The sequence below is a fragment of the Saccharicrinis sp. GN24d3 genome, from assembly GCF_052400645.1.
GTDB lineage: Bacteria > Bacteroidota > Bacteroidia > Bacteroidales > Marinilabiliaceae > Saccharicrinis.
The window spans coordinates 470,067-585,409 of record NZ_JBQTGI010000001.1 but is presented as its reverse complement, the minus strand read 5'-3'; the positions used below and the strand labels follow the sequence as shown (position 1 = coordinate 585,409).

The 115,343-nt window shown below is 39.0% G+C and carries 95 protein-coding genes, 2 tRNA genes and 1 riboswitch (2 of these 98 cut by a window edge); of the genes, 59 read left to right on the top strand and 38 right to left on the bottom strand.

Going from position 1 to position 115,343, the window contains the following annotated elements:
• The 24 genes from ACT29I_RS01955 to ACT29I_RS01840 all read left to right on the top strand — a co-directional run.
• On the top strand, positions 1–1,332 hold the 3' portion of the coding sequence (locus tag ACT29I_RS01955) for a DarT ssDNA thymidine ADP-ribosyltransferase family protein (protein WP_444792582.1). The gene continues 3,228 nt to the left of window position 1, outside the view; the window shows 1,332 of its 4,560 coding nt (coding positions 3,229–4,560); its start codon lies off the left edge, out of view; its stop codon occupies positions 1,330–1,332.
• A gap of 3 nt (positions 1,333–1,335) precedes the next feature.
• Complete coding sequence (locus tag ACT29I_RS01950) at positions 1,336–2,025, top strand: macro domain-containing protein (RefSeq protein WP_444792581.1); 690 nt, start codon at positions 1,336–1,338, stop codon at positions 2,023–2,025.
• Position 2,026: 1 nt separating this feature from the next.
• Complete coding sequence (locus ACT29I_RS01945) at positions 2,027–3,184, top strand: PIN domain-containing protein (RefSeq protein WP_444792580.1); 1,158 nt, start codon at positions 2,027–2,029, stop codon at positions 3,182–3,184.
• A 25-nt stretch (positions 3,185–3,209) separates the two neighbouring features.
• On the top strand, positions 3,210–4,097 hold the full coding sequence (locus ACT29I_RS01940) for a hypothetical protein (RefSeq protein ID WP_444792579.1): 888 nt from the start codon (positions 3,210–3,212) through the stop codon (positions 4,095–4,097).
• Positions 4,098–4,214: 117 nt separating this feature from the next.
• The gene (locus ACT29I_RS01935; RefSeq protein ID WP_444792578.1) at positions 4,215–6,710 is read left to right on the top strand and encodes a hypothetical protein; all 2,496 of its coding nucleotides are present in this window, start codon (positions 4,215–4,217) and stop codon (positions 6,708–6,710) included.
• 34 nt (positions 6,711–6,744) lie between these two features.
• Positions 6,745–7,410, top strand: coding sequence for a hypothetical protein (locus tag ACT29I_RS01930; RefSeq protein ID WP_444792577.1), 666 nt, complete (start codon positions 6,745–6,747; stop codon positions 7,408–7,410).
• A 63-nt stretch (positions 7,411–7,473) separates the two neighbouring features.
• A complete protein-coding gene (locus tag ACT29I_RS01925; RefSeq protein WP_120271258.1) occupies positions 7,474–8,316 on the top strand; it encodes a hypothetical protein in 843 nt (280 codons plus the stop codon).
• A 77-nt stretch (positions 8,317–8,393) separates the two neighbouring features.
• A complete protein-coding gene (locus tag ACT29I_RS01920) occupies positions 8,394–8,783 on the top strand; it encodes a hypothetical protein (RefSeq protein WP_212191656.1) in 390 nt (129 codons plus the stop codon).
• A gap of 18 nt (positions 8,784–8,801) precedes the next feature.
• Entirely contained in the window at positions 8,802–9,578 is a 777-nt protein-coding gene (locus ACT29I_RS01915; RefSeq protein WP_444792576.1) for a hypothetical protein, read from the top strand.
• Entirely contained in the window at positions 9,565–9,915 is a 351-nt protein-coding gene (locus tag ACT29I_RS01910) for a hypothetical protein (protein WP_301199051.1), read from the top strand. Before ACT29I_RS01915 ends, ACT29I_RS01910 begins: the two co-directional genes overlap by 14 nt.
• A 7-nt stretch (positions 9,916–9,922) precedes the next feature.
• Entirely contained in the window at positions 9,923–11,044 is a 1,122-nt protein-coding gene (locus ACT29I_RS01905; protein WP_444792575.1) for a hypothetical protein, read from the top strand.
• Positions 11,045–11,055: 11 nt separating this feature from the next.
• Complete coding sequence (locus ACT29I_RS01900; RefSeq protein WP_170154413.1) at positions 11,056–11,232, top strand: hypothetical protein; 177 nt, start codon at positions 11,056–11,058, stop codon at positions 11,230–11,232.
• 9 nt (positions 11,233–11,241) lie between these two features.
• Positions 11,242–11,718 carry a hypothetical protein gene (locus tag ACT29I_RS01895; protein ID WP_444792574.1) on the top strand — a complete coding sequence of 159 codons (477 nt, stop codon included), beginning with the start codon at positions 11,242–11,244 and terminating at the stop codon, positions 11,716–11,718.
• Between the two features lie 17 nt (positions 11,719–11,735).
• Entirely contained in the window at positions 11,736–12,341 is a 606-nt protein-coding gene (locus ACT29I_RS01890) for a hypothetical protein (protein WP_147377094.1), read from the top strand.
• A gap of 19 nt (positions 12,342–12,360) precedes the next feature.
• A complete protein-coding gene (locus ACT29I_RS01885) occupies positions 12,361–14,862 on the top strand; it encodes a hypothetical protein (protein WP_444792573.1) in 2,502 nt (833 codons plus the stop codon).
• A gap of 2 nt (positions 14,863–14,864) precedes the next feature.
• Positions 14,865–15,365, top strand: a complete 501-nt coding sequence (locus tag ACT29I_RS01880) for a hypothetical protein (protein ID WP_444792572.1) — start codon at positions 14,865–14,867, stop codon at positions 15,363–15,365.
• Positions 15,366–15,378: 13 nt separating this feature from the next.
• Entirely contained in the window at positions 15,379–16,509 is a 1,131-nt protein-coding gene (locus ACT29I_RS01875; protein ID WP_444792571.1) for a hypothetical protein, read from the top strand.
• Positions 16,487–20,434 carry a strawberry notch C-terminal domain-containing protein gene (locus ACT29I_RS01870; RefSeq protein WP_444792570.1) on the top strand — a complete coding sequence of 1,316 codons (3,948 nt, stop codon included), beginning with the start codon at positions 16,487–16,489 and terminating at the stop codon, positions 20,432–20,434. Before ACT29I_RS01875 ends, ACT29I_RS01870 begins: the two co-directional genes overlap by 23 nt.
• The gene (locus ACT29I_RS01865; RefSeq protein WP_444792569.1) at positions 20,431–22,758 is read left to right on the top strand and encodes an LPD1 domain-containing protein; all 2,328 of its coding nucleotides are present in this window, start codon (positions 20,431–20,433) and stop codon (positions 22,756–22,758) included. The genes ACT29I_RS01870 and ACT29I_RS01865 overlap by 4 nt, the downstream gene beginning before the upstream one ends.
• Position 22,759: 1 nt before the next feature.
• Positions 22,760–23,623 carry a hypothetical protein gene (locus ACT29I_RS01860; RefSeq protein ID WP_444792568.1) on the top strand — a complete coding sequence of 288 codons (864 nt, stop codon included), beginning with the start codon at positions 22,760–22,762 and terminating at the stop codon, positions 23,621–23,623.
• A 14-nt stretch (positions 23,624–23,637) separates the two neighbouring features.
• Positions 23,638–24,270, top strand: a complete 633-nt coding sequence (locus ACT29I_RS01855) for a hypothetical protein (protein WP_444792567.1) — start codon at positions 23,638–23,640, stop codon at positions 24,268–24,270.
• 1 nt (position 24,271) lies between these two features.
• Complete coding sequence (locus ACT29I_RS01850; protein WP_444792566.1) at positions 24,272–24,604, top strand: hypothetical protein; 333 nt, start codon at positions 24,272–24,274, stop codon at positions 24,602–24,604.
• Positions 24,601–25,014 (top strand): hypothetical protein, encoded by a 414-nt coding sequence (locus ACT29I_RS01845; RefSeq protein ID WP_444792565.1) that lies wholly within the window; start codon positions 24,601–24,603, stop codon positions 25,012–25,014. The genes ACT29I_RS01850 and ACT29I_RS01845 overlap by 4 nt, the downstream gene beginning before the upstream one ends.
• A complete protein-coding gene (locus tag ACT29I_RS01840) occupies positions 25,011–25,580 on the top strand; it encodes a glycoside hydrolase family 108 protein (RefSeq protein ID WP_444792564.1) in 570 nt (189 codons plus the stop codon). Before ACT29I_RS01845 ends, ACT29I_RS01840 begins: the two co-directional genes overlap by 4 nt.
• Positions 25,581–25,585: 5 nt before the next feature.
• Here ACT29I_RS01840 and ACT29I_RS01835 read toward each other — a convergent pair whose 3' ends face one another.
• Positions 25,586–26,497 carry an ATP-binding protein gene (locus tag ACT29I_RS01835; RefSeq protein ID WP_444792563.1) on the bottom strand — a complete coding sequence of 304 codons (912 nt, stop codon included), beginning with the start codon at positions 26,495–26,497 and terminating at the stop codon, positions 25,586–25,588.
• Positions 26,498–26,664: 167 nt separating this feature from the next.
• Between ACT29I_RS01835 and ACT29I_RS01830 the strand changes: the two genes are divergently transcribed.
• The 6 genes from ACT29I_RS01830 to ACT29I_RS01805 are packed head-to-tail and all read left to right on the top strand — an operon-like array spanning position 26,665 to position 31,460.
• Positions 26,665–26,805, top strand: coding sequence for a hypothetical protein (locus tag ACT29I_RS01830; RefSeq protein ID WP_444792562.1), 141 nt, complete (start codon positions 26,665–26,667; stop codon positions 26,803–26,805).
• Between the two features lie 52 nt (positions 26,806–26,857).
• Complete coding sequence (locus tag ACT29I_RS01825; protein WP_444792561.1) at positions 26,858–28,144, top strand: glycosyltransferase; 1,287 nt, start codon at positions 26,858–26,860, stop codon at positions 28,142–28,144.
• On the top strand, positions 28,128–29,150 hold the full coding sequence (locus tag ACT29I_RS01820) for a radical SAM/SPASM domain-containing protein (protein WP_444792631.1): 1,023 nt from the start codon (positions 28,128–28,130) through the stop codon (positions 29,148–29,150). Before ACT29I_RS01825 ends, ACT29I_RS01820 begins: the two co-directional genes overlap by 17 nt.
• On the top strand, positions 29,117–29,803 hold the full coding sequence (locus tag ACT29I_RS01815; protein ID WP_444792560.1) for a tyrosine-protein phosphatase: 687 nt from the start codon (positions 29,117–29,119) through the stop codon (positions 29,801–29,803). The genes ACT29I_RS01820 and ACT29I_RS01815 overlap by 34 nt, the downstream gene beginning before the upstream one ends.
• Positions 29,800–30,762: a methyltransferase gene (locus ACT29I_RS01810; protein WP_444792559.1), complete on the top strand. Its 963-nt coding sequence runs from the start codon at positions 29,800–29,802 to the stop codon at positions 30,760–30,762. The genes ACT29I_RS01815 and ACT29I_RS01810 overlap by 4 nt, the downstream gene beginning before the upstream one ends.
• The gene (locus ACT29I_RS01805; RefSeq protein WP_444792558.1) at positions 30,759–31,460 is read left to right on the top strand and encodes a WG repeat-containing protein; all 702 of its coding nucleotides are present in this window, start codon (positions 30,759–30,761) and stop codon (positions 31,458–31,460) included. The genes ACT29I_RS01810 and ACT29I_RS01805 overlap by 4 nt, the downstream gene beginning before the upstream one ends.
• 58 nt (positions 31,461–31,518) lie before the next feature.
• Here the strand turns inward: ACT29I_RS01805 and ACT29I_RS01800 are convergent.
• Both ACT29I_RS01800 and ACT29I_RS01795 read right to left on the bottom strand, forming a co-directional pair.
• A tRNA-Leu gene (locus ACT29I_RS01800) sits at positions 31,519–31,601 on the bottom strand.
• A gap of 226 nt (positions 31,602–31,827) precedes the next feature.
• Positions 31,828–31,900, bottom strand: a tRNA-Gly gene (locus ACT29I_RS01795).
• A 256-nt stretch (positions 31,901–32,156) separates the two neighbouring features.
• Here ACT29I_RS01795 and ACT29I_RS01790 point away from each other — a divergent pair.
• Positions 32,157–33,626, top strand: a complete 1,470-nt coding sequence (locus tag ACT29I_RS01790) for a glycoside hydrolase family 16 protein (RefSeq protein ID WP_444792557.1) — start codon at positions 32,157–32,159, stop codon at positions 33,624–33,626.
• 238 nt (positions 33,627–33,864) lie between these two features.
• Here the strand turns inward: ACT29I_RS01790 and ACT29I_RS01785 are convergent, their stop codons facing one another.
• Complete coding sequence (locus ACT29I_RS01785; protein WP_444792556.1) at positions 33,865–36,090, bottom strand: RelA/SpoT family protein; 2,226 nt, start codon at positions 36,088–36,090, stop codon at positions 33,865–33,867.
• 201 nt (positions 36,091–36,291) lie between these two features.
• Between ACT29I_RS01785 and ACT29I_RS01780 the strand changes: the two genes are divergently transcribed.
• The 3 genes from ACT29I_RS01780 to ACT29I_RS01770 all read left to right on the top strand — a co-directional run bounded on the left by ACT29I_RS01780 (position 36,292) and on the right by ACT29I_RS01770 (position 37,378).
• The gene (locus tag ACT29I_RS01780; protein WP_430933220.1) at positions 36,292–36,579 is read left to right on the top strand and encodes a YtxH domain-containing protein; all 288 of its coding nucleotides are present in this window, start codon (positions 36,292–36,294) and stop codon (positions 36,577–36,579) included.
• A 141-nt stretch (positions 36,580–36,720) separates the two neighbouring features.
• Positions 36,721–37,095: a phage holin family protein gene (locus tag ACT29I_RS01775; protein WP_430933219.1), complete on the top strand. Its 375-nt coding sequence runs from the start codon at positions 36,721–36,723 to the stop codon at positions 37,093–37,095.
• Entirely contained in the window at positions 37,082–37,378 is a 297-nt protein-coding gene (locus ACT29I_RS01770; protein ID WP_430933217.1) for a hypothetical protein, read from the top strand. Before ACT29I_RS01775 ends, ACT29I_RS01770 begins: the two co-directional genes overlap by 14 nt.
• 47 nt (positions 37,379–37,425) lie before the next feature.
• Here ACT29I_RS01770 and ACT29I_RS01765 read toward each other — a convergent pair whose 3' ends face one another.
• The gene (locus ACT29I_RS01765) at positions 37,426–38,523 is read right to left on the bottom strand and encodes a YncE family protein (RefSeq protein ID WP_430933216.1); all 1,098 of its coding nucleotides are present in this window, start codon (positions 38,521–38,523) and stop codon (positions 37,426–37,428) included.
• A gap of 226 nt (positions 38,524–38,749) precedes the next feature.
• A riboswitch (cobalamin riboswitch) is annotated at positions 38,750–38,967 on the top strand.
• A 78-nt stretch (positions 38,968–39,045) separates the two neighbouring features.
• Between ACT29I_RS01765 and ACT29I_RS01760 the strand changes: the two genes are divergently transcribed.
• The 8 genes from ACT29I_RS01760 to ACT29I_RS01725 all read left to right on the top strand — a co-directional run bounded on the left by ACT29I_RS01760 (position 39,046) and on the right by ACT29I_RS01725 (position 51,452).
• Positions 39,046–41,004: a TonB-dependent receptor plug domain-containing protein gene (locus ACT29I_RS01760; protein WP_430933215.1), complete on the top strand. Its 1,959-nt coding sequence runs from the start codon at positions 39,046–39,048 to the stop codon at positions 41,002–41,004.
• A 25-nt stretch (positions 41,005–41,029) separates the two neighbouring features.
• Positions 41,030–42,121: a hypothetical protein gene (locus tag ACT29I_RS01755; protein WP_430933213.1), complete on the top strand. Its 1,092-nt coding sequence runs from the start codon at positions 41,030–41,032 to the stop codon at positions 42,119–42,121.
• 135 nt (positions 42,122–42,256) lie between these two features.
• Positions 42,257–44,293 (top strand): NAD-dependent DNA ligase LigA, encoded by a 2,037-nt coding sequence (ligA, locus tag ACT29I_RS01750; protein WP_444792555.1) that lies wholly within the window; start codon positions 42,257–42,259, stop codon positions 44,291–44,293.
• A 4-nt stretch (positions 44,294–44,297) separates the two neighbouring features.
• Positions 44,298–44,843: a DUF6913 domain-containing protein gene (locus tag ACT29I_RS01745; protein ID WP_430933211.1), complete on the top strand. Its 546-nt coding sequence runs from the start codon at positions 44,298–44,300 to the stop codon at positions 44,841–44,843.
• Positions 44,844–44,924: 81 nt separating this feature from the next.
• Positions 44,925–45,512, top strand: a complete 588-nt coding sequence (locus ACT29I_RS01740; RefSeq protein ID WP_430933210.1) for a penicillin-binding protein activator LpoB — start codon at positions 44,925–44,927, stop codon at positions 45,510–45,512.
• Between the two features lie 113 nt (positions 45,513–45,625).
• Positions 45,626–47,026, top strand: coding sequence for a COG3014 family protein (locus tag ACT29I_RS01735; RefSeq protein WP_444792554.1), 1,401 nt, complete (start codon positions 45,626–45,628; stop codon positions 47,024–47,026).
• Positions 47,027–47,218: 192 nt separating this feature from the next.
• Positions 47,219–49,921: a PAS domain S-box protein gene (locus tag ACT29I_RS01730; RefSeq protein WP_444792553.1), complete on the top strand. Its 2,703-nt coding sequence runs from the start codon at positions 47,219–47,221 to the stop codon at positions 49,919–49,921.
• Positions 49,922–50,327: 406 nt separating this feature from the next.
• Positions 50,328–51,452, top strand: coding sequence for a glycerate kinase (locus tag ACT29I_RS01725; RefSeq protein ID WP_444792552.1), 1,125 nt, complete (start codon positions 50,328–50,330; stop codon positions 51,450–51,452).
• A gap of 135 nt (positions 51,453–51,587) precedes the next feature.
• Here the strand turns inward: ACT29I_RS01725 and ACT29I_RS01720 are convergent, their stop codons facing one another.
• The gene (locus ACT29I_RS01720; protein WP_444792551.1) at positions 51,588–52,403 is read right to left on the bottom strand and encodes a hypothetical protein; all 816 of its coding nucleotides are present in this window, start codon (positions 52,401–52,403) and stop codon (positions 51,588–51,590) included.
• Positions 52,404–52,442: 39 nt separating this feature from the next.
• Positions 52,443–54,701, bottom strand: coding sequence for an NADH:ubiquinone reductase (Na(+)-transporting) subunit F (gene nqrF, locus ACT29I_RS01715; protein WP_444792550.1), 2,259 nt, complete (start codon positions 54,699–54,701; stop codon positions 52,443–52,445).
• Between the two features lie 406 nt (positions 54,702–55,107).
• On the opposite strand from nqrF, the gene ACT29I_RS01710 reads away from it, so the two are divergent.
• Both ACT29I_RS01710 and ACT29I_RS01705 read left to right on the top strand, forming a co-directional pair.
• Positions 55,108–56,262 (top strand): hypothetical protein, encoded by a 1,155-nt coding sequence (locus ACT29I_RS01710; protein ID WP_430933204.1) that lies wholly within the window; start codon positions 55,108–55,110, stop codon positions 56,260–56,262.
• Positions 56,263–56,273: 11 nt separating this feature from the next.
• Positions 56,274–56,747, top strand: coding sequence for a T9SS type A sorting domain-containing protein (locus ACT29I_RS01705; RefSeq protein ID WP_430933202.1), 474 nt, complete (start codon positions 56,274–56,276; stop codon positions 56,745–56,747).
• 112 nt (positions 56,748–56,859) lie between these two features.
• On the opposite strand, the gene ACT29I_RS01700 is transcribed toward ACT29I_RS01705, so the two are convergent.
• Positions 56,860–59,325: a sugar-binding domain-containing protein gene (locus ACT29I_RS01700; protein WP_430933201.1), complete on the bottom strand. Its 2,466-nt coding sequence runs from the start codon at positions 59,323–59,325 to the stop codon at positions 56,860–56,862.
• A gap of 270 nt (positions 59,326–59,595) precedes the next feature.
• Complete coding sequence (locus ACT29I_RS01695) at positions 59,596–60,465, bottom strand: AraC family transcriptional regulator (protein ID WP_430933200.1); 870 nt, start codon at positions 60,463–60,465, stop codon at positions 59,596–59,598.
• Between the two features lie 248 nt (positions 60,466–60,713).
• Here ACT29I_RS01695 and galK point away from each other — a divergent pair, with 248 nt between their 5' ends.
• The 3 genes from galK (at position 60,714) to ACT29I_RS01680 (ending at position 63,570) form a co-directional block, all read left to right on the top strand.
• On the top strand, positions 60,714–61,883 hold the full coding sequence (gene galK, locus ACT29I_RS01690) for a galactokinase (RefSeq protein WP_430933198.1): 1,170 nt from the start codon (positions 60,714–60,716) through the stop codon (positions 61,881–61,883).
• 39 nt (positions 61,884–61,922) lie between these two features.
• Complete coding sequence (locus ACT29I_RS01685; protein WP_444792549.1) at positions 61,923–62,936, top strand: uroporphyrinogen decarboxylase family protein; 1,014 nt, start codon at positions 61,923–61,925, stop codon at positions 62,934–62,936.
• 313 nt (positions 62,937–63,249) lie between these two features.
• On the top strand, positions 63,250–63,570 hold the full coding sequence (locus ACT29I_RS01680; RefSeq protein WP_444792548.1) for an endonuclease domain-containing protein: 321 nt from the start codon (positions 63,250–63,252) through the stop codon (positions 63,568–63,570).
• A 176-nt stretch (positions 63,571–63,746) separates the two neighbouring features.
• On the opposite strand, the gene ACT29I_RS01675 is transcribed toward ACT29I_RS01680, so the two are convergent.
• Positions 63,747–65,267 (bottom strand): peptide MFS transporter, encoded by a 1,521-nt coding sequence (locus tag ACT29I_RS01675; protein ID WP_444792547.1) that lies wholly within the window; start codon positions 65,265–65,267, stop codon positions 63,747–63,749.
• A gap of 452 nt (positions 65,268–65,719) precedes the next feature.
• Between ACT29I_RS01675 and ACT29I_RS01670 the strand changes: the two genes are divergently transcribed.
• The 3 genes from ACT29I_RS01670 (at position 65,720) to ACT29I_RS01660 (ending at position 68,277) form a co-directional block, all read left to right on the top strand.
• Positions 65,720–66,067, top strand: a complete 348-nt coding sequence (locus ACT29I_RS01670) for a hypothetical protein (protein WP_430933194.1) — start codon at positions 65,720–65,722, stop codon at positions 66,065–66,067.
• 425 nt (positions 66,068–66,492) lie between these two features.
• The gene (locus ACT29I_RS01665) at positions 66,493–66,879 is read left to right on the top strand and encodes an HU family DNA-binding protein (protein ID WP_430933193.1); all 387 of its coding nucleotides are present in this window, start codon (positions 66,493–66,495) and stop codon (positions 66,877–66,879) included.
• Positions 66,880–67,302: 423 nt separating this feature from the next.
• Positions 67,303–68,277 carry a hypothetical protein gene (locus ACT29I_RS01660; RefSeq protein WP_444792546.1) on the top strand — a complete coding sequence of 325 codons (975 nt, stop codon included), beginning with the start codon at positions 67,303–67,305 and terminating at the stop codon, positions 68,275–68,277.
• A 153-nt stretch (positions 68,278–68,430) separates the two neighbouring features.
• On the opposite strand, the gene ACT29I_RS01655 is transcribed toward ACT29I_RS01660, so the two are convergent.
• The 7 genes from ACT29I_RS01655 to ACT29I_RS01625 form a co-directional block, all read right to left on the bottom strand.
• Positions 68,431–69,813: a TlpA family protein disulfide reductase gene (locus ACT29I_RS01655; protein ID WP_444792545.1), complete on the bottom strand. Its 1,383-nt coding sequence runs from the start codon at positions 69,811–69,813 to the stop codon at positions 68,431–68,433.
• Positions 69,814–70,279: 466 nt separating this feature from the next.
• Positions 70,280–71,656: a TlpA family protein disulfide reductase gene (locus ACT29I_RS01650; RefSeq protein ID WP_444792544.1), complete on the bottom strand. Its 1,377-nt coding sequence runs from the start codon at positions 71,654–71,656 to the stop codon at positions 70,280–70,282.
• Between the two features lie 185 nt (positions 71,657–71,841).
• On the bottom strand, positions 71,842–73,272 hold the full coding sequence (locus ACT29I_RS01645; RefSeq protein ID WP_430933188.1) for a PKD-like family lipoprotein: 1,431 nt from the start codon (positions 73,270–73,272) through the stop codon (positions 71,842–71,844).
• Positions 73,273–73,284: 12 nt separating this feature from the next.
• Positions 73,285–74,058 carry a DUF4843 domain-containing protein gene (locus ACT29I_RS01640; protein WP_430933186.1) on the bottom strand — a complete coding sequence of 258 codons (774 nt, stop codon included), beginning with the start codon at positions 74,056–74,058 and terminating at the stop codon, positions 73,285–73,287.
• A gap of 49 nt (positions 74,059–74,107) precedes the next feature.
• Entirely contained in the window at positions 74,108–75,607 is a 1,500-nt protein-coding gene (locus ACT29I_RS01635) for a RagB/SusD family nutrient uptake outer membrane protein (RefSeq protein ID WP_430933185.1), read from the bottom strand.
• A gap of 11 nt (positions 75,608–75,618) precedes the next feature.
• Entirely contained in the window at positions 75,619–79,062 is a 3,444-nt protein-coding gene (locus ACT29I_RS01630; RefSeq protein WP_430933184.1) for a SusC/RagA family TonB-linked outer membrane protein, read from the bottom strand.
• Positions 79,063–79,430: 368 nt separating this feature from the next.
• A complete protein-coding gene (locus tag ACT29I_RS01625; protein WP_430933183.1) occupies positions 79,431–80,603 on the bottom strand; it encodes a FecR family protein in 1,173 nt (390 codons plus the stop codon).
• A 602-nt stretch (positions 80,604–81,205) separates the two neighbouring features.
• Here ACT29I_RS01625 and tnpA (ACT29I_RS01620) point away from each other — a divergent pair.
• Together tnpA (ACT29I_RS01620) and tnpA (ACT29I_RS01615) are read left to right on the top strand one after the other, a co-directional pair.
• Positions 81,206–81,652, top strand: a complete 447-nt coding sequence (gene tnpA / locus ACT29I_RS01620; protein ID WP_444792543.1) for an IS200/IS605 family transposase — start codon at positions 81,206–81,208, stop codon at positions 81,650–81,652.
• Between the two features lie 459 nt (positions 81,653–82,111).
• A complete protein-coding gene (gene tnpA / locus ACT29I_RS01615; RefSeq protein WP_444792542.1) occupies positions 82,112–82,558 on the top strand; it encodes an IS200/IS605 family transposase in 447 nt (148 codons plus the stop codon).
• Between the two features lie 446 nt (positions 82,559–83,004).
• Here tnpA (ACT29I_RS01615) and ACT29I_RS01610 read toward each other — a convergent pair whose 3' ends face one another.
• The 7 genes from ACT29I_RS01610 to ACT29I_RS01580 form a co-directional block, all read right to left on the bottom strand.
• Complete coding sequence (locus ACT29I_RS01610; RefSeq protein ID WP_430933180.1) at positions 83,005–83,559, bottom strand: RNA polymerase sigma-70 factor; 555 nt, start codon at positions 83,557–83,559, stop codon at positions 83,005–83,007.
• A gap of 318 nt (positions 83,560–83,877) precedes the next feature.
• On the bottom strand, positions 83,878–84,708 hold the full coding sequence (locus ACT29I_RS01605) for a toxin-antitoxin system YwqK family antitoxin (RefSeq protein WP_430933179.1): 831 nt from the start codon (positions 84,706–84,708) through the stop codon (positions 83,878–83,880).
• A 190-nt stretch (positions 84,709–84,898) separates the two neighbouring features.
• The gene (locus ACT29I_RS01600; RefSeq protein ID WP_430933178.1) at positions 84,899–85,894 is read right to left on the bottom strand and encodes a Kelch repeat-containing protein; all 996 of its coding nucleotides are present in this window, start codon (positions 85,892–85,894) and stop codon (positions 84,899–84,901) included.
• 399 nt (positions 85,895–86,293) lie between these two features.
• The gene (locus ACT29I_RS01595) at positions 86,294–88,105 is read right to left on the bottom strand and encodes an arylsulfatase (RefSeq protein ID WP_430933177.1); all 1,812 of its coding nucleotides are present in this window, start codon (positions 88,103–88,105) and stop codon (positions 86,294–86,296) included.
• A gap of 153 nt (positions 88,106–88,258) precedes the next feature.
• Positions 88,259–89,764, bottom strand: coding sequence for a sulfatase-like hydrolase/transferase (locus ACT29I_RS01590; RefSeq protein ID WP_430933176.1), 1,506 nt, complete (start codon positions 89,762–89,764; stop codon positions 88,259–88,261).
• Positions 89,765–89,828: 64 nt separating this feature from the next.
• Positions 89,829–91,601, bottom strand: coding sequence for a sulfatase-like hydrolase/transferase (locus ACT29I_RS01585; RefSeq protein WP_444792541.1), 1,773 nt, complete (start codon positions 91,599–91,601; stop codon positions 89,829–89,831).
• Positions 91,601–92,767 carry a hypothetical protein gene (locus tag ACT29I_RS01580; RefSeq protein WP_430933174.1) on the bottom strand — a complete coding sequence of 389 codons (1,167 nt, stop codon included), beginning with the start codon at positions 92,765–92,767 and terminating at the stop codon, positions 91,601–91,603. The genes ACT29I_RS01585 and ACT29I_RS01580 overlap by 1 nt, the downstream gene beginning before the upstream one ends.
• Positions 92,768–93,028: 261 nt before the next feature.
• Between ACT29I_RS01580 and ACT29I_RS01575 the strand changes: the two genes are divergently transcribed.
• The gene (locus tag ACT29I_RS01575; protein WP_444792540.1) at positions 93,029–96,232 is read left to right on the top strand and encodes a glycoside hydrolase family 2 TIM barrel-domain containing protein; all 3,204 of its coding nucleotides are present in this window, start codon (positions 93,029–93,031) and stop codon (positions 96,230–96,232) included.
• Positions 96,233–96,526: 294 nt separating this feature from the next.
• On the opposite strand, the gene ACT29I_RS01570 is transcribed toward ACT29I_RS01575, so the two are convergent.
• Positions 96,527–97,486, bottom strand: coding sequence for a TIGR01212 family radical SAM protein (locus ACT29I_RS01570; RefSeq protein ID WP_430933171.1), 960 nt, complete (start codon positions 97,484–97,486; stop codon positions 96,527–96,529).
• A gap of 153 nt (positions 97,487–97,639) precedes the next feature.
• Between ACT29I_RS01570 and ACT29I_RS01565 the strand changes: the two genes are divergently transcribed.
• The 6 genes from ACT29I_RS01565 to ACT29I_RS01540 all read left to right on the top strand — a co-directional run bounded on the left by ACT29I_RS01565 (position 97,640) and on the right by ACT29I_RS01540 (position 104,058).
• The gene (locus tag ACT29I_RS01565; protein WP_430933170.1) at positions 97,640–99,187 is read left to right on the top strand and encodes a DUF4301 family protein; all 1,548 of its coding nucleotides are present in this window, start codon (positions 97,640–97,642) and stop codon (positions 99,185–99,187) included.
• Between the two features lie 242 nt (positions 99,188–99,429).
• A complete protein-coding gene (locus tag ACT29I_RS01560) occupies positions 99,430–100,833 on the top strand; it encodes a tetratricopeptide repeat protein (RefSeq protein WP_430933169.1) in 1,404 nt (467 codons plus the stop codon).
• A gap of 133 nt (positions 100,834–100,966) precedes the next feature.
• Entirely contained in the window at positions 100,967–101,731 is a 765-nt protein-coding gene (locus ACT29I_RS01555) for a phosphosulfolactate synthase (RefSeq protein WP_430933168.1), read from the top strand.
• Between the two features lie 43 nt (positions 101,732–101,774).
• On the top strand, positions 101,775–102,686 hold the full coding sequence (locus ACT29I_RS01550) for a DUF368 domain-containing protein (RefSeq protein ID WP_430933167.1): 912 nt from the start codon (positions 101,775–101,777) through the stop codon (positions 102,684–102,686).
• A gap of 55 nt (positions 102,687–102,741) precedes the next feature.
• Positions 102,742–103,488, top strand: coding sequence for a shikimate dehydrogenase family protein (locus ACT29I_RS01545; protein ID WP_430933166.1), 747 nt, complete (start codon positions 102,742–102,744; stop codon positions 103,486–103,488).
• Positions 103,489–103,617: 129 nt separating this feature from the next.
• Positions 103,618–104,058 carry a VTT domain-containing protein gene (locus tag ACT29I_RS01540; protein ID WP_444792539.1) on the top strand — a complete coding sequence of 147 codons (441 nt, stop codon included), beginning with the start codon at positions 103,618–103,620 and terminating at the stop codon, positions 104,056–104,058.
• A gap of 25 nt (positions 104,059–104,083) precedes the next feature.
• Here ACT29I_RS01540 and ACT29I_RS01535 read toward each other — a convergent pair whose 3' ends face one another.
• The 13 genes from ACT29I_RS01535 to ACT29I_RS01475 all read right to left on the bottom strand — a co-directional run.
• Positions 104,084–105,730, bottom strand: a complete 1,647-nt coding sequence (locus tag ACT29I_RS01535; RefSeq protein WP_430933164.1) for an ABC-F family ATP-binding cassette domain-containing protein — start codon at positions 105,728–105,730, stop codon at positions 104,084–104,086.
• A 69-nt stretch (positions 105,731–105,799) separates the two neighbouring features.
• Positions 105,800–106,558: a tRNA pseudouridine(38-40) synthase TruA gene (truA, locus tag ACT29I_RS01530; protein ID WP_430933163.1), complete on the bottom strand. Its 759-nt coding sequence runs from the start codon at positions 106,556–106,558 to the stop codon at positions 105,800–105,802.
• A gap of 69 nt (positions 106,559–106,627) precedes the next feature.
• Positions 106,628–107,932, bottom strand: a complete 1,305-nt coding sequence (gene rimO / locus ACT29I_RS01525; RefSeq protein ID WP_430933162.1) for a 30S ribosomal protein S12 methylthiotransferase RimO — start codon at positions 107,930–107,932, stop codon at positions 106,628–106,630.
• A 123-nt stretch (positions 107,933–108,055) separates the two neighbouring features.
• Complete coding sequence (gene ftsY, locus ACT29I_RS01520) at positions 108,056–109,006, bottom strand: signal recognition particle-docking protein FtsY (RefSeq protein ID WP_430933161.1); 951 nt, start codon at positions 109,004–109,006, stop codon at positions 108,056–108,058.
• Positions 109,007–109,398: 392 nt separating this feature from the next.
• Complete coding sequence (locus ACT29I_RS01515) at positions 109,399–109,551, bottom strand: DUF4295 domain-containing protein (protein WP_430933159.1); 153 nt, start codon at positions 109,549–109,551, stop codon at positions 109,399–109,401.
• 11 nt (positions 109,552–109,562) lie between these two features.
• Positions 109,563–109,751: a 50S ribosomal protein L33 gene (gene rpmG / locus ACT29I_RS01510; RefSeq protein WP_430933158.1), complete on the bottom strand. Its 189-nt coding sequence runs from the start codon at positions 109,749–109,751 to the stop codon at positions 109,563–109,565.
• Between the two features lie 13 nt (positions 109,752–109,764).
• Entirely contained in the window at positions 109,765–110,007 is a 243-nt protein-coding gene (gene rpmB / locus ACT29I_RS01505) for a 50S ribosomal protein L28 (protein ID WP_430933157.1), read from the bottom strand.
• A gap of 142 nt (positions 110,008–110,149) precedes the next feature.
• Entirely contained in the window at positions 110,150–111,397 is a 1,248-nt protein-coding gene (locus tag ACT29I_RS01500; protein ID WP_430933156.1) for a competence/damage-inducible protein A, read from the bottom strand.
• 44 nt (positions 111,398–111,441) lie between these two features.
• Positions 111,442–112,677, bottom strand: coding sequence for a M48 family metallopeptidase (locus ACT29I_RS01495; RefSeq protein ID WP_430933155.1), 1,236 nt, complete (start codon positions 112,675–112,677; stop codon positions 111,442–111,444).
• Between the two features lie 123 nt (positions 112,678–112,800).
• Positions 112,801–113,424: an energy transducer TonB gene (locus ACT29I_RS01490; RefSeq protein WP_430933154.1), complete on the bottom strand. Its 624-nt coding sequence runs from the start codon at positions 113,422–113,424 to the stop codon at positions 112,801–112,803.
• A gap of 102 nt (positions 113,425–113,526) precedes the next feature.
• Complete coding sequence (locus ACT29I_RS01485; RefSeq protein WP_430933153.1) at positions 113,527–113,826, bottom strand: hypothetical protein; 300 nt, start codon at positions 113,824–113,826, stop codon at positions 113,527–113,529.
• Positions 113,827–113,984: 158 nt separating this feature from the next.
• The gene (locus ACT29I_RS01480; protein WP_430933152.1) at positions 113,985–114,761 is read right to left on the bottom strand and encodes an amidohydrolase; all 777 of its coding nucleotides are present in this window, start codon (positions 114,759–114,761) and stop codon (positions 113,985–113,987) included.
• Positions 114,762–114,801: 40 nt separating this feature from the next.
• A protein-coding gene (locus ACT29I_RS01475) for a DUF4249 family protein (RefSeq protein ID WP_430933151.1) crosses the window boundary here: on the bottom strand, positions 114,802–115,343 show its 3' portion. 346 nt of this gene lie beyond the right edge of the window; 542 of the gene's 888 nt are visible here — the last part of the coding sequence; the start codon falls outside the window, past its right edge; its stop codon occupies positions 114,802–114,804.

Sequence of the window (115,343 nt, the reverse complement as noted above, 5' to 3'; positions counted from 1 at the left end):
ATATCAACTGAAATTCTTTGGAACTACAAAGAATTGCTTGATTGGGTTAGTATTACAAAGAATGATGCAATTAAACTTTCTGACATTTCGTTTTTAAGTAAATATGCAGATTACCTTGATTGGGATTATATTTCTCTTTGTGAAGACTTTAAAGCTTCAAAGGAAAATCTGTTTCAATTTAAAAGTAAGCTAAACTGGATAAGTATTTGCAGTAGAAAGGATTTTGAAATATCAGAAGACTTATTGGAGCCTCTAGCCGATGTATTAGATTGGTCAATAGTTTCTCAATCAATGAGAATAAACTTTACAGAAACACTAATAGAAGAATACAAAAACAAATGGGATTGGCAGGCTTTAAGACAAAACCCAAAAGTAATTGAACGCTTACATTCAAGTTTAAATAAATATAAGTCAGAGTTTAACTGTGCCGACTTTATTGAGCAATTTAGTAGAGAACCTTTTATTTATCACTTTACTCATCTGTTTAATGCGATAGACATAATTAAAAAGCGTAAAATATTAAGTAGAAATAAGGCAAATGGAAACTTTGCAAATGCAGCAGGAAACCTTGTTGAAAGGCGAGATACTGCACATCATTTTGCAAGGTTCTATTTTAGACCTCAAACCCCAACACAGTTTTATAATGAATGTTTAGGTAAAGACCAGAGTGATGAGTATTACACTCGTGCATTAAAATTAGGATTACCCAAATGCCCTATGCCTGTATTCTTTAAGTTTGACTTAAAAGAAGTACTATTAAAAATGCCAAGTAAATGTTTTTATAGTACCGGTAACATGCAAACTAATAGGGCAAGAGTTGAGAAAGTTACGGAAAATCCAAAGTCAATTAATACTGACTATTTGTACTCATCTATAAGCGATGGAATTAATCTTTACAAAGAATATTCTCAGCAGGAGTTTCTTGTAGATGAAGAATTTGACTTTTCTCAATTAAACTCATTTGAAATAATCTGCTACAATTCAGAGTATGCAAACATTCTAAAATCCCAATTAGGTGATGATCCAATTATTAGTAAAATAAACGAAGGTTCCGGAGGTATATATCACAGAGGTAATAGAGAACTTCTCATTTTTGAAAATGATTCCGAAATACGTATTGAATCAGAATACCGGAGTAATGCTTATTTATTAATTAAAGGAGACGGTATAAAAGAGTTAGAGATAACAGATACTGAAAACATTAAAAAAGCAACTGCAACTGAAATTTTTGCATATCCAAAAATACAGTTTATTAAAACGGAGAAACCCATTGAGGTGTATTTCGTTGACACAACAATTGAAAAAAGAGATTGGCTAATATATAAGAATTAAAAAATGGCAATAAAATATATACACGGAAACATTTTCAATTCCAAGTGCCAGACTGTTGTAAATACAGTTAATTGCGTTGGTGTTATGGGGAAAGGAATTGCCCAAGTTTATAAGTTAAGATATCCTTTAATGTTTGAGGAATACAAAGAGCATTGTAAAAACAAACTAATTAAGCCTGGAATTTTGTGGCTCTTTAATAAACAACAAAATGCTCCTTGGATTTTAAATTTCCCGACAAAATTCCATTGGAAATACCCAAGTAAAATTGAGTGGATTGAAGCTGGTCTTGAAAAATTTGTTGAAACGTATGAGAAAAAAGGTATTAAATCAATTGCCTTTCCATTATTAGGAACACATAACGGAGGCTTAGATACCCAAGAAGTGAAATCTTTAATGGATAAACACCTTAAAAATTGTTCAATAGATATTGAGATATATGATTATGACCCTAATGCAAAAGATGATTTATTTGAGCAGTTTAAGACTAAATGGCTTGGTTTAAATTCAGAATCAATAAAAAAGGAAACAGGTATTCAACCTCAGTACGCCAGAAAAATTACGGAAATAATTGATTTAGGTGAAGTCAAATCAATGATTGCTTTAGCCAATTATAAAGGTATAGGCGAAAAAACACTAGAAAAAGCATTCAACTATGTGCTAAACTCAGAATTTCATAACCAATCACTATTTTAATATGACAGGCAAAGAACGTATTAATAATATTTGTAGAAAAGTTCCTGCCTTTACGGAATTATATAATGCTCGTGTAAGACATTATATAATGAAAGAGCATATTCTAAATGTTTTTAACCAATTTGAAAAATACTTTTCAAACAAATTTTCAAATATTAGGATTGAAGATTTTAAATTATTTCTTCTTTTACATGATATTGGTAAATCTATTGCTTATAAACAAGGTGACAGAAACAATCAGTATAATACCACGATTAATGAAATAAAAAAACATCAAAAAGACTTGGGTATATCCGATGATGTTTTCCAACTCTATAAGGCTCTTTTAAATGCAAGTATTATAGGAAAATACATGGAAGGTAAGGCTCCAGTAGATGAAGCCATATCCATCATATTATCAGAGTGTCGAAATTCTAAATTACCAATAAGTGATTTTTTCTACTTCTTATCTGTGTATTATCAATGTGACGTTGCTAGCTATACAAGTGATGCTGGAGGTATTGCATATTTAGAGCATTTATTTGAATACCAAAATGGTTATAAAACTTTCAATGAAACGTTGAACCTATTAAAATTTAGTAACATTTATGACCAGAGATATAACCTTCTTTATGAAAAAATACAGGAAAATTTAGTAGCACATAATAAATCCGAAAGCAAAAATGTAAATACAATATCTACTCAGGATATTCATGTTAAAGTTGTCGGTAAAGTAGATATCTCAAAGTTTGAGAGACGAAAAAAAGAAATTAGCAAAGACAAAAAGAACTATTATATCATTGACACAAACGTTTTTGTTGATTACCCCAACATTATTTCTAAAATAGAAAATCAATATCCTGTTATTCTCTCAGCTAAAGTATTAGATGAACTAGATAAACTAAAAGCCACATTAAACAGCCAGGGTAAAACTAATGTGCAAAAAGCTTTAAAATCTATCAACCAAAACATTGATAAAAGGGATGTTAGATTGGAAATGGCAGACTTATCATTATTACCTGATGATTTCAATAAGAAATCACCTGATAATTACATTTTTTCTGTTGTACTAAAATTTAAAAAAGATAATCCCATATTGCTTACATCAGATAACGGCTTACAGATAAAAGCCAAGGGTTTGGGATTTAAGACATTATCTTTAAAAGAGTTTTTAAAGTAAGCTATTGTATTATTGAGTATATCTTATGAAATTTCAGGAAAAAGAAAAACTGTTCTCAAAATTTTTGGCTATATGGAAAGCCAAACTTGATAAGATTCCGGCAATTTTGAAGTATTTGTCTGCATACCCTGAAATTATTAGAAATATTGATGAAAATTTTAAACCTATTAGCATCGAGGAATTATATACCTCTCAACTTGAATGGATTTCATTAGTTGCTCAACTGGACAATCCAATTGAGACAAATTTCTTTAAAGATTTTTGGGTTCCAGTTCAGAAGGACGGCTATGACTATTTTATAGATTTATCTTCTGCCTCCTTGCCTCTCTTTGAAGCTAATTATTTTTTCTTTGAACCATATCGGTGGTATAAAAAATACGTATTCAAAGATTTAACACAGTTTTTAACCGATATTGATAAACCTGAATTTGATACTGAAAACTACTTTAAAAATATAACAAGTAACAATTGGAGTGAAATTCAAGGATTTTTTAGGGAAAGAGATGAGCTTGGCTTTTCCGGTAAAATTTCGCTTACTCAAATTGATAAAGACAATCTTTTTTCGGAAGTAGTAAAAAGCGAATATACGTTGCAGAATAATAGTATTGTAATTACTGGCATTAATTCTGTAATTGTAGGGCTTTTACCTATAGAGTGGTCAATAAAACTCGAAAAGTTTAAAGCGAAATATAACAGACATGAAAATTTAGGTGAGAAAATAAAAAACATAAAGGCGTTATTATACCTAATACAAAGTGTAGGACTATTAAGTGTTGATTCTTATACAATAACCCTTAATTCAAACAACAATTGTAAAGCAAGCTTCAAGGACAATACTTTTGTTTTTGAATATGATGATAATAGTTTTCTGAATAATCTAATTGATAAATATGAAAACATTAGGAATCAATAATAAAAGGTCGGCACATCACCGACTTTTTTTGTGCCCTTCACCAAAAAATAACAAAAACAGAACAACTCCGGCAAATCCTAACCAAACATAGCCAATCCCCCACCATAAGCCTACTATATGTTTGTTTCCATTATGGAAGCAAGCACAAAGAAAATATTAGGCACATTAGCAGTTGTAGCAGCCGTTGGCGGTGGTTTCTACCTGATTAAGAAAGGCAAAAAGCTTCTTGCCGGGGCAAAAATGAACTTTGCTCTTTTAGGATTTCGCATCCACAAGATGAACTTACAAGAAGTTCAGTTTGCTGTAAAACTTCGTTGCTACAATCCCACAAAAGCACCCATCACATTAGCCGTAAACCAGGTAGTTGCAAATTACAAAGGTTCGGCAGTTGCTTACTCTACCCCCGATATTAAAGGACTTACCATTGGTGCAGGCAAAACACAAGAGCCTGAAATCGTTTTTCAAGTGCCATACCTGAACCTAATGGGTAAAGGACTTACTCTTTCCGTGCTTTCCAATACCGAGCAACTTAAAGCTGAGATGACTTTCACCATGACCATCAGCGTTAATGGCGAAACTCTTACTACCACGCAATCATTATCAGAGGACGAAAATATGAACGGATTTGCATTGGGCGAATTGGGCATTGTATCCGGCCCACGAAACACCCAAAACGGTAAACGTTTCAACCACCTTATAAAAAAGGCAAACGGACAGGACACGTTTATAAAAAACGGCAACGTAATTGAAACCGTTGAAAGTTGTATTGATATAATCGGTACACACTTTCGGGAAGTCGAGGAACTGGCAAGTATGCTGCAAGGTGATTCGCTAAAAGAGACTTGCCGAAACATCTTCAACTTTTCTTACAACTATTTGCAGTATCATAAAGATGATGACGGAACGGAACAGCTCCGTACTCCATCTCGTTCCTGGTTAGATGGACAAATAAAGTTCAAACAAAAAGGCAAATCAGATGCAGGAATTGACTGTGATGATTACAGCATTTTTGTGGGTTCGCTTCTAAAGTGTTTGGGCATTCCTTTCAAGCTCCGCATTACCAAGTATGACGGTAAAAAGAACTTTCAGCATATCTATGTGATTGTTCCTGCCGTTGGTGATTCCGAAGATGAAATCGTTATCGACCCTGTTCTTTCAAAGTTCGATTACCAAAAGCCATACAGTTTTGAACGTTCTGATTTTGATATGTCACCATTGCAATTGGCAGGACTTAGAGGTATTGATGGCATCACAGGTACAAGTGCTTTAGGATTACCCATATCTGTTTTATCAGGAATTGATTTAGTTGGAGGTGTTCAGGCACAAGCCAACCATGAAGACCTTATTGCCATAGTTTCAGGTGTTGACTTTGACGATGCCATAAACGGATTGGGTGATGCCGAAGATGCCACCTACAACTATTTAGTCCGTACCCGGAATTATCTCTTAAAGAACAGGGATAACAAGGACAAAATGGCTCACGTCCAAAACCCTGACCAATTCATTTCCATGTTGGACCAGGCTATCAAGTTTTGGAATACTCCACAACGTGATGCCGTATTGGATAAGCTATCGGATATTGAAGAAAAGCTTGCCGAAAAAGGTCTGATTAAATACGATTCAGAAGCCATCCAGGGATTGGCTGAATTAGATGAGTTGGACGATGAAATGGACGGCTTGGGAAGAAGAAAAAGACGTAGAGGTCGATTCTTCAAGGCAATTAAACGTGTTGGCAAAAAGATTGGCAAAGTAGCCAAGAAAGTAGTTAAAGCAATTGTAAGGTTTAATCCTTTATCCATTGCAATCAGAGGCGGATTATTGGCAGCCTTACGCTTAAATATGTTCGGTATTGCCAAAAAATTGCAATATGCCTATTTACCCGATGACCTTGCAAGCAGATACAACATCGACCCGGCAAAACATGCCAAACTGAAAAAGACACACGGCAAGGTTCGTAAACTGTTTAAGGGTTTACAGGGTAAAGAAAAGAACCTTAGAAAAGCAATCCTGAAAGGTGCAAAGCAAAAGAGTTCCGACTTCTCTCTAAAAGGCATTGACGGTTTACTTGCCGATTTAAAAGGTTTGGAAGCCATTGGCGAATTGGCAGAATTAGGCAACATGGGTGCAGTTGCCACAGCAGCCTCTGTAACCGCAGCAAGTGGTGTGTTGGCAAAAATTGGAAGCTGGTTAAAGCCTATCAAAAACATCTTTACCAAGGTTAAAGACAAATTCAAAAAAGCAGCTCCTGCAACGGAAGCGGTATCGCAATTTACCAATCAGGCAGCTCCAACAACCGAGGCTTATGCTCCACCGACAAACAGCGTGATGCCTCCATCCAATAGTATTATGCCACAATCAGGCAGTTACACTCCCCAACCCATAATGAAATCCGGGAACTACACACCACAATCGACTGCAACGAATTCTACTGCAACAGGCAAAAAGAAACTGAGCAAGGGGGCAAAAGTCGGTATTGGTTTAGGTGTTGCAGCTCTTGTTGGTACTGGTGCTTATCTCATGTTCCGAAAAAAAGACAGCACTCCGGCAAAACGGAAATCATCCCCCAAGAAAACCACCAATAAAGAAGATTTAGGAAGCATCAAGCTTCAATAAATAATTGTGAATCAATAATTAAATTTTAGAAAACATGGCAGTTAAAAAAAGAACGTCAAGTACCAGGAGAAGGAGAACCAACTCTGTCGGTACAAAAATTGACTTTATGAAAGCTACCAACAACATAGGCAAGCCCATTGCTGCCGTAGCAGGGTTTGCAGTTGGCAAGTACGCTTTAAAGAAGTTGGAAAAGAGCCAGACCGTTAGCGGTCTGTTGGGCAACGAAATGAAAACCTACATCGTTCCGGCAGCCGTTACTATGGGCGGTTTGGTTGGTACGCAGTTTACCAAAAACGAGTATGTAAAGCTGGGCTTGGTAGGTGCAGCAGGTGCAGGTGTTGAATCCATCATCAAAAAAGCCACAGGTAAAACCATACTACAAGGATTAGAGGGCATTATCGGTGATGAAGATTACAGCGATATGGATGAAATGGACGGACTACGTGCCTTAAATCCAATCACACAAGCACTCCCGGCAGCCGACATTGACATCGAGCGTGAAATTCAGGCTTCGGTATCAGGTGCAGCATCGGACTATTCGATGAGTGACGACCCAATTGGCAATGCAGCCAATGATTATGCAATGAGCGATGAACCGATTGGTAGTTCGGATGATGATGAGCCTGTTGGTAAAATCCAAAACCTCGACCCCGATAGCATGGACTATGACATCTTTTCGGGCGATATGATGGCATCCTGATTCTCACTAAATAACATTTAATCAATTTAATAACAAGGCTATTAAGCCGCAAAACAAATTATCATGGCAGAAATTAATGAGCAAAATGATTTGTACCCTTCGATGGAAGAAATAGAGGGTTTAGAAGAAGCGATTCTTGAAAAAGAGGAAGATGCTTTAGAGAAAGAAGAAGACCAGGACGATGCGGTCGAAGGCATTGGCGATTTAGGTCGTTCACGCCGTAGAACAAGACGTAGAGGGAGAAGAAGTCGCAGAAGAACCAGCCGAAAACGTGCTGTGCGTAGGTCATACAATGCCGGAGCAAGAAGTACGGCTGTAAAAACAGGACTTACCAAAGACCTGACTTCAAAAGGTCAGTTTGAACTTCGCAGACAGCAGTTGCCACCGGAAGTGCAAAAAGCATTGAAAGATGCACGTATGCAAACCGTTGATACGGCAATCTATACCGTTAAGTCGATTAAGGATAAGTCTGATATTGATTTGATGGAGGCATCGGACGATAAAAAGGCTGGTCGTACCAACCTGAACCGTGCGCAGTTGGATTCAGGAAAGTATTTCCTGTTAACTGATATTGTTCTTGAGTACGCTCATGGAGCATCGGAAGAAGACAATGACCCGGCAGATTTTGCATTCGGTCAGTTTGCTTTACCTCCGGCAATCCTGAACGGTACTTTCGAGATGACGTTAGGCACGAAGGTAATTGTACCTGAAATCTCATGTGCGGTATTCGATGACACCGATACCACAAAACGCAAATTCCAATACAAGCTTGCCAATCCAAAGTGGTTAAAGCCATCAATGGATATTACACCAAAGCTGAACATGCCGAAATCGGTATCAGGTGATAAGATTTACCACCCAGCAGTTAAGGTAACGCTATTGGGAACTATCACAGAGAAAGCATAAGAGCTTGATATGTCATAATCGTTCGGGGGCGGTCAGCGGTTGTTAACCGCCCCTTTTTCTTCTTAATCATTTCAAAAATGGAAGTACAAGACAATAACATACGCAAATTACAGGTCGTGAAATTCGAGGTTAAAAAAGGTCAGACCTACGAGTTTAACGGCAATACCAAAACAGAACACGACCGTATCAAAGGCATTTTCTTACGCCTATCCAACCAACAAGCATTACCCGGTGCCACACTTAGGGTTTGGATTGATGATACAGAAATAATCCCCGATGATACCGAGGTGGCATTGCTTCACCACAACGATGATATGAGCATTAAGGACGTAGCTTTTCCTGTGGATGAAAAAGCCAAGAACAGCCCTGTGCGTGTCATTTACAAAGACGACAGCGAGAACCTGGCTGTTAATGAAAGCTACAATGTTCGTGTGTATCTGCTTGCCGAGGTAGAGAAAAAGAAATAACGCTAAAATCTCCCGACAATGAAACGATATTTTGTAATTACAAAAACCTCAGTTGGCAACAAACACATCAACGAACAGGACTTGCTCCCTGCTTCCTGTAAACTGATTACAGGCATTGCAATAAACGCCCTGGTTAAAAAGGAATCAGAATTGGAAGATGTGACAAAGGATTTAGCATTTCCACAGGCTTTAATCTCCGATTTGTTAGTGACCGATGGTATTACCAACCTGTTCTATTCATACCTACGAACAAGGGCAAGCGAAGCGGAAAGCAAAGACTTTTTTGAAAGCGATATACTTCCGGCAATCGTTGATATTTTGAGCAACAACATAAAATTTACTTGCCTCGATGCAGACCAACAAAGCAACTTGAATAACAGCATTGCAGAGCTTTTCAATACACAGTTTGCCGATTATCTCTACAATGAAGTGGGCTTGTGTGAAAAAGGTCAAACCATTACAAGCCTTGAATTTGCAGACTTGATAGCACAGGAAACATTAACCTTTGCCTATCTACATAAATCCGATGTTTTTCTTCGCCCTGTAAAAGCTTACAAACAGCCAGAACCTTATGAGTGTGGTAGCATCAGCCTATTGGTAAACGGCAACAGTTTTCTACTGCGTGATTACATGCTTACTGCCAACCGAAAGGTCAAGCATCTGAGCAAAGAAGTTATCCCATTCCATGAGCCGTTGGAGGTAAACAGCAATATCCATACGGTATTTAAGAGCAACAAAAACAGCGGAGACAATACGCTAACCATTAGAATCTACATTGAATATGAACACGAGTGAGTTATTACATACCATCGCAAAAGACCGTGTTTCAGGAATGCGAACCATCGACAGTTATCAGTTAAAACCAACGGTGATAATGGTAACAGGTTCGGATATTTCGCTGGACCTGAAAAACGATATGTGGATTCTGAACACCAAAGGTCTGCCAAGCTCCATTGATGAGATGGAACTCATAAGCAGCGATAACGTGTTTACCGCTACACCCGAAGAATACGACTTTATGGATGAGTACCGCTACCAGGTATTCACCGATTACATAGACATCAAAACCCAGGCGGAAAACTTTAAGCCTTACCGATTGGAGTTTGTAAAGATTATTCCCCACCGAAATTAATACGACTATGTTGGATTACAGAGAGCAAATACAAAGCATATACGAGTTTATAAAGCGTTCGGAGGACGAGCAAAAGTATCCTTACGCTTACGAAATATACCTGGTTACCGCAGCACAGGAAACGGCACTCACTTCAAGAACCTCTGGAACGGATAAGTTTAATCGTGATATTGAAAGTGCCATTGAAAAAGCAAAGCAGTCTCATGGTTCACTCAGGGTTGATGTGTTTGGAGGCAAAAGCCCAAATGCACGTAGCCTGAACAGCTATACCGTAAATATCAGCAAGCTTTTGAACCCACCTAAAGAACCGATTGAGAGAGCCGAGATACAAACTATTATCCAGGAGGAAATGAAACAGAGCCAAATCCAAAACAACACCAATGGATTGGGTGAACTGGATTCCTTATTAGGATTATTTTCAGGAGATAACCCTGCCGTAAAATCTAAGCTTGATGGTCTGTTTGGTGTGTTTAATGCCTTATCGGGTAATAACAAAGAGGTTGAGCGAATCAGCTACCAAAAGCAGTTGGATGATTTTAAGTTCGAGACACGCTACAATACTTTGGAAGAAAAGTATGAGCGTTTACGAAACGAAAATGCAGAACTACGAGCCGAAAAAGACCGCTACCAAAGTGAAAACAGGGAACTGAAAACCGATAAGACAGACCTTGAAAGCCGTCTTGCCGGGTATGCTCCCAATGAAGTGATGAAACGAGTTGCCACAGGTGCATTGGTAGGTATCGGTTCTCGCTTGCTTACCAACAGTCCGAAAACAGCAGAATTATTAGGCTTATCAGCCGAAGAACTCAAAGGAGCTTTGGGAATGCTTGATGATACCGAGGAAGAATCGGCACAGCTACCTGAAACCAATGTTGAGATTACCGACATAGGTACGGCTAATACACCCGAAGACCGCAAGAAAGCTGAGATTATCAAAAAGCTATCCGATGCCCTTAAGACATGGGAACTGCAAGATGTAGCCAAGATTGCAAACATCGTTGGCTTATGCCTTGACAAAGCGGAGCTGATTAATAAAACCCTCCTTTTCCTGAATCAAGCCGTGAATGGCATTTCAGAACAGGAACCGGGGAGCGCAGAGTTTGATAACGATGATTTAGATAACGAATAAAACATACGATTATGAGAAAATTCAAAGTAGGAATCACCATTGAAGCTGACAGTACCGAGGTAGTTCAGCAAGTAGGAAACCTTTTGCAAAATGCAGTCAATAAGGTTGAGCAACAGGATATGATTAAGCTTCTGACCAAGGTTGCCAAGAACCCTAAGATTGTAAAGACCGCATTGAGATACATCTAAAAAGTGGCTATGGAGTTGGATAGAGCAAGTAAAGCAGCACTCATTGGTACAGGTATCCGGGTTGGCATCCCTGTGGTAGCCATAGGTATTGGAAGTCTCCTGGTGTTCCGCTATTTCAAGAAAAGGCGTAATTCTGATGGTACATCTGCAAGTGTTGCTCCATCAATTAAAGAAATGGAGATACAAAAGCAAAACCTAACGCTTTCGCCTTCTGATGCAGCTCTATTTGCCAACACACTCTATGGTGCAATGCTTGATTTTGGCACGGATGAAGAAACCATTTACAGCACAATTGACAAGATTCAGACTAAGGATGACATGTTGCTTGTGATAAAGGCTTTTGGATTAAAGATGTATCTGATTGGTGGTCGGGCAGCCTTATTAGGACAAAACCATAATCTGATTGGTTGGCTTCGTTTTGAATTGAGCGATAAAGAGATTGCTAAAATCAAACCCAAGTTCGATAGTTGGGGAATCCCTCTCTAAACTCTAACAATAAAGCTATGGACAAGAAGAAAAAGATATTATTTATTTCGGGAGGGGTGTTAACCACAGGGGCAATAGTTACTACAATTGTAATGATTCGCAGACGAAACAAACGCAAACGTGGACTATTGCCTCCTCGTGGTTCAAACGTTTTGACAACCAACAATAACGAACTACCCTCAAACTTTCAGAATTGGAACGGTGGCAATACCTATCTATCCAATGCACCCAGAGGCATCAGAAACAACAATCCGGGAAACCTGATTTTTACTAACATCAAATGGAACGGTAAACTGCCCAAAGAGCAAAACAAAGACAGACGTTTTGAAATGTTTATTGCTCCGGTTTATGGTGTTCGTGCCATGATTAAAGACCTCAAGCATGACATTGAAAAAGGAAAGAATACTGTGCCGTTATTGGTCGAAGAATATGCTCCCCGATTTGAAAACAATACAGACCATTATATCCAAACGGTTTGCAAGGATTTAAAGGTCAGCAAGAGTGCAAAGCTCCTGCCTACAAAAAACACACTCCGCTTATTGGTGCTTTCGATGACAAAAGTTGAGACAGGTGGTAATTACGTCTCCAACCAATTGTTTGAGCAAGCCTACGCAATGATTTAGCAATTAAAAGACTTTAGATATGGGAACGATAAAAATGTTTAGGGGAACAACCCCACCGTTATTAAAAAAGGGCGAATGGGCTTCGGATGGCCAGTACGCTTATTTAGGTATGGAACACGAACAATACAAAGTGTTTCAGGGCGTGTTTGACATGAGTAAAGACCAACAGATAACAGGTTTTGAATACGATGTTGAACGCAAAGCAATTATTATTCCGTCAGGAACTCCTTTTTCAAAGCTTCAAAGGCTGTTTGATTCCCTACCTAAAGCATTGAAGTATCACACCAATAAAAGTGCAAGTATCAGCATCATGTTTGAGGATGGTACTTACATCAACGATTTGGGAACGTTCCTGGTCCTGCGTGATTTCTCCTACCAAATCAACATTTGTTCATTGAGCAATAAGGTGGATGGTGTGGTTGGAACATACGTTAAGCCTGTAATTTTCCAAAGTGACAAGGCTATTGAGATTTACAATAGTGCTATCAATTTTGCAGACATTCGTTTTGAATATACTGATGCTGGAAGCGGTGCAATTGCTTTTTTGAATAGTACCACCAACATTGACGATTGCTGTTTTGAAGCAAAGGTCAATCAATCGTGTGTATTTGATAGAGGCTACAACAAGATTGTATTTTCTGATACCTACTTCAAAATGAACAGGGATATTCAGGACACGATACTTGACAGGGCTTCGGTTGGTTCATTCATTAATATTGCACGTTCAAAATCCGCTCCCGAATACAGACCTAAAACCATTGTTCAGCAAATTAGTGGTGGTTTGATAATCGCCGGGAATGTTGAAGACTTACTCATTTCTGAGAAAAGCCCTGTGTACATGCCCAATGGTGGTATCGAGGTACACGGTGGTTTTGTAACCGACCCTGATGGAAATATCAATATTGCCATTCCTACCAAGCTTTCGCAGTTGGAAAATGATATGAACCTGACTTCCAATTTTGAAGAACTGCAAAACAAACCAACAACCATTAGTGCTGAACAGGCAACGGCAATTGAGAACAATAACAAAAAGAGCAGCTATCCACAAGCTGATGCAGAAAAGCTTGCAGGGATTGAGGAAGGTGCAACAGCCGGGGCTGATTGGAATACTAATATTCAAAACAAGCCTACTACCATATCAGCAGAACAGGCAGCAGCCATTGAGGCAAATACTGAAAAACGTTCTTATCCCGAAGCAGATGAAAACAAGCTTGCCTGGATTGAAGAAAACGCTACCGTTGGAGCAGATTGGGACACGAATGTGCAGAACAAACCTGTAACCATTTCTCCACAACAAGCAGCCGATATTGAAGCCAATAACGCTAAACGCAGTTATCCCCAAGCCGATGAAGACAAGCTTTCAGGCATTGAAGAAAACGCAACTGTCGGAGCAGATTGGGAAACGAATATCGCCAATAAACCAACTACAATTTCAGAGGAACAAGCTACCGCTATCGAAACGAACTCGGCAAAACGTTCTTATCCCGAAGCGGATGAAACCAAACTTGGAGGAATCGAAGAAGGTGCGACTGTTGGAGCTGATTGGGAAACCAATATTCAGAATAAACCTGTTACCATTTCGGCAGAACAGGCAGCAGCCATTGAAACCAATGCCCAAAAACGAAGCTACCCACAAGCTGACCAGGACAAACTTTCGGGTATCGAAGAAAACGCCACAGCCGGGGCAGATTGGGAAACGAATATCGCCAATAAACCTGCTACCATAACAGAGGAACAGGCAACCGCTATCGAAACGAACACGGCAAAACGCTCTTATCCCGAAGCTGACGAAACCAAGCTTGGAGGAATCGAAGAAGGTGCGACTGTTGGAGCGGATTGGGAAACAAATATTCAGAATAAACCTGTTACCATTTCAGCAGAACAGGCAGCAGCCATTGAAACCAATGCCCAAAAACGAAGCTACCCACAAGCTGACCAGGATAAACTTTCGGGCATTGAAGAAAACGCCACAGCCGGAGCGGATTGGGAAACGAATATCGCCAATAAGCCAACTACAATAACCGAAGAACAAGCTACCGCCATTGAAGCGAACACGGCAAAACGTACTTATCCCGAAGCGGATGAAACCAAGCTTGGAGGAATTGAAGAAGGTGCTACTGTTGGTGCAGATTGGAATACCAATATTCAGAATAAACCGACAACCATATCAGTAGAACAGGCAGCAGCTATTGAAGCCAATAATGCTAAACGTTCATACCCCGAAGCCGATGAAAATAAACTTAGTGGTATTGAAGAAAATGCCACCGTTGGAGCTGATTGGGATGTCAACTTGCAGAACATTCCTGACTTCCTGAAAAAGTTCTTACAGGTGTATGCTGATTCCGGCATTTTCTCAGGAGAAGATTGGGAAGCAAAGCTGGCTGAGATACTGAACTTCCAAATCAACTTCATGAAAAACTTCGTGGATGCCGATGTGGACAGCCTTTCGGTAGATGTTGCAGGAAACAACCTGAAGCTCACTTTCAAAGACGAAACAGACAAAACCATTACACTCCAATAATTATGAAAGCATTAGTAATAGCAAGCCTTTTTGCGGCATTTATAGCCTTGGTAGTTTATCTTACCTCAATCATAGCGGTTCATGGTATCCGAAAATCAATTTCCGATAGTAATTACTTTCTACGCAAACCCTACAAACTTGTATTTGAGATAGTGATGTGGGTTTGTGGACTGGCCATCATCATAACAGGTCTTTTTATTAAAGAATCTGCTGATTGGTGGGTTATCGTAGGCGGTATCGGAATCTTTTTAGTGGGTGTATTCTCCGACTTTAAACGAAATCTGTTTATCCGTATTGCTCACTATGTATCGGCAATTGGCGGATTTACACTCCTTGGATTAAGCTATTATTTCAGTTTCGGAAATATCGAATACACCATCATCATCGCTATTTCGGCTTTGATTGCAACAGGCTTTGCCGATAAGCGAATTTGGTGTTTGGAGCTGACAATGGCAGCAGAGATATTCGTAGGTCTTTTCTATTTGGCTCACACAATTATGTAGTTCTGGTTTGTTCATGGATAAAAAGGGCTACATATCAAGGATTCGTGAGGATTTAAAAGGTGGACGTAAGCACTCTAAAACCACTATTGAAAGTATTGCCAAAAGCTTCGGTATTGCCAACAAAAACTTGGTAAAAGAATTTACCGAACTGGCAATAATCCTTAACGCAAGAGAGATAGCACACGACAGTTCGCTAACCACTTACGGAAAATACCTTGATATTGTAGCCCTGTATCAATCACAGGTCAATCTTTCCATGCGAACAAGCATGAGTGTATTGATGCAGCAATATTCCACTCCGGCACCCATTTCATTCCTGGCATCGAGTTACATTTTAAAATCAGGTAGCTTATCAGGTTACAAGGCTTTTAAGAACATCGTAAAAGGTGGAACTAAAGGCAAAATTGTCGGCAATGCTCACCTTACCAATGATAAAAACGATTTTCCAAGATATTTAGAGCCATCGGCAGGGAACGGACTTTTAACGATTGCGTTGCCTTATCACTATACCCATGTTAACGAGTTGGATGATGTAAGGATTGCCAACCTGAAAGAACAACCTTTTGCAAAGGTTAGTTCTTGGGATGCTTTAAAGCCTCCGGCAGCTTATGATAGAACTTTTGACGGTATAGTTACGAATCCACCTTTCGGTTCACTTTCTCAACCTGAACTTTTTGGAAAATTTAAAATCAAGCGGTTGGAACATGCAATGGCATTGAACGCTTTGCGTTGCATGAAGGATAATGGTAAAGCTGCCATTATAATTGGCGGTCATACCACATGGGACGAACATGGTCGTGTAACCGCAGGAACTAACCGCATTTTCCTGAATTACCTCTACCATTTTTACAACGTTGAAGATATTATACCTATTAACGGCAAAAGGCTTTACTCCAGACAAGGAACTTCAATCAATACCCGGTTAATTCTGATTGATGGAGCAAAAGCAGTTCCCGATGGAGCAGCTCCGCTTAAAAATAAACTGCACAGCACCGTTGTCAATACCCATGAAGAACTTTGGGACAGAGTTCAACTTCAACCATCTCCAGAAATACTTACGAAAATCAACCAGAACATTGCCAGATTGAGAGCAAAAGCAATTCTCATAAAACAGAAGCAGTATGAAACAAACAATAGCATTTAGCAAAAGCAGCATTACCATTAAGTTTGGTAGCGTTCCACCAAAACATATATCGGCAAGGCTTATTGAATTGGGTTTTAAAACCACCAACAATAAAAGCTTTGTCCGCACCAAAAAGCTGGCTCAAAATGAACATGAGTATTTACAAGGAATGTTCGGTCATAAAGGGCTGGGCATGGCATATATTCCAACAGCCGAAAAAGGTTTTATCCTGGATACAACTGTTCCCGATTCAATGGGACATGAAATGCACATCGCAATCCGAAAAGTAAAGAAAAGTATAGGGATGCCTTTGTTTGACTATGTTGCCGAGAAACTCGATTACAGCAATGATGAACTTGTCAAGTCGCTTTCGTGCGAACAGATTGATTCGGTATCATTGGCAATTTACAATATCGAAAAGCGTGGCCAAGGGATTATTGTTGGCGACCAAACAGGAATCGGTAAAGGAAGAACCGCAGCAGCTTTAATCCGCTACGGTGTTAAAAGTGGACTGCAACCTGTATTCCTTTCGGAAAAGCCCAACCTGTTTACAGACCTATATCGAGACTTGTCGGACATTGGTAGCTCTGCCCTGGTTCCGTTTATCGTGAACTCCAAAGAGAGCAAAACCAATGTGAAGGACAAAAGCGGTGAAGTCATATATACAGCTCCCGAAAAACCTACACAAGAAAGGATTATAAAGAGCAAGCAAGTACCCAACAATTACAACTTTGTTTGTGCCACTTATTCGCAGTTCAATCAGCCGAAAAAGCCAGCCAAACAAGAGTTTTTAAATGCTGCAAGTAGTGGTAATATTATCATTATGGACGAAGCTCACAATGCTTCGGGAAGCTCCAATACAGGTGAATTTATGCAAGATGTGTTAAGGCAAACCAAAGGCGTTTGTTTCCTTTCAGCCACCTTTGCAAAGCGACCTGATAACATGCCGATTTACGCTCAAAAAACTTCAATGAGCGATGCCAATATGAGCAAAGAGGATTTGGTTGAAGCTATCACCAAAGGCGGTGTGGCTTTACAGGAAGTATTAGCAGCCCAATTGGTTTCAGAGGGGCAAATGATTAGGCGTGAACGTTCTTTTGAAGGTGTGGAAGTCAACTACATCGAGCTTAAAGAAAAAGCCAAAGAACAAGCTGAAACTGCCGATAAAGTAACTTCAATCATTCGAGATATAATCGGGTTCCAGGAGAAGTACATCAATAAACAAGTTGATGAGCTTGATAAGATTGCAGCAGCCGAAAGTAAAGAGGTTGAAACACGCAAAGGAACAGAGAAAGCCGGGGTTGATAATATTCCGTATTTCTCAAAAGTCTTCAATGTCATCAATCAATTACTCTTTAGTCTGAATGCCTCTGATGTTGCCGACCATGCCATAAACAGGCTAAAAGAAGGTAAGAAACCTATCATTGCCTTTGCTTCAACAATGGGTAGCTTTTTAGAGGGAATGGCAAAACCTGATGATGTAATTAATGGTGACTTCTCAACCGTTTTGGAAAAGGGATTGGATTCAGTTCTTCGCTATACTGAAAAGGATATTGATGGAGAATCACAGGGCAAACAGTTCAATATTGCCGATTTATCGGAAGATGCTCAATTGGCTTACTATGATATTATCAGGAGAATCGAACAGGCTTCAACAGGCATTACTATCAGCCCTCTGGACCTTATTATCCAAAAGATAAAAGAAGCCGGCTATTCGGTTGGCGAAGTTACAGGGCGAAAGCTTTGTGTTCAGTACAATTCTACCAAGGCAAAGAATACAACCGCCTTGGTAATGAGCCGAAAAAAGGAAAACACAGCCGATTTATTTCGTCAGTTTAACGACAATGAAATTGACTGTCTGCTTATCAATCAAAGTGGTTCAACAGGAGCTTCGGCACATGCCATTGTCACCGATAAGGTGCCAGCAGAAAAGGTGAAGCAGCGTGTGATGGTGATACTTCAACCTGAACTGAACATCAACACCGAGATTCAAAAGCGTGGGCGTATCAACCGTACAGGTCAGATAATGAAACCGATTTACGATTACATTATCTCATCCATCCCGGCACAAAAGCGGTTTATGATGATGCTTAAAAAGAAGCTGAAATCATTGGATGCCAATACCACCTCCAACCAAAAGAGCAGTAAATCACAATTAGAATCCGATGACTTTCTGAATAAGTACGGAGACAAAGTGGTTCGCCAATACATGTTGGAAAATGAGGAACTAAACAAAGCCCTGGATAACCCACTCAAATTTGAGGGAAAAGACAGCGATGAGACACCATCCGAAGGTGATGCTTCAAAGGTAACAGGTCGTGTGGCTGTTTTATCGGTTAAGGAACAGGAGAAGTTTTACCAAGAGGTTATTGAGCGATATAACGATTACATCGAATACCTCAAGCAAGCCAATGAGTACGACCTTGAAGTGGAAGTCCTGAACCTAAAAGCGGAATCCCTTGAAAAGCGTGTTGTGATTGCCGGGAAAGGTGGACGTTCTGTATTTGGTAACGATACCTATTTGGAAAAATGTGAATGCAACGTACTTAAAAAACCTTACGGCAAAGCTGAACTTGAAAAGCTGATTCAAAAACAACTAAGCAGTAAACACCCTGACAGTATTTCTGAAGAAATTGTATCATCCCATGAAAAGTGGGTATTAACTAAATTAAATTCAGATTTAAAAGATTTAGAAACCAAATACTTAGAACTACAAGCGGGGATTATCTCCGAAAAGGGGTATCAGAAAATCCCCGTTTTCGATAAAGCAGCCCAAAGAGATTATGTCGCTGAAAGAACCGAAGAAATTGAAGAAGGAAAACAAGCCGAGATTACCAAGACCAAAACACAAAGCGAGAACCGGAAACGCTACCTGAACAACTTTTTCAAGTTCTTCAAAGTCGGTCATGGTTATTTCTATCCGGCAGTCAGTTTTGAAACCGATAGCAGTTCCAATTCTTATTGTGTGTTTCTTGGTTTTGACATCAATCCCAAACGCAAAAATCCTTATGCTCCGTCATCGGTAAAACTTCGCTTTGCCATTTCAGATAGTCGTAAATACATCGTTCTCCCTGCATCGGGCGATACCGCTAAAGAGATTGAGCGTGTAATGAGCCGTAGTATGCAGCTTACCTCAGGTCAAAAAGAAAGCTTGATTGAGCGTTGGGATGAAGCAATCAAAGACTTCACGGCAGACCGACAAATCCGATACATCGTTACAGGAAACATACTTCAAGGCTCTGCGGACTTTTCAGGAAAGTTGGTAAGCTTCACCACCAAAGGCAGAGGTGTTCAGAAAGGTATTTTAATGAGTGAGGCATGGTCGCCTGACAATAACGATAATAAAGCAGACAACTATGTTGTAGCTCCAATTGCCAAACTACAAAAGCACATTATGAGCCTTCGTAATGGTGCTACCATTGCTACCGAAAACAGAATTACAATAGCCAGGCATTATGATGGCACTTTTAAGGTCATCATGCCTAAAACCAAAACTCACATTCCCATTTATACAGATAAAGAAGTTGTAAAACTTCTGGTTAATAATCGGGATGGTTTTGAAATGGTTTCGGGAAATATGAGGGCTTCGGTTGAAGAAAGCAAGATGCCTAAACTTCTTAATCTGCTTGGTGAACGGTTCAGCCTTTCGGTTAAAATTCCACGCCATTATTACGATGAGTTTTTGGATAAGGGAACAAAGCGAGGCAATTCAACTGATAGCCTTACCAATGAGGCGATGAAGATGTTTGAACAGGACAAAAAGGAATTCCCCAAACGACTGGCCAAACAAAAGCAATCCGCACCCAAGGGCAAGAAAATAAGCATCGACAACGGCAAGCAACTGAAACTTGTGAAGCTTCGTGCAAAGGCTATCCTGATTAAGCAGAAACAGCTTCGGGCAGTCGCCGGGCTTGGAACTCACCCTAAAATCAAGACCATACTATGACGGAAAAGGAGTTTTATAAAAAGTACAAAGCCATCCACAAGGATATTCGCACCAAAGGAAAATCAAAGGCATCCATTTTAGCCAATGGTTTTAAAGAGGGTGTTAATGTCAATGCTTTGCCCATCTATAAAGGTTTTGAGAAAGCAACCGATATTATTGCCACTCGCTACAAACCTAGAAAGGGTGACTTCGTTTGGATATTGCCCAAACATGGATTCATTGAAGGGCGAAATGGCTACAAAACAAAGCAAGGCTACAAACCCAATCCCAATGATGGATTCTTCATTATCAGCGATGATTGGTCGTTGTATGAAAACTACTGTGCCAACTTAGCAACCCCGAACGATGACCTTGGGGATATTGATACAGAAGTTGAAAAAGCTTTACAGGAAAAGCAAAAGAACCGGGAGTTTAAAGATGCCGGAAAGCGTGTTCATGGTTCCAGGAAAGAACAAGCCATGTACAACAAGCTTATCAGCAGTAGCGATTTAAACAGCATCGAACAAGATGAAGCTACCGCTATTGAGCTAATTAAAAAGGATAAAGTATTTCCAAAGGTTGACCCACAGGCAGAAAAAGAAAATGGAACGGATTCGGGTTGTGCATTTTTGAAAGTAAAGGTTCGTCAGGCATTCCCGGCAAAACCACATGCCAATACCAAGGAAGCCAGGGAGCAATATGTGAAAATGGCAGAGGCTTTTGCAAAAGTTCTTTCTGATGCGATTTCAATTACGGATTTACAACAACTCGATACCATTGCCAATAATGGTGAGATTGTGGGTAAGCATGATTTTGGAATGATATTCGGCAAAGCACTTCGCAATATTGTCTTTACCATTAAGGGCTATCGGACAACATCTGCGGTCAAGGAAACTTACATGAAAGCCCATCAATATTCAGGCATCACCAAAGAACAGGCAGCTCCACATGCTAAGAGGCTGAAAGAATACACCGACAAACGGATAAAACGCCAACAGGATTGTATTGATTCTGCAAAGCAAATTCTTTCTCCTGCCGATATGAAACGCCACAAGCAAAACGACCTGACTTTTCAGGGAGGCATGTTGAGCAGCGTTCGGACTGTGGAAGACTATGTAAGGTATGTTACTCAGGTTTGCACAAGGTTTATCAATGATGCAAAAAGAGAATATGATGAGCAAAAAGAACGATTCCCATACAAGGAATTTAAACCGGATTGGAGCTGGGCAGAAACAAAGAAAACAAGCAAATCAAAAAGCAGCAGCAAGCCTAAAATAGAAGCCGTACCGCTATCATATATCAAACGGACAGGCGGTTTATTGATTGAGGAAGCGGATGAAAATACGGTTATCAAGAAGCTTCATTTTAAATCGCTCACATTAGGAAACTATGTGAAGGATGATGAAGCCAGAGAACACATTCGCCATTTTGTTGCAGCCATCGTTGATTTATGCGAGGTGCTTGACATCAACCTATCCATAAACGAAGCCCTGGCTATTGCTTTCGGTGCATTCGGTCGTGGAGGTAAAGCAATGGCTACTTACTACCCAACACGCCAGCTCATCAACCTGACCAAACGAAACGGTGACGGCTCGGTAGCCCATGAGTGGGGTCATTTCTTTGACCATTACCTGAATGGTTTGGAATTATCCACGAAACCATTGCGTTCAGAAAGTTATCTAAATACCATCATTGAAAGTTTGGGGTACAAAAAGAAGTATTTTATCGGAGGTAATTCATCGCCAACAAAAGATTGGTTCAAGGATATTCTGAAAACCTCTATTAAGAAGGTTGTACCGACATTTCAGGAGAGACAATCGGTGGTGCATACAAGTATCGTTTCGCTTATCCTAATGCTTCGCTTTGGGTATTATGCTTTGGAAGATAAAGCGGTTAGCTACAATGATTTTGACGAGACAAAGAAGCGCAGAACCGACAGCTACCTATATCACTATTCCAAACTTCAAGGTGCTTATTGGAAAGACATTGCAGAGATGTTTGCCCGAAGCTTTGAATGCTATGTGTACGACAAGCTAAAGGAAAAGGACCGGGTAAATAACTATCTGGTCTCAGGTGGTATGTTTTCTCATCCTGTTTATCCGCAAGGTCAGGAACGTATTTACATCAACAAATGCTTTGATAACCTGATTTATGCAATCAAGGAGCATTTATCCATTAAATCATTTGAACCATTTACCGATAAACGAGCCGATGAATACATCGACCTGACCGAAAAAGGTAGCGTGAATAAAGGTGTGATAGTAGGCAAAGAGCGCAAACTGAAACTTGCCAAAATCAGGGCTAAAGCAATTCGCATTAAACAGAAACAATTAAAAATATCGTGATATGAAACTTACAGTTAAAAACTACAAGGAGGCCACCAAAAATATTGACTTCAAAAAGTTGCCGGAAGCAGCACAGGAAGCACATAAAGAGTTCGATTCATTTGCCGATTTCTACAATGAGGATAAGGACATAAAAGAGATGCTTGATAATCATTTCAAAATCGTTGAACCTTACCTAAAGGATTCTGAAAAGAAAAGCTCTGCACCTAAGAAAGCACCAGCGAAGAAGACTGCCTCGTCACAAAAATCGACAAAAAATGTGACGAAGAAAGCTACACCAAAATGGACAGCAACAAAGAAAACGACAGCACCTAAAAAAGCACAACGAAAACCCATCGAGGTCGATTTGATGCCGTTGGAGATTAAGGTAATCAGGCGTTATCTGAACTTTCACAACAAGAAAGTAACCGAACGTCAGGTATCGCTATTGTACAAGGTGATTCAAAAGGCAGCTACCGAAAAGACCATCCGCAAAACTAGCCAGTATGCCTCTGAAATTAAAAGCATTAGCAATGACCTTATCAAGACTTACAAGGATATGAATGGTACTTGTAAGTTTGAAGTTCCAGATTCATTGTACACGAAGCTGAAAAAGATTGTGGATGACTACGGTGTTACTCCGGCAGTTGCATTGATTAAGCGTTTTATCAACCTGTATGGCAATATCACAAAGGCAAAAGCGCAACGCTTACTTACCACAGTTACCAACTCATTAAAAAACGGTAAGGTTGACAAATCAGACAAGGAATTTGAACAGGTTAAAAACGTTCAAAAGCATTTACATGATTATCTGGAGAGTGACAAACTGCTTGTTACCAATGTTCAGTTAAAAGGGCTACAAGGCATTGCCGGATTGGGAAAGTAAATGCCACTACTTCCATGCCCAAAAGTAGTGGCTCACAAAACAGGGCATTCAATCCCGGCACCACAAGAACCGCAGTCATCGCATCCGACCAGGTTGTTTTGGCAAACGACCTTGCCAAAATGAATTTTAAGACCATCTCCATTAGGGGAAAGTTCGGTAAACTATTAGGCAAGCTGTATATCCCTTTCTATATAATGATTTACGGCTCACGCTTTCATGGGAAAAGCACCGTAGCCTTGATGCTTGCCGATGAATTGGTAAAGCAACACGGATATAAAGTCTTGTATGTAGCCAATGAAGAAGGTGCAAAAGGAACAATGCAGGAGAAAGTAGTAAGGCTCGGTATTAACAGCCCGATTGGAATTATCGAGGACTACAATCCGAAGCTATTCAGAGATTACGATGTGGTATTTATCGACAGTACCCAAACAACGGATATTTCTCACGAGGAATTTAAAGAGCTGAAGAAACAGTTTCCGAACACCTCTTTTGTAATCATCAATCAGGCAAACAGAGATGGCAGCTCCAAAGGCGGAACGAAGTGGGAGCATATTGTAGATGCCATTATGCACATTGAAAATCAAAGTGCAACGATGGAGAAAAACCGCTTTCCGGAGGGTAGTACAGAATCCATTAAAATCTTTTAGCATGGAAGAAATGACAATTAAATTTTATTGGGTGGTTATAGCCGGATTGAGTTCTCTTACAGTAGGTGTACTCTCAAACATTATCCGCAATGCTATTTCTAAAAATGCTACAAAAGAAACGGTGGATGCCAAAACCGATTTATTGGAAAAGGATATTCAGCACTTGACTAAGGAGCTTGCTTCATGCGAAAACAAGTTTACGGTACTGCATAAACGCATATCCGATTTAAGGGATAGCTCCAAGGAAATATATGTGAGTAAGGAACTATTTCACCAAACCATTAAGCAGCTTAACGAGAAGCTCGATACCATTTTAAAATTTGTAGAACGATGAGAAAGTTATTTGGAAAGGTAATCAATGCCGGAGCTGCGGAAACCTTAAAAGAAGGCACAAAGCTGATTGATGAAATATTCACCACACAAGAAGAAAAGCTCCAGGGGAAAATGGAACTTTTTAAGATGGCAGTTGCCGATAGGAGTTCAGCCAGGGAGATGTATCAGAAAGACAGTTGGCTTCAAAAAGCCTTTGCAATCTTCTTTTTACTTGCTTGGTGTGCTTTGACTTTTGTAATGCTGAACTACTTCATCTTTGATACCATTCAGCTTGATGATTGGCAAATTGCTTTTGTAAGCAGTATCAACGGTGGAATATCCACCAAACTAAGCACCATTATTGACTTTCTTTTTGGTGGTGCAATATCAGGAGTTAACGATGTCAAACTTAAAAACAGACGTAAACAATGAAAACATTCGATGAGTTGTTTGATGGTGTAATCAAACACGAAGGCTATTATGCCAATGTAGAAGGCGACCGAGGTGGTGAAACCTACATGGGTGTTGCCCGGAATTTGCATCCCGATTGGGAAGGCTGGCAATACATTGATGCCTACAAAGAAACCTATGGTGAAATACCTTGGAATTTTAAGATTGATGTTCCTCAATTGACACAGCTTGTAAAGGATTTTTATCACCAGACCTTTTACAAAAGATTTAAAATTGATGAAATCTCCAATGGCTCACTACAAGAAATCATCTTTGATTGGTGTGTTAATAGCGGAGTATGGGGAGCCAGAGGCGTTCAACGTCTGCTAAACCAATTCTTTGAAGCTGATTTAAAGATGGATGGTATTATTGGTAAAATGACACTTGCTGCAATTGCCAATTGCCAGCCAAAGGAACTGTTTTGGGAAATCAAAAAAGCTCGAATCCGCTATTATCACAAGATTGCCAAGAAAGGCAGAAATCATTTATTCCTTGAAGGGTGGTTAAAGCGGATTGGGAAGATTGAATTTGAAGAATCAGAGATATAAAAGTTTTACCATCGTTCCATTGAGCGATGGCTAATACCAAGCATTTCGGCAGCTTTCTGCTTATTATTAAAGTTGACGTTTAAGCTCCAATTTCTTAATGCCCTCCTGAAATTTTTTAGCATTTCATCATACTTTATATCTTCAATAAAAACGAATGAATTGTCGTCATATATTCTTTGAGCAGGATATTTTAAAATTGCTTCAAAGTCCTTTTTTACCAATTCAAATATTTTAGATTCTTCTAATTGTTCTGCTGAAATTTGATGAAAGTTCCAGTTTATAACAATTTTATCAAGGTCACGAAAATTACCATACATATTTCCTGCAACAAGATCGAGCCAATCTTTAAATTCTTCACTTTGAGGGAATCTGTTATGATATTCGTGTTGTTCATTGAAGAATTTCTTCCACGTTTCTTCAAAGTCGCTATAAATATCTCGTTGTGTTTCATTAAAGTTTGGAAAGGTGACAACAAATTGACTAACCCGGTCATAGAATTTTGAGTTCAATATTCTTCTATCTTGTCTTAACTTTTCAATTGGTAAACATGAAGTAAAAATGATTCTAATTTCTAAGTTCTTTTCTTTAAGACCAAATTTACCATTATGGGTGGAAATGATATTAAATATTATCTCTTGACTTTTTTGTGAAAGCTTCTCTACTTCTTCTATAATCAGGAATTTATTATTTGCTTTATTAAAGACATCTTCCCAGTACTCAATTGAATCCTCAGTTAAACCAGAATCTATAAATATTGAGTTATCCTTGCTTTCATTACCTGTTATGCTTTTAACATTTTGTGAAATCCAATGGGTCTTCCCAACCCCACTATCTCCAAGAACTAAAATTGAAAATCTACCAGGGTATTCCATCATTTGTTTAAGTGTATGGATAGCCTTTTTTCTTATCTCATGCATATTAATGTACTTTTCTGCGTATATATTGGTATATTATTGCGTAGTCAAATTTACACTATATTATTCAATTATTTTTACAAGTATAATTCTAATGCATTATGAATTTGAAGTCTGAACAAACCGAAAAAAGACTATAACTAGAAGTAGGATTTCTAATTAATGTAATCATGAAAAATAATAAAACTAGCAATCATCAAGCTGACATTAAAAATCCCAATAAAGGAACAAGTGGGACAAATAAAACCTATGACAAGAATCAAGGTAATAGAGGCACACAGCTCAATTCTAATCAAAAAGGAAAGAAGTAATTAATCTTAGGAATGCTCTCAATTAACAGAGCATTCCATTTCATTTAAAAACATGCACATACTAAAAATAATCCACGGATACCCTCCAAACTACAACGCTGGGTCTGAAGTTTACAGTCAATCAATTGTCGATGAACTAAAAAAGACAAATAAGATTACAGTTTTTACACGTGAAGAAAACGAGTACATTCCTGATTTCAACTTTAGAAAGGAAACAAAAGATGAAGTTGATTTTGTTTTTGTCAACATGGCCAGGGGGAAAGATGGTTACAACCATACAATCATCAATAAAAAGTTTGCAGAACTAATTCAAGACATTAAACCAGATGTTGCTCATATTGGACATCTAAACCATTTATCAACTGGTATAATAGATGAATTAAACAATCAAAATATCCCCATCTTATTTACCCTTCACGATTTTTGGTTAATGTGTCCAAGAGGACAATTTTTGCAAAGGAATTTTGATGGTAAAAGCTTGTATAATCTTTGTGATAAACAGGACGATTCTAAATGTGCAGAATCCTGCTATAAAATGTACCAATCTGGCATTGATTCTATAAAAGATGGTAAGCATTGGGAAAAGTGGGTAAATCAACGAATGTCAATTACAAAGGAGGTCATTAACAAAGTTGAATTATTTCACGCACCCTCCAAATATCTAATGAATCGTTTTATTAATGATTTTGCAGTACCTAAAGAAAAGATTTTTTATCTCGACTATGGCTTTCCTACTCATTACCTTAAACCAGAAACACATTTAGAATCTGATACATTTACATTTGGATATATCGGAACACACATTGCTGCTAAAGGCATAAATTTACTGATTGAAGCATTTAAAGGATTAAAGGGAAACGCAAAGCTAAAGATATTTGGAAGAGAGCTTGGACAGAACACAAAAGCATTAAAAATACTCACATCAGAATGTGCTAATCCGGTGGAATTTTGTGGAGAATATATCAACCATAATCTAGCCAAAGATGTATTTAGCAATATTCACGCAATTGTAGTACCATCAATATGGGGAGAAAATTCGCCATTAGTAATACATGAAGCACAATCATGTCATATTCCTGTAATTACCGCTGATTTCGGGGGAATGAAAGAATACGTACAGCATAATGTTAACGGATTACTCTTTAAGCATCGGGACGTTGAATCAATAAGAGAAAGTCTTCAATTTGCAGTTAACAATCCCTTAAAGATGAAATCACTTGGAGAAAAAGGCTATTTGTATTCAGAGAATGGAGAAATACCTAATATTATTGAGCATTGCCAAGAGTTATATCGAAAGTATAATTATCTAATTGAATCCAAAAATGCCGAAGCTATATAGAATAACATTAGATACCAATCCGGAAGATTGTAACCTTAAATGCATAATGTGTGAGGAACACAGTCGGTATAGTAATTTTAAAAACGAACTGTATGATTCAACAGGTGTAAAAGCCAGGAGAATGCCTTCCAATTGGATAGATAAAATATTTCAAGAAGCGAAAGAACTTGATGTTAAAGAGATTATACCTTCAACAATGGGTGAACCTCTATTATATAAGGACATTGATAAGTTTTTTCAACTTGCTGAAAAATATGATATTAAAATAAACCTCACTACAAACGGAACATTTCCTAAAAGAGATGTAACGGAATGGGCGGAACTGATTTTACCTGTAACTAGCGATACAAAAATATCACTTAATGGAGTAACAAAGGATTTGGCTGAAAGTATCATGCAAGGAATTCATTTTGAACAGCATGTGTCAAATTTAAAAGCCTTTATTGAATGTAGAGACTTACATTATAGAAAGTCAGGTTTTTACAGCAGAATAACTCTGCAATTGACTTTTATGCAAAAAAACATGCATCAATTACCGGAAATAATTAAGCTTGGGGCAAGCATGGGCGTTGACCGCATAAAAGGACATCATTTGTGGACACATTTTGAAGAAATAAAAGACCTTTCCTTTAAAACGAATAAAGAATCAATAGCATTATGGAACTCAATAGTTGATAAGGCTAATGATGCAGCCGAAACATATAGAAAACCCAATGGAGAAAAGGTTCTACTAGAACAAATAGACTATTTAAACGAAAAGGAAACTTCTTTAATTCCTGAAAGTTATGCGTGCCCTTTTTTAGGTAAGGAATTATGGGTTTCTGCTACTGGAAAAATATCTCCATGCTGCGCTCCTGACAAAGAAAGAGATTCTTTAGGTGACTTCGGAAACTACAAGAATAGAACTTTTAAAGAGGTGTTAAATAGTTCTATTTACAACGATTTGATTACTAATTACAAACAAAAGCCTTTATGTCAAGCATGTGTAATGAGAAAGCCGTTGTAAATAATGCCGATAAAGCACAACCCGGTATTTTAAATTTTAGGGATGTTTCAAAATGCATTTCTACTATAAAACCCAAATATTTATTTAGGACATCATCCATAACTGAATATCAGAATGACGATTCAGCATTAGATGTTCTTAGAAATAATAAAATCAAAACCATTATTGATTTAAGAGCTGAAAGGGAAGTTATAGCAGATTCATATTCAGATGCATTTATTCGTGAGTTTCATTGTATCAATTTTCCTCTTGACCCATGGAATCAACCGGAATGGTTTATTGAAGAGACAAATACTATTTACTCAGGATTATCAAATCCTGAAAAGGCTTACTACTTTTTTATAAAATGCTGTCAAAATCAAATCATGGCAATTCTTGAAACTATTTCTGAATCTCAATATCCAATAGCAGTTCATTGTGTAGCTGGAAAAGACCGAACCGGATTGATAGCTATTTTGATTGGAATGCTTTTGTGTTCTCCCTATGAGGAATTGTTGACTGATTATTTACAAAGCGAACAGGATACTGATGAAAACAAATTCAGGATTTTCTATGATTTTATTAATGATGTTGGAGGAATAGAAAAATATCTTCACCATTGTGGAATGGGCAGAAATGCTATCACTACTTTAAAACAAAAATTAGGAAAATGATTGAGTATAGAAATGAGCTAAAAGGATTATTTACTCAATATTGGGACTACCTTTCTGTTTATGCTGCATGTAAACAGAATATCTTTGATTGTATTCAGAATACCTCTATGTCAATTACTACCCTTGCCGATAATGAAGGATTTGATTTAGAAGTTTTAAAAGAATTAGTTTTAGTACTTAAACAGCAAAAGCTAATTCATACAGATGGTGAGATGCTAAAGTTGACAATCAAAGGAGAACTCTTAACAGAATCTCACCCTTACTCTTTAAAGTATGCATGTTTAAATTGGGGTGCAGAGCATTTAACAGCATGGCAAAATTTAGATTACACCTTAAAGTCAGGCAAACAAGCTTTTAATCATATATATGCGAAGCCATTTTTTGAATATATCTCAAATGATAAGGAAAGGTTATTGAATTACCATAAAGCTATGTATGAATATGCTCGTGATGATTATGAGAATATCTATCAAGTTCATGACTTTTCAATACACCAATCTATAATTGATGTAGGTGGAGGCTTGGGCGCATTGATTAATGCAGTTAAAGCCCATAATCCACAAGTAAACTGTTTTTTATTTGATAAACAGGAAGTGATTGACTTGTATAAAGGAGATATTCCTGTAATAGGTGGAGACTTTTTTCAGTTCATTCCCAAAATTGCAGATGCCATTATTATGAGTAGAGTTTTGCATGATTGGAATGATGAGAAATGTACTCAGATTCTTAATAATGCTTTTAAATCTTTACCTAAAGGAGGTTTTCTATATGTGGTAGAGAACTTAACTGATAAAATAGATGATGGGGCTGCCATCCTATCTTTAAATATGCATGCCCTAACGGGAGGTTTTGAAAGGAGTTTATCAGAATACAAGAGCCTCTTAACATTTACAGGCTTTACATATTCTGAGGTCAAGAAAGTTAATAATCTTCAATACTTAATTATAGCAGAAAAATGAATTGGAAAGATATAGAAGTTTCAGAATGCTCCACATTCTTTAAATACAATGGTCAAAACATCTTTAATAAGACCTTCAAAGAAGTGTTAAAGTTTCATTCAGAAGGATTAGCTCCAGTATGTGATGAAACCGGATGGTATCACATTGACATTAATGGTAATCCGATTTATAAAGAACGATATGATAGAGTGTTTGGATATTACTTCTTTAAGGCAGCAGTTATTCTTAATGGGTTCTGGTTTCATATTGATGTAAAAGGGAACAGGTGTTACAATGAAGAATATGCATGGGTAGGTAATTTTCAAGAAAATGTTTGTACTGTCCGAAATTCAGATGGACAATATTTCCATATTGATGCAAATGGTAAAATATTGTATTCGGATAGATATAGATACTCAGGTGATTTTAAAGATGGTTTTGCTGTAGTAAAACTTCAAAATGGTTTATGTAAACATATTGATAAAACAGGAACAGCTTTAAATGGTAAGTTATTTTTGAACTTAGGGGTATATCATAAGTCATTTGCAACAGCCAAAGATGAAAATGGATGGTTTCATATTGATAAAACAGGAAAGCAACTATATACCGAAAGGTATCTTTCAATAGAACCATTTTACAATGGTTTTTCACTAGTTGAAACTCACGACAACAAACAGATTGTGATTAATGAAAATGGAGAGGTTGCAGTTAATATCTAGCCATACTCAAAAATAATAAAAACGCCCGACCGAATTAAATCAGTCGGGCGTTTTTGTGTGCCCAGGGCGGGACTCGAACCCGCACGTACGTAGTACACGCGGCCCTCAACCGCGCCTGTCTACCAATTTCAGCACCTGGGCTGGTGACAGTAAAATTATCTTTTTACAGAATGTTTCCGAATTGTTTCCGAATAAATTCCGTATTTTTGTTTCAAGTTCTTTTAAAACCTAGTATTAATCAGCTATTGCAGCTCTTTAACACTAAATTTTCGTAAATGCCCCTCAAGCCTGCGTGTCTACCAATTTCACCACCTGGGCGTAAAAAAAAAGAGCGACTATAACATCACTCTTTTAAATTTAAAAGATGAGCGAAAAACGGGACTCGAACCCGCGACCCCGACCTTGGCAAGGTCGTGCTCTACCAACTGAGCTATTTTCGCATTGCGGTTGCAAAAATATAAAAATTATCTTTTTTTCAACGAATCAAAACGAAAAATATACAAATAAACTTGAAATATAATCCGTTTGGCCCACCTTAACACCTTCAATATACTAAGGGTCAATCCATAATCTTTTAACATCATTTTTTTCTTTTCGACTTTTATAAATGATAATAATTAAAACCGTTTTTTAATAACCATTTTAACAATCCCCCGTACAATACTGATGTTAAAAAGAAACTAATCCAATATCAACATGGCGAATATTTTTAGCAGACTTTTCGGGAGCAAGTTCCCAAGTACTGAAAAATACGAAAATGAATACAACACCTTGAGGAATGCCCAAGAGCGATTTCACAAGCTGGAAAAATCGGAATCTATATTAAGATATTTTGAACTGGACACATTGGTTCATTCGGGAGAATTTGCTCAAAAAGTCATCAAGATCAAAAAGGAGCGCTTTAAGGACACGGAGGCGTTTCAGCAGTTCAAAAAGTACAATGAACACAAACGCTCGAAAAATGTAGTAAACTACCATCAGTATATTCGAAAAGACAAAAGCAAGCTGTTAGAAGAATTAAAAAACACCCCCGATGTGCAAGAGTACCTAAAATTAAAGCAGTTTGTTGAATCGGAAGAATTTGCTGCCATTAAAAACAAAAAAGTAACAGCGGACGACAAGGTACGATTTAAAGATACTGATGCCTTTCAACAGGAACAAAAATATAAAAAGCACAAGCGTTCCGCAACAGTGAAACGCTTCAACAAAATCTTACGCATTGATAAAAGCGCGGAAGCTGAGGAACTTAAAAAAACAAGTGAAATTCAAACTTACCTGGGGTTAAAAAACTATATCGAATCACCTGAATTCGAAAAAATAAAAAGCGAGATGAATGACAAAAATCGCTTTAAAAAGTCCAAAGAGTATCAGTTGCTGGAAGAATATAAAGCATTACAGAAAAGCGAAGATGTAACCTGGTTCTTGAAAACAACGAAAGACAATCCTTTTAAAGACATTGACAAGTGGGCTCTTACTTTTGAAGATAATTTCGATGGCACATCTTTGGATGAGAACAAATGGATTACCGGTTATTATTGGGGAAAAGCGTTAATGAATGACAACTATGTGCAGGCTAACGAAAAGCAATTTTTCAAGAAGGAGAACATAGAACTTAGAAACAGTTGTGCCAGAATAATTTCGAAAAACGAAGATTGCAAAGGAAAAATATGGGACACGCAGTTCGGTTTTGTGCCAAAAGACTTTGCATATTCATCGGGAATTATCAACACGGGACAAAGTTTCAGACAACAATTCGGAAAGTTCGAAGCGAAGGTTAGGTATAGCCACACAGCACCTGCCGCCCACAGTTTTGTTTTATTATCGGAACAGATGACACCTCAAGTTAACATTTTGAAGACTCCTGAAAACGGGACAAATAAAATTGAAGCCGGAAACTTTTGGGGCAACAATGGCCAAATCTCACAAAGCGTTCAGGATGTGAAAATCCCAGGCTCTTCCGAAGATTTTTATATTTACGCGTTGGAATGGTCAAAAAACCTGATGGAATGGAAAATTAATGGTATAACGGTTTATACGCAAACTGAAAACATACCTCAAATACCCATGTACGTATCCTTCAGCACCCACTTTACCGATATTCCGAAGCAAGATAAGTTACCAATTTCAATGGATATTGATTGGGTACGTTGCTATCAATTAAATTAGGCCTAATTACTTTTATTATAAAACCAAGGCTGTTCATTTTTTAGGTGAACAGCCTTTTTAAATTATTTTTGGCGCTATAGTCTTTTATAACAACACATTAACCAATCAATGTAATACCATACCGATAACATCCCTTAAAACGATTCCATCCTTTGCCGCCCGCCCCTGCCTCATTGGCAACTGCAAACTGTTGACAGTCGGCTGATCACTAATTGTGCTGATAACAGATCAGCGAACACTACACCACCGAATCGATACGGGATACATTATACACCCCTTTAACATTTTTCACCTTTCTAATCAACATACCCAGCATATCCGTATCATTTACAAATACGGTTACCGTTCCCTCAAAACTACCTTCCTGTGAATCGATGGAAATAGAGCGCATTTTCATTTTCAAATCTTTGGTAATGACCTGGCTGATATTACTTACAATACCAATATCGTCGCTACCTGTAATTTTAAGCGTTGCCTGAAAGTTTGCCGAGCTACCGGAACTCCATTGTGCATTCACTATTCTATAACCGAATTTAGAGCGCATCTCCGGTGCATTCGGACAATTTTTCCTATGAATCTTAATACCTCCCGTTACACCCACAAAACCAAAAACAGCATCCCCAAAAATAGGACTGCAGCATTTGGCCAAAGAATAATCTACGTTCTTTAGGCTTTTGTCTATCACCAGTATGTCATCCGAACTTGCAACTTCGTCATAACTGGCTACAAAATTTGTTGCACTTTTATGTTGGGCAATAACATCCTGTTTTTCCTTGTCTAGAGCTTTGTTTTCCTGTGCGTGCACATAATCCTTAACGCTGGTAACGTCAATGGTGCCTACCGCAATCTCCCTGAAAAAATCGTTGATGGTTTTCGATTTATAATGCTTTACCAACTGATGGATCAACTGGTCGGTTAATTCTATCTTCCAATTCTTGAGCCTTCTAACCAGTGTTTCCCTGCCAAATTCCGATTCTTTATACTGGATCTCCTTAAGCGCTTGTTTTACCTTGGATTTAGCCCGTGATGTAGCCACCACTTTTAACCATTCAGCCCTTGGCTCTTGAGTTTTGGAAGTGATCACCTCTATATGATCACCATTTTTTAATACTTGTTTAATGGAGGCATGTTTGCCATTTATTTTAGCCCCGTTACATTGCTTCCCTACCCCGGAGTGAATATCAAAGGCAAAATCGAGAACTGTGGCACCTTTGGGCAAACGTCTCAGGTCACCTTTGGGCGTAAAAACAAATACCTCCTCATCGTACAGGTTAAGCTTAAAATCATCGATAAAGTCAATGGCATTTAGTTCCGGATTTTCCAATACCTCCCTGATATTTCCCAACCAACTATCCATTCCTTTTTCTCCTTCACCCCCTTTGTATTTCCAATGTGCAGCCAACCCTTTTTCTGCCACCTCATTCATCCTTTGGGTGCGAATCTGAACCTCCACCCATTTTTTCTCGGGCCCCAGCACAGTGGTGTGTAACGATTCGTATCCATTTGATTTAGGGATAGACAACCAATCGCGCAATCGCGACGGATTAGGCTGGTATTTGTCCGTAACAATGGAATAGACTTTCCAGCAGTCGGCTTTTTCATCTTTTTCCGCACTATCCAAAATAACACGGATGGCAAAAAGATCATACACGTTTTCGAAAGGTGTATTTTGCTTTTTCATCTTATTATGGATGGAATGGATAGTTTTTGTGCGTCCTTTTATATCGAATTTTAACCCAACAGCCTCCAACTCCTTCTTAATCGGCGCAATAAAATCGGCAATATACTTATCGCGAGCCCGTTTGGTTTCATTTAGTTTTTTGGCGATAAAACTATACATCTCCCGATTGGTGTATTTCATTACACCATCCTCCATCTCGCTTTTTATGGCATATAAGCCCAATCTGTGGGCCATAGGAGCATACAAATACCCTACTTCGGAAGCTATAACCTGCTGGCTTTCCGCTTCATATAAATTCAAGCTGCGCATAGTCTGCAACCTGTCGGCCAGAATAATCAATATTACCCTCACATCTTGGGCAAACGTCAAGAGTAGCTTTCTGAAATTTTCCGTTTCGATAGAAGTATCCTTGGTGTATAATTCTTTCACCTTGATAAGCCCGGTCACGATATCTTCCACCTTTTTACCAAACGCCTCCAAAATCTCATGCTTCTCAACATCTTCGTGCTGGACCACATCATAAAGAAGTGCGCAAATGATAGAAGTACGGCCTAAACCAATCTCCGAAGCAACAATGTTAGCCACTTCCAAAGAATGGATTGCCGACAGTTTACCGGATGGCCTTCTAAATTCTTTCTTCCTGCTTAACGCCATTTCAATGGCTTTCCTGACCTCTGTTATGTCCTCGTTAGATAATATTTTCCTGCAAGCTCTTAATAAGCTCCTATAATTCTGTGTTATTTCTTGTTTTTCGGAATGATTAAGTATAACCCGGTTCTCCATATAAATTCCATTCTAAATTCTTACTGCACTGGTCCATGTTTCAAAAACGGCCAGTCCGGTGCTAATCCCCAAATTTAGTGTACAGATATGTTTATTCAAAACTATTATCAAAAGCTTTTTTGTAATCTTGACTTTTATAAGTTTATGTGGTATATTATTAGGTGAATAAAATCATTATTAACTATTTAAATATTAAGAGTTATGAAAAATACCGGATTATTTTTAGGAGGCTTGCTTGCAGGAGCAATGGTAGGGGCTGCCAGTGCGTTATTATTTGCACCACAAAATGGAAAAGAAACCCGCAAACAATTAAAGGAAAAGTTGCATGAGCTTGAAAAAGAGATGAATGTAACCAAAGAAAAAATTAAGGAAAAAAGTGGTGAAATAAAAGAAGAGCTTAAGGCCAAGATCCACAATATTGAGGATAAAATTGAAAAATTACTCGAAGAGTACAAAAGAACTTTGGAACCTACAAATAGCCCTAACTAATTAATAACTTAAACCTTAACTCACATAAGTTATTCTGTTATTAGGCATCAGTTACAATTTTGTGACACTTTATTTTGAAGCCCGATTCAAATTTCTTACATTAATTAGAAATTGGTTCGGGTATTTTTATATTATTAAGGTATGAGCAAAAAAGAAAGTTTATCGGAAGAGGTCACCGAAGTTAAAAAAGAAATTGAATCTTACGTTCAGAACAGAATAGATTTGACAAAACTGCATGTCGCAGAAGATTTGAGCAGGCTTACTTCAGGATTAGCTGTTCGTCTTGTCCTGTATTACATCGCGTTTTTCGTACTGCTGTTCTTGTCGATGGCGGCTGCCTATGCAATTGGGAACTACACCAATAGCACCGAAACAGGCTTTATTATCGTGGCCGGCGCCTATTTGTTTGCGGGGCTCGTTTTTTATCTGTTTAAGGGAATGCTCATCAGCAAGCCAATTATTAAAGCGTTTATTCACTTATTTTTTCCTAACTACAGCAATTATGACAAAGAATAACTATTCGAACATAAGATCTTTCGAAGACTTCCGGAAAGAAAAAATGAGGCTTTTCTACGAAATACGTTTATCGGAAAAAAAATTGGAGATTAAAAAGATGGAACTTCAAGAGTATCTGAATCCTATTCGTTTTATTACCGCCATATTTAACGAATTGTCGAAGCCCCTTTTCTCCTTTATTAAATCGTTCGCAGAAGGAATTATAAAAAGGACAAAAGAAAATAAAGAGGCAAAAGCGCAAAAAAAATCCTCCGAATCATCATCTGACAAATCGGAGGATTAAATATCTTGCAAAGGCGCAATGAACAAAAAGCGCAGAACCATTTTTTGCTAGCGGACAAATACAAAATGACGCGGCATTACGCCAACTTCAAAAACAGTATTCTCACTATTATATGCATATCGGTCGAATATGAATACCGAACCGTTTGCCTCGCCCTGTCCATCAACAGCGCAAAAGTATTTTCCGGTATATGGATTAATGGCCATAGCATCAAACACCATACTTTTATAGGTTTCTTCCTTAAAAAACTTGTTGGCAGGTAATTCATCATCATCATAGCGCATAGCGTATGTACCATCGTTTACGTAAAATATGGTACCTCCTCCAAGTGAAGTCATTAAACAATTTCGCCCGTTCGCCACATAATCATCCACAAACGGAAACACTTTTACCTCATGTGTTCCGTAGTTGATCCTGGCCAATCCGGCACCTTCCCCATTCAATCCCACACACAATACCCATATGTTCCGGTAACCGTCGATCACCATCTCAACCGGAGTTTTTAGTTTCAGCGTGGTTGTTTCATCTAATTCCTGTTCCAGCGCTATTGTATCTGTTACCTCTTTTAGGGTAATATCAATAACCATCACGGTTGAATCAGGATATGCCTGACCGCCCGTATTGGCCACGTACAACTTTTTCCCCTTGCTATATGCTATTCTGGTAGGATTTTTACCTACTCTTAATGGTTCGCCAATCTCTATGGCAGTACTGTCCATTATCAAAACAGAGCCGGAATTCCCGTCACTCACCGTTCCTTGGGTAGCATATAAAAACTGGTCCGACACCGCCTTTAGGTCTGTCAAATTGCTAAACCCGTTTTCACTGCCTATTGATATGAAAGACTCCATATCAACCAAGTCAATCTCCTGGGCACCTGCCGAACCTTTTAAAATATAACCTCGGTTACCGACCACGGAAAATGCGGTCAGCTTTCCACCGAGCGAAACGCTATTGACTTCGTTATACATATCTGCAGTAACACTGCTGTCTCTTTCATTGTAAAAACTTACTGTTCCACCTTCATTTCCCACAAATACACCGGCAAGTGCATCATTAGATATGATATCCGGATAGTCTTTATCGCACGAAACAAATGCTATAAGAATGGTCAGAATTGCGGGGATATGGATTTTATTCTTCATTTATTTTTTCGTTTTCTATAAATTTCAAATGCAAATATAAGATTTCGGTTGATATAAACACTTATCTAATTCAAAACATAATCCTGATTCAAATCCTTTAAGAAAAAATAGTTTTTTTTATTTATTGCCATTTAAGCCACTATAAAGACCGTCCATTTATTTCTATGGTTCTCCCGTTGATTAATTATTTAAATTTTGAATAAATATTAAAACTCGATTATTTTATTACATTTGCACAAAATTTGGTTTTCAACGGTTGTAACAACCGGCGAATGAAAAGGGAATCCGGTGCTTGGCGTATACCAAAATTCCGGAACTGTACCCGCAGCTGTAGGTTCAATTAATTGTTACTGAAAGTCTCACACCACTGACAGGCACGTGTCTGTTGGGAAGGTATCAGTAATTTGAACGAGTCAGAATACCTGCCAATATAGTTTAACAAAGGCTTCGGGAGCTAGGCTGTTAAAGGTATTCTGCAAAGGGCATCTTTCCTATTCTATCCGAGCTACGATTTTAACAAAGATGCTAAGATTAGTAGGGATTGTTTTTATTATTGGTATTGCTTCCGTTGTCCATGGACAAACCTCATATTTTTTGAGTGACACCTCGCACCTGGTGCTCGAGGATACCATACATATTTTAGAGGTTGAGATTGTTTCTCCTGTGTCGAACAAATATCAGGTGGGAAGCAAAACACAAAATATATCCGCGGAACAATTGGAGCAAATGGCTTCCCAAAACCTAACCGGATTACTTTCCAGCTATGCTCCTATTTATATAAAATCGAATGCAGGTGGCTTGTCCAGTTTTCATTTCAGGGGTACATCAGCCGACCATACTTCCTTGATGGTTGGGGGACTAACCCTCAACTCGTTAACCCTGGGCAGCTCTAATCCGAGTAATGTACCCATCTTTCTTTTCGACAAGGTTAACATTTTGTACGGAAGTTCTTCCGCATCCGTTGGTTCAGGTTCCATTGGTGGTAGCATACGATTAGGTTCTTCCCTAAACTGGACGCAAGGACAAGAAGTAGATCTGCTTGCTTCAACGGGGTCGTTCGGGATGCACACGTTAGGCGGTAAAATTCTTTTGGGCAATGGTAAATTCGAATCTGTCACCCGCCTTTTATCTTACAAAAAAGAAAACAACTTCGAATTTAAGAATACAGAAATCAAAGACTTTGAAACGGGAAAATACAGAACTGAAAAGCAAAAATATGCGGCTATCGATAATATAAACCTTGTGCAGGAGTTCAATTTTAAATTCTCGGACAAGGAAACGTTGACTTCAATGTTTTGGTATGCCAATAATTGGCACGAAGTTCAACCAACCATAGAAGCCAATTCAAGTGACACGCTTAAGCGCGAAATATATGAAGATACACACTTGAGGAGTTGGGTTCAATACAATAACCAAAAGCACCAAGTAAATTTTCATGCCGGCGCAGGGTTTGTTTACGATGATGCTACTTACAATGACAATACGAATCAATCTATCTCAACGCAAAGGTTAGTTTCCGAAGTTGGTTTAAACCATCGATGGAAAAGTATGAAATACGCAATAGGTGCGCAATATAAACACATCATACCCGACGTATATGCTTATAAAGACAATCCAATAGAAGACCGGCTAGATCTATATTCATCATTATTCATTAATGCAGGATCAAACACTACAGTATCAATCAACCTACGCCAGCAATTTGTTACAGATTTTACCGCACCATTTACCCCGGCTTTAGGGATAGAACATAACCTAATGACCAATAAAAACTCCATCCTTAAACTGACAGGAAACATACAAAGAAGTTATAGAATCCCAACCTTAAACGATCGTTATTGGGACCAACCGAATTATACGGCAAACGAAAATTTAAAACCCGAAGATGGACTTAACATTGAAACAGGGATTAAACACACCATCTGTTCAGAATCGTTTACCCTTAAAACCAATATACAATACTTTTATATGGACGTTGACAACTGGTTGATGTGGATTCCTAAACCGGATGGTTGGATCGCTGCTAATATACTTAGCGTAAAAAGCAAAGGGGTAGAGTTTCATTCGGATGCTACTTTAAATCTCAATCGGACAACCATAAAACTAGGCGCAAATTACACGCACAACACAGCCGTCAGAGACAAATCGAAAAATCAAACCGATAAAATTGGTCGTCAACTGGAATACACGCCCAAAAACCTGGCCAATGGGTTTATCCATTTTAACTACAAAGAACAGGGTATAAAAGTTAATGGATCTTACACCGGAAGCAGATACTACAATCAGGAGGAAGGAAGAAGTCTTGACCCCTATTTTCTTTTTAATATCTCCGCGTACAAAAAACTGGAGCTAAAGAAACACAAGCTTCGTATATTTTTGAATGTCGATAATGTTTTCAGTGAAGAATATCAGAACGAATATAGATACGCCATGCCTATGGTAAGTTACACTTTAGGCGTGCGATTCAATTTTAAAAATTAATATTAAATTCTATAAATCAATAAAAATGAAAAAGTTAATTTTATTATTTGCCCTCGTTCCATTTCTGTTTTCATCATGTGAGGATGACAATGAGGTTATTAGCAATGATGAAACATCAAGTCTTTACATTGTAAATTATGGTAATTATGGAGGTACTAAAGGTTCTCTATCATCATTTAACCTGGCAGATTCAACGATAAACAATTATATATACGAATCTATTAATGGCGTTGCCATGTCAGGAAACCCGCAATTTGCCTATAGCTACGAGGGAAACATTTATGTAATGGGAAACAACAAGGACGAAGTATATCATTTCGACAATGTTTTCCTGGAACAAACTGAAAACGGCGTCACCTCTGATGTTGTTAAACCAAGATATTGTGTTGGTGATGGTGACTATTTGTATATTTCATGTTGGGGCGGCGACATCTGGGATGACATCAACCTGTCGTACATTGCCAAATACAATATTAAAACCAATGTTGTGGAAAAAAAGATTCCGTTGGCAGGTGGTGCCGAAGGGCTTGAGATTGTTAACGGTAAATTGTACTGTGCGCTAAATTACCTGCAGAAAGTGGCCGTAATGAATTTAGCCACAGAAGAATTTACATATATAGATCTTCCTGCTGTATCTTCTTATTTCCTTAAAGACAATTCCAACAACCTATACGTTAGCTTAATAAGCACATACGGATCTCCTTCTACCGAAACCGGGATTGGGTATATCAACACGCAGAATGACGAGCTTGATACCGTGCATCAATTAAGTGGCGTTTCCACCGGATACAGCTCCATCATGGCTGCCAATAATGATTTTTCAAAAATCTACCTTGTGGCATCTTCATGGGTGCAGGATGCGGATGAAAACTGGATTCAGGTAGGTGGGCTGCAAACTTTTGATGTAGCAACCAGCACTTTCGAAACGGAACCTTTTTTATCTAACATAAACGGTTTAAACGGAGTAGCCGTTAACCCGGAAACGAATGACGTATTCTGTATGATCTCGGAAAGCACTTCAGCAAATGGTCAATTGTTAATGTATAACAAAGATAAAGAACTCATAAAGACCTTTAACACGGGGATAGCCCCGGCTTGGGCTTTATTTGTACAATAAATATCATCTGCCAATTAATAACTGTTGAAGCATGCTTTCTCAAAATGTAGGGAAAGCATGCTTTTTTGTTTTCCCTGGTTCGTTCCTTGCCTAAAAATTGTATTTTTACACGTTACCTATTCTAAAAAATGATAGATGATGAGCAAAGATATACAACAAGAAATACAATACTTAAGAGAACAACTTAACCAACACAACCATAATTATTACGTTTTAAACCAGCCTACTATTTCTGATTATGATTATGATCAGATGATGCACAAGCTCCTGATACTAGAAGGAGAAAACCGCGATTTTTTTGACCCCAACAGTCCAACCCAACGTGTAGGCAGCGATTTATCCAACGATTTTCGGCAAATTACCCATCAATACCCTATGCTTTCGTTGGGCAACACTTACAACGAAAGTGAGATAGCGGATTTCCACCAAAGGGTAACCAAGGCCATTGGCGATGAGATTGAATACGTGTGCGAGTTAAAATACGATGGTACCGCCATAGGCCTTACCTATGAAAATGGAATACTGAAACATGCCGTAACCCGGGGCGATGGAGAAAAGGGGGATGACGTAACTTCCAATGTTAAAACTATACGAAGTATACCGCTGCAATTAAAAGGCGACTACTTGGAGAATTTTGAGATTAGAGGCGAAATTTTCATTCCTAAAGCCGAATTCCAAAAAATAAATGAACTCCGTGAAACAGAGGGTGAGGCTCCTTTTGCCAACGCCAGAAATGCTGCTGCGGGTTCGCTCAAAATGAAAAAAAGTTCCGATGTGGCCAAGCGTGGTCTGGATTGTTTCCTATATTATATGTTGGGCGACAAGCTGCCCTCTGCCCTTCATTCCAACAATTTGGAAAAAGCACGAACATGGGGTTTTAAAATTCCCGAACATTACAAACGCTGCCATTCTCTGGATCAGATTAACGATTTTATAAATTATTGGGATCGTGAAAGATTCAACCTGCCTTATGAAATTGATGGTATCGTGATAAAGGTGAATGATATAAACCTACAAAATGAACTGGGTTATACGGCTAAATCACCCAGATGGGCTATATCCTACAAATTTCAGGCGGAAGAAGCGCGCACAAAACTGCTGTCCGTCGACTACCAGGTGGGCAGGTCGGGTAAAATAACACCGGTCGCCAATTTGGAGCCTGTTCAACTGGCAGGCACAACGGTAAAAAGAGCTTCATTACATAATGCCGACATCATTGACCTACTGGATTTGCATGAATCCGATATGGTATATGTTGAAAAAGGTGGCGAAATCATTCCTAAAATCACACGGGTCGACGAAAGTGCGCGACACCCCATGTCCACTAAAATTAATTTCATAACACACTGTCCCGAATGTGGAACAGCGCTTATTCGCCCGGAAGGAGAAGCAGCACACTTTTGTCCCAACGATAAGGTTTGTCCGCCGCAACTCAAAGGAAAGATTGAACATTTTGTGAGCAGGAAGGCCTTGAACATTGATTCATTCGGCGAGCAGGTGGTTGACCTGCTTTTTGAAAAGGGATTGGTACAAGACGTAAGCGATATATATGCGCTAACCTACGATCAACTCAACGGCTTAACCAGAGTTTCCGGTGATGAGGAAAACAAAAAGCTTTTCAGTTTCCAGGAAAAATCGACACAAAACCTTTTAAACGGCATATCCAGATCAAAAGAAGTTCCTTTCTCCAATGTTTTATTTGGGTTGGGCATTAAACACGTAGGCGCCACGGTAGCCAAAACCTTGACCAAAAAGTTTAACACCATAGACAAACTGGCTGCTGCCACGCTGGAAGAACTAACAGAGGTGGATGACATTGGCCCCAAAGTGGCCGAAAGTGTGATAGCTTATTTTGCCGACCATGAAAATCAGGCCATGATATCGCGGTTGAAAAACACAGGCCTCCAGTTGGAAAGCGAAGAACAAAAAGAAAGCGAGGGCAAATTTACCGGACTCTCGTTTGTTGTCAGCGGAACCTTCTCTAATTTCTCCCGCGACGAACTTAAAACCATCATTGAACAACATGGCGGCAAAAACCTTAGCGGAGTTTCGGCAAAAACATCGTATCTTGTAGCGGGTGATAAAACCGGACCTGCAAAATTAGCGAAAGCTGTAAAGATCGGCGTGAAAATTGTGAACGAATCCGAATTTATTGATCTTCTAGAAAATTAATTCTGTGAACTACTATAATAAGCTTAGAATACGAATGGGTGCTTTCATGTTAAAGCAAAAACTTAAAAAGAAAAAACGGACACCTGTAATATGCAACTTAAAACAAGCCAGGGACATAGGAATTGTATTTAATTCAACCATTGATAACGACCGTCAAACAGTAAAAAAATTAGAATCGTTTTTTAAAGAATTAAAGATTACGGTTGAAGTGATGGGCTATTCCAACAGGAATAAAAACGGAGACACGCTCATTGGAGATAGTCATCATCATTATCTTTACGCTAATGATTTAAATTGGTATTACGAACCCAAAGGCGATACGGTTGATCATTTTATGCAAACCCCGTTTGATATATTAATTGATTTATACCAAGACGAAGAATTTCCGATTGAATACATCCTAAAGATGTCGAACGCAAAATTTAAAGTAGGCTGTGCGCACCTTGACAAAGGCCTACACGACATGATGATAGATGTGAGCAAAAAGAAAGGTGATTCGGCGTATTTAATAGAAAATATTAAGCATTACCTTAGCATTTTAAATAACTAGTTGGCACGATAATTGATTTTTCAGGATTATAATATTTACATTATTTGATATAAAAATTTATCCAACCAAAACACGTTAGATATGAAAACTAAATTACTTTCGTCCGTACTTTTCGTCGCGTTACTTTTTTCTTCCTGCGCCAGTCATAAAGTGGAGAGGGTGTCTCCCGATGAAGCAATCGACCTTAGCGGAAGATGGAACGACACGGACTCAAAAATGGTGGCAGAAGCCATGGTAGACCAGGTACTTTCAGGTGCATGGATCGACAACTATATGCAAAAAAACAACGGTAAAAAACCGGTTGTAGTAGTGGGTTTAATTTATAACAAATCGCACGAACATATTAGTTCAGGGACTTTTATTAAAGATGTAGAGCGGTCGTTTATTAATAGTGGCAGGGTTCGTCTTGTGCAGGCTGCCGACAAAAGAGAAGAACTTAGAAAAGAACGTGCGGCACAACAGGAGTTTGCTTCCCTGGAAACCGCCAAGCAGTGGGGGAAAGAACTGGGCGCCGATTTTATGCTAAACGGAGACATCAACTCCATTGTGGACACGTATAAAAAAGAACGCGTAAACTATTATCAGACGAATCTGGAACTTTCTGACCTTGAAACCAACGAAATAGTTTGGATTGGGGACAAAAAGATAAAAAAATACGTCAACAAATAAACAGCTGTTATATCATCCATTCGCAATAACAATAGCTGCGAATGGATATTTTTTTTGTCGCTTATGGTGCTTGCAAAAGTATCTTTTACTTCACGTGCTCACATTTAACTCGTATGCCAATTAAAAAAATAAAACTCGCACTTTTAATTGTCACCGCATTTATATCCTTAACCTTTGTGGGATGTGCTACTTACTACCAGAAAAACTATCAACTTCAGTCGTATATTACGGATGGTGATTTTAATTCTGCCGACAAACTTTTAAACAAGGATAAAAAAGGTGAAACCGGTATTAACAGGGTGCTCCATTACATGAACAAGGGTATGGTTAACTTTATGATGGGCCAATATGAGGTAAGCAATACCTATTTGGAAAAAGCCGACCTATACAACGAAGACTATAAAAAAAGTTTTGGATCGGAAGCGTTATCCCTGCTTTCGAACCCCATGGTGAAGCCTTATAAACCGGAGGATTTTGAAACCGTGATGGTGCATTATTACAAGTCGTTAAATTACCTGATGCTCGAAAAATACGAGGATGCGCTGGTAGAATGCCGAAGGGTAAACATTCAACTACAACAACTGAACGATAAATACAAAAAAAACACAAACAAATACGCCAACGATGCTTTCGCCCATAACCTAATGGGAATGATTTATGATGCATCCGGCGATAAAAACAATGCTTTTATTGCCTATAGAAACGCATACGACACCTATGAAAATGATTATAAAAAGCTCTTTAACATTTCTGCGCCGGAACAGTTAAAAAAGGACCTGTTACGTGTTGCATACCAGGTAGGGTTTATGCAAGAATATAACTTTTACAAGGATAAATTCTCACTGGAATACACCCCCAAAAACGATGACGAAGGATCGCTCGTGTTTTTATGGATGAACGGTTTTGGCCCCGTAAAATCGGAATGGAGTATAAACTTTACCAACACCGGATTTAACAACGGATGGGTTACTTTTGCCAACGAGAATTATGGGTTAAACTTTCCCGTATACGTGGGTAACAGAAAGCGGGAAGAACAAGGTGCATTTATGAACTTATCTTTTGTTCGTGTGGCCTTTCCCAAATATGTAGAAAGGAAACCTAAATTTTCGCAAGCACGATTACGAACCAACAACCAACAATATCAATTGGAATTGTCCGAGGATATTAATGCCATCGCATTTCAATCGTTAAAAGACAGAATGGCCAGAGAAATGGCGAACAGCATTGCCAGGCTTGCCACAAAAAAGGCGCTGGAATCATTGGCCAATAAAGAAAACAAAAACCTGGGCTCTATTGTCAGTATTGTAAATGCTTTAACAGAAAAGGCGGACACACGAAACTGGCAATCCCTGCCCTATGCCATACATTATACAAGAATACCATTACAGGCCGGAAACCACCAAGTGCATTTGCAGGTAAACGGTTCGGGTCAAAGTCATGAGACATTTTATTTTGATATTAAAAAAAACAAAACCACTTTTTTCACCTACCATCAGCTTGAAACGATCCAATAGTTATATCTTTAGGAAAATATCTTAAACAACAACTCACCTAAAATAATTGGAGTACTAAATCTCAGAATAAGTACATTGCTCAAAAAAAAACTGTTGTTGCTTAAATAATTTAGGCTATCGTGATATTTAGTTTTATTTTGTGGTTTCGTATTTTTTAAAATTATCACTACCTCATAACCATAAAGAAAAACTGTGAATTTATCCGGTCACAATTATAATTATTACCTAAAACGTTGGAAAGGACAATTTGGCATTTATGCCGAATTAATGAATTGTTCCATCGTTCTACTAGCCGAATTAAAAGAGGGTAATTTAACGGCAATCGCTTATAACTCGCCAAGCGAAAACAACATCTTCTTTAATAAAGATATCAGAAATAGTCTCAGCAAAATCATTATCGACAATTCAGAAGCTTATTCTATTGACAACCTGCAAAACTCCCAAAACAAAGAAACCTTGGAAGGACAAGCCGGTTTAAAATGTTTGTACGGTGTTCCGGTGGTTGACGAAAATGGCAAGTGTTTTGCTAGTTTATGTATGTACTCCAGGGAACAAAGTTATATTTCCGATGAAAAAACAAATCAGCTTGAAACCATTAAAATACAAATAGAGGAAGACATATTATACGCCAACAAAGAACGTCATAAACACAATATTACCAGAGATTTACTACTGAGCGAAGATGAGAAACTGAAACATTTTTTTCGTTTCTCCCCCATTGGTATATTTTATTTTGACACAAACCTGATTATTACCGATCTGAACGAAAAATTTGCTGAGATACTTAAATCGGACAAGCAGGTATTATTGGGGCTTAACATGAAAAAAATTCATGATAAAAGAGTACTTCCAATACTTCAAAGTGCACTTTTGGGCGTTGAGGAAGAGTACGACGGCGAATACCTCACCTCCACGAGCGGTGCCAAAGTTAATATCCTCCTTAAGGCGTCCCCTGTTTTTGTAAATCAAAAAATTGTTGGTGGAATAGGTATTCTTCAGGATACCACTACCAGGACCAACATAGAGAATGCGTTAAAATCGAGTGAAAATAAATATCGCGAACTGGTAGAGAAAATTAACGACGTTATTTTTTCGATAGATGCTAATGGTATCTGCACCTATGTTAGCCCGGTCATTAAGTTATTGATAGGGTATGCCGCCGATGAAGTTATCGGGTATCATTTCATCAATTTTATATTCGAAAGTCACAGAATTACCTTTAACGACGCCCTGCAAAAGGTGAAATTTGGTTCTACTGTTATTTCCGAAGTTAAAATAAAAAATAAATACGGCACATTTCATTGGATACGCTGCTCCATGCGCCCGGTATATGGAGAAGATGGCGTCTTTATGGGCATCCATGGCATCGCTCAGGACATTGAAGAAACTAAACTCGCCGAAATGTCGCTGAGAGAAAGCGAAGAACAGTTTAGATTGGTAGCGACCAATATATCCGACATTATTTACGAATGGGACCCCTCCAGTGATGGGTTAACCTGGTACGGGAATCCTTCTGTTATTCAAAAAAAATTTAGTTCGATTAACAAATTTTCGGAGTTAAACCTACTCATCCATGAAGAAGACCGTAACAAAATAAACAAACTATGGAGTGAGGCTCAAAAAAATGGTGTAGCCTGGAAAGAAGAATTTAAAGTTTTATCCAGGAATAATAAACCCATACATATTTTAGGTAGCGGTTTAATGTTATTTAAAGATAATAAGCCGAAAGGCTTTGGAACGCTTACCGATGTGAGCAAAGAGAAGGAACTTGTTCACGATCTGAAATTGTCGAACCAAAAGTTGGCCGACAATATGGCAAAAACAAACAGCCTTTTATCTGCCATACCCGACATGATGTTTACCTTTGACAGATCCGGGAATATTACCGACTATCACAGCAACGACGAATCGAAACTGTTTAAAAAGGCCGTCGATTTCTTAAATCAGAATGTTACGAAAATATTGCCGCTTGACATTGCCGAACTAACAATTGAGAAGATTGCCAAAGTACTCCGAAATAAAAATATTGAAACGTATAAGTACCAACTCCCAGTTGAAGGTGGCCTTCAAACTTTTGAGTCCAGAATGGTGTTTCTTGATCCGGAACATACCTTAGCTATAGTTAGAAACATTACCACCCAGGAGCTGGCGGAAAAAGAATTGATAGCGGCAAAAGAAAAAGCCGAAGAAAGCGACCATTTAAAATCCTCGTTTTTGGCAAACATGTCGCACGAAATAAGGACACCCATGAATGGTATCATTGGCTTTTCCGAGTTATTATCGTCAAAAACCATGAACCCTGCCGAAAGGGAATATTACACTTCGGTTATTGTTAAAAGTGGCCACCAATTGCTTGATATTATCAACGATGTGCTGGAAATTTCGAAGATAGAAACAGGTCAAATTCAGGTCAATAACACCATTGTTAATGTTTCCGATGTATTTCAAACCATGTTATCCTTCTTTAGTAAAAAAGTGTTAGAAAATAAGGTTGAGCTAACTACAATATATCCTGAAAATCAAGAAGAATTGATACTATTAACTGATGACGGTAAGCTTAAACAGATATTAAGCAACTTAATTAGTAATGCGGTAAAATTTACAATTGACGGCACTATTCGTATGGGTTATTCCATTATTAGGGATGCATTTGTTGAGTTCTTTGTGGAAGATAACGGTATAGGGATTGCCAATGAAGAGCAGAAAAAAATATTCGAGCGGTTTTCGCAGGCCAATCCTCAAATTATGCGGCAGCATGGAGGAACAGGTTTAGGTTTATCTATTTCGAAAAGCCTGGTGGAAATACTGGGTGGATCTATTTGGGTAGACTCAAAACTTGGCAAAGGTTCCAAATTCTCGTTTACCATACCCTATAAAAAACCAATTATTAATTAGCCGTGAAGTATTCTGATCCTATCAGTTTGAAGGTATACCCCAAACGGAACGTTAGTTAAAGCCGGATTATCGTATTAGAGGTGCAAAATGAGCATTTAAAATACCATAAAACAAGGAGTTGCCAAAACGAGGCAGCACCCTCTGGTGAGATGAAGCAAATCAGCGAAACGCCTTGTTTTGAAGTAGCTGAATTGCGTAACAGGATTCCTAATGCATATGACGGGTTAAAGGTGTACGTAAAATTGATTCGAAAAAAAATAAAATATCGAACCTGGATAACAACTTGTCAACACTACCGAAGGCTGCGCTATAAACGAAACCTTGGTTATCTGAAAAACACTACAATATTCCTTTTTGCGTTTATGCAGTATAATAAATATTCCTACTTTGTGATTAACCTTACACAATGAAAATAATAATTGCCCCGGATAAATTTAAAGGTTCGCTGACTGGATTGGAGTTTTGTGATGCGGTGGAACGAGGTATCAAAAAACATGTTTCCGATATTGAAATCGTCAAACTTCCCCTGGCAGATGGAGGCGACGGTACTATTGAAGTGCTCAAATATTACCTGGATGGAGAAATGATCACCTTAGAAGTGCACGATCCGCTATACCGTAAAATTAACGCATCCTACTTATATTCCGAAAGCAAAAAAACGGCTTACATCGAAATGGCAGAAGCTTCGGGTATTCGGCTATTAAAAAACGAAGAACTGAACCCGCTGGAAACATCCACTTTCGGGACCGGTGAATTAATTGCGGATGCGCTCAACAAGGGTGTCAAACATATTATTTTGGGTATTGGGGGAAGTGCTACCAACGACGGTGGATTAGGAATGGCAAAAGCGCTTGGGTATCGCTTCTTTGATGTGAACAACAAGGAGTTGGAAGGTAAAGGAAGTGACTTAATAAAACTGGTCAAAATAGATAGCTCACGGGTAAATCCTCGTATTAAAAACGTAAATTTTGATGTGGCTTGCGATGTGGATAATACCTTGTTCGGGATCAACGGGGCTGCATATACCTATGCCCCACAAAAAGGAGCCTCTTACGAAACTGTAAAACAACTGGATTCTGGCTTAAGAAACTACAACGCCGTTGTTAAAAACCAGTTTCATAAAGATTTACAGCATATACCCGGGACCGGGGCTGCAGGCGGACTGGGTGCTGGGAGTATTTTGTTTTTAAATGCCCAGCTCAACTCCGGCATCGATCTGATAAAAAACGAGGCCAACTTTGACAGAAATATTGTAGGTGCAGACTGGATTATTACGGGCGAAGGAAAACTGGACGAACAAACTTTCTCGGGCAAGGTAATTAAGGGGGTGATGGATTCACTGACCACCCAAAAGCTGGCTGTTTTTTGTGGCATCAGCGAATTGGCGCCGGAGAAATTGCCTGAATTGGGAGTTCATTACCTAAAAGAAACCAGAGATCTTTCCATAAGTTTAGACGATTCAATTAAATATGCGGGCCGGTATTTAGAAATGGCTGTTGAAGAATTTGCGAGATCAGCTCATTTGGTATAAAAAAGAAACGTTTGAGCACCCCTTGAATCATTCAGAAATTTGTAATTAATGGTTTCAGATTATGTAACAGAATCTACCCTTGCCATAGTTTGACACTTAGTCAGGGGTATGTGTAAAATAGTTTGGATTAACCTTCTATTGCAAATTTTCTTTCAGGTATTCCATCATCTGTTTATTGATATCCCACTGATCACTAACTTCCTTCTGTGTAAACGGAAGCCTTGGCATATACGGGTATGGGCCAAATTCGGGACAGATATAAAACACCTCTTCTCCCCTTTCCTTAGCCAGGTCGATAATTCTTTGCCACCAACCAACAAACCTATCCAGGTTCGTCTTCCATTCAGGGGCAAAAGGATGGTTTACCTGGGCACTCTGATCAAACCCTACACGGGCATGAATATACCTGCAATGCGGAATTATCTTCTCAAGAATATGCTCCTGGTCTTCCAGCAAACTTTCCGAAACATTACAAAAATGAGAAAAGTCGGCGTTCAGCTCAAGTTCCGGATATTTCTCCAAATAAGGCAACAAACTAAATGCATGATGATTAAACCGTCCTCGGTGTGTTTCGTGGATAATTCGTGCACCGGTTTCTATTATAACCCGTTGACAACTTTCTATCAAGCTACTATTATCCTCAAATGAAAAGAAATCCTTGCCTGTATGTGAGTTAATGAATACAGGTTTAAAAGAGGCCAAAAATTTTAATCGATCCACCAAACGTTTACGATATTCGTCTACACTTTCATTTTTGGGCGGCAACCATTGCTGTGCAATAAAAACAGCCCCTGTTTCCTTAAAGGTTTCCTTTACTTCCTTATCAAATCCTTGCTCGGGAGTAAAATTCATTTCAACACCATCGTAACCGCCAGCCAGGGCTTTTTGAACAAAAGTTTTTGGGGAAAGCGTTTCACTTCCCCAATAAGGGCATATATATTTGATTTCCATATTTGATTAGATTATAAATTTGTTCAGTATAACAAGACTTCAAAATTCATCATATGCTATCGCCTCTTCGTGAACACCATATTTTGCCAAAAGGTCTTTACATGCTTCAATCATGGCTGGTGGACCACATAAATAAAACTCAACATTACCTATATCTTTAATCTTTTTCAGATATTGCTCTTCCACTACCTGATGAATAAACCCCACATGCGATTCCCAATTATCAGATGGGAGCGGCTCGGATAAGGCCACATGAAAATCGAAATGAGGATGCTTGTCTGCCAATTCATTAAAGTAGTCCTCGTAAAATAATTCCTGAAGAGAGCGCGCCCCGTACCAATAACTGACTTTTCGCTTCGTTTTTTCCGTTTCGAACAAATGCGATATGTGGGATCGCAAAGGAGCCATCCCTGCTCCTCCTCCAATATAAACCATTTCCTGGTCCGTGTCTTTAATATGAAAATCGCCAAACGGTCCGGTGGCATTCACCAAATCCCCTTCTTTCAGGTTAAACACAAAGGACGAACCTACTCCCGCCTTCACATTTTTTCCTGGTGGTGGAGTAGCAATTCTAACATTAAACCGAAGCTGTTTCTCTTGAAAGGGATTATTGGCCATGGAATAATTACGCCGTGTTTTGGTATGATTGGAAGCAAAGTTCTCAAAAAGTTTAAGTTGCTCCCAGGCAGAACGGTAAGGTTCAGTGATCAGCATTTCTTTGAACCTGGTTTGATGTGCCGGAATCTCGAGATGGATATATTCGCCAGGTTTAAAATTGAAGGCATCTCCATTTATCGGTTCCAGAACCAACTCCTTAATAAAGGTGGCCACGTTATCATTGCTCACCACTTTAAATGGTATCCTATCCCGTGCATCGTAATGATAGGATGCATTTAGATTTAAATAAACGAATCCATCTTTGGTTTTCACCTCATAGGTTGACAATCCCAGGCACACCGGTGGTCGTTGCACCGAACCATCTTCAATTTTAAACCGTCCATTATGCTTGGCACATTCTATCTGGTTACCTACAATTAATCCATCAGCCAGATGTGTATTTCCGTGCGTGCAAATACCTTCGGTGGCATAAAACTTATCACCCGGTAATTTGTACAACGCAAAAGTTGCATCTCCACAATCAACACGTAATATTTCGTTATAAACCATCTCGTCCTCACAACAGACTTTAATCCAACCATCCTTATCTGCATCCTCTTTTTTGATGCTGACCGATTCATTTATCTGTTGCGGAATGGATTCGCTTGGGAGTTCCCTTTCGACAAAATATCCAGGATCTTTCACTTGCTTACGCACAGCCGGAATAATTTCTTTAAAAGTGTTGATAATTCCCCTATAAGGTGGAGGGCAATCATCTTTCATTAACTCGTGTAGCTTAGGCAGGGCATGATAAGGAACCAATGGAAACATATGGTGTTCGATATGATAATTCATGTTCCAATACAGGAAACGATGAATCCTGTTCATATAAACAGTACGACAATTCAAACGGTGATCCAAAACATTTTCTGACAATCCTGCATGCTGGGTAAGCCCATAGATAGGCATCAACCAGGAACCAAACAAAGTAGGAAGCCCGATAAACATAATTGGGAAAGGTGTTTTAAAAAGAATGGATGCCAGTATAACCGTCAAATAAATAGCCAGATAAACACGTGCCTTGAAAATCACTTTTTTGTTTTCATATGCAGGTAAATAAGTGGCCACTTCCTCATCAATTTTACCGCTGGCATGGATCATAATTTTACGCATCTCGTTTGGCGGAGCGCTTAAACCAAAAAAATTCAGAATAATGGCTTTGATATCCGGAGGACGGGGAACCGATATCTCAGGGTCTCGACCCCGAACCAGGGTATCGCTATGATGCCTGGTATGGCTATAACGCCAAACCGTTGATTGGCGGAATACCATAAACGAGGCCATCTCGTACAGGGCATTGTTCATCCAATCCGACTTAAAAGCCGTTCCGTGACTCGATTCATGCCAACGAGAATCCGAGGTAGAAGCATATAATACGCAATACGCCAAATAAGGAACCACTGCCCACCAACTCCCCCAAAGTTTGACCGTTAAAAAAGCAAAGCCAATAATTAACCCAAGCCATAACAAGGTGTCCCTAACCGCCGGACCATTTCTTCTTTGCAGTAATTCGATCATTTTAGCTCTTGGGATAGGCGAAGTATACCAAACCGCCCCGGCCAACCCTTTGGATATCGCCCTTTCAGACTCTTTTCCCACCAATGAATAATCTCGTATTTGTTTAACTTTTTCTTTTGACATACTATTTTATAAATCTGTTTATTAGTATATTACATACTACAAATACATTATTAATCGTATTAGTACAAATATACAACCCAACAACCTTGATTTTGTTTTATGCTTTTTTTAAACTACCTACCATGAAACGTTTTGAACCAATCATCAATTTAAAGGTAAAGGCCACAAATACTTATAGATTATCATGCCAATCCATGGTCCGGAGTAAATGCTAAACTAAAGCAAGCCAATACAGAGCGCTATTTACTATGTATACGAAATATGCCTCCCCTTGCGCATACACCATCTTTTTTCTTGACTAGCCTGCACAACATTCGTAACTTAACTAATATGCAAGCTCTTATAAAAATGGCATTGATATAAATAAATATATCCAAGACCCAGATTTTCACTTAAACAAACTGCCATGAAGAAAAGATTACTTTGTTTGATTAAACTGACATTTTTAGGCTTCGTGCTAATTGCTCAGGTGCCAGAGGCTTTTAATTACCAGGCTGTAGTTCGTACCAGTTCCGGAGAGGTTGTTCCAGATCAATTAGTCTCTTTCAGGATTAGCATATTAAAAGAATCTGAAACCGGGAAGGTGATGTACAGTGAAACACATTCGGTAACCACAAATGCATTTGGGCTGGTTACGCTTAGAATAGGAGAAGGTAGACCTGTGGACGGTATTTTTGGTCCGGGAGGATGGGGACTGGCACCCCATTTTATCAAAGTTGAACTGGACTTAACCGGAGGAACCAGCTTTATACATATGGGGACTTCCCAATTAGTATCGGTTCCTTATGCGTTTCATGCATACACGGTCACGAACGATGAAATTGACGATGCGGATGCCGACCCCGGCAACGAAATCCAGACGCTTGGCTTAAGCGGACGAGAGCTTACCTTGTCGAACGGCGGAGGCAGTGTTACCATTCCCGGCAATGAACTTTGGCATGCCGAGGGTACCAGCATTTATTATCCTACGGGACGGGTTGGCATTGGAGATTTTAGCGTTTCGTACCCGCAAATGTTTCAGATCAGGGGCGAAAATGCCTCCGCAATTCTTACCGGTACCGCAGGGAGTGCATATATCGATTTGGGCAGATACAATGTGGCTTCCAGCTCGGCCTACCTAATATTCGCTACCGACGGGACACGTAAGTTCAGGGCCGGTTTGTTTGCGGGACATGAAAACTACCGGATATCGGCTCACCACAGTAACTTGGTTGGACTGGAAGTACAGGAAGACGGGGTTGTTAAAATATCCCACGAACTACATACCTCCAATACCAGTTCTGCCAATATGGTTCCAATTGCTTATGGTGTTGTAAATGCCAACGGAACCATCGCTGCCAGTACGGGTAATTTTACGGTTGAAAAAAGCACAGGCAGATATTTCATAACCATCGATGGCGAATCGTACCATTACCAGCAATACATCACCATTGTTTCAATTATTGGCACTTACGGCTTTTCATCAATCTCATCCGGAGCAGGAAGACTATATGTATATACCAAAAATACGGATAATGAGTTTGAAGACATGAGTTTTTCTTTTGTGACCTATAAACCTTAACGACAACTGATATGAAGAAGTTTTTAACAATAGGATGCTTTATTTTATCTGTACAGTGCCTTTTCGCGCAGGAAGTATTGAATGCATCCGGTTCATCCAATGAGCATTCCGGCTATGTAATTAGCTGGAGTATCGGTGAATTGGTCGCGGAGACATATACGGGCAGCAAATCCTTTTTAACACAGGGATTTCTGCAAACCAGGCTCGATATACCGACCTCATATTTTCAGGTAAAAGATGAATATGACCTAGAAATATACCCCAATCCGGTAATCAACAATTCTGTATCTCTCAGCATCAAAGGGATTGAACTGTCCAATTTATCCTATCAGCTGTTCGATATAAGTGGACGAATCTTGAAAACTAATAAGATAGAAAGTAATCCTGCAAGTATAGACATGACTAACCTGGTTCCAGGTATTTATTTGCTTCGGATCAGCGGGGATGAAAAAGAAATCAAGACTTTTAAAATCATTAAAAAATAACCCTTTACTATACAAGCATTAAGTTAAGCTTATTTTTAGGTGACCATTCGGGGCGTGACTGAAAGTCGCGCCCCGAATGGCATTATTATACTTTTGATACAGCCCAATAAGGTTATTTTTCGGTTTTTATCACAATCTCGTTTGAAGTAAGCGCCCCGGCCTTCGCCCTTATCGTTATCTCTCCCGCTTTTCTCGTGCTTTGAATCAACAGCAAAGCTTTACCGTTATGTGTTACAATTTGGTTTGATTTATGACTCTGCACGTTTCTGTCCCATCCGTTATCCACCGCAATATTGATGCCTTCACCCTCTATTTCAAATACGAGTTGCATTTCTTTATCGGGTACAATATCTCCTTTACCCGTTGTTAAATTAGCTTCAATATGTACCACATCATAACCATTGGCTTTCATGGTAGTTCTGTCGGTTTTTAATTGAACTTTCGTTACCCACTTGGCGGATCTTAATGCGTAATTGGATACTGTTTTATCACCGTTTATACCCACAGCCTTTATCTCTCCTTCCTGATACGGCACCAGGTATTTTACGATATGATCCTCAAAATCGTGGGGGCTTTTAACTCCATAACTTTTACCGTTCACAAATAGCTCAACCTTAGGTGAGTTAGAATACACCTCAACAAACACCTGATCCCCTTTTTCGTAATTCCATGTGGGGTCCACATCTTCGAACAACCATTTATCCAGCCAGAACCTTACCCGGTTATCCACCCATTTTCCGTCCTCATAAATCCATTGCGCTTTTTTAGCATGTTTGGTCGCCAAATATATCGATGGTTCATCGTTCCAAAGTGTTTTATAAAAATGGCCGCGGGGCGTAAAGAATCCGGCAAAGTCCATCAACGATATCTCCAAACCCTTCCAAGGGAATGGGCCGGACTCTCCCAGATACGCAATTCCTGTCCAAATAAAAATACCGGCTACAAAGTCTCGGTCAACCGCATCTTTCCATTCCTGGTAGGTCCCCCAGTTTTCCGAACCATACATCAATCGGTTAGGATAGTTCCTATGGTCCTCATCGTAATTTACTGCCCGGTAGTTATAACCAATCACATCCGGCACATCAAAGTAACCTGTCATATTTCCGGCTTTTGGTAAAACACCACCTGCAGTAACATAACGGGTTTTATCCACCTCTTTAATCCAACGTTCAATTTCCTCCGCTGTTGCTTTTAATTCATCACCTCCATCTTCTTCAATTTCAGACAATACCTGATTTCCCAATCCCTGGTTGCTTTTTTCCATTTTATAATAATAAGGATAAGTCCATTCAATTTCGTTACCCATACTCCACATAATGATGGACGGATGATTGCGGGAATAGCGCACCATATCCTTCACATCACGTTCTGCCCATTCCTCAAATATATCCCCATAACCTGTTTTAAGTTCCGGACGCATATCCTTGGCAAAACGCGAGGTAATCCACTTGTCCTTATTTTTTCTCCACTCATCCAACGCCTCGTTAATAACCACAAAGCCCAACTCGTCGCACAGCTGTAACAAGCCCGGGTCAGCCGGATTATGAGACATTCGAATGGCATTGACACCAATGTCTTTCAACCCGTTTAATCTTCGTTTCCAAACATCTTTGATAAAAACACCACCAACAGCACCGGCGTCATGGTGCAAACAAACTCCTTTTAGCTTGATATTCTTCTCGTTTAAATAGAAACCTTTGTTGGCATCAAAACGGAATGTGCGGATCCCGAAGTCAATCGGGTATTCGTCCAGTAGGGTTTTACCAGACAAAACCTGAACTTCTGCCTTGTACATGTTTGTTTGTTCGATGCTCCAAAATTTTGGCTTGGGCACTTTTACTGCCAATGCTAGGGTGTCGATTCCTGAGACAACTGCCCGCTGGCTGTGGCTACCGATCACTTTGCCTGATTTGTCTTTTATGGACACCTTAACCGTTAACCTCTGCTTTTCAGGTGTCTTGATTACAGCAAATGTTTTCACGATAGCTTGTGCCGAACTAACTCTCGGAGTCTCTACCCAAGCGCCAAATTGTGGAACATATGTTTTTGAAGTAGTTACCAATCGTACGTTTCGGTATATGCCGGAACCTGTGTACCAACGTGAATCGGCGTAATTAGAATGGTCTACCTTTACAGATATTACATTATTACCACCCTTTTTTAAATAAGGTGTAAGCTCATATCCAAATACGCTATACCCATAAGGACGCTTGCCCAAATAATGCCCGTTGATCCAAACCTCTGAATTATTATAAATTCCATCAAACTCAATAAAGGTCAGTTTATCTTTTGATGCTTCCGAAACACTGATTTTTTTACGGTACCATCCTATACCGGCGGGCAAAAAACCTGTTGACCCTGATGTGTTTTCGGTAGTGTAATTTTGCTCGATAGACCAATCGTGCGGCAGATTCAATTCCCTCCAGTCGTCATCATTAAAATCAACGTTTCTTGCTTCAGGCACATCTCCCAAATTAAATTTCCAGTTGAAGTTAAAATCTTCAACATGACGCGATGATTGGGCATTTGACCCCAAAAAGAGAATTAATAAGAGAATTGTTGTAAATAGATTTTTCATTTTTCAATATTGTTTTACCGCTAGAGTACCAAAAACACAAAATTAACTTTCCTGTAAACCATTTTTTATGGTTATATTACCAATCGTTTAGTTATATTATCATCAGGACTATTCACGAGCAAACATATTCTCCTTTATTCACCCTCTGACAAAAGGGTGTTTCTTTTTTTTCTTAAAAATTATTTCTTATTGCGGCATAACTTAACGGCTCTGTGACTTTGTATCCATCTGTACCGTTACTTATATGTCGAGACTCAACTTCAGGTACTATTACACCTTTTTAAAATTGGCCCGGTATTCCAACGGGGAAACTCCGCTGATAGCTTTAAAACACTGGTTAAAATAGGCCACCGAACTAAAGCCGCATTCAAATCCGATTTGGTTGGAAGTGAGGGTGGTATTTATTAATAACTGTTGCGCAAAGTCAATTCTCGTTTCTTTTACAAATTGCGAAAAGGTTTTGTGGGTAACTTTTTTAAAGAAGCGGCAAAAGGAACTCACATTCATTTCGGATAGTTCGGCCGCCTTTTGCACACTCACATCTACCATGTAGTTATTCATGACATATTCATGTACTTTCTTTATTCTTACTGATTTAGTCACAAAAATACTATCAAAATATGCTTTCGAAACAATGGGTTCGCAATGACCTTTCTCAAACAAATCCAATATCTTAATCAAATTCAGGAGACGGTCAACACCATCATAGGAAGGAAAATCACATATTAAATTTACAATATCCACAAATTCATCTTTGGGAGAATATCTTAGACCGTATCTTGCTGCGTTTAACAGGGATTGGATAGATTGCATTTCGGGCAGACTGGCAAAACGTGTCCCAAATATCGATCGATCGAATTGAAGATAAACCGATTCACAGGTTTCATTATTATCAGCCTCGAAAAAAACGGGATCGGAAAACCAGGCATGTGGAATATTCCCTCCAATCAATACAAGGTCCCCAACCGCAAACTGACTCCTATTATCGCCTATCACCCTTGTTCCGTATCCTTTGGTTATTAATAACAATTCAAACTCGTGATGATAGTGCCACGAACGCTCAAAATACTTTCCGGAATATGTCCCGACGTAAAATGATTTTCCTTTGTCTAGTTCTATTTTCTCAATATATGGAATCATAATAAAGATATTTGCCCAAAAAAGTAACACAGGCAAATATAACTAAACAAAAATCAATTGTATGAAAAATATTCCAATATCCTTAGTCTACTTTTGTTAACTATAATAATACAATAAGGCAATAATAACATCAGATCGTTAGATTATAGACAAATGGATAACCTGATGTTTATTAAATTTCATCAAGACACTGATTATCATTGCCCTAAATCTATGAAAACCGTATTAAAATTTTAAAATCAGACATCATGAACAACGAAGTATTAAGTAAGTTTAGTGAACTATATCAAACACAACCCAGCTATTACGCCTACTCTCCCGGCCGGGTTGATTTAATGGGAAGCCATACGGATTACAACCATGGCTACGTGGTAACCATGCCTGTAAATTTGGTTATCGACTGCGCGTTTTCCGGCAATGATACGGGTGTTATTGAGATGTACTCATGCAACCTGAACGATAAAACAAGAATTAACGTTGAAACAGGCGAGATTATTGAAGGTGGAGATTGGGCAAAATACATTAGTGCCGTGGTTAAAGTACTCATAGATGAGAAAATCGAGTTAAAAGCATTTACGGGTTCATTCTGTAGCACTATTCCTATTGGTTCCGGGCTGTCGAGTTCCGCTGCACTGGAAGCCATGACCATGGCCATGTTAGCTGAAACATCGGGTTTTGAAATGGATAACAAAACAATGGCGCTCCTATGCCAGCGTGCAGAAAATGTGTACGTGGGTGTAAATTGTGGTATTCTCGACCAATATTCGGTCATTTTTGGAGAGCGACATAAGGTCATCAAATTAGATTGTCGCGAATTGACACATGCGCAGGTTAGCTGGCCGAAAGAAATAATGGTGGCCATCTGTAATACCAACAAGCCCCGCCAACTGCATGGTTCCGAATATGACGATCGTCGTGCACAATGCGAGGAAGCGGTTGCTGTATTTGCCAAAATCGATCCTGATATTAAGGCGTTACGCGATGTAAGTATTGAGTTTTTCCATGAGCATAAAGACAAGCTGTCTGCCGATGCGGCCAAACGTGCTGAATTTATTATTGAAGAAAACAACCGTACGCACGAATTGGAAGATGCGTTAACAAATGGTGAAGTTGATCAACTGAAGGACATCTTTGAGAGATCGTTTACGGGCGCCAGGGACCTGTTTGAGATATCAAACGATGCCATGCAACATATGTACAAAGCCATGAGCACTGCCACTGGTGTTGTGGCTTCGCGTCAGGCTGGTGCCGGCTTTGGTGGATGTATGGTATCTTTGGTTTATAAAGATAAGCTGGAAGATTTTAAGAAAGATGTTTTTAATACGTATAAGGAATTAACAGGAATAGCATGTGAGATTTATGGTGTTAAAACTGCCCTGGGCACGCACGTAGAACCTATTAAGGAAGCGGTAAAATAGTCTAAATCAATCTGATTCATAAAACAACAACCATATACAATGACTAAGAAAGAGGTAATAAAAATGGTGCTGGACGGTAAAAAACCTCCTTATGTGCCATGGGACTGTAAATTCACCATAGAGGCGCTGGAAAAAATGAAGGCCCACTATGGCGAGGATGTGGACGTAGAGGCATTGGTCGACAATCACTTTATCAAACTTGGGCAATCCAGCGGCTTTAAAATTGACATAGGCAACAACCGTAAAAAAGACATTTTTGGTGTTGTATGGGATATGACACTGGAAAAGGATATTGGTAACGTGGAAGGTCTTGTTATACCGGAACCTACTTTGGAAGGTTATGAATTTCCTGATACCGACGATCCCATATTATATGCGGGCATAGAAGAGAAAATTGCAGCCAACAAGGATAAATTCGTCCTTTACAGTATTGGTTTCAGCCTATTTGAACGTTATTGGACTTTACGAGGAATGGAAAATGCCTTCCTTGATTTCATGATGTATCCCGATTTTGTTAAAGACCTGCTTCGTAAAATAGCGGACTTCAACATTGCCGTTATCAACAATGTATGTACCCGTTATCCTGAAGTGGACGGTATCTATTTTGGGGATGACTGGGGAGCTCAGCAAAAGCTGATGATGGGTAAAGAGGTTTGGATGGAATTTCTGTATCCTGAACTCAAAAGAATGTATGCCAATACAAAAGCGCACGGAAAATACCAATTGATACACTCCTGTGGTGATATTGCAGAGATTATCCCCGAGTTAATTGAGGCAGGTGTAAATTCTATCAACCCATTTCAACCGGAGGTTCTTGATGTGGATGATTTATTAAATACCTACCGCGGCAAGGTTACTTTCCACGGAGGTCTTTCAACCCAGAAGACCTTGCCTTATGGCACCGTTGAAGATGTGGTTGCAGAAACAAAGCACCTTTTGGAACTAGGTAAGGAAGGCAGTTATATTTTCTGTCCTTCGCATGCCACCGAAGGTGATACCCCAATTGAAAATATCGTAGCGTTTATCGACCTGATTAAAGCACAGAAACAATAAGCGGGACATTACAACGCAAAACAGCTAATCTATGGCTGTTTTGCGTTTCTCCAGTGTTAAACAAGACTACTTTGGAGCAGGCTCTTTGGATTTGTTGAATTGATGCACTAGCTGTAGCTATATCCGTCAGGCTAAAGGATAATTAAATTTGTTAATCATTATAAGTTACGGGAATCAGCTCTCCTCCTTGTCAAGGAGGAGTACCTCCACGCAGTGGAGGGGAGGTGGTTCTATACGTTTTTGTATATTAGTTTAAGGAAATATTACAATAATGGATAGCAACCGACCAGAACATATCAAAAAAAGGAAATTATTGAGAAATAATTCCACACCTGCAGAATGTGAACTTTGGAATTATCTTAAAGGAAAGAGAGTTTGCAATTTGAAATTTAGAAGGCAGCATTCTATTGATAATTATATTCTTGATTTCTATTGTTCCCAATTAAAACTAGCAATAGAATTGGATGGCGAATACCATGTTTTTAATGAGGAATATGATAGGTTGAGAGATGAAAAACTTAATGCTTTTGGCATTACTACACTACGGTTTGAGAACCGCATAGTATTCGAACATCCCAATGAAATAATTGATGAAATTAAAGAGTTTTATCAAAACAGAAGCTTAACTTACTAAACCACCTCCCCTCACTTTCAGTGAGGTACTCCTCCTTTTAAAGGAGGAGAGCTGATTTACAGCACTCAAATCAACACACATTTACCCCTTAACTCTATACACTAACTTCTTAACCTGACATGTATCACATATATTAGAAATTAGTCCATTGGTAAATGGTATTATTTCCCGCATTTCTATTTCAAGCCCTTCATCATTTTTTTGAGCCACGGGCTGATCAGGAACAAGATTCCTCCGGCTATGGCTGTTTCAACGGCGATAAACCAATAAACGGGCACTTCACGTCCCAGCGAATTCTCCAGACTGTTTGCGATGGCTTTCATTTGTGAGGCCACGAAATTACCCGCCGCAAAAGAGCCCATCCACACCCCCATCATCGTAGATACAATTTTATGGGGAGAAAGCTTGGTGACCATGGAAAGCCCTATGGGCGAAAGGCATAATTCGCCCCAGGTATGGATAACGAAAACCAGTACCAGCCACATGGGGTTAATCAACGTGGTTCCTCCTTTGGTTAAATCGTTGGCATACCCCATTACCACAAAACCCAAACTCAACAATACAATTCCCCAGGCAAATTTAACGGGCGTATTGGGGTTTAGCTTAATGCGATCTAACCGAACCCATAGAATGCTAAACACCGGGGCAAACAGCACCACCGAAATAGCGGGTACCATCTGAAACCAGGTAGTAGGGATAGTCCAACTGCCCAGGTTTCTGTCCAGACTGTCCCGCGCAAAAAGGTTAAACAAGCCTCCTGCCTGCTCGTAACCGCTCCAAAACACAACGTTAAACACCACAAGAACCATGATCACCCCTACCCTGCTCCATTCTGTTTTACCCCGGGTATTGCGGACAATACTTTGCAAGAGGTAAAGTGCACCAAGAATCAGAATAGAATACACCATGATATTTCGGGCTGAAGGTGAAATGATCTTGCCCATATAAACCGTTGCTACAATGGCCAAAACAATAGCGATCACGTAAGTAAATACTTCCATATTATCTTTAGCCGTCAGCTTATCTATTTTGCCTTTGTACTTTGGTGGCATACCTACCGTTCCCAGTGCCGAACGAGAAAAAAAGAACCACAAGAAACCGACAATCATGGCCATTGCCGCTGCCAAAAAACCATACTCCCAACGTCCAAAAGAGTCATTCTCGGCCAGCCACCCCGAAATAAAGGGTCCCAGCATGGCACCGATATTGATACCCATATAAAAAATGGTAAAGGCCCCGTCCCTTCGTGCATCATTGGCCTCGTACAACTCACCTACCATGGTGGAAATGTTGGGCTTAAAAAAGCCGTTACCGAATATTAATATTCCCAGACCAATATAAAATATGCTTTCTTTAAACTCCATGTTGTGGCCGGATATAATAGCAGAATAGGCCAGCAAAACCTGCCCAATGGCCATGGTCAATGCGCCTATGTATATCGTCTTTCGTTGCCCGAGCAACTTATCGGCCAGAATACCTCCTAATATGGGAGTAACGTAAACCAACGAAGTAAAAATACCGTAGATAATCAAGGCTGCATCCTCGTCCATTCCAAAACCTCCGGTCGCCAGGTTTCCGGTCAGGTAAATCATGAGCAGCGCGCGCATACCATAGTAGTTGAAACGTTCCCACATTTCTGTGGCAAAAAGAGTAAATAAAGCAGTAGGGTGACCTAAGATTGTTTTTTTTGGGTTCATGTGTGAATTGTTTAGGGATGCTAATATAATAAATGAAACCGGCATAGCCGGCGCAAATAATTAGGTCGATCAGCAGAGTGATTGAATATTATACTGGTTATAAGGGCTTTGCCATTTTGTAAACCTATAAAATTATTGTTCCAATGTCCGGTGACCAGTCATCAGTGAACGGTGGTCGGTCATTGGTGGCCGGTCAAAATGGAGAATGGGGAAAGGAGATTGAGAGAAACGAAATCCCGATGCGTTAAAGTATCATATCATCGGGAAAGGAGAACGGGAGTAAGGTTTTACGACTCACTACGAATAACTAATAACCGTTGACTCGGGACTCATCACCATTAACCTTAATTAACCTATATTCATTGAGCATTAACCTAATACTATTTGTTTTTACTGTTCCTTTGAAAGTAAATCAAGAAACAATCAAAATATAAATAGTAAAACCAAATAACATGAAATACATTGTATTAATAGCACTGGCCATAACTTTAAACATTTCTGCACAAACTGATGTAAAGGATCAAATATCAATGGCGCAACAAACCGCTCAAATGCAGACCGCAAAGTTGAGATTAAACATAGACTTAACGGATACGCAATCCATTCAGACTTATGGTGTACTTCTTAAAGCGGCCACCGAATTTAACGAATACATAGGCAAAAATAAAGTGGGTATGGAGGCTAAGATGATAGAAATCCAAAACCATTCATGTCAGGAATTTAAAAGTTTTTTGACCCAAGACCAGATGACCAAATTAAATGCGATTATGACAGCTTCCAATAATAGGCTATGCTTATAGGATAAAAAGGATTGTTAAAACCAAGATATTATTAAAATAGTTAAGCCTCTGTTTGTTACAGGGGCTTTTTTGTTCAATTTATTCTCATCGGATTACCATAAAAATTATGGCGCTACTGAACGCTAAAGTTATAAATAACCTTTATAGGGTTAAGCTACCTATTCTTTACCTTTTTACCTATTTGATGCACACACTGACTATAAACGTTTATTAGTCTACATTTATCGTACGTTTGTCAATACTAAACCATCGCCCAAGTAAAACATAATGATACTTTGCGACAATATAATTTATTCCCATAACTTTAGTAGAAATATGGTAGAGTATACCGCCCGCCGGTCATCGACCTTCCCTGTTTTGACCGACCGGATTGGAAGAGGAGGCGGGCGGTACTTTTGCAATATACAACTAAATCTTTTTTAATTATGGCTGTAAAATACAAAGTCATTGAAAGGGGCCAGCCTGGTGTTGCTGGCGGAGGAGAAAAAAAATTTTATGCAAGTGCCGTCAGTAACGGCGAGTTAACCCTCGAGAAACTCACCAAACGTATTGAAAGAACGAGCACCGTTGGCGGGGCTGACATCCGGGCGGTTCTTTATTCTTTGGTTGAGAATATCCAGGACGGACTAGAAGAGGGGGCAATTGTTAGGTTGGGCGAGCTGGGAAGTCTTAGAATTAGTATCGGGAGCAACGGGGAAGAAACAAGGGAAGAAGTTGGTTCAAACTCCATTAAAAGTGCTAAGTGCATTTTTACTCCCGGCAAAGAACTAAAGAAAATGCAGAAGAATTTGGACTATGTAAAAGTGGAATAAAACTCTTTCGAACTGACGGCTCTTAAATTCGTGCTTATGTTTTTATAAAAACATAGTTACGTTTTACTAAAAACATGCTTATGATTTTGCAAAAACATAGGCATGTTTTTTTTCGGGTTTGGGAACGTTTATTTATCGGCATGGGATCAGTAATTTAGGTTGGGAATAAAATAAGAAAGAACTATTGCTGCGGAGCAAGAATAGAGAACGGTTCTGATTTACATTTCGCTTATACAGAACCGTTCCAAAACCACTCATCGGATGACTAAAGGATAAAAGCCCTACGAATGCAAAGACTTATCAATCTTTATTACATACTATTAACTTGATACTTATGGCACGATCAAAACCTAAACGAAAAAGAAGACTGCTCAACCTACCAGGTTTAATGTAAAAAAAGCGGTTGAGGCCAACAAACTACGCTTGGTAGAGTTGTGTAAAGGGGTTGGATGTAATATTACCGACAAGCTTACATCATATGATTTTATTCAAACATACACTTATACCATTCACCATGGCGATGTAAAATATCATCCTGATTTTGATATTCCTCCAAAAATTGTTTCCATTTTTAAGAGGTCGGTAAAAATGGCTTTGCAAACCAAACGACACAGTCCCTTAAAACCTGCCGAAATAAAGATATGCCTTCTCGATCTTTACCTTATGGATGGATTAATGAGTTATATTGAGCAATTCATCAAAACAGACGAGGCGACTAAAAAGGAGCTTGAAAAAGACGTGGAATACCTGAAAGAATATTATGGCGACACGCACAAACAACATTGGTTGGTAGAAATATCGGTATGCGATATGTTAAAAACCCTAACCCTTCCAACACATACCCTATATACCTTACACTATGAATTAAATCCCAGGGTTAACCACAAAAAGTTTAACTGTTCATCATATTATTACCTAAAAAGTCATCTTCCGGTAAAAAAACATATTAATATCGATAATCATTGGCGACCTATTTTTTTAGTACAACATCCTGCAATTGATTTTAAATGTGAGGATACCGTTATTGAAGATTGCGAAATAAATACAGAATTGCTGAAAGAAGTGTATCATGGTTCAAAAACGAAACTGCCAGTGTATATCCAATCGCATGCATTAGATAGGTTGTGCGAAAGGTTGTTCCCGATAAACATAACATTGATATGTAATTTAATTGAAGATGCCTTATTTAAAAAGGTACAGGTTTGCTATTTCAACCATCGTATTTTACTTGAAGTAAGTGCTTTATTCGGTAAGCTGGGTTATTTTGTTGCCAAAATCATCGACGAAAAAATAGTGTTGAAAACATTCTTGCTCCTATCCAATAATTCAACGCCCGAGGGAACTCTTTTTTACAGCTTACCGGATTTAACAAATACGATGTTGACTATTGGGATTTAGACAGTTATTTAAAGAAATAGCCATAATAAGAAATTCCGAACCTTGAAAAAAAACGGATGTTTGGTTGCTTTGTGAAGCACAAAAAATCCCGGGCAGGTTATGCCCAGGACGCTTGAAAAATAAACTAACTAATCCAAAAAAGTTGCAAATAATTTATATTCCCAATTCGTCAAATAAGGTTATCAGCTCAGGGTTGGACGGACGGGGGGCACTTCTGGATACAATATTTCCCTGAGTATCAATCAAGATAAACCGTGGAATACCCGAAATAGAATAGGCATCCATAAACTCTTTGTCAATGGCTCTCAACTGAACTCCACCAAGCTCTTTATCAGCCACCATTTCCTTCCACTTCTCCTTGTTTTTTTCCACATCCACCGAGATACTTACAAACTCAATGTTTTTACCCTGATATTTGTGCTCTACCTTTTTAAGGTGAGGAATCTCGGCAAGACAGGGTCCACACCATGTTGCCCATACATCTATATACACATACTTGCCTTTAAAATCATCTAATGATGAAGTTCCGCCTGCACAGTTTTCGTAATCCACAAACTTTGGAGAAGGATTTCCTTTTTTCGTTTTCTGATACTTTTTGAAATTTTCAGTTGCCATTTTTACATAATCCTCATTGCTACAATTTTCAATGAACAGCGCGTATGCCTCTTCGAACTTTTCTGAATCTTTTAAATATGGCGCTACCATAGTGGTTAAAAGATGATCCAAAACTTTCTGATTCGAGACGTTTTTAATGCAGGTTTTGATGGTATGAAGCATGTAATCTTCATTATCGGTTAATGTTTGATTTGTTTCATTAAGAATAAATCGACTTACTGTCGAACCATAATCGACTGCAGATATCGCCAGAAGCTTCTCATCATTGTAATTTAATTGTTTCCTGAAATCGAAAAAGTTATCAGGTAACGCAGATGGCTTTTTTCTTAATGCATAACTTTCTTTCAATGCCGCGTAATTGTAGCGTATTCTTTCTTGTTCAACTTTTATGAAATCATCATCCAATTTCTTATGCTTAGAAATAAACGTTTCAAGGTATATATTTTGTTCCAAACGCATCGAGTCTATCACGGAGATAAAATGCGCAGCTTCAAGCTTGTTCAAGCTATAATTATATTTTCGGTAAAGAGTAGTATTCGATTTATTAAAATGCTTTAAATATTCACTTTCCGGATTATTCGAAACCGTATAATTTTGTTCTCTCCTCCAGTTTTCTGTTTCAATTTTAAAACTTGCTACGTTATTCTTTTGTAGATAAATTTCAATTCCGGGGAGAACTTGTTGTGATTTGGACCGTACTCGGTAATAACCTGGTTCTCCGTGAAATTCATTTGTAAATTTGCCACTATCATTTACCAAAACGTTAAAGGTTTCTTTTGTGATTTTATTGGTAAAGACCAGAGTATCTTGCCCCCCCCCGATTAATTCCCCTGAAACTTTAATAGTAGTTTCATTATTACAAGAATAAAATGGTAGGCCAAATAGAATAATTGCTATCGTCAAAGTAAGTTTGTTATTCATTACATTAATTATTAGTTGATGTGATAAAATTATGTCCTTAATATGTTTAACCCGCAATATGCATTAGAAAATCTATTACCCATTGAAATTGTTTCAAAACAAGACACTTCGTTGCATCACTTCTCACCAGAACGATGCTCCCGAAAGTAATCGGGACAAGTTATGCCTCGTTTCAGTAATGCCTTGTTTTATTGTACTTGCAATGCTCATGACGAACCTCCAATACATAATCCGGGTTTAACGCATGTCGATTATTTGCCACAAAACGTCGTCGGAGCCCAATAATTAGCTCCGTTGAACAGAACATTATTTCGTTTCTCCATTATAAGTCTGTTAATGCCAATCCGAAATTGCGGTATTAACCTAGGTCAGTGCTTAGCTATCTGGTTACAAAGGTTTCAACTCTAAATAACTACCCCCTGTATTTTTAAAACTACGCCCTTTTATGAAACAGTGTCTTCGGTTTTTAAATATTTAACGAATTGAATAAATCGATGATTTCGGGACTGGAAGGACGTGGTGCATGTTGTGTTACAATTAGACCTTCTGGATCGATTAATATAAAACGCGGAATTGATCTAATTTCATAATCTTGTATAAATTGAGATTTAAAAGCGCTGTCCGCAAGCACTTGAATGCCACCCAGCCCCTTATCTGCAATCATTTTTGTCCATTTATCATGATCTTTTTGATCATCCATAGAGATACTCAGAAAACTTATATTCTTGCCGCTATATTCTTTTTCCAACCGTTTTAAGTGCGGTAATTCAGCAACACAAGGGCCACACCAAGTTGCCCAAACATCTATAAAGATATATTTCCCTTTGAGGTCATCCAATGAAAGTGTTCCTCCTGCATTGTTCTCGTAATCGACAAACTTTGGTGATCGTTGACCTTTGTTGAGCTTTATTAACTGATTGTAAATTTCAGTGATCTTAGCATTGTTTTCTTCGTTTGTAGAAGCACCCATAAATATTTTGTAAAAATCCTCAAATTTTTCCGTGTTGTAAATTTGGTTTTCCGCTCCGGAGAAAATAAGTTCATTCTTTATGGTTTGATTCGGAATGGTTGAATATACCGTCACCTTAACAAGTCCATAGTCAATGGATTCTTTTTTAATTAATTGTTTTATTTCTTCATTATAATGCCGGTGAACTAATTTTTTATATGCACTCGAGAAATAAAAGTCAATGTCATTATTCAGATCAATTTCCTTTAATTCAGCTAAAAACTCCTCAGAAGCTTTGTAGCCTCTTTTTTTTGCCCATTGCCTATGATAACCACCGGCATAGCGCGACAATTCAAGTAAATAGTCGTAATTAAGATTGCGCTTTTCTAAGGATTTAAAGGCAGGCGTAATTCCTTGGGCGGTATCTAATTTGGCATTTAAGGTCTTATTTATTTCCTTAAATTTATTTTTAAAATCAGCTTCTTCCAATTTATAAACGTCCATGCCTTCACCTTTAAGTTCCGCAGTCTTTTTATTTTTAAATATCATATAATTAGTGGCCGCTGCACCCTTGCCAGAAACATTAAGAGAAGCATTAAAATCGTTAGCGTCTGCCGTAATGTTAACAGCACTCCCATTGTATAGATATACACTCGACCTGTTTTTACCTGCAGTAAGCAAGTATAGGCCGGGATCAGCTTTAATTGTATCGGCAAAAGTACCATTTGGATCAACAGCAATTTTCCTACTAAACGACCGATCTGCTTTTGCTAAGGTTATCTCTTTAATATCGAGATTATCAATTTTACCAGTAAATACAGCGTAGTCTGGAGCTTTTTTTATGCAAGCCACCAGACTCAAGGCCAATCCTAAACTAAATATTATTATTTTCATACCTAAACAATTTGTTACGAATGGGTTAATTATCCCGTTACCACTTTATAATCACAAAATATAATGCAAAAGACATAAGAATAGAGGGTACCTGCAGCACAGCTAATTATAGCATTTTCAAACAATACCCCTAAGCCATATAAATATATAACTTAGAGAGATTGTCATAAATCACGAATTAAACTCTAGTCATCTAATTTGTGTTCGATTTCTACCACTTTAGAATCGATTTCGTATGTCGCCAAAACAGCACCATCATTTAACAAATCAATGATTTCAATAGTTGATCCTCCATCTTGGCTATCGTAAACAACGGCTAAAACACCCCCTTCTTTATGTACTTCCAGTTTCTTAATCTCACCAGTTAATTCCAGGTAGTTTTCGTTAATTACATCTGATACCCTGTTGTAACGGTGAATTTTATTACCCTGCGACATGTAGGTAAAACTATACACATTATCGTTTGCATATTGAGAATTATCATCCACTAAACCTGTTGGAAGCTGAATATGTGCATTGGCGGTAAAGCCTTTAGTTATATGAGATAAAAATCTTTGTAAAAAGTAATTTCCGGCATCACTCTTCAGCACTGATATTATATTGTAACTTGAACCTTCAGTTTCCATCCACATACAATCCATGTTTAGGTTTGATGGGTCGAAAAGGGCATTTTCAGGATCACTAGTGGTTACGGCTTCCATTTTATAATAATCAGTATAATAGCCATTCTTTGCATTTGTAATGTATCGTCTGTTTAGTTCATCAAAATACACCACAGTACCAAGCCCCCAGGCCATTTTATCTGTTACATAATAGTCACCCTCAGCAGGAAATTCCCACCAGCCATCTTCAAGGGAACTTCCATTTTTGGTATAAATATTTCCACCTGCCAATAAAGGCCAACCATAGCCATCTGTAATATTATCAATCCCAATTTTTGTAAATGGGAGCTCAAGTCTGCTTGTTGAATTAAACCGATCTACAATGTATTTATCTAACTGCATGGTAATCCCATCAAAATAAGCACCGCCATCACTCGTGCAGATAAACATTTGATTCCATCCTTGTGCTTTGTTCCAGTTAAATCCGATATTAACAGGAGTTCCTGTTGGGTTAACCTTGGCAACATTTTCAAAAACATCTACAATAAGATCATCTGTAATTTCAGAAATAAAATCGAATTCGGCCAAACCATTTTTTTCTTTTAAAATTGCCCAGCCTTGAGTAAAAGGCGTTACGACATATATATCAATCGCTTTATTATACCTTACATTGTTTTCTTTGTCGTAAACTGAATAAATTAGATTTTGAGTCCCAGGGTCAAAGGAAGTGATCACATTCAAATCTTTTTCTACACTTAAAGTATCACCCGTCCTGTCTCCATCTCGAAATACACGAATATACCAGGCATAAGCCCGGTTTTCTTCTGGAATATCAGTAACAATATTACCCTCGATCTCCAGTTCTGTACCAATAATAGCATATTCTTCTGTTGGAAGGTTTGAAAAATCTACTCCTTCCAGTTCGATATAATCGTATTCTCCATTATCCTTTAAGCAGGATACCATAAAGATTCCGATCAATAGACTATATACAATTCTATTTATTATTTTCATTTTGTTCATTCTTTAGTAAAGTGTATTTAAAACTAAATCCCCATTTTCATCATATATTGGAGCATCCGGATGGTCGGCTAGCCAATTTTTAAAGCCGAACATAAGCGCATATACAGGTGCATCCACATACAACCAAATTCCGGTAGAACTTTGCCTATCTTTATATTCAGCAATTGGATCTGTACCATCCATTATTTCATTGAACTCCATCCACAATATACATTTAGTGACGGTAAACTCCCCAATATATGGATACCTGCCATTAATACCTGCATACCTGGTCCAGGGATACCACCAATCGGGTTCGGAAAGAAAGTCGCTAAAGCGCAATTTATATACCTGGCTAAAAGCCGGTATAAAATTTTCATTCGCAGCAACTTTTAATCCTAAAGTATATTCGGTATTCTGCATGTCGGCAGTTCTAAGCAACTTCACAATTAGGTTTCCTCCAATAGCGTTTTCAGAAATTGATTGAATATCCGGATCGATTTCAAAATGTGTATTTTCAATAGCTGTTGTTAAAGTATCAACGATTTCAACCTTAAACAATCTGTCATTATCAGACATTGTTCCTGAAACCAATACGGGAATTTCAATTGTTTTCTCCGTAGTAGATTCATCCTCAAACAAGAATGTAAAGTATTTTGAAGGATATTCACCTTCATCATTAACCATGTCTTCATAATAAACATAATTAACTCCTCTGTATTCGGTAATCTCGTCTTTAGAACAGGAAAGCACGAATACTAATAGGAAAAGTAGTATAGATATATTTTTTGTCTTCATAATATTTTATGTAAATGATAATTAATAGATTATTTTTTCTATCAAATAACTATTCCTGAATATTTCCAAATTCCAGTTCATTGTCAGGTAGTGGAAAAATAAAATTCTCGGGAGTTACATCTCTAAAATATTTAGTACCCATTGTTGGTATGCTGGTAAGTTGCAATCTTTTATACATATAAAATATTTGCCCTTCCAGGTAAGTTTCCTTACGTAATTCTTTAACAATAGCATCCAATACATCTTCGACACTTCCAGAAATATCGGTCAATTCTACTTCTCTTTTCTCTTTGATGGAATTTACATATTGAATGGCTTTATCCAAATCTGTTTCAAGACTGGCTTCAGCCGCAATTAACATTAATTCGGTAATTCTAATTAATGGAACCGTTCTGTGTTGAATCAAAGTAACCCAACCTTCGTCAGAAAAATATTTCTGAATTGGAACATCCTGATCATATTTTATAGAAATTGACCTATGACCAAAACCACCGATCTTCATCAAATGCAAATATCTCCAGTCGTTTCCGCCTGGTCCCGGTGTTGGGGATTGCCACCAACGAACAGGAGCAATGGTTTTCTCAAACACAAGATCGGCATAATTATCACTTGTGGTTGCCGCATGGTATTGAGTGCTATTCTCTCCAAAGTATCTATTATAATAAGTGTTCAGTTTCGACACATTGAGTGCGCATATAAGCTCATCCATGAATAATAAATCTTTTTCATCATCACTACCATTTAAGCGATCGGGACTTACCCAACTCCATTCATATTCATTTATAACTTTTTCGGCATACAATAATGCATTTACATTGTCTTTCATGGTAATATACACTCTTGCTTTCAGGGCCAAAACAGCATAATAGTTCATATGATACTTGCGTTCATCAGCGGAAAATAATATACCCTCGTAACTGCCTTTTATAGGATCAACTTCTTCAAGTATAGCTTCTGCGGCATCCAGATCTTCAAGAATTTTTGCATATACATCTGCAATGGGAAGATGAGGGAATCTTAATCTCTCATATTTTGTAACATACGGTATTTGAGGATCTTCGCTAGTACCGTCTACGTATACATCTCCAAACAATCTTAATGCATCAAAGTGGATAAATGCCCTAAGCGCTATGGCTTCAGCTTTAACCAACTTATAATCATCAGGTAAAAACAGGTCTGCATTATCATCGATATTATCCAGTATTATATTGTTATTTGCTATTGCATTATAAAGATTGTTCCAGACATTCTTAATAATTGACTTTGGGTTGGTCGATACATAATCGAAATTTGTAATTGGCAAATCAGATGACTCAACATGGTTTTGAGCCGCTTGTGCCAACGCACCATACATTAAATGGTGCCCGTACAAACTTTCGTCACTTAATGAAATATACACTCCATTTAGCATTTCATTAAAACCATCTGCCGATTTAATCTGATCTTCTAAATCGATATCTGTTACTGGTGACACATCTAACCAATCATTACATCCCAAAAAAGATTGGCTTACCGCTAATATGATAAGAATTAATATTTTATTTTTCATTTTTCCAAAATTTAAAAGTTAGCACGTAATCCGATTGTGAAAGAGCGTGCATACGGGTACGAGGTACCGCGCTCCATTTTAACTGTTGACCAGTTAAAAACATCACCCATATTAAAAGTAAGTCGTAGTGACTCTATGCCTATTTTGTTATAGAAATGTTCCGGTATATGATAATTCATATTCACAGAACTTAAATTCAAATAACTATAGTCCTGAACAAATCGATCACTAGCAGGCGTATAGCTCATATTGCCCCAACTAAGTACATTATTTTTGTATTTAACGACGTCTCCTGGCTCCATCCAGGTTTCTTCCAGTACTCTTCTATCCACATTGTAGTACTTATTTGAGTTTTCAACTTTATTCACCAAAGTTTGATTATACTTTTGTCCTCCGGTGCTATACGAAAACATAAAACCGATTTCCAAAGGTCCATAAGCTACATCTGTTCCAAAACTACCCCTTAGTTTAGCCTCTGAATCGCCAACTACTACTTTATCCTTCGCATCCCAGTCAAAAGTTGGCACCCCATCCTTTGTAAGGAAGATTTCTTTACCTGTCATCGGATCAATACCTAATGATCTGACCGCATAAATTGCAGTATTCGATCTACCTTCTTCAAATCGCACATAGAAGTTATGTGAAGATTCCATAATAAAATCATCCGCAGAGCCATAGCTTTCTTCGTATGCTTGTATTTCTGCATCAGTTAAACCTGCCTGATTACTTAGCTCGTTATAATATTTTAAGGAATTCCCAATTCCTAATATCTTTGATTTATTCTGGTAACCAGACCAGTAAACGTTCCATTTAAATTTTGCTTTATTAATCAGTTTTGCTCGCAGCGCAAACTCAAAACCTTTATTTTCCATCTCTCCAAGATTCTCTTTAAATGAATCAAATCCTATTGAAGGAGGCGTTGTGATATCCATAATCATATCACTTGTATTCTTATCGTAATAGTTGAAAGATCCTGAGATTTTATTGGCGAAAAAACCAAACTCTACACCCAAGTCAAGTGTTGTAGTTGTTTGCCAGCTCAGATTTTCATTACCCAGGGCAGCCAGGTATGTTCCCAGTCCTCCAAGATATCTCACATCGGTATAATACTGTAATACATCTTTAGCCTGATAGGCTGAGAAATTTACAGAGCCGGTTTCTCCATAAGTTCCTTTAATTTTGAACCGACTTATGACATCGTTATTTCTTAAAAATTTCTCTTTATGAATATTCCAACCTAACCCAAAACTATAAAAACCGGCAGTTTTGTCATTCGCCCCAAATTGCGAAGACCCATCTAAGCGATAGGTAAGATCAGCAAGAAACCGATTATCAAAAGTATAGTTAACACTTGCCAGACCGCCAATTAAACGAACCGTTTGTTCGGATGCAGGCGGAACTCCTCCTACTGCATAACTATTGGCGAATGCCGGGTTATTGTATTTACTTGCTGCAAATCCTTGTGCACTAAAACCAAGTAACTCTGAAGTTTTGCTAGAAACATTATAGGCCAAAGAAGCATTAATGAAATGCTTCTTGATCTCTTTCATATAGCTTAATATGGCATTCCCGTAGATTGACTCTGAAACAACATCTGAAAAAGTAAATAAACCTTTTCTTTCTGGATTTGAAGTACTCCAATATTTATAAGAATCTGGAGAAACAAATACTTTATTTTTATAATTGTTGTTTGTATAAGAAATGTTCGCTTTTAGTTTTAACCCGGATACAATTCTCCATTCTAAGGAGAAGTTATTATTGATATCCATGTATTTTGTGTGATCAGAGTTACCAACGCCCGCCTCGTACACCGGGTTATAGTTAGAAAAATAACTATAATCTTCAGTATCATATACTGGAATAACATAGCGTTCAATTAGCTGACCGTTTGAATATTGGATAGGTAAATAACCCGGCATTTTAGCATAATAGTCAAATGAACCGTAAGGGGAATTCTCAGCGTTATTTTTATCAACAGCTATTCGGTTTTTTAAGATTAGTTTATTTTTCAGATTATAATTAAGCGTAAGTGCAATCCCATAGTTTTTGCGATCTGAGCCCTTCATAACCCCAGGTTTATCACTATAATTCACGTCCAGCATATATCGTATATACTCATCTCCTCCCATAAAATTCAACGAATGTTTCTGTCCAAACGCATTTCTGGTTGGTTGTGCCATCCAGTCTGTGTTTACTCCCTTGGCAATATTTTTTTCGATGGCTGTAATTTTATGTAAGCCATTGTCGCTATCATGAAAATAATTGAATAAGCCCAGGTCTTTTTGTAAACCAAATAACTCTTCTGCGTTCAACAAATCATAAGAATCAAGATCTGGTAGACTAATTACAGTATTTAAGTTATAGCTTACTTTTACTTTTCCTGCTTCCGGTTGTTTGGTTTTAATAACAATAACACCATTTGCAGCTCTTGAACCATACATTGCCGTTGCAGCAGCATCTTTTAAGATTGTAATCGATTCGATACGGTTCATATCCATATCAATTACTTTTGTAAGTGTAGTTTCAAAATCATCCAATATAAATATTGGTGCATTTGGGTCAGAACTAAAGCTTGTTACATCAAATTCCGGATCAGTTGCACTTAATATGGCATCACCTCTTAACCTTATTTCCGGTAAAACATTAGGATCAGAGCCAAATACGTTATTATCAACAATATTTAAGGCTGGGTCTAATAACACTAAACTTCTAATTACATTATCAGTCCCCATTGACATTAATTCATCAGCTTCAACAATAGTCGCTGTTCCGGTAAAGCTTTCTTTTCGAATTTGCACAATACCGGTTACAACAACTTCATCCACTTCTTGAACATCTTTAACAAGTCTGACATCCAACGACTGACTCCCCTCTACTTCAATTTCCTGGTTTACAAAGCCAATAAAAGAAAATGAGACGGAAACCTTTGCATTCGGAATGAGCAAAGAGTAGTTTCCGTTAGCATCGGTAACCGTTCCTGCACTTGTTCCTTTTACATAAACTGTAACACCGGGTATAGCCCCCCCTGTTTCATCGGTTACTTTACCGCTGATGGTTACTTTTTCGGGCTCCTGTTGTGCGACAACCGTTTTGGGCGAAGTCTGTTTCAGTATTACCACTTTATCAATTACTTCATAAGTTAAAGTGGTATTCCTCAAACAATCGTTTAATATTTCTTCCACGGTAGCCCCTTTGTAGTTGGCTTCCTCTAACCATACCCCCTCAACATCTTCAAGGTCGTATACAAAGGTAAATTCACTTTTATTGCGAATCTCTTTTAAAACATCTTCGAGAGACTGGTTGCTTATTTCAATATTCAGCCTGGTGTTTTGTGAATAAACACTGGCCGTCAATTGAACCGAACAAACTACCATTAACATGAATATTAGTTTCATCACCAATAAAGGTTTGTTGAGTTTCTTCCGAGAGAAACCCATAGTTTCAATTAAATGCATAAATTTGTATTTAGGTTTACATTTCAATTCCTGGCAGGGAATTGTATTATTGACTATAAACCAGGGTTGTGTCAGCAACCTTGGTTTTTTATTTTATTATAGTTCAACCCCTTCAGTGTTGCTATTTACTTGGTTACTATCCCCTGGGTTTCACCCAGGGTTATTCAAAGTTAAAACCACTTCATGGTTGATTTACAATACTTTTCAATTCCATTCTTTTAAATAAAATTTACGAGCTACGTCATAACCCTGAAAAGGGTTAAAATATGAATAACCACGGGTGATAACCCGTGGACACTTGCGCTCTAAAACCAAGAACCTCCGCTTATAGCGGAGCAAGCTATGAAGGGGTTCAACCCTTCTTCATATCATTCCATAATAGTGATATTATTCTCGTGAACCTCAAAGCGGACTTTATTGGTGGCAGCCAATATTTCCAGTATTTTATCAATATTCTCGTATCGTTTTACTTCTATATTAAATCGTTTGTCTTTGAGTGACGGATTCATATAAAACAGGTTGGCATCATACCATCTGGCCAGTTTGTCCATTACCACTTCCAATCTTTCACCTTCGCAATAAATAATGCCTTCCTTCCACAAAGCATAAACTTTGGCATCTACATTATGAACAGCAAACATTTTTTCTGTATCGTGAATAACAGCTTGTTGTTCGGGTTTGATAATCACCTCTTCCGAAGCTTTGCGAAGTTTAACACTTCCTTCTACCAGGGTCGTTGCTACCCTATCAGTTTCACGATATGCTTCAATATTAAACTCGGTTCCCAGCACCTCCACCTCAATATCTTTTACATCCACAATAAATGGTCGGGCTTTATCCGTTTCCACATCAAAATATACTTCACCGCTTACCCACACTTTTCGTTTATTACTGGCAAACTGTACAGGGTATTTTATCTCTGAGTCAGAGTTTAACCACACTTGCGTTCCATCCGATAAGGTAATATGATACTCTCCCCCACGAGGAACCTTAACGGTATTATACTTGGTCTCTAAATTTTTATTGCTGGAACCGGTATAAGCTAGTTGTCCGTTTAAGTTCGTGATTAACGTGCCATCGCTCTCCAATATACTATCGTTTTCTGCGGATTCCAGCTGAACGGCTTTACCATCGTCCAACATAAGAACTGCCTTAGAAGAACCAGGTTTAATCTCAACCTGCGCTAACCGAGCAGGTTGATCTCCCATAATCCGAGAAACAAAGTAAACCGTGCCAGCTAATAATGCAATAATTAATATGACTGCTACACGACCAATCCACAAAGGCATCCTTCTTATTTTACCTGCTGTTTTAATCTCCAGGTTAATCTGCTTCCAGGCTTTTCGCGAATCAATACGATCAACATACTTATCTCTCACCTCTCTTTTCTTACCTCTCTTAATCGTTTCGTATAACTTCTGGTTCTCTTCCGATTCTTCTAACCACTTTTGAAGCATAGCTGTTTCCTCAGCTGAAAGCTCCCCACTAACCTCCTTGGAAATGAGTTGGGCAATTTTATATTCAAATTCAAAGTTTTCCATGGTATCCTTTGTTTTCTACTAATAAAACAATCGAAAAATTTAAGGGGATGAATGGAGGGATAAAAAAATGTATTTTTTTTTATTAGTGTTGATTAGTCATTCGACATTAGTCAATGGTCAGTAGATATTCGTTAAGTTGCTTACCTATTCACCCCCTTTCGGGGATGATACATTTAGGTTGAGAAACCACCGGTTTCACCGGTGGTTATTCATAGTTAAGCCAGTTCCTGGCTTTTCATCCCCATAATGTACAACAGGTTTGAATAACACATTAATAACCTGTAATTTTATAATTGGTAGTAGCATAAACATGTCCCGATAGGGACAAAACTAGGAATACTTATTCCGAAGAATTGCGGTAACCGTGGGTAAAATCCGCGACATCGCTAACTCGTCAAGGCAGCCCTAAAGAGTACATCTTTGTACAACTATTTAAAACAAACCATAAGGTTAAATAAGCAATGCCCAGAATGGGCTTAACTATGAATAACCGTGTGTGCAACGCACGGCATCATGACGCATTACACACCAGCCCCGATAGGGGTTGAACTTAAAGAATGATTGTTGTTCCTTAAGGTCTGTATCACCAAAACATGATCAACATGTCAAGCTATCGCCAAATACTTTACCACATTATATTTCGCACAAAAGGAAGCGAGAAAACACTAAACATGGGATACTCGAGTGAGCTCTTCAACTATATTTGGGGTATTATCCAAAAGAAAAACGGTTTTCTTTACCGCATTAATGCCATGGAAGAGCATGTACATATGTTATCCGATCTCCATCCAAGCATTGCTATGGCTGATTTTGTAAGGGATATAAAAACAGCGTCATCAATAAGACTAAAAGCAACAGGTCATTTCCCTTATTTTAGAGGCTGGGCGGATGGATATGCAGCACTTACCTATGCTTATTGGGACAAAGAAAAAATAATCAACTACATCAAGAACCAACAAGAGCATCATCAAAAAGAAACGTTTGAGGAAGAATACCTTAGGTTGCTAAAGGAGCATAATATTGAAGTTGACATGAAATTTTTCCCGTGAGCATTTGTTCACCCCCTTTCGGGGATGATACATTGGAGCTCAGAAACCACCGGCTTCACCGGTGGTTATTCATAGTTAAGCCAGTTCCTGGCTTTTCATCCCCATAATGTACAACAGGTTTGAATAACACATTAATAACCTGTAATTTTATAATTGGTAGTAGCATAAACATGTCCCGATAGGGACAAAACTAGGAATACTTGTTCCGAAGAATTGCGGAAACCGTGGGTAAAATCCGCGACATCGCTAACTCGTCAAGGCAGCCCTAAAGAGTACATCTTTGTACAACTATTTAAAACAAACCATAAGGTAAAAGCAATGCCCAGAATGGGCTTAACTATGAATAACCGTGTGTGCAACACACGGCATCATGCCATATTGTACACCAGCCCCGATAGGGGTTGAACTTAAAGAATGATTGTTGTTCCTTAAGGTCTGTATCACCAAAACATGATCAACATGTCAAGCTATCGCCAAATACTTTACCACATTATATTTCGCACAAAAGAAAGCGAGAAAACACTAAACATGGGATACTCGAGTGAGCTCTTCAACTATATTTGGGGTATTATACAGAAGAAAAATGGTTTTCTTTACCGCATTAATGCCATGGAAGAGCATGTACATATGTTATCCGATCTCCATCCAAGCATTGCTATGGCTGATTTTGTAAGGGATATAAAAACAGCATCATCAATAAGACTTAAAGCAACAGGTCATTTCCCTTATTTTAGAGGCTGGGCGGATGGATATGCAGCACTTACCTATGCTTATTGGGACAAAGAAAAAATAATCAACTATATCAAGAACCAACAAGAGCATCATCAAAAAGAAACGTTTGAGGAAGAATACCTCAGATTACTAAAGGAGCATAATATTGAAGTTGACATGAAATTTTTCCCGTGAGCATTTGTTCACCCCCTTTCGGGGATGATACATTGGAGCTCAGAAACCACCGGCTTCACCGGTGGTTATTCATAGTTAAGCCAGTTCCTGGCTTTTCATCCCCATAATGTACAACAGGTTTGAATAACACATTAATAACCTGTAATTTTATAATTGGTAGTAGCATAAACATGTCCCGATAGGGACAAAACTAGGAATACTTGTTCCGAAGAATTGCGGAAACCGTGGGTAAAATCCGCGACATCGCTAACTCATCAAGGCAGCCCTAAAGAGTGCATCTTTGTACAACTATTTAAAACAAACCATAAGGTAAAAGCAATGCCCAGAATGGGCTTAACTATGAATAACCGTGTGTGCAACACACGGCATCATGCCATATTGTACACCAGCCCCGATAGGGGTTGAACTATTCAACTAACCAACAACCAATGACCATTACTTACTGACTAAAACTCCTTTAGCAGCAGAGCCAATAAAAAGTAGTAATCCTTCAGCGTAATCCTCAAGGTTTTAAGCGCATTGTATTTAAGTGTTTTCACAGTGTTTATAGAGACTCCCAGGTTAGTGGCTATCTCCTGGTTTTGCATGCCTCGCAGGCTTAAGTTCATGATGTTCCTGCTTTGCTCTGGAAGGGCGTTTACAGCCTGGTATATAATTCGGTAAGATTCTTCTTCGATGATTTTATGGCTGATATCTTTTTCAAATGCCTTATCGACTTCTTCTTCGTATTTTCGTCCTTGTTCTTCTTTTTTAATACGATTAAGGCTGATGTTTTTTACCATCACATACAGAAAGGATTTTAAGGAGCTTATATCATCGTAGCTCTCACGGTTATTCCATAACTTTATAAAAGCTTCCTGTGCAATATCCTCGGCAATATCTTCATCTTTTACATACGATTTGGCTACCACACACATCGAGGGGTACAACTGCTCAAAAAGTTCTTCAAAAGCTAAGGTATCTCCCTTTTTTATTCTATAAAATAGTTTTTCTGCAGCCATACGCCCCAAAAATAGGGATTGGTTATGAAAAAACAAAAGAAATAAAATTATGGGCTTGATTTAAAACATAGCAAGGAGGTTAAATTGCATCAAATCGGTCAATGGCCGGTTAGATATAAAGCTAAATGCAGGGAGCGATGAGAGGTAAGCTGAGAATGAAATATCCATTGGCCCGTTCTCCTTGTTCCGCTCTTCGCCCTTTAGCAAAGGGGCATTCTAACCCACCTTTTCAATTACGATTTCAATAAATTAGTAATTCAAAGAAGGGTTGAACCCTTGTTTTAGCTCTTGATTGGGATTAGTAATGAATAATCCGCCTTAAACTCCCCTCACCGCAACCTCCACCTTTTTTTGCAAGATAAGTTTTACCGCTTCCGAGTTTTTAGCTACCGCAACTATATTAATTGTTTTATTTACCACATAACCTTTAGGAATCTCCAATACAATCCTGGCTGTTTTTGAGGTAAGCGATTCTACCTCGGAAATATTTTTAGAAAAGTACTTGCCTTCGACCAAATCGCCCATATAAAAGGTAACTGCTCTATACCTTTTCGCATTTTCACCTGCCAGCGAAAGCTTTAAGGTATACTTATTCGCAGATCGTACCTCATCTATTCTTTCAATATGTATTTTGGGTTGTTTACGCTGCTTACCCAGGTTGGTGTACTCCTTTAACCCAGTTCCCGGCAGACCATTTTTATACCGATACTCAGCGGTTAGTCTTCCTTGTCGGTCGTAGTGTTTACATTGTCCGCTAATGGCCCCGTTTTCATATGTCAACTCTTTCCATACCTTGCCGTTTTTAAAGTAGGCCAAATAAGTTCCATGTTTCTTATCTTCCACATAATTCATCCGGGAAGCCATTTCTCCACTTTCCCAATAACGGATACTCTCGCCATGACGAATCCCCTTGCCTTCATGGTTGTATTTCATGTTGACCTTCCATTTTACAGGTCGGCTCGGATCGCTTCCATAGTGAATGTTTTTTACGAATGCCCCTTTTTTTATCGGCTTGGCTTTTTCAATGACTTCCTTTCTTTGTTCGGCTAGGTTAAAATTGATTTTCAACCCCATTTCATCGCCATATTCAACTACAACAAACAAGGCAACCAATAAAAACAGAATTAAAAATGGCATTATCTTTTTCATATGACTTGGGGTTAATTATTAACGAGAATCAAATTCTTGTCCACAGATTACACGAATTAAACGGATTAAATAGTATTGCTTCTTAAGGTTTTCAAAAGGAAAACAAAGAACCTGTGTTAATCTGATTAACCTGTCCACTGACAGACGATTCTGTGTATAAAGGGCAAATGGAATTACGTAGATATATCGATTATTTGTTCGTAAAAACCTCGATGGAACTCATGTTGCCTCCGCCCCTATTCGGACTTCCGGCAGCAATATAAACTTTGTTGTCCCAGTAAATAGCTGTGCTGCCGTGCCTTCCTATTTTTAAGGGAGAAAGCTGACTCCATTTCAACGTTTCCAAATCTAAGCACTGTGTTTCGTTGTGGGCTTTGTCCTGACCTGACTCTCCGCCAAAGTAAATGATTTTATTGTGGATTTGAACAGCTCCTCCTGCGGCAGTGGGTACCGGTAAATTATACTTTAATGTCATCCATTTATCCGTAGCAAAATCATACACATCTACTTCCGGTATGGTAGCACCAAAAAAGGCGGTAAAATTGTCGGGGTGATGCACACTGGTGTTTCTTCCTCCAACGCAATATATCTTCTGGTTAAACAGCACGGCCGAAAAATGATCTCTCAGATGCGGCGCTTTGGTCAAACTCCCCCATTTCTTCGTATTTAAATCGTAATAATCGAATCGGTTGGTCGTTCCGCTGGTGTGGCCATATTCAATTCCTCCAATTAAATATATCTTATCCTGATACAATACAGCTCCTGCACTTCCTCTTTGGTATTCCATCGGTATTTTAGGCCCTTTCACCCATTTATCTTCTTTGGGATAGTACTCCCATATGTTTTCCACAGGTGTTTCCTTCGGATATTTACCCGTCATAGCGCCCACTATATAAATTACATCATCTTTCCAAACGGCCTGGAAGTGATGGATTTCCATTGGTGTCTTACCTTTGGTTTCCCATGTATTATTTACAGGATCGTATACATTGACCGGTTTTACACCTCTTCCTCCTATGAGGTAAAATTTACCCTGAAATTGAACAAAAGCATTTTCGTGACGTCCCACCGCCTCACCTGCCGGATTCAGAGGTTTCCAAATATAATTTTCAATTGTATTTTGGGCCGGTAATAAAGTAAAACACGATAGCAATACCGAAAGAAATAATAGTCTTGATGATTTCATATGCAAATAGATCGTTATATTTCACCTGTCTGTTAGCTGACGGGGATTATTGTACAAATGTAAATATATGGAATTGAAGTGAGGAATTATCAGCTTTGTCATCAAAATCAATACTGTCCAGTAAGATTTATTAGATTTTCTGTCTGCCCGATCATGCCAGTCTAGCTAAGAGTTGATGTCAAGGCTAAAGCCTAAGGATAGACAGATATAGCTCCACCTTAAAAGGCGGAGTTATAGGATATAACTTGCAGCATAGTTAATCATAATAATTACAACAAACCCCAAAGTCCATTGCCTAGGGGTTGTTAAATGTTTTGCTATTCGTATTATACCGTTTATTAATCAAACTGCGTCTTTTGTTCGCTTCACATCTAAAGCCACTTTGATTATATATCCGTATTACAATCTTTCTACTTCATAATAGTAAGCAATTGCTTTGTTACCTTTTTCATCATAAAAACCGCCTCCCAGCTTTAATTCTCCTGCTTCAAGGTCCACTGATACTTCAGCAGCCGTATAGGCCTCGTTAAACTTACACGCTACCACTTTATCGCCCAACATAACAAAAGGCTTATTCAGTTTTAGCGAAACACCATCAGGAATAGCTTCAGTACCTTTAGTAGCCTTGACTCCTGGCACTGTTGCATCCATTTTCAATCCGCTTTCCTTAGGATAACGGGAAATTGAGATTTTGTATTTGCCTGCTTGCATAACTTCTGTAAGCAAATATCCAGCATCAAAAGCCTTACCTGCACGAATCATATTCTGGTTCCAAGGAATAGGTTGCTCATTGTGCATATCGTGACAAGTAAGAAAAGACGGATTTTCATGTTCCGTACCTAGTTTAATTACAGGATATTCAAAATCCTTTTCTGCCCTACTCCACCAATCATTATAGAAATCCTGCATCAGTTTAACTTGCTCCGGATGTTGGTCGGCAATATTGTTCTTTTGACCGGGATCAGCAGTGATATCGTACAATTCCTTGCCATTATTTAAACGCCATTTGGTAGTCATCACACAGCTGTTTCGTCCTTTTACAGGCCATTGGATACGCTGCGTATCGGTTACCAGCATACGTTTGTCGAAATCAATATCGGAAGTTTTACCGTACAACAAGCTGGTTATCGAAGTTCCATCCATTTCGTACTTGTAGGTTGCGCTTAATCCGCATAAATCAACCAACGTCGGAAGTACATCCACATGGGCGGCAAGGCTGTTTACATCTTTTCCTCCGACAAGTTCGCCGTTGGGCCATCTGATAAAAAACGGAACACGGTGCCCTCCGTCGTAATGACTTCCTTTCTGCCCGCGCATTCCGGCATTATAACCTGTATAAGATTCAGTCTTTTTGTTATAGCGAAATCCGGCAGCGGTACCGTTATCCGTCATAAAAATCAGGATGGTATTATCTACCATCCCTTGGGCTTCCAAATGCTGTGCCAGCTGTCCAAAACGTTCGTCCAGCTGGGTAATCATACCATAAAAGTTCTTCTGCACTCCTTGTAAGGGAGCATCATCGTACATAGAAACATACTTTTCCTCCACATTATATGGCCCATGAGGCGCATTTAACGATAAGTATGCAAAAAAAGGTTTGTCCCGATGTTTATCGATGAACCTGGTTGCCTCGTCGAAAAACACATCAGTACAATACCCTGTGTTTTTTTCGGGAACACCATTTCTAAAATAAGTGTCGTCAAAATAATCGTTGTTCCAGTAATCCGGTGTTTGTCCTACTCCTCCTCCATTATGGTGGAAAGTCTCCTGAAAACCCCTGTCGTGCGGACGAAAGGGATAGTTATCGCCCAAATGCCATTTACCAAACATACCGGTAGCATATCCGTTGGCAGCAAACACATCGGCCAAAGTGGTTTCCCGCTCATGTAACGAAGAGCAACCCCCAATGGTATGCCATACCCCATTACGGTTGCAGTTACGTCCGCTCATCAGCCCCCCTCGGGTAGGCGCGCAGGTAGTACCTACATGAAAATTGGTTAAACGTACACTCTGCGAATGGAACTTATCCAAATTCGGTGTTTGGATAACGGTATTTCCATGACAGGCCAGATCGCCATACCCTTGATCATCGGTGATAACAAGGATCACATTAGGTTTGGTTTCATTTTTTGATTCCGATGTTTTATTTTGCGTGCAGCTGACTAAAAATAATAGTAATGCAAGCACAACGAATGTTGTTTTTAGTTTCATTATACTTTAATATTATAATTTTAGCACTCCCATCCCCAAATCTTAGATCCGTTACTTCCCCGGTGTTAAGCCCAAGGGAAAAAATCTGATTTACCGGATGGTTGTTTTATATCTCAATGTTATAGGCTAATAGCTACGAGCCACAAGCTAAATTTACAATTGATAATATTCGTCTATGTTTAATTCGTCTCCAACCTCTTTTTGCAATGTCTTAAAGTCTGCGAACATTTGCTTGATCCGCTGTTTATGCTCGGGGTTATCCGCAATATTATTCATTTCCAGGGGATCCGATTTTAAATCGAACAACTTTACCTTCTTCACCTCCGGGTACAGAATCAGCTTATAACCATCTTTACGAATCATTCGCTGCAGACTTAAATATCCTCCATATATTCCGTTGTAATTACTGTGGGTTTGTTCTCCCATAGCCAATGGCATTACGCTATTGAAAAATACCGAATCGGTTTGAGTACTTCCTGCCAAATCAAGGGCCGTTGCCATGGCATCTTGAAGATAGATTTCGGCATCTACTTTTTTACCTTTTTCCAGTCCGGGGCCAATTATCATAAACGGAGGGCGAACACTGTGGTCGTACATATTTTGTTTTCCGAACAAACCATGATCACCTACCGCCAATCCATGATCGGCACTATATATAATGTAAGTATTGTCGGCCTTGCCGCTTTCTTCCAAGGCTTGTAATATTTTACCGACCTGAGCATCCAGATGCGAAATACTGGCATAATATTCTTTCTTATGAACTTGCGTAGCATATTTAGTACGCGGGAAAGGAGCCAAAGCAGCATCCCTTAACGAAGGTCCGTTACCAATAAAATCAGCCTCGGGATAAAGTTCCCGGAAGCTTTCCGGAACGGTTAACGACTCTGCATCATACAAGTCCTGAAACTCTTGTGGGGCCTGACGGGGATCGTGAGGGGCATTGAACGCCAAATACATAAAAAATGGCTTGTCGCTTGTTTTAGCCTGGTTAATAAAGCTTATGGCATCATCACGCAATGCCTCGGACCAGTGCTGGCCTCCTTCCCAGAATCCACCATGTTTAGGATCTGTAGGCAACCAGGAATCGTCTTCCTTGCTCAAAGGCCGGTTATATCCTACCGGCATAAAATCGCGATAGTCTTCTCCTTCCTTCAAGTTTTTAAACTTCTTCACCATGGCAGCGTGATCCCAATTATCTTTTGGCATTCCTCCCCTAACATGGGTCGTATGGTTAAAATGTTTCTCGGCAGGTAAATGAACATGCCATTTACCCGTCATGTAGGTTTCATACCCCTGATCCTGCATCATTTGCCCCCACGACTTTGCTTTGCCCTTATCCACTAACTTAACCCCTTCATTAGCAACCCAAACCGGCTTACCCGTATTTAACATGGCCCTGGAGGCCACGCAAACAGCACCGCTCCACGAACCCATATTAAAGGTGTTTGTAAAGGTAACTCCTCCGTTCACCAGTTTATCCAAATTAGGGGTAATTACCTCGTTATTACCTAGTGCATGAATAGTAGCGTGACATTGGTCATCGGCAAAAAGAAAGACTATGTTGGGTTTTTCAGGTATTTTTTTGGTCTCTTGTTTTGGTTGCTGACATGCAAAAAACAGAGTGGCCAGTACGCCAAGTAATAAAAATGATTTTTTCATTGTATTTTGTATATGGTATATCTATAGGTTTCTTACGGTTTGGCTTATTCAATAAATGGTTCAGTTATTCATCTACCGTTATTTCAATGGAATGGCTGATACCTGATTTTGAAAATGTAGGTTTTGCATTGGCCGACACAGGGAAGGCATCATCCCAGGAATATACAGAAATTGTAGCTTTTCCCTTACTTAAAGCTTTTACTTTTCCAAACTTGTTGATATCAATCACACTACTATTGCTCGATTCCCAAATAATATTCTTACGGGTTGCATCTTGCGGATATACCATACAATTTAAATTAAGTTCCTCTCCAGGCTTCATTGCTGATTTTGGGGCATGAATCATCAATCCTTTCACATCCTTTTGTTGGTACGAATCGATCACTTTTCCCAGTTTATCGTATGCTTTTCGTTGTTCCATGCTCAGCACACTCACATCCAACCCACTGTGCAGCATCACCTTAAATCTTCTTTCCACAACCGTATCACCTGCTTTTTCAAGAGAATCCGTTCGTAAATCAAAGAACCTTCCATTAGGGTATTCGGTACACGGAGCATAACGCTTAAAGTCCTTGTTAAAAGCATATACCAACAACTCCTCATCGCTGGTATAGGGTTGGTTATTGTTGTACCAGGTATAAATCACATCACGTGCCTCTTCCTTGTTACCCATGACCTGAGGCCAAAAACTGATACCGTCGAGTTCATTCTTTCCTGGAATTTCAATACCTGAAGCCTCGGCAATGGTTGGAAAAACATCCGTTACATCGACCAGCCCATCATATTTCCTGATTCCCATATTTCCTGCCTTTATTATCCCCGGCTGGTTTAGTACCATCGGCACATGGAGCCCATTATCCGTATTCCCACCTTTCCGACCGGGGTACACCTTGCCATCGGGAAAAACATGGGCAAAACATTCTTTGGTACCATTATCGCCCATGACTACAATCAGGGTATTTTCCCTTAAGTTTAACTCATCCAGTTTACCTACAACCCTGCCTATCAATTTATCCATGTACGAAATCATATCCGGAAAGTACCTTCTATCATCCCCTTTCTTTTTGTTCTGGGCATTTCGACCTTCGTCAAACTCATCAAAGAGTTTTTTAGGACGTGTATCTGGTGTAGGCTGATGTTCGTCGTGCACCAGCAACATGGGGTAGTACAAAAAAAAAGGTTTATCCTTGTTCTTTTCAATAAAATTTAAAGCATAGCGGTTGCAAATATCGGGACCATACCATCGCCTGCCAGTTTCCGGGTCCAGATCGGTCCGTAACTGGTAGTCACGAATCTCTCCATTGACAATCAGGTTTGGATTAATAAACCGCTTTCCTTCGGTAACAATATCAAAAGCACAAAACTCGTCCCAACCAAATTCAAAGACATAATCCTTCCCGGGTATTTCCTTCGTTCCCCTGCTCTGCTTCCACTTCCCGAATAACCCTGTGGCATACCCTTGTTGCTTGAAAACATCGCCAAAAGTAATATCCGAACTATGTTGAGCCTTACACCTTAAAAAATTGCGTTGGTTATATTTTCCGCTCATCAAGGCAATTCGTGTGGGCTCACATAAGGGATAGGCAAATGCATGGGTACACATCAAACCGGTTTCGGCCAATTTGTCGATGTTGGGTGTTGCAATGGTTTCATTTTCAAAATCGCCACGTAATGAACTTACCCGGTTCGCACCATATGCAGTTACACCGTAGTGGCTCAAATCATCTATCAGGATAAGAACCACATTGGGTTTAGCTTTTGGGGCAGATGATTGAGCACTTATACAAATATTGGTCAAAAGCAATACAAGCAATAGTAGGAATATGTTTTTTGCCATTATATTTCCTTTTCTAAACTTAAGTCAATCCTTCCTTTTTCTGCTGATATAAGGTGCGCTTTTATTATAAGGTTATCAGCTGCTTTTATTTTTATTAGATGTGAGTTATTCCCATATCCTTTCAAAGCAGGCACTGTCGACTTTTTGATTTCTTTTCCGTTTTTATCCGAAACAGAAAACACAAGCGTACAATTTTCGTTGGATGCATACACGTAATCTATAAGCAATTGGTTTTCTTTAATTTTAGTAGCAACCTCTAAAGAATTCTTAAATACCTCCCCTTCGTATCTATCCTTTACTTTTTTATTGATTGGTACCAGTTTATAACTGCGGACCCAATCGTAATATGCCGTATTTATTTCCGGGTTTTCCAACTCTTCCGCCGAAGGTGCAGGTTGCCAGTCGTATGTTTCGGTAACCATATTAATTTGCATGGGCCTGTCAAACGGTTTTTTTGAGATATCTTTTCTAATCTGAACCGTATCAAACAACTCGTCATCGGCATAAAACATCACTTCCTCTGCGTCCTTCCACCAGGCACCATAAATATGGTAATCCTCATAAACCGGGCTATCCAGTATGTGTCCCGTCCCTCTGGATATAAAAGTTTCCTTATGCTCACCACATTTCACATAACGATAATGCGTATTGCAGTTCATCCCGTTCTTAAATTTCTCAAACCGGGTACTGCCGCCCACTGCTTCCTGAATATCCAGTTCCTGGCTGTAACTGTCGTTGTCACAATCGTCGTTTTCTGTAAAAGGAACCTTATCATTCGACATCCAAAATGTGGTTGACATGGCTATTTTTGATGCTTTGGCTTTGCACTCATAATATCCAAAATGAGCTTCTTTTGTTTTTGAAGATACGGCCCCCCCGTACATGGTATAATTGCCTTTGGGTTCTTTCAATACACCACTTTTAATTTTAAGATTGCCATCTGCAACAGATACCGCTTCCGGATTAAACCAGGCCGGAGCACGTCCTTTCCATCCTCCGTTAAACCGATTCATCCATTTGCTTTTATCTAACTGGTCCCCGTTGAATTCATCAGAAAACTGAGCGTTTATCACCCAACGGTATCCTTTGGGTGGTTTAGGAGGTTTCGCAAATGTTAATGCTGTAAAAAATAAGAGTAGCGCTCCTACAATAATGGACTTTTTCATGGCTTAAACTTTAGATACATTTTATTTTATCCGATAAAATCAAAATTACTATTTGCATCTGTAGCAAAAGACAAATAATCCAAACGATAAAAGGGGGGTTTTGAAAAATTACCTACGCTTTGTTTTAATTATTGTAAATTAACACCTTTAATAACGGTTAAATTTTGATTTAACCCCTCCAATAGTTAAGATTTTCTCCTTGCGACAACTCTCCAAGAAATGTATCTTCGCTATAATTTGTAACACTAAGAATGATAATCTATGCTAGTATTTAAGCAATCGATAACCAAACTCTGTATTTTAGGAATACTGAGTAGTTTTTTTTTACATCTATCGGCGCAGGTAGATAAGCCAAACTGGGACAACGAGACTGTTTTTGCGGTCAATAAAATGCAAGGACGTGCAACCTCTTATTCTTTCGCAAGTTTAGAAGATGCGTTATCCGGAGACAGAAACAAAACGGATATAACCTTCTTAAACGGGAATTGGAAATTTAGATACACCAAGAAAGTAGGAGAACGTTCACAAGATTTTTTCAAGAACAGTTTTGATGCGCAGCAGTGGGACAACCTAGAGGTTCCTTCGAACTGGGAACTGAAAGGATACGGACAACACGTTTATGTAAACTCCAACTTTAAGGTGGACTTAAAACCGCCGCATTACCCTTGGGAAACGGAGGTTGGACAATACAAAAGAACTTTCGACTACAACGAGAATTGGAAGGATCGCCAGGTGATTTTGCATTTTGGCGGTGTTACTTCGGCCTTTACCTGCTGGGTTAACGGTAAAAAAGTGGGGTACAGCGAAGACAGTTGCCTTCCGGCAGAATTTGACATTACCGACTATCTGAAGGATGGTGAAAACACGGTTTCGGTTGAAGTTTACCGGTGGACGTCCGCTAGTTTCCTTGAAGACCAGGATCATTGGCGATTGAGCGGAATTCATCGTGAAGTGATGATACTGAGCCAGCCGAAAGTATCCATCAACGACTTTTTTGTACGTACCAAATTTGACGAGCAATTCAACAATGCCAAACTTCAAATACGCCCTCGATTAACCGTAACCAACAAAGCGGATATTAAGGGAATGATGGTGGAAGCTAAATTGTTTGATACCAACGGCAAAGAAATCATCAAACCCATGCACATTGATGCCAACAAAATATTTAACGAGTGGTATCCACAGCGCGACAACGTTTATTTCGGCCTGCTGGAGCAAGAGGTTACGTCCCCATTCAAATGGTCCGCAGAGAAACCTTATTTATATACTTTGGTTCTAACTTTAAAGGATAAATCAGGGCAAGCTATCGATATCCGTTCTCAAAAAGTTGGATTCAGGGATGTGACCATCGATGGCAGTGTGATGTTGATTAATGGAAAAAAAGTAAAACTATATGGGGTCAATCGTCACGATCACGACCACATCCACGGGAAAGCGCTTACCCGGGAAGATATGGAAGAGGACATTAAACTATTAAAGCGATATAATCTAAACGCCATCAGAACCTCTCACTACCCCAACGATCCTTACGTGTACGATTTATGCGACAAGTACGGAATTTACGTGATGGACGAAGCCAATTTAGAAACCCATGCCGTTCGAGGATTATTGAGCAACCAACCAACATGGGCAGCCGCCTATGTGGATAGGGCCATCCGAATGGTGGAAAGAGATAAAAACCATGCTTCCATTATTTCGTGGAGTTTAGGCAATGAATCAGGTAGTGGCCCCAACCACGCTGCCATGGCCGCCTGGATTAAAGATTATGATGATACCCGATTCTTGCATTACGAAGGTGCACAGGGAAACAAATACCACAAATACTATAAAAAGTATGGTTCTAAAGAATATAAAGAATACGAAAGCGTGCATGGTGCCAACCCAACCGACATGCCCTATGTGGATGTATTAAGCCGTATGTATCCAACACTTGAAGTGCTTACCAGCATGGCTAACGACCCCTATATTCAACGACCTGTTATGATGTGCGAATATGCACACGCCATGGGTAACTCTTTGGGTAACATGATGGAGTATTGGGATATTATTCATCAACACGACAACATACTTGGTGGTTTTATTTGGGATTGGATTGATCAGGGAATCCTGGAACACGACGAAAACGGTAAACCTTATTATGCCGTTGGCGGTGATTATGGCGACAAAGTGAATGCAGGCAATTTTTGTTTAAATGGCATCATAGCCTCTGACAGAACACCTAAACCTCAGATAGAGGAATGCAAGTACGTATATCAACCCATCACTTTTGAAAACATTGATATTGCTAAAGGAAAAATCCGAATTAAAAACCGCCAATGGTTCAGCAGTACCAATAACATGAAGTTTAAATGGGAATTAAGTCAGGATAGCAAAGTGATTGAATATGGCACATTAAGCAATGTGATTATCAGCCCTGAGGATTTTATGGAAGCCACTATTCCATTCAAAAAACCAAGACTAGTTGCTGGAGCCGAATATTGGTTGAGAATAAGTGCACATTCAACCCAAGAACAGTACTGGGCTCCCAAGGGTTTTGAAATTGCCAAGCAACAGTTTAAGCTTCCATTTTACGTTGAACCTGAAGAAAAATCCATCACAGGATCGCCCATCCAAAAGGAACAAAATGGTGATATGATCAAGTTTTACAACCAGGCATTCTCATTGTTGGTATCTCAGAAATCCGGTTTTATCGAATCGTTAACGTTAGCAGGAATAGAAGTATTATCTGAGCCATTAAAACCTTATTTCTGGCGTCCTTCAACGGACAACGACGAACGTGGCTGGAAACCTCAAGTAAACAACAAATTCTGGATGGATGCGGGTTCCAGATTAAAGCTGGATCAATTTGAGGTGGTTAATAAATCAGACGAATCTGTTACGTTACAATCGAGCTACCACATTGAGGATAAAGTTACTCTGACATTAGACTACCTGATACATGCCGACGGCACTGTTAAAGTAAGCTATACTTTAGATGCCAATAAAAACCTTCCTGATTTGATTAGGGTAGGTATGCAAACAGGAATTCCGAAAAACCTGAATAATATGGATTATTATGGAAAAGGACCATGGGAAAATTACACGGACCGTGCCGAATCGGCAGAAGTAGATATTTACCAGGGAACAGTGCGTGATTTTGTGTTTGAATATGCCCAGCCGCAAGAATGCAGTAACCGCACAGATGTCCGTTGGTTAAAATTAAGAGATGCCAGGCGAAAAGGGGTTATGATTAAAGGAACGCAACCATTAAGTATTTCTGTTTGGCCATGGACAGCCCAATCTCTTGAAACAGCGCGACATACCAACGAACTGCAAAAAGAGGATTACAACACCGTAAATATTGATTTGATTCAAACCGGCGTTGGCGGCTGTAATACCTGGAGTGATAAAGCTAAACCAATTATCAAATATCAGGTTCCTGCCGGCAAATATCAATATTCGTTTGTGATTAATGCAGCTAAATAGACCCTATTTGAAACAGTAGATGATATGAGGGTTTTACAACAAGTAAAGCCCTCTTTTTTTATCAGATTTTTTGTTGAAGTTAACGAATTACCTCCCCTGTTAATGTAGCGACGACGATGTTTTTACAAGACGGGAATCGTACCCCTCCTTCAAAAAGAGAAGAGCTAATATGATTGACTAATAGGAATTTGAATATGAAGACATCTATCCGAACAATTAATGGCCATACCCATTAGATTTGCCCCAGAACATATTTTGTCCACGCCCGACAAAACCAGAACCCTGACAGCGGTATCATTCACTCCTTAAATATGGTGCATACAACCTTCCTTGCCAGGTATCTCGTTCCTTCAATCGTTTTTCAACCTTCGCTACAAACTCGAAGTTCTTCAGTCCCCATTTGGGAGCTATCAACAATTCTTTGGGTGATTGGCTGATAAAACGCTCCATGACAATGTCGGGGTTTAATTTTTCAAGAAAATCCACCACCAGGTCAATATATTCGTCCGCATCATAAAGTTTTATGTTGCCCCGATTTTTCAAGTACGCCTCACCCATGGCTGATCCCCGCACCAATTGCAATTGGTGAAGTTTTAAATAATCCAGTGGTAAAGCTGACATCGCATCCGCATGCCCCAAAATATCCTCCCTTGATTCTCCGGGTAGCCCTAAAATTAAGTGCGCTCCAACTTTTAATCCTACTGCTGCCGTTTTTTCAATGGCTTCCTTTCCAGACTCAAAAGTATGGCCCCGGTTTATTTTCTCCAGCGTCGTATTCAATGTTGACTCAATTCCATATTCAACCGTAACATGATGGTTTTTATTTAGTTCGGACAAATATTCCAAAAGCCCATCCCCTATGCAATCCGGTCGCGTTCCCAAAACAATTCCAATTATCTTAGGGTGATTCAGGGCTTCCTGATAACGTTTTTTTAATACAGCCATATCGGCATAAGTGTTGCTGTAAGCTTGAAAATAGGCCAGATAATGTTGTGATTTATATTTGGGGGAGAAGAAATTGATTCCTGTGTCAATTTGCTGCGTAATACTGTTCCCTTCGCCACAATACGACGGGTTGAAAGTTGAATTATTACAAAAAGTGCATCCTCCGGTACCCTTTGACCCATCTCGGTTAGGGCATGAAAACCCGGCATCAACCGAAACCTTTTGAACCCTTTCGTTAAAAGTCCTTTTTATATACGAGCTGTAATCGTTAAACCTTCTTGCATGTCCCCACAAATATTCCATCTGCATCTGTCTATTTTTTAAACCCTTAAAAAAAACAAGACGCAAATGTATAAAAAATGACGAAACGTTTCATCAACAAAAAACAACATAAAAATTTGTTTTTTACCTATTAAATAGAGGAATAGTTTCTTATATTTAAACATCTAAAACAAAAAGACGATGATAAAACAAAACGACCAAACGCTTCTGCAAAGCAAAGGAATCTCTAAAGAGAAAGTGGAAGAACAGCTTTCGCAATTTAAAATTGGTTTCCCGTTTATGGACATTAAGAAACCAGCCTCTGTCAGCGACGGCATTATTTCACTTGACGAAGAACAAAAACTGATGTTCACCGATCAATTCAGAACCGGAGTTGACAATGGTTGTTCCATCATTAAATTTGTTCCCGCCTCCGGGGCCGCAACCAGGATGTTTAAAGACATGTTTGCCTTTATTAATGCCGACAAAGACAAGCAGGAACAACTAAAAAAAGAAGGACCTATCAAAGACTTCCTGATACATATTCAACACTTTGCTTTTTCCGAAGAACTTGCCAAGGCCAGCGGTGTAGATTTCAGCAACGAACAAGCGGTATTTGAGAATGGAGCTTTGATTGTTGAGAAATTACTGTTGCCGGATGGCCTTAACTACGGAAAGTTTCCTAAAGGTGTATTAAAATTCCACCTCGACGGCAAAAAAGCAACTACCCCGATAGAAGAACACTTAAGTGAAGGTGCAACCTACGGACAGGATGCCGATGGAAATGTAAATATTCACTTTACTGTTTCCGGCGATCACCAATCGCTTTTTGAAAATATCGTAAATAAAAACCTGCCACTTTACGAAGCCAAATACAACGCTAGTTTTAACATAAGTTACTCAACCCAAAAAGCACACACCGATACCATAGCCGTAAATCCGGACAATACGCCTTTCCGCACGGATAATGATGAACTTTTATTCCGTCCGGGAGGACACGGTGCACTCATCGAAAACCTGAACGATTTGGATGCCGACATCATCTTTATTAAAAACATTGACAATGTAATTCCTGAATATCGATTAAGAGATACCATTCAATACAAAGAAGCACTAGCCGGGGTATTGTATTTCTATCAACAAAAAATTTTTGAATATCTCGAAGAACTCGATAACAACAAAGAAGACCTGGATCTCCTGGATGAGATACTTGATTTTATGCAAGTTGAACTTTTCATCTCATTACCCAAAATGATTGGCGATTATTCCGATGCGGAAAAACGCCTGTATATTCAATCGAAACTGAACCGCCCTATCAGGGTTTGCGGTATGGTGAAAAACGAAGGTGAGCCCGGTGGCGGCCCGTTTTGGGGTGTTGGCACAAATGGCGAAACCTCTCTCCAAATTGTGGAAGGCTCGCAAATAGATATGAACAATCCTGAGAAGAAAAAATTAGTACAGCAGAGCACCCACTTTAATCCGGTAGATTTGATCTGCGGAACCAAAAACTACAAAGGCGAGAAATTCAACTTGCTGGAATATGTTGATCCTAAAACCGGATTCATATCTAACAAATCTTTAAATGGTAAAGATCTAAAAGCCCTGGAATTACCCGGGCTATGGAATGGCGCCATGTCCGATTGGACCACCTTGTTTGTTGAAGTTCCCATTAGCACCTTTAACCCGGTTAAAACGGTTAACGACCTGTTAAGGGTTCAACACCAACCCGAAACTGCCGAAAGCCACTAAAGGCTTTTTGTTAAAATATGATAAATACCCGGGGGCATTGTTAATAAGTTATCAACAATGCCCTTTTTAATGTCTCAGCTTATTGCAATTAGCTAAAAATATGGTATTTTTGAGGGGTGTAAAAAACTGTGTTATATATCGATGGCATCTAAAATTTGACACATCTTCGTTGCTCTCGTTCAGCAACTTTAGAAGTCCATCGGCATAATACATTCAGCACTATATAGATTAAAAGGTATTATATGCAAGAATACTCTCACGCAAATCAAGATGGGACAAGAGAGGCGGTTGAAAGGTTTGAGAAGTTAGTTCACCACAACAAGGAGTCCTATTTTGACGTGTTTCAAATTGAATCCATTTTCGATTATTACAATGAAAAAAATATGATGGACAAAGCAGAGTCCGCCATTAAAATGGGTTTGCGCCAACACCCCGGTTCCACATCGCTTTTACTAAAACATACTACCTTGTTGATTGAACGGAGTGAAAACGAGGTCGCCCTGGATATATTGGAATATATTAAAGAGGTGGAAAGCAGTAATTCGGAAATATTCCTGAACTTGGGTATTATCCACACCAGGTTGGGAGATAAAAAGAAGGCCATTGCAAATTATACAAAAGCCCTGAAATTAGTTGGTACGGAAGAATTGGAAGAATTTGTTTTTGAAATTGGTTTCAATCTAAATCAAGAGGGGTTTTATGCGGATTCCCGTAACCTTTTGAAAAACTTCCATCCACAATTTCCCAACAACGAAAACATTCTTTTTGAAATGGCCTACGCCCACGACAAACTGAACGAAGTGGAAGAAGGCATTACGGTTTACAACAAGTTACTGGACATTAACCCTTATCTGGAAAATGCCTGGTATAACCTAGGGATACTTTTCAATAAACAAGAAAACTATTCCGAAGCCATTGACGCATACGACATTACCATTGCCATAGCACCTAATTTATCCGAAGCCTATTACAATAAGGCCAATAGTCTGGCACAGATTGGAGAATACAGAGAAGCCATCAACTGTTACACTGAATATATGTCGTTTAGTTTTCCGATGGCACTCACATATTTCTACGTGGGCGATTGCTGGGAAAACCTGGCTAACTATGATTTAGCGTCACGGTTTTACAAAATGGCGGTGGATATCGACCCGGAACATGCCGAAGCCCTGCAATCCTTAGGAAGAACGTCGTACCGGGTGCAGGATTACGAAACCAGTGTTTTCGCTTTCGACAAAGCTTTGGTGATGAACCCCGATTCATCTGACCTTTGGCTTTCTCTTGGAAAAAGCTACAAAAAGATGAAAAAGACAGCCGAGGCCAAAAGATGTTTGAAACGGGCACTGATCAATCAGCACGAAGATACCATCAGTTGGATTGAAATGTATCAGTTCCTCGAAGAAAGCGAAAAGGATTTTGACCCAATACCATTTTTGAAGCGCTTATTGAACAAAGATCAAACCAATGGAGCATTGCACTACCTGGCAGCCATCGTTTACAACAAATGCAATAATCAGAAGGATGCGTTGAGACATCTGGTAATTGCCCGTCAGTTATTGCCTGACGACCTGGAAATTGTATTAAACGAGTATCCCGCATTGGTATCCATGCCCGAAATAGCGGAATACATTAATGCGCAACACTAATACAGAACCTTCCGCTCCGGTAAATAACGTAAGCAATAAATGCCTTTATGCAATCTAAATCTGCTTTAGCACAAGCATTTGTCATAGATTTGGCTTCCATTGAAATTAGGTGTCATGTAATCAATACATTAAAATGAACGTAATACTTCCACATATACCCGAACGTCCGGAAAAAAACAGAGAATATGGGTTAACCATGATGATGGACAAGGGATTAAGCTTAAAAGAAAGCGAAAACTTCGTTTCCTCATCGGCCAGGTATACCGACATGGTTAAGTTCGGTTTTGGCACCTCGGTTATCACCAACAATTTGGAAGAAAAACTGGCCGTATATCGCGACGGCAATTGCAAAACCTACTTTGGAGGAACATTGTTTGAAGCCTTTATTGCGCGGGGCATGTTCGATGAATACTGTAGATATCTGGATAAGTTTAAAATGGAATATGCCGAGGTATCTGACGGAACATTACCAATCCCCCACGACGAGAAGTTGGAGTACATCAGAAAGCTGTCGGAACAAGTCACCGTACTTTCCGAAGTTGGCTCGAAAATGGGCGACAAGGTAATTACCAACAAGGAGTGGGTTTACATGATGGAAACCGAATTACAAGCAGGGTCGTGGAAAGTAATAGCCGAAGCACGCGAAAGTGGCAATATTGGCATCTATAATATCGATGGATCGGCCAACACTGAATTGATTGAGCAAATAAAATCTAAAGTGGATACCAAGAACGTATTGTGGGAAGCACCGCAAAAATCGCAACAAGTGTGGTTCATAGACCATTTCGGTCCCAACGTAAACCTTGGCAACATCGATCCCAACGAAGTTGTTCCATTGGAAACGCTTCGACTTGGTTTAAGGGGGGATACTTTACTCAGCTTCCTACCTAAAAAATAATTCGCACAGAAATATATATTCTTTACACATAATAATAGGAGCAATGAATTCTAAGTCCTTTTTTCAGCATGTACTTAAAGGGATGGCCATGGGTGCCGCTAATGTAGTGCCGGGCGTATCCGGTGGAACCATCGCACTGATAACAGGCGTATTTGAACGATTAATCGATGCCATCAAATCCTTCGACCTTACAGCACTCAACCTACTGATTAAGGGAAAGTTTAAAGAATTGTTCGATCACATCGACTTATGGTTCCTGGTTTCGTTATTTGTTGGAATCGGCATTGCCATTGTTAGCCTGGCCCAACTGTTTAAATACCTTTTTGTTGAATATCCGGTTTACATTTGGGCTTTCTTTTTTGGACTGGTATTGGCCAGCATTTATTTTGTTGGCAAAACCGTTACCCGATGGAATCTTGCCAGTATCGCTACCTTTATATTTGGTACCGGCATTGCAGTGGCACTGAGCGTACTCACCCCCGCTTCGGAAAACGGCTCGTTACTATACCTGTTTATTTGTGGGATTGTGGCCATTTGCAGCATGATCATCCCAGGGCTATCGGGTTCCTTTGTTTTAATATTAATGGGCAATTACCAACTGGTGATGATTAATGCGGTTAGTGAACTAAACCTAAAGGTGCTGCTGCCTGTAGCTGCCGGCGCAGGAATTGGTTTGGTTGGATTTTCTCATTTCCTTTCGTGGCTGTTGAAAAAATATCACAACCAGACTATTGCCATGCTAACCGGCTTTATTATGGGTTCGCTGGGAATATTATGGCCTTGGAAAGAGACGATTACAAAAATATTCGGCGAAAAAGAGAAAACGATTGGTTACGATTGGTATTTACCATCTATGAACACCGAGTTTTTTGTTGCTTTTATTTTTATTATTTTAGGAATTGCTGCTATCTGGATCACAGAGTCTTTGGGTTCGAAGGTGGCTGGGAAAGAATAATTTACTTTTTTTGAATTACTGAATAGTTGTTGAATTGTTGATTTGAATACGAATTATGAAAACATACGGGTTAATAGGATATCCATTATCGCAGTCTTTTTCGCAAAAATATTTTACCAATAAGTTTGAACAAGAAGCCATCAAGGCCAGATACTTGAACTTTCCTATTGCCTCTATAGACGAATTTCCTGAGCTTATTGATCATCACCCGTATATAGGTGGTTTAAACGTCACTATTCCCTACAAAGAAAAAGTTATACCATACCTGGACGAACTTGATCCTATTGCCCGGGAAGCAGGTGCTGTAAACGTGATTAAATTCGATTGGGGCAATCCGAAAAAACCAGTGCTTAAGGGATATAATTCCGATATCATCGGGTTTACAAAATCTATTGAACCCTTGATTAAGGCGCATCACAAAAGCGCATTAATTCTGGGCACCGGTGGGGCTGCCAAGGGAGTTGGGTTTGCGTTGAACAGAATGGGCTTAGCGTACAAGCTTGTTTCCAGAACCCCCGAAGGAGAAATTCAACTTAGTTATAATTCCCTGAACGAAAAAAGCATGGCGGACAACCAGGTTATTATCAATACCACCCCACTTGGAATGTACGGCGATATGAATGCCAAACCGGAAATCCCCTACCACTACTGTGGAAAGAATCATTTATTTTTCGACTTAATTTACAACCCGGAAATTACCGCATTTTTAAAAGCAGGCCAAAAACAAGGTGCAGCCATTAAAAACGGCTTGGAAATGCTGCATTTACAAGCCGAAGGAGCTTGGGAAATATGGAACAAATAAAATGATGGCACAAAGCATGTTTGTACCAGGATTTTATTTGATGTTTTTTGCATAGCCAAAAATATGATGTTTCCCTGATTATTAGAATTTTACGATTAGCAGATTCTCTGCTGAATTTTATACTTTTTAATGGAAGAGATTGGAAGATATTTTGCCGTTTATTTGGCAGGTGCCACCGGAATTTGGAAAGGCATACCAGTGGGAATTGCGATGGGACTCACTCCTTTCTTTACCGCTACTTTTACTTCTTTGGGAGCTGTTTCATCCGCCCTACTTGTTTATTTCTCGGGCGAACCTTTTCGCAAATGGTTAATGAATAAATATGGCACCAGGAAAATTGCGCATAAACAGGAGAAATTTAATGTTTGGTTACAAAAATATGGTGTTGCGGGGTTAGGATTAATGGTAACCGGCTTGCTGGGACCATTTATCTCCTTAATGATTGGGATGTTATTATTAAAAGACACCCGCAAATTTTTATTATTCCTTCTTTTGGGAATTCTTATTTGGAGTTTTGGGATAACCTATTTATCAACTCCAATTATCGGCTTGGTTAAAGGAATGATGTAAGCTTTGCCGAAACAATTGACCATTGCTATATGGCAACCTTCTTCTTTTCCAGCTCTGTAAGATGCGCCATCTTTTTCATACTTAAAAAGCTCTGTATATCTCCTAAATGCGCCTTTACACGTTTGTTTCCGAATTCATATACCTTATCCACTAACCCATCCAGAAAATCGCGGTCGTGAGACACAAGGATTAAAGTTCCGTCAAAGGCTTTTAGCGCATCCTTCAATACATCTTTGGTTTTCATATCCAAATGATTGGTAGGCTCATCCAGTATTAACAGGTTTACTGGCTCCAACAATAACTTAATCATAGCCAACCTGGTTCTTTCGCCCCCAGAAAGCACCTTTACCTTTTTTGTGGAATTATCTCCGCCAAACATAAAAGCCCCCAATACATCTTTTATTTTATTACGAATATCTCCCCTGGCAACATCATCAATAGTCTGAAACACTGTTAAGTCTTCTTCTAATAACGAAGCCTGGTTTTGCGCAAAGTAACCAATCATGGTATTGTGCCCCAAATTAAGCTCACCATCAAAATCTATTTCGTTCATGATAGCTTTAACCAAGGTTGACTTCCCTTCCCCATTTCTTCCTACAAAGGCAATCTTCTCACCTCGCTCCACCGTTAATGAGGCATCTGAAAAGACAAGATGCTCATCGTAATATTTTGCTACATCCTGGGCTATTACCGGATAATTTCCCGAACGTGGAGCTGTCGGAAATTTTAGGCGTAATGAAGAACGGTCTTCCTCATCCACTTCAACCCTTTCCAATTTTTCAAGCATCTTAACCCGACTCTGAACCTGTAAGGTCTTTGAGTAGGTACCTTTAAAACGTTCGATAAAAGCCTCATTATCGGCTATCATTTTTTGTTGCTCTTCAAATGCCTTCACCTGTTGTACTCTGCGCTCTTGGCGAAGAATTAAATATTTGGAGTAATTAACTTTGTAATCATAAATACGTCCCATCGTAACCTCAATGGTTCGTGTGGTAATATTATCCACAAATGCCCTATCGTGGGAAATTACAATAACAGCTTTGCCGCAATTAATCAAAAATTCCTCCAACCACTGAATCGATTCAATATCCAGATGATTTGTTGGCTCATCCAATAATATCAGATCAGGTTTTTTAAGCAGTATCTTGGCCAATTCGATACGCATACGCCATCCTCCGCTAAATTCGCTGGTCGGTTTGCCAAAGTCCCCACGCAAGAATCCCAGTCCCAACAAAACCTTTTCAACCTCTGCGTCGAAATTGGTTTCCTCAATGGAATAAAACTTGTCGCTAAGGGCAGAAACCTTTTCAATCAACTCATAATAGCTTTCCGACTCATAATCAGTACGTGTCTCTAACTGCTTATTAAGCTCAGCTATTTCTTTCTCCATGGCAAGTATGTCGGCAAAAGCCTGTGAGGCCTCTTCAAACACACTTCGGTTATCTTCAGTCATTAAATGCTGAGGCAGATAAGCGACTACTTTATCCTTTGGCACCGAAACCCGACCTTTATTGGCATCACGCACCCCTGCCAGGATCTTCAACAAAGTAGATTTACCGGCTCCGTTCTTACCCATAAGGGCAATACGGTCTTTTTCGTTTATAACAAAGGATATATTTTTGAAAAGGGTGGTAGCACCAAACTCTACCGTTAAAGCATCAACTGAAATCATCTTATCTTATTTTAGCGCCGCAAAGATAAAATAGATTGTTAGATTATAGCTAAGAGACATTAGACTTATTTACATCTTGGAAGAAAACAGCTCCTCAGGATAACTAACACCTACCAAATAAAGCGCATGTGCAGGCGCCGATGTGCCGGCCACTCCCCTATCCTTGGCCTCTATAACTTCTTTAAATTCATTTAAGGTCATTTTCCCTCTACCTACTTCCAACAAGGTTCCTACAATAGCACGCACCATATTCCTAAGAAAGCGATCGGCACTAATGGTAAAAACCCACCGATTATTCTTGAATTCCCAAACCGCTCTGGTGATTTTACAATTGTTTGTTTTTACGTCGGTATGTAGTTTGCTGAAACTGGTAAAATCAGTATAATTAAATAGTGATTGAGCCGCTTTATTCATTTGTTCAAAATCCAATGGCACATGCGATTGATAGGCATATTCTTGCAGAAACGGGCTCTTTTTATCTACCATATAATATTCGTAAGTACGACTACTAGCGGAAAATCTACTATGGGTTTCTCCATCCACCTTAGATAAAGAATAAACAGCGATATCTTTTGGCAAGAAACGATTCAGCTTATGACAGAACTGTTCTCCGTCAATTTCCTCCTTTACACAATCAAAATGAGCAACAAAATAGGAAGCATGAACACCTGTATCGGTGCGGCCGCAGCCTACAATATTGATTTCTTCCCGTAGCATTTTACCTATGCAATCACTCAAAACTTCTTGTACAGAGATGGCATTGGGCTGAATTTGCCAGCCATGGTAATTTTTTCCGTTATAGGCGAGTTCTAAGAAATACCTAGTCATTAGTATTCAGTATGCAGTTTTTAGTATATAAATATATCATTAATGTATACACAAACGATGGAGAACTGCCTACTGTTGACTACCTACTGGCTCCCCAAACAAATCATAAGCTTCCGCATCAGTTATCTTCACCTGGTGGAACTTACCAACTTCCATTTCATTTTCATCAATTGGTATTAATACTTCAGGATCTACCTCCGGTGAATCAAATTCGGTACGGCCTACATAATAATCATCTTCTTTGCGGTCGATAATTATCTTCATTTCCTTTCCAACTTTTTCCTGATTGATTTCCCAGCTGATCTGCTCCTGAATTTCCATGATGGCATCAGCTCTCTCCTGCTTCAATTCTTGCGGGATATCATCTTTATAGTTGCGGTAGGCATGGGTGTCTTCTTCATGCGAATAAGGGAATACCCCCAATCGTTCAAAACGTGCTTCCTTCACAAACGCCAACATCTCTTTAAAATCCTGCTCGGTTTCACCCGGATGACCGGTTATCATGGTTGTTCTGAGATGAATTCCGGGAACATCCTTTCGCATGCGTTCAATAAGTTTGTATGTTTCGGCTTTGGATACATTCCGACGCATTGTTTTAAGCATTGGGTCACTAATGTGCTGCAAGGCAATATCCAAGTAATTACAAACATTAGGATGCTCATTCATAACCTTAAGCACATTATATGGGAATCCGGCAGGATAGGCATAGTGCAACCTCACCCAATCAATCCCTTTGACATCAGCAATTTTATGAACCAACTCCCCCAAGCGCATCTGCTTGTATATATCCAAACCATAAAACGACAGGTCTTGTGCGATCACCTGAAGCTCTTTCACCCCCTGATCAGCCAATCGCTCGGCTTCCTCTATCAACTGCTCTATGGGTTTAGACTTATGCTTACCTGTAATTAAAGGGATGGCACAATACGAACAGGAACGATTACACCCTTCCGATATTTTAAAATAGGCATAATGACCCGGTGTGGTCAAGCTGCGCTCATTAATTAAATCGGCACGATAGTTTTGCCCCAGGTCTTCCACAATCTGTTTCCAATCGAATTTACCATATATGGCATCCACCTCGGGTAGTTCCTCTTTCAATTGCTTAGAATATCTTTCGGAAAGGCATCCCATTACAAACAGCTTTTTTATCTCACCCCTTTTTTTGGCCTCGGCAAAATTCAGGATGGTCTCTATGGATTCCTCCTTGGCGTCGCCAATAAAACCGCAGGTATTGATGATAGCAATATCCCCTTTCGGCGATTCCGAATCATGGGCAACCGAGAAACCACCTGCTTCAAACTGTTTGATCAGCGACTCTGAATCCACTAAATTTTTTGAACACCCCAACGTAACTACATCAATCTTCTTCATTTTTCAGACTATTAGATAAGCGATAAGAGACCATAGACCTTTTAAATTAGCCTAATATCATCGTACCACAAAAAAGGCTACCTCATAAACAGGTAGCCCAATATTTTGTTCTATTTTAAACTATTAGTTAAACAGAGAATCCACAAACTCGGTTCTATTAAAAATCTGCAGATCATCAATTCCCTCGCCTATTCCAATATACTTGACCGGGATTTGGAACTGATCCGATACCCCAATCACAACACCACCTTTAGCCGTTCCGTCCAATTTAGTAATCACAAGGGCGTTCACTTCGGTAGCCTTGGTAAATTCCTTGGCTTGCTCAAAAGCATTTTGTCCGGTAGATCCGTCCAATACCAGGATTATCTCGTTTGGCGTATCCGGCACCACCTTTTGCATCACTTTTTTCACCTTGGTCAACTCGTTCATCAGGTTCACCTTGTTATGCAATCTTCCGGCAGTGTCAATAATCACCACATCAGCCCCCTGCGTTTTTGCGGAGGTTAATGTATCGAATGCAACAGAAGCGGGATCGGACCCCATGTTCTGACGAACCAATGGAACATCCACCCTATCGGCCCACACCTGAAGCTGGTCAATAGCTGCCGCCCTGAAAGTGTCGGCAGCTCCCAACACCACCTTTTTGCCGGCAGCTTTAAACTTATGGGCAAGTTTACCGATGGTAGTTGTTTTTCCAACACCGTTCACACCCACCACCATAATCACGTAGGGATCTTCACTTTTAGGCAGTTCAAAATCGCCTTCCCCGTCCATTTGATTTTCAGACAGAAGGTCAACGATTTCTTCTTTAAGAATTCTATTTAGTTCGGAAGTACTCAAAAACTTATCCTTGGCGACCCGCTCCTCAATGCGCTCAATAATTTTAAGCGTTGTATCCACACCTACATCGGATGTAATCAGCACCTCTTCCAGCTCATCCAGTACTACGTCGTCAACTTTTGAACGTCCTGCGACAGCACGCGTAAGCTTTTTAAAAACACTCTCTTTGGTTTTTGCCAAACCTTTATCGAGGCTTTCTTTTTTCTCTTTTGTAAAACTTCCGAATAATCCCATATTCTGTAAAAATAGACTGTTAACAATTTTGTCTACTATGCTCTTTCCAACGCAATAAATCCCATACGTATAAACATGCTAAATATATAAAAATAACTATTTAAAATATAATTTAGTTATCGAATACCGCAATCTATACAAACTATCTTACATTGTAATAATTGGAACATATACTACCTATAAAATTAGTTTCTGAAGATGTTTGATAAGAAAGCGCAAAGAACAAGGCTTGGATCTTTTGAAAATCAAGGAATTTACTTTTGTAAGTAACGGTTTTCAAAAGAGGCGTAACCTAGTTAGATGTGTTTTCTTGCAAACATATTATAATACAAAAAGCTTCCTTTAAAAATAAAGGAAGCTCTTAAATAAAAATGTCTTCTGCCTGGGCAAAATTATTTTTTGAAAAATTCTTTTACTTCTTCGTTGGTTACTATCTCTTCTCTAAAAGAGTAAGCACCAGTTTTAGGCGACTTTACCATTTTAATCACTTTTGTGTGACCTTTACCGCCTCCTTTTTGTAATGTTGCTACTGATTTCTTAGCCATGATACAAAGATTTATTTAATTTCTCTATGTACGGTATAACGCTTCAAAATAGGGTTATACTTTTTCAATTCCATTCTATCCGGAGTGTTCTTTCTGTTTTTAACAGTGATATAACGGCTTGTTCCTGCCATTCCACTCTCTTTATGCTCTGTACATTCAAGGATAACTTGAATGCGGTTTCCTTTTGCTTTTTTAGCCATTTCTTAACCCCCCTTAAAATTTAGTTATAAAACCTTTTTCTTTTGCGGATTTCAAAGCAGCATATAAACCAACCTTGTTGATCATTCTAAGCCCGGAAGCCGAAACCCTCAGGTCTACCCAACGCTCCTCTTCCACAAGGAAGAATCGTTTCTTAAATAGATTTACATCAAATCTTCTTTTGGTTCTCCTCTTGGAGTGGGAAACATTGTTCCCTACTAAGAACCTTTTTCCAGTTATCTGACAAACTCTTGACATCTTTACACCGTTTTTTCGGATACATTTTTCAAACAGGGTGCAAAATAACTGTTTTTTAATGTAAATTACAAATATACAGCAAGAAAAAGTACATTTTTTTTCACCACTTCACTTTATACGAATAGCCAATCGCTACAAGCTTTTAGCTTAAATCCTCTTCCACCATCTTTTTTAGCATCACTAAGGCCATTTCTGTTGCGCGGACTATATTGCGTTCGCGTATTTTCCCGAAGTTAAACTTTTCGCTTAGTACTCTTTTAGGCCCAGCTACCGCAATCCAAATGGTTCCAACAGGCTTTTCATCGGTACCTCCATCCGGGCCGGCAATACCCGAAGTTGCTACAGCATAATCCGTTCCCAAATTATACCTTGCCCCAATGGCCATTTGCTCCACTACATCTTTGCTTACAGCACCCAAAGCAATTAATGATTCTTCTTTCACAGCAAGCAATCCCATTTTCACCTCATTGTGATATGCCACAACACTGCCCTTAAAATAACCGGAACTTCCCGGACGCAGAGTAATTTGATGTGCGATATTTCCGCCCGTACAGCTTTCGGCCGCCGATAGGGTTAACTTATGCTTGTCAAAAACAGCGGCAACCATCTCAACTGTAGATACATCTTCATACCCCAATATAGCATCTCCTAGAATGGGTTTTAACTGCTCAATCAGCTTATCTATTCCTGTCTCAATTTCCTTTTTATTGATGCCCCTGCCCGTAAACCTAAGTCTTATCCTTCCCGGAGAAGGCAAATAGGCCAGCTTTATAAAGCTCGGAATTCCATCCTCGAACCCTTCCAGCATCTCTGCCAATACCGCCTCCGGGATATTGTGAATAATTACTGTTTTATGAACTATTGCACCTGTTCTAAACCGGGAAGACAAACGGGGAATAATTTCCTTTTCCACTATATGTTTCATCTCAGAGGGTACCCCGGGCATGGAAACAAAAACGGTACCCTCATGATCAAACCACATAATTGGGGCCGTTCCCATTGGATTTCTGATCACATCGCAATTCGCCGGCACCAAGGCTTGCTGACGGTTAAATTCATTTATATTCGCGACCCTTCCTTTTAAAAAAGATTTTACATCCTCAAACACTTGCTCATCAAATACTAGTTCAGTATTGAAATATGTACAGAGGGTAGTTTTGGTGATATCGTCCCTGGTTGGCCCCAGACCACCGGTTATCAATACCACATCCGCTCTTTGGGACGTCTCGTACAGAATATTTAAAATATCTTCCTCCTTATCGCTAATCGAGTTTATACGGGTCACTTCAAATCCTGCTTCGTTTAATTGCTTGCCCATCCAGGCTGAATTGGTATCCACCACCTGACCGATGAGAAGTTCATCACCTATTGTTACTATTTCTACTTTCATGGATTTAGATATAAGAATGGAATGCGCAAATCTATCTCTTGACACTAATTATATTTTCTTAATGCTTTAACCCTTGCCAGTAACGGAGGATGCGAATAATGGAAAAACACGAACCAAGGATGTGGCGTAAGGTTGCTCAAAGCATTTACCGATATTGTTTTTAATGCTTTGATTAAGGATTCCGAATTATGATATGTAGCGGCAAAGGCATCAGCTTCGTATTCGTTTTTTCTGGAGATTAAGGTCGAGAACAAACCTGAAATACCGGAAATAGGGCTATAAAGAATACCAAATGCGATTAAACCGATATGAAAAGCTGGCTCTTGCACTCCCAATGCAGCTGAAAGCTCAGGCGAATACACAAATAAAGAAAAGATATATAACATGATTCCTGTCTGTGCAATACCGCTAATCATCCCCCACAAAGTATGTTTCTTTTTGTAATGACCTATTTCGTGCGCCAATACGCCAACTATCTCATCCACCTTCAGATCATTCACCAGGGTATCGTATAAAACGATTCGTTTCCTGGATCCCAACCCACTGAAAAAAGCATTGGCTTTGGTACTACGCTTGGAACCATCCATAATATAAATGTTATCGAGCTTAAAGCCTACCTTTTTACAGAATTCCTGAATGCCAGTTTTTAATTCGCCATCCTCGAGCGGGGTCTGCTTATTGAATAACGGCAGCAAAAAAGAAGTGTAAAACATGGTTATAAACAGCATAAAAACCGTCATTAAACCCCAGGCGTATAACCAAAACCATTCACCCGCTATTTGAACAAACCACATTATCAATGCCAAAATACCTCCACCTAAAACAGCCCCAATCGCGAGCGATTTGAATAAATCAAAAACAAATGTCCTCGGCGAAGTTTTATTGAATTCGAATCGCTCCTCAATTACAAATGTGCTGTATATTGAAAACGGAATATTTAAAATCGTTGAGCCTAGCCCTAATACCCCCAAAAAGATAATGGCCCTGAGTATTTCATGATCCGTAAATGTTAACACCCAACTATCCAACCAAGCAAAGCCTTCAAAAAATAACATGGCCAAAACCAAAAGCATCCCGTAAATCCCTGTTATCCAACCAAACTTATGGTTAACCTTTGAATATTGTTGCTGCTTGGCATATTTATCCGCATCATAAATGCCTTCCAACTCCGGAGGTATCTTATCGCTCCACCTGGTCGTGTTGAGGTATAACAAAAACCTGTCCCAGGCAAACCCCAGAACTATAAGTATTACAATGACGTAAAAAATGGTTGTATGCATATATCAATTCAATTATTGGTGAGATGATGTACTCAGCATTCTAAAAAACTGCACAAAGATAAAAGAAAAGGGAACTTATTCGTTGAATAAATTCCCTTAAAATATTGTGCGTTGTATATAGACCTAATGCATCTGATACTCCCTGGGTGTTCCTCTTTTGGTTTCAACCACAAGTACGCCATTTTTAGCGTCTTCGCCGTATAAGGCGATAGCTCTTTCCCCTTTTATAACCCTGATTGACTTCACATTGTAATACTCAACACTTGTAATTCCCAGCACCTTCTTATTGTCAAGCACAAACAAAGGTGGTTTATCATTGGCGTAAAATGGTTTTAGCTGCCTAGCCAAATTCCTGCTTTTATCCGACAAATAAAAATTAATGGGCATGGTCACTTTGCTGGCCACTGAAGTACGTCCTATTTTTGCAGGTTTCCACTTGTCCATTGCGTTTACCAACCTCAAAGCTTCTTTATCGGCGCTTTCGCTTAAACCTTTCTCAATCTTTGCGTTACTTACAATCCCTTTGCTGGTAACCACAAACGACACCAACACTTTACCTTCCAACTCTTTTGCCAAAGCATCAACCGGATATTCTAATTTTTTGTCAAAATATTTTTGAATATTCCCTCCGTATTTGCCATAAACAGGAACTTTATCTACAGATTCGTATACTTTTTCAACCGATTGTGTAAATCCAGCCATGGTAAAAATCATTACCATACTAAAAATAAATACAAAGCTCTTCATAACCTTTAGTTTTGGTTTTTACAGTAACACAAACAACAAATATTATGCCCTGTACCTTTTTATCAGAAAAAAACTACTACAATGTTATTACGATATAACTTCCTACCTGGAACTATCTCTTAGTTTATCAATTTGGGAAATTACATTTCTGATGTCGTTCATGGCATCTTGTCTGTTTTTTTTAGATTTCTCCAAAGAACGTTTAGGTGGCTCCCCCGAATCCGCTTTCACCCCCTTATCTTCCTGATGTTTTTTAGATCTAATCTCGAAATCAGCTGCAGGATAGATCCTTGGCTCCTCGGAACCCACAAGCTCTTCGTAATGCACAAAACTGAATTTATCCAATAATTCCTTGAAGAACTTAACCTCCCTGTCTTCTACCTTAACCTTAAAATTTTTCATAATCTACAGCGTTAATCCAACAAATCTTACCTTATCAAAATAATTGCAGACTTAGTCAATAAACATAAAATATTACTTTACATAAAACCTGAATAGCTGCAAAATCATTCTTTTAAATTTAACTATAAAAATGTTAAGATGCAAGTTAAAGATAACAGTCAATCCGTAAGCAATTCAAAATCATCAGCATCAGAATGACTTGGAAATTTTTCTCTAAACGAAGTAAGTGAAACAATATCTATATTACTGTACGCTATCCGATTATTCCGCTGCGCCATATTGAGCTGTCCTAAACCTTTAAAATCTATCATTTGTGATTCTCCAGAATATTGTATTCCTCCTCCTTCCCCCACCCGGTTCACAGCACATACATAACACTGGTTTTCTATGGCCCTTGCTTTAATTAAAGTGTTCCAAACATGTTGTCTGACAGCAGGCCAGTTAGCCATGTAAATGGCCAAATCGTAATCGTTCCTGTTTCTGCTCCATACAGGGAAACGCAAATCATAACATATTTGAGGAAGAATACGCAATCCTTTGTAATGAATTACCGTTCGCTGTCGGCCTTGTGTATAATTTACATGTTCATTGCCCGGGCTAAACAAATGTCTTTTATCGTAACAACTAATTTGTTGTTCTGGCGTTACAAACAATGCCCTATTGAATACCTTACCATTTTCACGTATTGCCTGCGTTCCTATACAAGCTGCTCTGGTATTTTTGGCCATCAGTTTAAGCCAATCAACAACCTTACCGTCCATCTCCTGAGCAATACGCTTTGTATCCATGGAAAAACCCGTTGCAAACATCTCCGGCAAAACAATCAAATCTACGTCATCTTCAATCTCTTGAAGCAACTGTGATAAGAAATTCAGGTTGGCATTTGCCTCTTCCCAGACAATATTATATTGAATTAGTGCTATTTTAAACGACATAGTAAATTTATAATCCTATTTCACATTAGTGAGGTGTTTATCAATCAATCCAAATAATTTCATCCTTGGAAATTACGAAATATTTTGTTGCCAGTCCAGTCCACCTTCCAATCCCTCCCGTAATGTTGGTTTGGGTTTCCTTGTTTACAAAAGCGAATGGATTTCCACTATTGATCCTATCCAAATAAATATCGTTTAACACATTAAACGAAGATTCATCAACACAGGAAAACTTAAGAAAGACAGTATCTAATCTCGAAAACTCATATGGGGGAATGTTTCTTACCATATCAATATTATAAATATTCAAGGGATCAGGCTGAGTGCTGCGATATACCCTCACCAAACCTTTGCTACCATTAAATTCGGTATCACGAACCAAAGGAAATGATGCCTGGTGAAAAATGGAATCCACACTATTGATCTTTATTTCTGAGTAATAGTAGTTTGTCAAAGAAGCATCATCATCCACCTCAACATCAATATTCATGGTTGTATCCGATATCTCTACCGGAAGTACATCTGTAACATTTGGCAACAGAGGAATAGTTGTGACACTTTCAATGACCTTGCCCCCCACCT

What these genes read in the sequence shown, in the direction of transcription:
- ACT29I_RS01950 (WP_444792581.1), top strand. Translation starts at nt 1,336, where the DNA reads ATGGCAATAAAATATATACACGGAAACATTTTCAATTCCAAGTGCCAG.
- ACT29I_RS01945 (WP_444792580.1), top strand. Translation starts at nt 2,027, where the DNA reads ATGACAGGCAAAGAACGTATTAATAATATTTGTAGAAAAGTTCCTGCC.
- ACT29I_RS01940 (WP_444792579.1), top strand. Translation starts at nt 3,210, where the DNA reads ATGAAATTTCAGGAAAAAGAAAAACTGTTCTCAAAATTTTTGGCTATA.
- ACT29I_RS01935 (WP_444792578.1), top strand. Translation starts at nt 4,215, where the DNA reads ATGTTTGTTTCCATTATGGAAGCAAGCACAAAGAAAATATTAGGCACA.
- ACT29I_RS01930 (WP_444792577.1), top strand. Translation starts at nt 6,745, where the DNA reads ATGGCAGTTAAAAAAAGAACGTCAAGTACCAGGAGAAGGAGAACCAAC.
- ACT29I_RS01925 (WP_120271258.1), top strand. Translation starts at nt 7,474, where the DNA reads ATGGCAGAAATTAATGAGCAAAATGATTTGTACCCTTCGATGGAAGAA.
- ACT29I_RS01920 (WP_212191656.1), top strand. Translation starts at nt 8,394, where the DNA reads ATGGAAGTACAAGACAATAACATACGCAAATTACAGGTCGTGAAATTC.
- ACT29I_RS01915 (WP_444792576.1), top strand. Translation starts at nt 8,802, where the DNA reads ATGAAACGATATTTTGTAATTACAAAAACCTCAGTTGGCAACAAACAC.
- ACT29I_RS01910 (WP_301199051.1), top strand. Translation starts at nt 9,565, where the DNA reads ATGAACACGAGTGAGTTATTACATACCATCGCAAAAGACCGTGTTTCA.
- ACT29I_RS01905 (WP_444792575.1), top strand. Translation starts at nt 9,923, where the DNA reads ATGTTGGATTACAGAGAGCAAATACAAAGCATATACGAGTTTATAAAG.
- ACT29I_RS01900 (WP_170154413.1), top strand. Translation starts at nt 11,056, where the DNA reads ATGAGAAAATTCAAAGTAGGAATCACCATTGAAGCTGACAGTACCGAG.
- ACT29I_RS01895 (WP_444792574.1), top strand. Translation starts at nt 11,242, where the DNA reads ATGGAGTTGGATAGAGCAAGTAAAGCAGCACTCATTGGTACAGGTATC.
- ACT29I_RS01890 (WP_147377094.1), top strand. Translation starts at nt 11,736, where the DNA reads ATGGACAAGAAGAAAAAGATATTATTTATTTCGGGAGGGGTGTTAACC.
- ACT29I_RS01885 (WP_444792573.1), top strand. Translation starts at nt 12,361, where the DNA reads ATGGGAACGATAAAAATGTTTAGGGGAACAACCCCACCGTTATTAAAA.
- ACT29I_RS01880 (WP_444792572.1), top strand. Translation starts at nt 14,865, where the DNA reads ATGAAAGCATTAGTAATAGCAAGCCTTTTTGCGGCATTTATAGCCTTG.
- ACT29I_RS01875 (WP_444792571.1), top strand. Translation starts at nt 15,379, where the DNA reads ATGGATAAAAAGGGCTACATATCAAGGATTCGTGAGGATTTAAAAGGT.
- ACT29I_RS01870 (WP_444792570.1), top strand. Translation starts at nt 16,487, where the DNA reads ATGAAACAAACAATAGCATTTAGCAAAAGCAGCATTACCATTAAGTTT.
- ACT29I_RS01865 (WP_444792569.1), top strand. Translation starts at nt 20,431, where the DNA reads ATGACGGAAAAGGAGTTTTATAAAAAGTACAAAGCCATCCACAAGGAT.
- ACT29I_RS01860 (WP_444792568.1), top strand. Translation starts at nt 22,760, where the DNA reads ATGAAACTTACAGTTAAAAACTACAAGGAGGCCACCAAAAATATTGAC.
- ACT29I_RS01855 (WP_444792567.1), top strand. Translation starts at nt 23,638, where the DNA reads ATGCCCAAAAGTAGTGGCTCACAAAACAGGGCATTCAATCCCGGCACC.
- ACT29I_RS01850 (WP_444792566.1), top strand. Translation starts at nt 24,272, where the DNA reads ATGGAAGAAATGACAATTAAATTTTATTGGGTGGTTATAGCCGGATTG.
- ACT29I_RS01845 (WP_444792565.1), top strand. Translation starts at nt 24,601, where the DNA reads ATGAGAAAGTTATTTGGAAAGGTAATCAATGCCGGAGCTGCGGAAACC.
- ACT29I_RS01840 (WP_444792564.1), top strand. Translation starts at nt 25,011, where the DNA reads ATGAAAACATTCGATGAGTTGTTTGATGGTGTAATCAAACACGAAGGC.
- ACT29I_RS01835 (WP_444792563.1), bottom strand. Translation starts at nt 26,497, where the DNA reads ATGCATGAGATAAGAAAAAAGGCTATCCATACACTTAAACAAATGATG.
- ACT29I_RS01830 (WP_444792562.1), top strand. Translation starts at nt 26,665, where the DNA reads ATGAAAAATAATAAAACTAGCAATCATCAAGCTGACATTAAAAATCCC.
- ACT29I_RS01825 (WP_444792561.1), top strand. Translation starts at nt 26,858, where the DNA reads ATGCACATACTAAAAATAATCCACGGATACCCTCCAAACTACAACGCT.
- ACT29I_RS01820 (WP_444792631.1), top strand. Translation starts at nt 28,128, where the DNA reads ATGCCGAAGCTATATAGAATAACATTAGATACCAATCCGGAAGATTGT.
- ACT29I_RS01815 (WP_444792560.1), top strand. Translation starts at nt 29,117, where the DNA reads ATGTCAAGCATGTGTAATGAGAAAGCCGTTGTAAATAATGCCGATAAA.
- ACT29I_RS01810 (WP_444792559.1), top strand. Translation starts at nt 29,800, where the DNA reads ATGATTGAGTATAGAAATGAGCTAAAAGGATTATTTACTCAATATTGG.
- ACT29I_RS01805 (WP_444792558.1), top strand. Translation starts at nt 30,759, where the DNA reads ATGAATTGGAAAGATATAGAAGTTTCAGAATGCTCCACATTCTTTAAA.
- ACT29I_RS01790 (WP_444792557.1), top strand. Translation starts at nt 32,157, where the DNA reads ATGGCGAATATTTTTAGCAGACTTTTCGGGAGCAAGTTCCCAAGTACT.
- ACT29I_RS01785 (WP_444792556.1), bottom strand. Translation starts at nt 36,090, where the DNA reads ATGGAGAACCGGGTTATACTTAATCATTCCGAAAAACAAGAAATAACA.
- ACT29I_RS01780 (WP_430933220.1), top strand. Translation starts at nt 36,292, where the DNA reads ATGAAAAATACCGGATTATTTTTAGGAGGCTTGCTTGCAGGAGCAATG.
- ACT29I_RS01775 (WP_430933219.1), top strand. Translation starts at nt 36,721, where the DNA reads ATGAGCAAAAAAGAAAGTTTATCGGAAGAGGTCACCGAAGTTAAAAAA.
- ACT29I_RS01770 (WP_430933217.1), top strand. Translation starts at nt 37,082, where the DNA reads ATGACAAAGAATAACTATTCGAACATAAGATCTTTCGAAGACTTCCGG.
- ACT29I_RS01765 (WP_430933216.1), bottom strand. Translation starts at nt 38,523, where the DNA reads ATGAAGAATAAAATCCATATCCCCGCAATTCTGACCATTCTTATAGCA.
- ACT29I_RS01760 (WP_430933215.1), top strand. Translation starts at nt 39,046, where the DNA reads ATGCTAAGATTAGTAGGGATTGTTTTTATTATTGGTATTGCTTCCGTT.
- ACT29I_RS01755 (WP_430933213.1), top strand. Translation starts at nt 41,030, where the DNA reads ATGAAAAAGTTAATTTTATTATTTGCCCTCGTTCCATTTCTGTTTTCA.
- ligA (WP_444792555.1), top strand. Translation starts at nt 42,257, where the DNA reads ATGATGAGCAAAGATATACAACAAGAAATACAATACTTAAGAGAACAA.
- ACT29I_RS01740 (WP_430933210.1), top strand. Translation starts at nt 44,925, where the DNA reads ATGAAAACTAAATTACTTTCGTCCGTACTTTTCGTCGCGTTACTTTTT.
- ACT29I_RS01735 (WP_444792554.1), top strand. Translation starts at nt 45,626, where the DNA reads ATGCCAATTAAAAAAATAAAACTCGCACTTTTAATTGTCACCGCATTT.
- ACT29I_RS01725 (WP_444792552.1), top strand. Translation starts at nt 50,328, where the DNA reads ATGAAAATAATAATTGCCCCGGATAAATTTAAAGGTTCGCTGACTGGA.
- ACT29I_RS01720 (WP_444792551.1), bottom strand. Translation starts at nt 52,403, where the DNA reads ATGGAAATCAAATATATATGCCCTTATTGGGGAAGTGAAACGCTTTCC.
- nqrF (WP_444792550.1), bottom strand. Translation starts at nt 54,701, where the DNA reads ATGTCAAAAGAAAAAGTTAAACAAATACGAGATTATTCATTGGTGGGA.
- ACT29I_RS01710 (WP_430933204.1), top strand. Translation starts at nt 55,108, where the DNA reads ATGAAGAAAAGATTACTTTGTTTGATTAAACTGACATTTTTAGGCTTC.
- ACT29I_RS01705 (WP_430933202.1), top strand. Translation starts at nt 56,274, where the DNA reads ATGAAGAAGTTTTTAACAATAGGATGCTTTATTTTATCTGTACAGTGC.
- ACT29I_RS01700 (WP_430933201.1), bottom strand. Translation starts at nt 59,325, where the DNA reads ATGAAAAATCTATTTACAACAATTCTCTTATTAATTCTCTTTTTGGGG.
- ACT29I_RS01695 (WP_430933200.1), bottom strand. Translation starts at nt 60,465, where the DNA reads ATGATTCCATATATTGAGAAAATAGAACTAGACAAAGGAAAATCATTT.
- galK (WP_430933198.1), top strand. Translation starts at nt 60,714, where the DNA reads ATGAACAACGAAGTATTAAGTAAGTTTAGTGAACTATATCAAACACAA.
- ACT29I_RS01685 (WP_444792549.1), top strand. Translation starts at nt 61,923, where the DNA reads ATGACTAAGAAAGAGGTAATAAAAATGGTGCTGGACGGTAAAAAACCT.
- ACT29I_RS01675 (WP_444792547.1), bottom strand. Translation starts at nt 65,267, where the DNA reads ATGAACCCAAAAAAAACAATCTTAGGTCACCCTACTGCTTTATTTACT.
- ACT29I_RS01670 (WP_430933194.1), top strand. Translation starts at nt 65,720, where the DNA reads ATGAAATACATTGTATTAATAGCACTGGCCATAACTTTAAACATTTCT.
- ACT29I_RS01665 (WP_430933193.1), top strand. Translation starts at nt 66,493, where the DNA reads ATGGCTGTAAAATACAAAGTCATTGAAAGGGGCCAGCCTGGTGTTGCT.
- ACT29I_RS01655 (WP_444792545.1), bottom strand. Translation starts at nt 69,813, where the DNA reads ATGAATAACAAACTTACTTTGACGATAGCAATTATTCTATTTGGCCTA.
- ACT29I_RS01650 (WP_444792544.1), bottom strand. Translation starts at nt 71,656, where the DNA reads ATGAAAATAATAATATTTAGTTTAGGATTGGCCTTGAGTCTGGTGGCT.
- ACT29I_RS01645 (WP_430933188.1), bottom strand. Translation starts at nt 73,272, where the DNA reads ATGAAAATAATAAATAGAATTGTATATAGTCTATTGATCGGAATCTTT.
- ACT29I_RS01640 (WP_430933186.1), bottom strand. Translation starts at nt 74,058, where the DNA reads ATGAAGACAAAAAATATATCTATACTACTTTTCCTATTAGTATTCGTG.
- ACT29I_RS01635 (WP_430933185.1), bottom strand. Translation starts at nt 75,607, where the DNA reads ATGAAAAATAAAATATTAATTCTTATCATATTAGCGGTAAGCCAATCT.
- ACT29I_RS01630 (WP_430933184.1), bottom strand. Translation starts at nt 79,062, where the DNA reads ATGCATTTAATTGAAACTATGGGTTTCTCTCGGAAGAAACTCAACAAA.
- ACT29I_RS01625 (WP_430933183.1), bottom strand. Translation starts at nt 80,603, where the DNA reads ATGGAAAACTTTGAATTTGAATATAAAATTGCCCAACTCATTTCCAAG.
- tnpA (WP_444792543.1), top strand. Translation starts at nt 81,206, where the DNA reads ATGTCAAGCTATCGCCAAATACTTTACCACATTATATTTCGCACAAAA.
- tnpA (WP_444792542.1), top strand. Translation starts at nt 82,112, where the DNA reads ATGTCAAGCTATCGCCAAATACTTTACCACATTATATTTCGCACAAAA.
- ACT29I_RS01610 (WP_430933180.1), bottom strand. Translation starts at nt 83,559, where the DNA reads ATGGCTGCAGAAAAACTATTTTATAGAATAAAAAAGGGAGATACCTTA.
- ACT29I_RS01605 (WP_430933179.1), bottom strand. Translation starts at nt 84,708, where the DNA reads ATGAAAAAGATAATGCCATTTTTAATTCTGTTTTTATTGGTTGCCTTG.
- ACT29I_RS01600 (WP_430933178.1), bottom strand. Translation starts at nt 85,894, where the DNA reads ATGAAATCATCAAGACTATTATTTCTTTCGGTATTGCTATCGTGTTTT.
- ACT29I_RS01595 (WP_430933177.1), bottom strand. Translation starts at nt 88,105, where the DNA reads ATGAAACTAAAAACAACATTCGTTGTGCTTGCATTACTATTATTTTTA.
- ACT29I_RS01590 (WP_430933176.1), bottom strand. Translation starts at nt 89,764, where the DNA reads ATGAAAAAATCATTTTTATTACTTGGCGTACTGGCCACTCTGTTTTTT.
- ACT29I_RS01585 (WP_444792541.1), bottom strand. Translation starts at nt 91,601, where the DNA reads ATGGCAAAAAACATATTCCTACTATTGCTTGTATTGCTTTTGACCAAT.
- ACT29I_RS01580 (WP_430933174.1), bottom strand. Translation starts at nt 92,767, where the DNA reads ATGAAAAAGTCCATTATTGTAGGAGCGCTACTCTTATTTTTTACAGCA.
- ACT29I_RS01575 (WP_444792540.1), top strand. Translation starts at nt 93,029, where the DNA reads ATGCTAGTATTTAAGCAATCGATAACCAAACTCTGTATTTTAGGAATA.
- ACT29I_RS01570 (WP_430933171.1), bottom strand. Translation starts at nt 97,486, where the DNA reads ATGCAGATGGAATATTTGTGGGGACATGCAAGAAGGTTTAACGATTAC.
- ACT29I_RS01565 (WP_430933170.1), top strand. Translation starts at nt 97,640, where the DNA reads ATGATAAAACAAAACGACCAAACGCTTCTGCAAAGCAAAGGAATCTCT.
- ACT29I_RS01560 (WP_430933169.1), top strand. Translation starts at nt 99,430, where the DNA reads ATGCAAGAATACTCTCACGCAAATCAAGATGGGACAAGAGAGGCGGTT.
- ACT29I_RS01555 (WP_430933168.1), top strand. Translation starts at nt 100,967, where the DNA reads ATGAACGTAATACTTCCACATATACCCGAACGTCCGGAAAAAAACAGA.
- ACT29I_RS01550 (WP_430933167.1), top strand. Translation starts at nt 101,775, where the DNA reads ATGAATTCTAAGTCCTTTTTTCAGCATGTACTTAAAGGGATGGCCATG.
- ACT29I_RS01545 (WP_430933166.1), top strand. Translation starts at nt 102,742, where the DNA reads ATGAAAACATACGGGTTAATAGGATATCCATTATCGCAGTCTTTTTCG.
- ACT29I_RS01540 (WP_444792539.1), top strand. Translation starts at nt 103,618, where the DNA reads ATGGAAGAGATTGGAAGATATTTTGCCGTTTATTTGGCAGGTGCCACC.
- ACT29I_RS01535 (WP_430933164.1), bottom strand. Translation starts at nt 105,730, where the DNA reads ATGATTTCAGTTGATGCTTTAACGGTAGAGTTTGGTGCTACCACCCTT.
- truA (WP_430933163.1), bottom strand. Translation starts at nt 106,558, where the DNA reads ATGACTAGGTATTTCTTAGAACTCGCCTATAACGGAAAAAATTACCAT.
- rimO (WP_430933162.1), bottom strand. Translation starts at nt 107,932, where the DNA reads ATGAAGAAGATTGATGTAGTTACGTTGGGGTGTTCAAAAAATTTAGTG.
- ftsY (WP_430933161.1), bottom strand. Translation starts at nt 109,006, where the DNA reads ATGGGATTATTCGGAAGTTTTACAAAAGAGAAAAAAGAAAGCCTCGAT.
- ACT29I_RS01515 (WP_430933159.1), bottom strand. Translation starts at nt 109,551, where the DNA reads ATGGCTAAGAAATCAGTAGCAACATTACAAAAAGGAGGCGGTAAAGGT.
- rpmG (WP_430933158.1), bottom strand. Translation starts at nt 109,751, where the DNA reads ATGGCTAAAAAAGCAAAAGGAAACCGCATTCAAGTTATCCTTGAATGT.
- rpmB (WP_430933157.1), bottom strand. Translation starts at nt 110,007, where the DNA reads ATGTCAAGAGTTTGTCAGATAACTGGAAAAAGGTTCTTAGTAGGGAAC.
- ACT29I_RS01500 (WP_430933156.1), bottom strand. Translation starts at nt 111,397, where the DNA reads ATGAAAGTAGAAATAGTAACAATAGGTGATGAACTTCTCATCGGTCAG.
- ACT29I_RS01495 (WP_430933155.1), bottom strand. Translation starts at nt 112,677, where the DNA reads ATGCATACAACCATTTTTTACGTCATTGTAATACTTATAGTTCTGGGG.
- ACT29I_RS01490 (WP_430933154.1), bottom strand. Translation starts at nt 113,424, where the DNA reads ATGAAGAGCTTTGTATTTATTTTTAGTATGGTAATGATTTTTACCATG.
- ACT29I_RS01485 (WP_430933153.1), bottom strand. Translation starts at nt 113,826, where the DNA reads ATGAAAAATTTTAAGGTTAAGGTAGAAGACAGGGAGGTTAAGTTCTTC.
- ACT29I_RS01480 (WP_430933152.1), bottom strand. Translation starts at nt 114,761, where the DNA reads ATGTCGTTTAAAATAGCACTAATTCAATATAATATTGTCTGGGAAGAG.